This is a genomic window from Paenibacillus tuaregi, from assembly GCF_900086655.1.
In the GTDB taxonomy this organism is placed as follows: domain Bacteria; phylum Bacillota; class Bacilli; order Paenibacillales; family Paenibacillaceae; genus Fontibacillus; species Fontibacillus tuaregi.
This window is the reverse complement of record NZ_LT575476.1, coordinates 1,716,503-1,831,845: the sequence shown is the minus strand read 5'-3', so window position 1 is coordinate 1,831,845 and position 115,343 is coordinate 1,716,503. Positions and strand designations below refer to the sequence as shown.

Here is a 115,343-nt window from a genome sequence, read left to right as displayed (position 1 = left end):
GCATAAAGCGATTGAATGATCTGATAACCCGCCCCAAGCGGATCGGACCAAGGGTCCAGAAAAGCGGTAATCCGCTGAAGACGGTAAGGCGCTGCCAGAATCAGCCCCACAAAGCCGGCGACCCCTGCCAGTGCCAGTCCAAATAAATGCTTAAGCCGTGCTCCCGCTGTAAACACAATGAGCAGCGATGCCCCCAGCATCACCGTGCCCGTACCCAGATCGGGCTGCATCATGATCAGGCCGAAGGCGAGGGCAATCAGGCCGAGCGGCCTAAGAAGTCCTTTTGCAAAACGGGTAATGTCCATTGTCTCCCGGCTCAGCCAGTCTGACAAGAACAGGATCATGCCCAGCTTCATGAACTCGGAGGGCTGAATGCCGAAAGAACTGATCCCGAGCCAGCTTCGCGCTCCCCCGCGCACAACACCAACTCCGGGAATTAACACAATCACGAGAAGAAAAAAGCAGAGTATAAGCAGCGTTCTCGAATATTTACGTAAGTTCCGGTAATCCAGGTTCATGGTAAAGAACATTGCAATCAAACCTAGCACGGCAAACAGCAGCTGTCTTTTCACAAAATAAAAAGAGTCTCCATAATCGTGAAAAGCAAGCACCGAGCCCGCACTGTATACCATAACCATGCCGATTAACAGCAAAGCCAGAATGCAGATTAATAGCCAAATATCCGGCGCATGGCGCGTCTTGCTCATAGCGGAAGCCACCTCTAACTAGTATAGTAGGGGCTTTTCCACCCCTCTACTAAAGGTTATGCACCGCCTCTTTAAAAATGCGTCCACGCTCTTCATAGGAAGCAAACATGTCCCAGCTGGCACATGCCGGGGACAGCAGCACAATATCCCCAGGCTGGGCAAGCCCCGTTGCTTCCCGAATCGCGGTGTTCAAGGCAGAGGCGGAATCCTCCACAGTATCGACGAGCACGACGCGGGTTAATCCCGCAAGCCCGGCCACGCGGCCGATTTTCTCCCGAGTCTCCCCCAAGGCGACCACCGCTTTGACCTTATCCTTGAACACCGGCAGGAGCTCCATATAATCGGAGCCGCGGTCCAGACCTCCAGCGATCAGGACAATAGGTGCATTAAGAGCACGAAGGGCCATCGTTGTCGCCTTGGAGTTGGTAGCTTTGGAGTTGTTGTAGTAGGTTACCCCGTTCTTCTTCTCTACGAATTCAAGCCGGTGCTCCACACCCCGGAACGACATCAGCGGCTCAGCTAATTGATTCGGCTGCGCCCCTGCAGCAATAGCAATGGCAGCTGCTGCCAGCGCATTCTCCACATTGAAGCGGCCGGGCAGGCCGATTTCACTAACATTCACAATCTCATGGGCTGCTCCCTGCGCATCCCGGTAAACCACCATTCGGCTGAGCTCATCCTGAACTTCAGGTATATATGGCGGGTCCAAATACACGCCTTCTACAAGCTTCTCGGTAATGGAGAACGGGAGCAGCTTTGACTTAACGTAAGGGACCAGCTTCCGGCACACCGGGTCGTCCCAGTTCAAGACCGCCGTGTCACTTTCGAGCTGATTAGCGAACAGCTTGGCTTTGGAATTCACGTAATCTTCCATATCCCCATGATAGTCCAGATGGGTCTCGGCCACATTAAGCAGACATCCGACAGTAGGCCGGAAATCGGTCGTCCCCTTCAGCTGAAAGCTGCTTAGCTCCACAACCATCCAGTTGTCAGATGTAGCGGACGCTGCCGCCTCAGACAGCGGTGTCCCGATGTTCCCGGCCACAATGGGTCGCAGTCCCGCAGCCTCAAGCATTTTCCCTACCCAGGTAGTCGTCGTTGTCTTGCCATTAGATCCTGTAATCCCAATGATAGGGGCTGAGCAAATATGATAAGCGACCTCAACCTCGGTCACGACCTCAATGCCAAGCTCCATCGCTTTCTGAACTGGCCCTACGGTATAAGGTATACCCGGGTTTTTAACCAAAAGAGAGACACCCGGATGGATGAGTCCTTCCGGGTGACCCCCGCATAGAACAGAAATTCCCAAAGCCTCCAATTCGGATGCCTCGGGACACTGATCTCTATCCTTTTTATCATTTACAATGACCTTCGCTCCAAAGGCATGCAAGGTTTTGGCTACCTGAACCCCACTCTTGGCCAGGCCAAGAACTACAACTTCCTGACCTTTGTACGTTTCTGGATGTTTCATTGTCATTACAACCCCTTGTTGAGATAAAGTCCAATAAAGGCAAGTACGAGCCCAGCCGCCCAGAACGAGATCACTACTCTCCATTCGGACCAGCCCGACAGTTCAAAGTGATGGTGAATCGGACTCATTTTGAAGATGCGCTTCCCACGTGTCTTAAATGAGGCCACTTGAAGGACAACCGACAGGAGTTCGATGACAAAGATTCCTCCAATAACCAGGAACAGCAGCTCGCTCTTGGTTACAATCGCAATAGCGGAAATCGCACCGCCAATGCCAAGTGAACCTGCATCCCCCATGAATACCCGCGCCGGGTGGGCATTAAACACCAGAAAGCCCAGAACGGCTCCGATCATGGCTCCGGCACACACCGCTGCTGACAGGGACGTTGCCTGCATTGCCACAACCGCGTAGGCACCGAGCGCAATCGCGCTGACCCCGGAGAGCAGCCCATCAACGCCATCGGTAAAATTTACCGCATTGGTCACGGCCAGCATCATGATGGTGATAAAGGGATAATAGAATATGCCGCCCCAATCAAAAGAAATATTTGTGCCCGGAATACCAAGGGCTGTGCTGTGGCCGTTCGAGATCAGCAGGATACATATGATCGCAGAGAACACAAGCTGCCCGATCAGCTTTTGCTTAGCTGTAAGTCCTAGGGAGCGTTTAAATACGATCTTGATATAATCATCCAGGAAGCCGACAAGGCCGAAGCCAAGCGTGGCTACAAGCATAACGTAAAAGTCCGTGTTGATCACTGAGAATTTCATAAAAGCAAGTGTAAAAGCAATCATAATGATAATGCCGCCCATCGTCGGCGTGCCTGCTTTTTTCAAATGGGATTGCGGCCCTTCCGTCCGGACCTGCTGTCCGAATTTCAGCCTGCGCAGAACAGGGATGCAGAGAGGAGCCGCAATGACGGCGAGTATGAAGGAAACGCCTATGGTGAGAAGTACAAGTGAGAAATCCACGGGATCTCCCTCCTTTCGCTATCATTTAAGGTTGTTGAAGCCGATTTATCTTAATGGCCTGGGCCACCTCTTCCAATTTCATCCCCCGCGAGGCCTTAACCAGCACCACATCTTTCGGGGTCAACTCCTGCATAAGTCTATGAACGAGCTCGGTTTTGTCAGTATATGCATAAATACGCTCGGCGGGAAGATGTTCTCCCGCACCCTGGGCGATTTTTGCACCCAGCGCCCCGTAGGTAAACAGGATATCCACCTTCTCCGGGGTAATATAGCGGCCGGTCTCTTCGTGATACCGCCCCTCATGCTCACCCAGCTCAAGCATATCCCCAAGGACCGCAACCTTCCTGCGGTAGCCTTTCATTTTCTCCAACACCCCAATGGCGGCTTTCATTGAAGTCGGACTTGCGTTATACGCGTCATTAAGGATCGTAATCCCGCTTACGCCTTCAACCACTTCAATTCTCATGCTTGTAAGCTCAAGCTGGTCCAGCCCTTTGATAATATTCTCTTCAGTCACACCATAATGCCTGGCCACCAGCATAGCGCCAAGCGCATTAATGACGTTATGCTCCCCTAGCAGCGGAATCCGGTATGCTGAGGCTTCCTGTCCCGAGTGAGCTGTGAATACAGTCCCCGCACTTTGAAACATCATACCTGTCGGATAATCATCGTTATCCGCATTCATTCCAAAGGTTAATGTCTTCAGGTCCTCAGGCTTATAGGTTCCCGATTCTTGAAGAACTTGGGGAATCAAAGGCTCATCCCCGTTGTATACCAGCAGGCCCCCACGCTTTACACCGGCAAGAATCTCTACCTTGGCCCGTGCGATTTCCTCGCGGGACCCCAGCTGAAGCAGATGCGACTCACCAATGTTGGTGATCAGCACAGTCTCGGGTTCAGCCAGCTTTGAAAGCAACTCAATTTCATAGCGGGCACTCATCCCCATCTCCAAAATGGCGATTTCAGAGTCTTCCGGCATGGCCAGAATGGTCAGAGGAACTCCAATATGATTATTGAAATTACCATTTGTTTTATGAACCTTAAAGGTCGTCGCAAGCAGCGAGAAGGCAATATCTTTGGTTGTGGTCTTTCCGTTGCTGCCGGTAATTCCGATTACCTTGGCCTTTGTCTCTTTTAAATAGGACTTGGACAGGCGCTGTAGAGCCTCCAGAGTATCCTCCACAAAAATAACCGGGCCTTCCGTTTCCGGAGGAGTCCCATGGTCCCTCTGCCATAGACAGCCCGCCGCTCCCTGGCGGAGAGCTTCCGCGGCAAACGCATGTCCGTCGAAATTCTCTCCGGCAAGCGGCACGAACAGACAGCCCGCAGATATTTTCCTGGAATCTGTCACAACACCTTGGGCAGTAACCCCGGAATGCTCCTCACGGCCAAGAGTGCCGCCACACATTTCCGCAATTTGAGATAGGTTTCTAATTATCACTTTCGAGTACCCCTTATGGCTTCTTTTGCTACAACACGATCATCAAAGTCATGGACCTCTGTACCCACAATCTGGTAGGTCTCATGGCCTTTCCCCGCAATCAATACTACATCTTCAGAGCTTGCCATTTCAATAGCCTTTTGAATGGCCTCCTTCCGGTCCACCACAAGCACATAACGGTCCGAAGGCACACCATCGTCCACAAGCCCCTGTTCAATATCCTTCAGAATCGCATCCGGGTTCTCAGTTCTTGGATTATCGGAGGTCACAAACACAAAGTCGGAATACTTCGCGGCAATCCGGCCCATAATCGGCCGTTTCGTTCTGTCCCGGTCCCCGCCGCAGCCGAACACACAAATCACCCGGCCAACCGCAAATTCATCCACGGTGCGGAGCACATTCTCCAAGCCGTCAGGTGTATGGGCATAATCCACAATAACCGCAAAATCCTGGCCCTCATCTACAGCTTCCACCCGTCCTTCAACACCCTGCAGCGACTCCAGGCTCGATTTAATCTGCTCCAGTGTGATGCCTTCCAGCAAGGCTGCGCTGATTGCGGCAAGCGCATTATAGACATTGAACTTGCCGACCATCCGCAGTGAAATATCGGCTGCACCTGCGAATGTCTCCACATGGAAGGCCGTTCCTCTAGCGGTGATGGAAATGTCAGATGCCCTTACATCCGCTTCCTTCTCCACGCCATATGTAATCACTTCGGCGGCCGTCTGCCTAGCGAAATATTCCGATGCTTCATCGTCCACATTCAAGACAGCATAGCTGCGTTCCTGCGGATCCTCAAAGTAACGGTTGCCCAGACGGGAAAAGAACAGCCCTTTGGCCGCACGGTACTCTTCCATGGTCTTGTGATAATCCAGGTGGTCCTGCGTTAAGTTTGTGAATATAGCTGTGCGGAAATGTGTCCCCTTTACCCGTCCCTGTTCCAAGGCGTGAGAAGATACCTCCATGACACAATAATCACAATCAGCCTCAGCCATTTCATGAAGATAACGCTGCAGATCAAGCGACTCCGGCGTAGTCCCTGACATCGGATAACTGTTCCCATCGTATTTACGCTGGATCGTGCCAATCAGCCCGGGTTTATTCCCGTGATCATGCAGAATTTGCTCGATGAGATAAGTGGTAGTCGTCTTGCCGTTCGTACCCGTCACACCAATCACGCTGAGCTTTGAACTAGGCTCTTGATAAAAAGCGTTGCCCAGCACAGCCATAGCCAATCTGCAGTCCTTCACCTTCAACTGAGGAAGATTTACTTCCTCAAGCACCCGCTCAACTACAAGAGCTGCCGCCCCGCGATCTGCAGCCTGGCGGGCGAAGTCATGCCCATCCACCGTATGTCCGGGAAGGCAAATGAAGAGATCGCCCGGATTTACTTTTCGTGAATCGATTTGGATACCTGTTATGGAAACTTCTCCGTCCCCGTGAAGCTGTGAAGCCGTGAGATAAGACACCAATTGATTAAGTAACATGATTATACCTCCATCTATCCTTACTGTAGCAAAACCACTATATCTAGTATCGTCAAAATCACACCATCTCAGGCATCTTATTCCTGGTGATTATGATTCGCCTCAGGGTCTTCCCCCATATAAATACGAATAGTTGATCCCCGCTCCACCCTTGCACCAGGCTTCGGCGCCTGATTAATGACAAAGCTGCCGGACCCCGAGCGGGCCAGATTGAAATTCATATTCAAATCCTCATAAAGATCCTGAACCGATGCCCCTACCAGGTCGGGAACCTCGACAATAGGCTGCTCGCCCAGCTTATAATTTTTCGCAAGCTGGTCCTTTCTTGGAGGAATCTTCAAATAATGAAGTGAATCCTCAAGAATATTCTTGACAATCGGCGCGGCGACCACGCCCCCGACCTGGATCCCTTGAGGATTATCCACCGCCGTATAGACCACGATCTGGGGATCATCGGCGGGGGCAAATCCGATGAACGAAACAATGTGCTCACTCGCCGAGTAGCGGCCGTTAATTACCTTCTGTGCGGTCCCTGTCTTGCCGCCGACCCGGTAGCCATCGATGAAGGCCGGGCGTCCAGTGCCAAGCGCAACCACACTCTCCAGAGCGCTGCGCACCTGCTTGGAGGTTGCTTCGGACACAACCTGCCTTACGAATTCAGGCTGCACCTGCTCTACAACCTGGCCGTTCTCCGGGTTCACCCAGGCCTTAGCCACATGGGGCTTAAACAGCTTCCCGCCGTTGATGGCAGCTGATACGGCCGCAACCTGCTGGATCGGGGTCACCGATACCCCTTGGCCAAATGCAGTCGTAGCTAGCTCAACAGGGCCAACCTGGGGAAGCTTGAACAGGATTCCGTTCTCTTCCCCGCCCAAGTCGATCCCTGTCTTGCTTCCGAATCCAAAGTTCCTTATGTAACTGAACAACGACTCTTTGCCCAGCCGCTGCCCCAAGGCGACAAAGCCCGGGTTGCACGAATTCTGAACGACTTGCAGGAACGTCTGACTGCCGTGTCCGCCCTTCTTCCAGCAGCGGAGACGGGCACCCCCGACCTTCACATAACCCGAATCAAAGAAGTGTTCATTTACAAGATCCACCTTCTTCTCCTCCAGGGCGGCTGCAAGCGTAATGATCTTGAAGGTCGAACCCGGCTCGTAGGTCATCCAAATCGGCAAATTCCGGTTATACACCGAAGAGGGATATTCCTGATACTCTCCAGGTTTATACCCGGGCCGGCTGGCCATAGCCAGAATCTCACCGTTCTTGGGATTCATCGCAATCGACCAGGCCCCATTCGCCTGGAACTTGGTCATGGCCTGATCCAGTTCACGTTCCATAATGCTCTGAACATTCTTATCGATCGTCAGCTGCAGATTGAGGCCGTCTCTCGGCTCCACATATTTCTCCGATGAGCCCGGCATAATCCGGCCTCCGGCATCGGACAGGAATGAAATGCTGCCGTTCATGCCATTCAGCTTCTCATCATATTTCTTCTCCACACCGGTCAAGCCTTGGTTGTCGATGCCTGTGAAGCCAAGAATATGCGCACCGAGCCCTTCATAAGGATAATACCTTTTGTTGTCCTCGGCAATGACAATACCCGGCAGACCCAAATCACGAATTTTCTGAGCCTTCTCCATCGTAATTTTGCGCCCGCCGGGTCGTAATTTTACAATCAACTGTCTGGTCTTAATTGCCTTCAGTACAGCTTCCTCATTCATTCCAAGAAGGGGTGCCAGCTTATGAGCCGTGGTCTCGGGAGATTTGATCTGTGCCGGAATTGCCATAACCGTCGGTGTTGTAATGTTATAAGCCAGCGAAACCCCGTTGCGGTCCAGAATCTCCCCGCGTTTGGCGGAGAAGGGAATATTTCTGCGCCATAAGTCCTCGGCCTGCTCCGACAGTTCACTCCCCCTGCTGAGCTGCACGTAAGCAAGCCGGATAACCAATGCTGCAAAAAGCATACAAAGTATCAAGAGCAGCCAGAACAGCCTGCGTCTTATCATCATTCTGGAAATCTTCATGGGCCGACCTCCTGTTCATCCTTGTCCATGATGGCTTTGATATCATGAATATTCAGGACAAACAGGGGTTAGAACAAGCTATCCGGAATCCTTTTGATCTTTATCCTGCCCCTTACTCTTGGAGTCCCCTTGCTGGGTCTTGCCCTTGTCCGAAGATCCGGCACCCGGAGGCTGCAGGGTCAGGGCCACACTTCTCTTTCCTCCGGACTTGGTGACTTTCTGGCTCACCACATAACCCTCACCCTGAGCTGAGACGCTCACCTGCATAATCGTCAGAATTTCCATTGCATCCCGAAGCGACACCCCTGTAAGATCAGGAATATCCATCGTCTTGCTGTCTTCAGTAAGCAGGAATACCCGCTGGGCAGAAGAGAGCATCGTTCCTGCTTTTGGATATTGGCTGATCACTTTGCTGCCCTTACCCAAAGTCTCAAAAGGTATTCCCTTCTTCGTTAAGGTACTTTTGGCATTCTTGAGCGACATTTCTTTAAGATCAGGAGCGGCTACCGCTGTGTCGTTCTGGTCGGCTGACGCCACATTAGATTTGGGAATACCCATGTATTCCAACGCTTCACCCACGATTTTCTTAAACACCGGCGCTGCGGCTGTACCGCCACCAAGGTCCGAATCCTGCGGCTCGTCAATGACAACCAGAACAAGGATCTTAGGATCATTAACCGGAGCATAACCGATGAAGGATACGACCTGCTTCGTATAATCATATCCAGCCTCGCCGTTAGTCTTTGGCTTTACCGCTGTACCTGTCTTACCTGCAATCCGGTAACCTGGAATATAGGCGTGACGGCCGGTACCGATCTTCTGGTCCGAGACCACCTGTTCAAGATAACTGCCAACTTCTTTGGCCTTATCCGGAGAAATCACCTGTCGGACTAATTCCGGCCCAAATGCCATTGGTTTACCCGTTTCCGGATCAATGGCCGGCTTGCCTGTTGCGGGATCTGTGATCTCCTTGATGATATGCGGTTTAAGCAGCTTACCGCCATTGGCGACTGCAGCTACAGCCGCAACCTGCTGGATTGGGGTTACCGTAATCCCGTGACCATAAGTGGTGGTAGCAATCTCAATATCACGCTGCGGATTAACCCTACCCTTCAACTCCTTTGGAAGCTCAATCCCTGTTTTGGTACCAAACCCAAAGTTCCGAATATAATTCAGCAGCTTGTCCTTGCCCAACTTCTCATAACCCAGCTTGACAAAGGCCACGTTACTGGAGTGCTTAACCCCGTCCAGATAACTGATCGACCCCCAGCCATCCCGCTTCACGTCATATAAGGGAGTCTTATACCCGGGAATCTTGATATGTCCCGACATATAATGATCATTCGGATTAAATAAACCTTCCTGGACCGCACCCGCCAGAGTCACGATCTTAAAGGTTGATCCTGGCTCATAGGTTGCCTCAAGGGCAAGATTTCTAAAGCCATTCTGATATTCCGGCTTCCAGTACTCATTCGGGTCAAATGTAGGCATATTCGCCATACCCAGAATATCCATTGTGTTCGGATCGGCAGCAATGATCGTCATACTTTTAGGTTTAAGGCGATCATACGCCTCTTTCATCGCATCTTCGATATAATACTGTATTGTATCGTCAATCGTCAGCTTGATATTACTTCCATTCTTGGGAGCCTTGTAAACTTCATCATCTTTGGACAGCTTGACTCCCTTGCGGTCACTTTCATATTTGATGTATCCGTTCGTGCCCTTCAGCAGATCGTCATACTTCTTCTCCAGCCCGATGACCGCATTTCCCTGCCGATCCATATAACCTAGAACCTGCGCAGCGAGAGTCTTGCGGGGATAATATCTCTTCTGCTCCTCCATCAAGGTGATGCCCGATTCTCTGATCTTTGGCTTGTGCTCACTTATGATCTTGTCTGATAAGGCCTTCACCTTATCTCTTAGATCCTGGCTGATCATCCAACCCTCGTTTCGCACTTCCCGCTGATCAAAGTATTGACCTTTTTCATCCTTGGAGTTGATCAAGTCCTTAATTTCACTTACCGGCTTGTTCAAGAGAGAATGAAGCCCTTCAGCCACTTCATCCTCAAGATTGTATTTCAAAATAACTTTAGGGTTTACCGCCACCGTATATGCGGGAGCATTGGTGGCAAGCTTATCGCCCTTACGGTCGGTGATTTCACCGCGGACCGCTTGAATCGTCTGTTCACGGGACCAATAATTGCTTTGGGCATAATTCTCCCAGAAGGAACCCTCCACGATTTGCAGCCAGAACACTTTGCCTATAATTACAATAAAAAAGAGGGTAACAAGTCCCCCTATAAGTAAAGTCCGAAGTTTTATTCTCTTGTTCATCTATAAGCCCTCTTTATTTCAAAAAATTGTTTAGTTCCAAGTTACGGAGCATCCACATCAGGCTTAAGTTTCTCTATGGTTTCGAATTGGCAGCCTCATCTTTCAATTCTGATGCTCCCAAAGCCTTGGCCGCTTTAGGAATCTCTTCCTCCAGCTGCTGCTTCTTCACTTCCAACACTGACATTTGCTTGTTCAAATTCTTTACGTCGTTGTCCGCCCTGTGAATCTTATATTTCAAATCATACACATGAGCATTCTGCCAAACCAGCACACTGGCCACCGCCACACAGAAGACAACTGTAAGTAAATACAAGAGCTTCTCCGCTACCGGCAGCGGCGCACGTCTCGTTACAACCTTGGTGGTCTCTTTGTATTTCGGTAAAGCCTGTCCACGTGCGGACGTCTTCTCTTTAACTGCCAGGTTCCCCCGTGTATATGCCATATCAGATTTCCTCCGCTAATGATTGCAATTTCTCCGCCACACGCAGTTTGGCTGAGCGTGCCCGGGGATTCTGAGCCAATTCCTCTTCGGTAGGAACCAGCGGTTTCCGGTTAACCAATTTGAGCGTACCCTTTCCGCCGCATACACACATTGGAAAGTCCGGTGGACAAGTGCATTTCTCTACATACTGGGCAAAAATCTGCTTGCAAATCCGGTCTTCCAGCGAGTGAAACGTAATTACGGAGATTCGTCCACCTGGTGCCGCACAGCGTACGGCCTGGTGCAGACTGTCCTCGAATACGCCAAGCTCATCATTCACTGCAATCCGCAGCGCCTGAAAGCTTCGCTTCGCCGGATGCCCACCCGTTCTGCGGGCTGCGGCCGGTATCCCCTGCTTGATCAGCTCCACAAGCTGGCCTGTAGTCTCCACAGGGGTCGTCTGCCGGGTATCGACAATCACCTTTGCGATACGTCTGGAGAACTTCTCTTCCCCGTATTGAAACAGCACACGGGCAATTTCCTTCTCCGGCCACTCATTCACGATTTCCCTAGCCGTCAAATCGGACGAGCGGTCCATCCGCATATCGAGTGGTGCGTCCGCATTATAGCTAAATCCGCGTTCCCCCTCGTCAAATTGCGGCGAAGATACCCCAAGGTCATAGAGGATACCATCAACTTGAGGTATTCCGTCTACTTGCGGTACTCCGTCAATCTCTCTGAGCTTGTCTTCCAAATGGCGAAAGTTGCTCTTCACCAAGGTTAATCTGTCTCCATACGCCGCCAATCTGTCTTTGGCATTCTCGTGAGCCCAATCGTCCTGATCAAAAGCGATCAGCCGGCCACCTGAGCCGAGCTGGGACAGGATCACCGAGCTATGGCCTCCGCCACCTAAGGTGCAGTCCACATAAATGCCGTCCGGCTTGATGCGCAGCCCTTCTGTCGCCTCTTCCTTGAGTACCGTGATGTGATGAAACAAGCTGCAGCCCCCCAAACTTTAAATATACACAGATTCAGCTCTTCATATGGATGGTTTCCGTCCACATTTGTTTCCTTGTTCTCTCTATAGTTCGAAATTAAAGTCAACCAACTTCTCCGCGATTTCGTTGAATGTGTCCTCCGATTGCTGACAGTACATTTCCCACGTATCGCGGCTCCAAATTTCTACCCGGTTAGATACACCAATTACAACGCAATCCTTCTCCAGCTTCGCATACTGTCTTAGGGTAGCCGGTAAATTTACCCTTCCCTGCTTATCCCATTCACATTCAGTAGCCCCTGAGAAAAAGAACCGGGTGAAGGCGCGGGCATCAGATTTCATGAGCGGCAGTGCTTTAAGCTTCTGTTCCATGATCCCCCATTCTTCCTGGGGGTACACGAATAAACACTGGTCCAGTCCGCGGGTAACCACGAAAGAAGTGCCAAGAAGTTCACGAAATTTGGCCGGAATGATAATTCGGCCCTTATCATCAATGCTATGTTGATATTCCCCCATAAACATTGGTTCCGCTCACTCCTTACCTCTTTCCCCCACTTTGCACCACTTTCCACCACTTATAAATAATACTTATTCTCTACTTGCTTGTAAACTCCTTCTGAGCTGATGCAAAAAAATAATGGTAAATTGCGGCACAAAGACCTTGAAAATGAATGAACTCCCTTCCTGCATTCAACAGGAAGGGAGTTCATATCCACTTTTGTAAATGGGCCCACGCCTCGGCGGCATCTCAAACCCATTTTTCAAATATTCATCTACGTTTATTTCCAGCTATCCAGGTACGCCTTCTGCTCCTCGCTGAGCGTGTCAATCGTGATCCCGAGGCTTTCCAGCTTATATCTGGCCACTTGTTCATCAATCTCGTACGGAACATTAATTACTGAGCTGCCCATCTCCTTGTAATGATCATTAACATATTTCAGAGATAGTGCCTGCAGGGCAAAGGTTGTATCCATAATTTCGGCTGGATGGCCGTCCGCAGCCCCTAGATTTACCAGTCTGCCTTCGGCAATCAAATAGACTTTGCGTCCGTCCTTAAGCTTATATTCTTCAATATTCTTACGGACCGTGCGCACCGATACCGCTCTCTCGGCAAGCTCCGGCTTGTTCACTTCCACATCGAAATGGCCCGCATTAGACAGAATCGCCCCGTCCTTGATCACGTCATAATGCTCGCCGCGGATTACAGAATGATTGCCGGTTACGGTAATGAAGAAATCGCCTACCTTGGCTGCTTCCAGCATCGGCAGAACCTCAAATCCATCCATATGGGCTTCAACCGCACGGATCGCGTCCACTTCCGTAACCACAACCTTCGCGCCAAGCCCCTTGGCCCGCATAGCTACACCCTTGCCACACCAGCCGTATCCGACAACGACTACGGTTTTACCGGCTACCACAAGGTTCGTGGTGCGAATCAAGCCGTCCCATGCCGATTGCCCGGTTCCATACCGGTTATCGAACAGGTATTTGCAGTAAGCATCATTCACCGCAACCATCGGGAACTTAAGCGTCCCCTCTTTCTCAAGCGCCTTCAGGCGGATAATGCCGGTTGTTGTCTCTTCCGCACCCCCGCGAATCGTCTCAAGCAGGTCCGGGCGCTCAGAGTGAAGCACCGACGCAAAATCACTGCCGTCATCAATAATAAGATCCGGCTTGGTCTCAAGCGCTTTGATAATCAGCTGTTTGAACTCGGCCGGGTCCGGATTATACTTGGCGAACACCGTGATTCCGTCTTCGACTAGTGCTGCACACACGTCATCTTGGGTGGACAGCGGGTTGCTTCCGGTAATCGTTACTTCGGCACCCCCGGCTTGAACCACCTTCGCCAGATAAGCCGTTTTCGCTTCAAGATGAAGACAGATCGAAACTTTAAGCCCCTTAAATGGCTGCTCCTCTTCAAATTGCTTACGTACACGGTTTAGTACCGGCATGTGGGCTTCCACCCAATCAATTTTCAGATGGCCCTCCGGAGCCAGGGAGAGATCGGTGATGATGCTGTTCTGAATGGCTTTAGTCGTCACTATGGGTTACCTCCACGTCTATTGAGTTGGTTACAGCTGAATTAAGCGATGCCCGCCTGAAATCTCATACGGAACCTGTATGAGCTCATGAATCCAATCTTTACCGTATTTATTTAAATAGTAGTATACATTAAACACACGCTCTTGCAGCTTTCCCAGAGGGAACAGGGTCTGTCCGATACAATCCCACTGCCTCAATGCCGCATCGTTAGCTTCCTCTACTGCAAGCTTGGTCCGCCGGCGGAGGAACTCGATCTGCTCCGCAATCTTATCCTGGTTAGCTGCACCTAACCGCACAAGTCCGCGCTGAATGGCGCCAAGCTCCTCAATAAAGGGCTCATATAGAGCCTCAAAAGACTTCTTGACCTCATCAAAGCGGGTGTCCACATCAATCTTGATCTGAGCGGCCAGCCAAGCTTCCCGCTTCTCAGCTAAACGGTCCTTTACGTCGGTAAAGGTCAATCCGTATTTGTCCATGTACTTCTGAACCGTACCATCCGTCACCGTAAAGGACATCCTTGGCAGAAGCAGCGGCATCTGCAGTCCCAACACCTTAAAGGCTGCCCCGGTAAGCGCCCAGTAAGCGATCTCCCCGGCACCCAGCACCGTACCGAGCACCGGAAAAAGAGAGTCCTGCATCAAAGGACGGGTCAGCACATTGTTGCTGAAGCGTTCGGGATAAAGCCGCAGCTGCTCCAGCAGATCGGTTCTGGAGAAAGAAACGAGGCCTTTGCGGTCCTCGTACCTCCCCTCCCTCTTGAACAACAGAAGCCGCTCCTCTTCATGTATGTAAAACAGGTTCGCGCCATCCTCGGCAACCTCCGCCTGTGCAGCAAAGCCCAGTTTCCCGGACAGCTCCGCCGCCTCCTGATAAGCCTGCCCGAGCTCATCGTTATTTATAATGAGCCGTTCAAACACAGCCTGCTCGGCTTTCCTGAGTCCGGGGTCCGAGGAGTCCAACAGGATCAGTCCGTACCTGCCGAACCACAATCCCAGCAGCTTCGCAAAAAATTCAGACAGCGTGGCTGAACGCGAGGCTACCCCTCTTACCTCTTCCAAGAGATCCGCTTTATGCTCGCTGTCCGGCAGCAGCTCCGCCAACTCCCGGATTGCTTCGTTCCAGGTACCCGGATTCACCTTTGTCTGGCCTACCTGAGTCCGCTTCTCGTCTCCTTTGGTAATGCGAATTCGGTTCACCTCAAGCTCCCCGGTCAGCACATAAGCATGATTCGCCTCTTCCCAGTCATGATCCTCGCCCGCAATCCAGAAGATAGGCACAACTGGCCGGTCAAGCCGCTTCGCAGCCTGTTCCGCTGCTTGTATAATGGTGATCGCCTTATATATTACAAGCACCGGCCCAGTGAACAACCCGGCCTGCTGGCCTCCCGTGATAACCAAAGTTTCCGGCCGCTCCAGCAAATCCAGCGCAGCAGCCACTTCGGGAGAAGGATTATGCCGGCGGTTAAATTCCCGCAGGACCTCCACAACTGCCTTGCGATCCACCCGGGTCTCCCCTGAACGGTCAAGCCATGCCGCCCGCTCTGTCCAACTTGCATCCTGTCTTGCATCATTTGTATATAACTGCCGAACGGCAGCATAGTCCGTTACCAGCGCTTCAGCCAGCGGCTGCTGCGATGGCAGCGGTTCAGATATCACATTCATGGGATATAATCCTCCTGTCTGTAGCCCATTCCAGCCCTACTTGATTGTACTCAACTTTGATGATCTCCGTCAAAAGAAAACGGAAAAACCGCCGACACTAATCATACCACTCTATAACCTTGGGTGGAATGATGGTGTGGCGGTTTTTTTATTATGAAGGCATAGCGACCCAGTGGCCTGGATTCACTTCAACAAGACGGGAATTTTCCAGATTAAAGATGTCTCCGGCAGCAGACCCTTCCTTGGCCGAGTGTATCGGCCCTGAACCATGATCCTCCAGCAGAATCCGCTGCTTGTTCGCTTCAATCTCCGGATCGGGTACCGGGATCGCCGAGAGCAGCGTCTTCGTGTACGGATGCAGAGGATTCGCGTAGAGCTCCTCGCTCTCCGCAAGCTCGACCACTCTGCCCAGGTACATGACCGCCACCCGGTTACTGATGTGTTTGACCATGGATAGATCATGGGCAATGAACAGATAGGTAAGACCAAGCTTCCTCTGCAGATCCTGGAGCAGGTTAACTACCTGGGCCTGAATGGACACATCCAAGGCCGAAATAGGTTCATCACAGATAATAAATTTCGGGTTCACCGCAAGCGCCCGTGCAATCCCGATCCGCTGGCGTTGACCCCCGGAGAATTCGTGAGGGTACCGTGTGGCATGGTCAGGATTAAGACCCACCATATCAAGCAGCTCCTCAACCCGTTTCTTACGCTCCTTACGGCTTCCGGCCAGGTTATGGATATCCAGGGCCTCGCCGATGATATCCGTAACCGTGAATCTCGGATTAAGGGAGGCATAAGGGTCCTGGAAGATCATCTGCATGTCGCGGCGCATCGCTTTCATTTTACCGGGAGACAGCTTGTAAATATCTGTTCCATTAAATTTTACGCTTCCCGCCGTAGGCTCATACAGCCTGAGGATCGTACGGCCTGCTGTGGATTTACCGCAGCCAGACTCCCCTACAACCCCCAGTGTCTCGCCTTCTTGAATAGAGAAGCTGATATCATTAACAGCCTTCAGCACATTGCCTTTACCCAGGTTGAAATACTTCTTAAGCCCTTGGACTTCAATTAAAGGTTGACTCATGATGATTTCACCTCCTGCGCCATAGGATGGTGCAGCCAGCAGCGGGACATATGGGTGTCACTCTCATGTGTTGGAGCCGGGTCGATATTCTGACACACCTTCATCGCATGCTCGCAGCGGGCTGCAAACGGGCAGCCCACAGGCGGTTTGATCAGATCGGGAGGTGTTCCAACAATCGGAATAAGCGGTTCATCCTTGCGCTGATCAATTCTGGGCAGGGAGCGGAGCAAGCCCCGGGTATACGGGTGCTGGGGATTTTTGAAGATCTCCATACTTGTTCCGGTCTCCACTACTTCCCCCGCGTACATAACGATGACCCGGTCAGCCATGCCGGCCACCACACCGAGATCATGCGTAATCATGATAATCGAGGTGCCAAAACGCTTCTGCATGTCCTTCATCACACCAACAATTTGAGCTTGTATAGTAACGTCCAGCGCGGTCGTTGGTTCATCCGCGATCAGGAGCGCTGGCCGGCAGGCCAACGCAATCGCGATCATCACCCGTTGACGCATGCCTCCGGAGAATTCATGGGGATATTGGTTAAAGCGGGCTTCCGCATTCTTAATGCCAACCAATTTGAGCATTTCTATTCCTCTTTGCTTCGCCTCGGCCTGTGCAAGGTTCTGGTGCTTGATCAATCCTTCAGTAATTTGCTTGCCTACTTTAATTGTAGGATTGAGCGAGGTCATAGGGTCCTGAAAAATCATTCCGATATCCTTGCCACGGATTGCTTCCATTTGTTTATTCGTCTTGGCCAGCAGATCCTGGCCGTTAAATATAACCTGACCTGACTTAATCTTCGAGGGCGGTGAAGGAATCAGGCGCATAATCGTCTGAGCGGTTACACTCTTACCACTCCCGGATTCACCTACTATGGCAACCGTCTCCCCCTTGCCTACCGCGAAATTCACTCCTCTTACCGCTTTCACCTCTCCACCGCGGACAGAGAAAGACACATGAAGATCTTTAACTTCTAAGATCGGTTCCATTCCTAAGGTCACCTCCTACTTCTTCAATTTAGGGTCAAGCGCATCGCGCAGACCGTCTCCAAATATATTAAATGCAAGCATCGTCAAGCTGATTAAGAGAGCAGGAAACACCATGCGCCAAGGGTACAGCATCCAGCCTGACAAGGAAGCGCTGATCATAGATCCCAGGGAAGCAACAGGCTCCTGCACACCAAGCCCCAAGTAGCTTAGAAATGCTTCGGAGAAGATGGCATTCGGTACCGACAGGGTCAGGGTTACAATAATCGGACCCATAGCATTCGGGAGCAGATGACGGAACAGCAATCTTCCTGAACCTGCCCCCATGGATCGGGAAGCCAGCACATATTCTCTGCTCTTGAGCTGCATAATCTCCCCGCGAACGATCCACGACATGTTGATCCAACCGGTTATCGTCAGGGCCAGAATAATGGTGCCAAGGGACGGTTCAAAAACAACCAACAGCAGGATGGTGACGAGCAGATAAGGAATCGCATATAAAATTTCTGCGAATTTGTTCATAACCTCATCTACACGTCCGCCGAAGTAACCCATAATGCCTCCGTAGATTACCCCGATCATAAGATCAATCAATGCGGCGGCCAGTCCAACAATCAGGGAAATTCGGGCTCCCATCCAAGTCCGCACGAACATGTCCCTTCCCAGATCGTCTGTACCGAACCAGTGAAGTGAGGATGGCGGTTTGTTCGTATTCATGAGATCGTTCGTCTGGTAATCAAACTTGGAGATCATCGGGCCAACGATAGCCATAAGAACAACGAGTGCCATTACAATCAGCCCGGTCATCGCCAGCTTGTTGGAACGCAGGCGCTCCCATGAATCCCGCCAAGCGGAGAGACTCTCGCGCTGAATCACTTCTGACTGCTTCTCATCTTCCCCCATCTTCTGGAAATCCTCAGCTGTCAAATTTGCGGCGGAGGCTTGCGGAATTAGCTCATTCTTCATTTCCAACGGTTAGCCCTCCTTTCTGTTCGACAATTTAATACGAGGATCTACGAATACATAGGCGATATCCGTTAAGAAACGGGCAAGCATCAGAATCACGCCATAGAATATGGTCACACCCATAATCAGTGTGTAATCACGGTTGCTGATACTGGATACAAACACTTTCCCAAGGCCGCCGATTCCGAAGATCTGCTCAATAACAACCGAGCCGGTGATGATGTTCGCCGTCATCGGTCCCAAATAGGTGATAACCGGCAGAATCCCGTTGCGGACAACATGCCTGAACAGAATGGCTGCCCAGTTCAGCCCTTTGGCTCTGGCCGTCTTAATGTAGTCGGCATGCAGCACTTCCAGCATGCTGGAGCGGGTCAGACGGGCAATGAATGCAATCGGCTGCGCGGCAAGCGCCGCAACTGGCAGAACATAGTCGAGTGGTCCATTGAAGCCCATGACATTGAAGATTCCTGCCTTCTGCGCAAACACGAACTGAAGCATGGAAGCAACTACAAAACTTGGCACCGCGATTCCAAGTACGGCCAGTACCATCGCCACATTATCAATCAGCTTGCGGTGATAGAGAGCTGCAAGAAGTCCCAGAAGGACGCCCACGATTACAGAGACTACAATCGCTACGAGACCGAGCTTCAGGGAAGCACCGAAGGTATCCGTAATCAGACCGGTCACTTCTTTGTTCTGCATTTTCATGGAAATCCCAAAGTCGCCTTGGGCGATATTCTTCAGATACTGTCCGTACTGAACGATAAGCGGCTTGTTGAGGCCATACTGCTCCATTAGACGTTCCCGGATTTGAGGAGGCACCTGCTTCTCAGACATAAACGGATTTCCCGGGATAGCCTTCATTAAGAAGAAGGTGGCTGTAATTAGAATAAGCAGAGATACCAACATATATAGAAACTTACTGGCAATATACCGGGCCATAACAGCTGTTCACCCCAATCTTCCTTGTATAGTTCTAAAAAAGTTCTCCAACTGAAACAAGATATGGAAAAGACTCCTTGACACAAAAAATCGGGATATATATAGAGGATCAGTTCCTCCATATACACCCCGAAGCCATCATTTAGTTATGACAGGATTACAATTAATGTTCCATCAGCTTAACACGAGTGATGTCGAGCTGACCGGCGTAGTCTACAATAACATCCTTCACGTAAGGTTTTACCAACTGAATATTGGTATAGTAGTAAATCGGAAGAATAACCTGATTGTCCTTGATAAGGATGTTCTCCGCTTTCTTCATCGCTTCATTACGCGCTTTGTTGTCGCTGTTTGCGTAAGCTTCTTTGACAAGTTTGTCATACTCCGCATTCTTGAAGCCGGTATCGTTATTGCCGCTAGTTGATGTAAACAGGTCAATAAAGGTCATCGGATCATCGTAGTCAGCACCGAATCCGGCACGTGCCACTTGATAGTTCAAGTTTCTACGGTTCTGCAGGAAGACGCCCCACTCTTGATTCTGAATCGTAACTTCTGCGCCAAGATTCTGTTTCCACATGTCAGCAATGGCCAAGGCCAGCTTCTTGTGATTGTCATTTGTGTTGTAAATCAATGTGATTTTAGGCAGCTTCGTAAGTCCAGATTCCTTCAGACCTTCCGCAAGCAGGGTCTTGGCTTGATTAACATCTTCATTGCCAAGTACGGAATCCGGATTCTCAGCGCGATATTCTTTATCCACGCCTTTGATTCCTGGTGGCACCAGTCCAAATGCTGGAATTTGATTGGCTAGCGTCACATTCTCAATCAACGCCTTACGGTTGATGGCTTTAGTGAAGGCCTGGCGGATTTTCACATTATCAAAAGGCTTGGCAGTTGTATTGAACAGATAATAGTACGTTGATGCAATTCCCTTGATCGTCAGTTCATTAGGCGTCTCGGATTTCAAGGAAGCAATTTGATCTGTAGGAATCTCACCGATAGGTTGTCCCGCAAGATCAAGCTGTCCGCTCTTATAGCTGCTTACTTCCGTTGCCGCTTGGTCAACGATAGAAGCGGTGATTTTATTCAGAGTAATATCCTTGGCATCCCAGTACTTGTCACTCTTATCTACTTCCAAGGACTGTCCTGTAGTCCAGTTTGTTAATTTAAACGGTCCGTTAGAAACTAAAGTACTAGGGTCAGTTGCCCATTTCGGGTTGTTCTTAACAGACTGATGAACAGGATAATACGTTGTGAAAGAGGTTAAACCCAGGAAATACGGGGTTTCATTCTCCAAAGTAACCTTCAGTGTTTTATCATCAATCGCTTTTACACCAACTTGGTTCGCATCCGTAATCTTCTTCTCATTGTAAGCCTGAGCATTCTTGATATAGTATAGCTGGTATGCATAAGGAGGAGCTGGCACTGTCGCAGGGTCGAGCACCCGTTTCCATGCGAATTCAAAATCCTTGGCGGTTACCGGATCACCATTGCTCCATTTCGCATCGCTACGAATGTGGAATGTATATTCCTTCCCATTCTGCTCCCACTTCTCTGCAACGCCTGGAACAACGTTTCCGTCCTTATCCTTTCGGGTCAAGCCCTCAAACAGAGTTCTGAGCACAGCACTGGATACATTATCCTGGGACTGGGCCGGATCCAATGTAGGCGGTTCCGAAGCCAGGTTGATATGGAAAGTTTGATCTGCGGCAAGCGTGGTATTTTGACTACCAGCATTACCTTGGGATGAGTTTCCAGAATTACCATTCCCACAGGCTGCCAGCACGGTACTGAAAGCAAGTATAAGTGTTACAACAATAAGCAGTCTCTTTCTGTTCATCTAGCTGTCTCCCTTACTTCGTTGGTGTTGTGTTCTCGATTATACAACCACAGGTCAAAAAATCATATTGGTAATTGCTTCTTGAGAATTGGGGTTTAAAGAAAACAAAAAAAGCATATCGATTTGGATATGCTTTAATTTAGGTAATTTTATTCATTTTTGAATTGTAAAAAATGGACTTTACTTCCAGTTTTGCATTTACACCTATATAGATTATGTCTTACTTACACACCTAATATGTATGGAAAAAAACCAACAATCATAAAAACAACATAACTCAAGCCTGTACCAAGAAAAGCCAACCGCCAGACCGCCCTCAGCAGCCTTCTCATATCCACCTGACCCTTCATCCGGTTCTGGGCCCCTCCAATAAGTCCACCGACAATGAGCAGAACAAGAACGATCAGGTAAAAGCCGAATCCGGAGGCAAATATCTGGTTAAACAACGCGGATACGGAGAAAATCAAAAACACGGTGGTCACATCCACCGCAAGAAGCAGGGACTTCTTCTTGTTTCTCTTACCACTGCTTAAATAGTGAATAAAGAATACCAGCAGAAATGGAATCACCGGCATCACACTAAAAAATATAAACGGAGCAAGCAGAATGTTCATGCTTTACACCTCCCGGATAATTTAGCCAGGCTTTATGGAGGAAGGTCCGGCGCAGCTGTCAATTACAATTACAATTACATTGCCGAGACCAACCGCCAGACAAGCTCAAGCGTTGGAGCCTGTATTCCCCTCGCTTGTGCCAGCTTCACCAGATAGCCGTTGATCTGATCAATCTCCGTAATCTCCCCGGACAGAACGTCCTTAAGCATGGAAGACGTATTGCTTGATGTGGACCTGCACACCCCCAGCACCTGCTCCTCCATGTCTGGATCATATTGAATCCCATATTCGTCATATATTCTCAAGGTCTCACGAACCAGGCTCAGAAGGAGGCCTCTCCTCATCTCCGTAGCGAGAAGCTCCCCATTAGGAACTCTCCAAATTGCGGTAAGCGGATTAATAGCAGCATTAATCAGCAGCTTGCGAAAAATTTCCTTATCGATGTCATTCGACAATACCGCAGGAATTCCTGCCGCGGTCAGCCTTCCAACCAAAATTTCAGCCGATTCCCGCAGGCAATCTGACATAGGTTGTCCACCAGGAAGCCCGATCCGTGTCTGCCCTTTCCCCGCACGGACGACGGTGCCATAACCGGTTCGGCATGCCCCTTCCGTCGTCAAGGCAGCCAGTACCTGCTCTCCCCCAAGCGCCTCACTTAGCTGCTGTACGTGCCCGACTCCATTTTGGAAACAAATAATGCCCGTCTTTGGCCCTTTCAGTGCTTTAATTCGTGCGAAGAGCTGCTCATTCATATGCCTCTGTTTGGTTGTGACAAACAGCCAATCCGGCCAGCCGCCCTCATCTGGATCATATAATTCCATTGAGCTGCTGACACCCACATGAAACCGGCCAGGCGGGATCAAGGTCTCCGCACCCTCAGCCGTTTGAAGTCTCACACCCTCTCTGCGCAAAGCCTCTGCCTGTCCTTCTCCCCGTGTCCAGAAGCGAACCTGTACCCCGGCCGAGCACAGCGCAGCCCCAAACAACATCCCTAACGCCCCTGTTCCTATAATGTCAACTCTCATGCTCCTCAAGCTCCTTTCGCCCTTATTTTCTCCTATACTCTTTATACCAAATCAGGACATTACACCGCATCACAAAAAATCCCCGTCCTTCTGGACGGGAATCTTGTTTTGTACAAATCCTATTCAATTCGTTCCAGGTTTCCGTTAGCATCCATCTTAAACCGGGATTTTGACTCCTCATCCTCTTCGTTCAAGAAGGCAAGCCGGCGTGCCCGGTCCATAATCTGAATTAGCGCTTTGTAATCATCATTTACAACTCTGTAGTCGGTTTGGACCTCATTCACCTGCATGGATAATCTGCGGTTCTCTTCTCTTAATGCAGAAATCTCTTCTTCCTTATCCCTGATTTTCTTTTCTAAGGATCTTAAATGACGACCGCTGTCCTGAATCGTATTTTTCCATTGGCGCAAAAAGCGGATTACCGCATCAATGGATATCGTTTCTTCGGAAACCCCTTCATTTTTGTACAATCCCTCTTCCAAATCTACGGAAGCAAGCGATGCCATAGTGCCTGAGCCTACCAGCGGAGCTTGTTTCTTAAGATAGTTTCTCTTCTGGCGCTGGGCTTTGGCAATCTGAATAGCGGCCTCGTATTTCTTGCGGACGCAGCTGTTCCATCTAAACCCGCAAGCAGCCGGTGTTCTCGAGATTTTCTCCCCAACTTCTTCAAAAGCAGTCAGCTGTGTGCTTCCTTCACGGATATGGCGTAGTGTGACCTCAGCCAATATTAGGTCATCCTCTGCACTCCATGCGTCTTGTCTTACTGCTGTCATGCGATACAAACCCTCCTAACGACATCCTAATATAACCGTCTTCATAAACCGGTAGTCCGGCGGCCTGAATAAGGTAAAAAAGCTGCTTAATCCATTCCTATGCCTCTCTTAGAGTTCATAGAATCTATTTGATACTAAAATGTATTTCCAAAAATCTAGCTCGTCATACCTCTAAGCTCCGAAAACGATCCTCTTATTTCTGGTTTCTCGTTTACACACCCCACCAATTTCGTTATAATGTATTTAGAAAAATGAGGTCGCTTACATACATACGAGAGGGGGATTAATCATGGCACGCATGTTCCGGGTGCTTGGTTTCTTCACATTAGCCATCGGGCTTATGGCTTACGCCGGGAACTTGATCGAAATGGCCCTGCTATTCTTCTTGCAGACTGCTTTTTTCGTCATTTTCGGATATTTGAAATTTACGGAAAGAACGTATATCCTGCTGTTCTGGGGATACATGATCGTCACATTTACCGGCTTCAGCTATTGGACGGTATTTAAAATGGGCTTGCCGCTGTAAATCGGCTATGCCTCTAAGATCATCTAAAGGTGATTCGGCTGCGGCCGGGTCACCTTTTTTTAGCCCTACCAAGCCTATTTCAGGGTGCTCAGACATATAATCTTATATGCTTTTACATATAGATTCTGAACCAATGAAATGACCTTGATACAGTATACTAAGGAGAGGATCCCATTGTTACGCCGTTTTATTATCTGCAGCAGCCTGGCTGTGTTCTTCTCCGCTGTCATCCTTTCCTATCCTGTCCTTGCCGAGCCTTTGTCTGAAGAAACTCAGAAGATTCTGGAGAAAAGTCTTTCGATCGTGGAAATTGACCGGGAAATCAGCAAGACTGAGGAGCAGCAGCATCAGACTGAGCTGGATCTGCAAGTCCTCGATCAGGAGCTTCAGTCCAAACAGCTTCAGATCACAGAAAGCCAGTCCCAGACTGACGAGCGTATTCGCGCCTATTATATGGGGGAAAGAGAAGATTTGTTCGCAGCCCTGCTCTCCGCGGAAAGCATCAGCCATTTTATTTCTATTCTTGATTATATGGATATGATATTTGAAAGGGACCACGACATTCTAACCGACTATCAGAATGCCTACCGCAGCCTTGCTCAGACCAGAACCCAGAAAGACCAGGCGCTTGCTGAGCTGGCCGAGCTGAAGGCTAATCTTCTAACCCAGCGTGAACGTGTCCAGAAGCTTCAGGCCAGCATTGACGGATCGCTTAAGGGCCGTTCGGATGCCGAGAGATTGAAAGCTCTGATTGCCGAAATGAGTGCCTATTGGAACAACGTGGGCTTATATGAAGTGAGGCGTCATTTCAAAGCTCTAGCCTCTGCTATGACAGACCTTCCGGATTTTCTAAAGGAGAACGGAAACCAAATCACTGCCTCGGGGACCAACTATACGATTACGATTAAGCAGGAAGATTTGAATACTTTCCTGAGATCCAAAGATGAGCTATTCAATCAGTTTGCCTTTTCATTTGAGGACGGGAAGATTATTGCCGAAGGGAAGCGCGACTCGCTGCAGCTGCGGGTGGAAGGCCACTATACCATAGAGAATGAACCTCAGAATTCTATCCAGTTCCATGTGGACAAGCTTGTATTCAATGGCCTTGTGCTGCCGGATACAACCTGCCGTGAGCTTGAAGAGGATTTTGACCTTGGCTTCTATCCGAAGCTGATCATTCCGCTTGTTGAGGCAACCGAAGTCTCCCTGAAGCCTGGGGTCATGACTATAAAATTAAAGCTCGCCCTTTAAGGGCGAGCTGCATGGTTCAATTTTGTAAATGAAGCCATGAAAGACTCCATCTTTCCCGTACCATTTAAATAAGCCGAAGCCTCAGCCGAGAACTGTGATAAAAGTTCAGGAAGCTTCGCATCAACCGGCAGCGCGCCGGATTTGCCCCGGTTCTGAATAGCATTAAGCCATGCCTGCAGCTCCTTTAATCTGGTATCCTGATACAGCTCCTTCATTGCAGGAAGCTTGTTTCCTTCTTTATAAGATGAGATTTGCTGCTCCGGGGAGGTCATCACAGTAATCCATGCCCCTGCGGTCTTAATGTGCTGGCTTTGGGCGGTCAAGCTATAACTCCTGCCTTTCAGCCAGAGCATTCGGACTCCATCAGCTGACGAGGGGAACTCAAGCTTGAGCGAAGGATTGTCGTCCGCATCAAAAGTGGAAGCCGGGGTTACATACAGCAAGATTTCCCCGCGCTCCATTTTGTCCCAAATCTGATCTCTGGCCGCCTGGTTGTCCGCTGCTGGAAAAAAGCGGTTTCGGAACTCGGCCACATGGGAGAAGGCGCTTTTCATGCCAGGTGTTAGATGAAAATCCTCATCCTTCTTGGAGTTCATACTCAGACCCATACGCCACAAAAGAGAGAGATCCGCATAGGGATCACTCATATTCAGCGCTACCCAATCCGCGGTCTGATTACGCTTCTTGAACCTGCTTGCAAGCTCGGCCCACTCAGCCTGAGTCTGGGGAAGCTGTTTGAATCCCAGTTCCTGAAGCCGGCCTGGCGAATAAATGATCACGTAAGGATCGTGATCCTTGGGAACACCCCAAAGGTACCCGTTCCACGTATTCTGATTAAGTGAAGTACTCAGCGAATCTACTCCTGCCTGGCCAGAATAATAAGATTCCACCGGCAGAAGATATCCTCTGGAGGCAAATTCCCTGACCCAGGCATTATCCAGCAGCAGGACATCCGGGGCCTCTCCCAGCTCCAGGCTGGTTTTATAAGTCTGATAAGCCTCTTTCTCTTCGATATTTACAAGCTCCACTTCCAACTGGTGCTTTATCATAAACTGCTCATTCAACTTATTCAGCCGGTCGAATTCCTCAGGCTCCATCGAGACCGCAACCCGGATGCTCCCCGTATCCTTCTCCGCCTTCTGCTTAGGCTGAGGCACAAAGCCAGTTCCCCCCTGCCGCTCTTGCTGGGTCAGTGCAGACTCCTCACCCGGTGACAAGCTGATCAAGGCAAGCAGCAGAACAGCAAAAAGCACCCATTGGTTTCTTAGCTTCACAACCTGATCTTCCTCTCGTGCCCTTAAGTTTGCATTCCTATATAAAATGAACTTGTGAAGGTTACCCTTTTGTGGAGCTGCGATGATGCCGAGTGTTCTTACAACCCTGTTGTCTCCAAAATGCTTGAACTAGATATCAAAGTAGGGACATTTCGGAGACCAAGGCGGACGCTCCGCTTCTTCAGAATCACTCGGGATCGAAGCTGAGATCGGTTAAATTCTAAAGTTAATTTTATATAGTTGTATTGTAACAAATTCCCTGCGTCTTTGTCCCTATTAATGTAAAACAGTCTTCCTTAGCAAAAAATTCAAGCCCAAACAGCACCATCTCGTTAAGCGAAGGTGCTGTTCAGTCTTCCTATTCACACAATGAACCGGATCATCCTGGTCATAACGGTTATCAAGAATTTCTTATCGCTACAGCAAATCCGCCGCCACCTGCGCGAGCTTAGAACGTTCCCCTTTCTCAAGGGTAATATGTCCGCTGATGCCTTCCTTCTGGAACCGCTCAACCAGATAGGTTAGTCCATTGCTTGACGAATCCAAGTAAGGATGGTCGATCTGCTCCGGATCACCTACCAATACGATCTTGCTGCCCTCACCCACTCTCGAGACAATCGTCTTCACTTCATGACGGGTTAAGTTCTGGGCCTCATCTATAATGATGAACTGGCCCGGGATCGACCGGCCACGGATGTAGGTTAACGCCTCCACCTGAATACTGCCGAGTCCCATCAGAATTTTATCAATATCACCCGCTTTCTTGGTATCGAACAGATACTCCAGATTGTCATAAATCGGCTGCATCCAAGGCCGCAGCTTCTCTTCCTTCTCGCCTGGCAGATAACCGATATCCTTGCCCATAGGCACGACCGGGCGGGCGATCAAGAGCTTTTTATATTTGTGCTCATCCTCGATTTTGAGCAACCCAGCGGCAAGGGTGAGCAGAGTCTTACCTGTTCCCGCCTTGCCTGTGATCGTCACAAGAGGAATATCATCATTTAGAAGAAGCTCAAGCGCCATGCGCTGCTGTGCATTTCTGGCACTGATGCCCCAGACCGGCTCATTGCTCATATACAACGGCTCCAGTTGGGTAACATCCTCGTTCACCTTCAGCAGAGCCGATTTCCCGGTTCCCATTTCATCCTTCAAAATGACGAACTCATGCGGGTATAGGGCGAAATTCAGACCCAGCGTGTGAATCTGCAAAGAACGGTACGTGTAGAAGTTATCGATAATAGAAGGATGAACCTTAATATGTGAATACCCTGAATAGAGATCACCAGGACCTGCAGTCCGGTCGGTTAGATAGTCCTGCGTAGGAACCCCAAGCACATCCGCTTTGATACGGACAAGCACATCCTTGCTAACCAGGATCACAGCTCTGGGATTCAACGACTGCTGCTCCTCTAGATGATAGTTCAGCGCAACCGCAAGAATGCGGTTATCATTCGTGACCTCCCCGAACATTTCCTGTACTTTAACAAAGCTCTTGTGATTCAGCTCCACCTTCAAAGTTCCACCTTGATCCAAGGTTACTCCGCTATGAAGCTGCCCTTTCTCCCTTAGTCCATCCAGCAATCTGGATACCACCCGGGCGTTCCTCCCGATCTCTTCCGGGTTGCGTTTCTTGGAATCAATCTCTTCCAGAACTACAGCAGGTATAACCACTTCATGCTCTTCAAAGGCAAAAATCGCATTGGGGTCGTGCAGCAATACATTCGTATCCAGGACAAATATTTTTTTCATCTTTATCCCCTCCACCGCGGTCTTTGCAGCCTGTTCATTCACATACATATTTTTCTTTCGGCTCGGGTAGCCTAAACCTACAATCAGAGATTACCCGAAAGGAAGGAACATTCATGCGAACATGGCTGTGTCTACTATTAACGGCACTACTGCTTTCAAGCTGCGGAACACCAGCTAATAAGAATGCATCACCCTCTCCTCAGAGTCAAAAGGGAAATAAGCCGCGTACACTTAGCAATGAGCAGACCGGAAGAAACAACATACAATCTAACCAAACTCAAAGCGGATTACCGCTTCAGGCACATCTTGAGTCCATTGCCAACCGGGTTCCAGGGGTGAAAAGCGCCCACTGTGTCCTATTTGGAAATACCGCTGTAGTGGGCCTCGATGTGGACGGGAACCTGGACCGGTCCAAGGTCGGAACCATTAAATATTCCGTAGCCCAAGCTCTTCGGAAGGACCCTCACGGGGCGAATGCCATTGTGACAGCCGATGTTGACTTGTCACACCGGATCGCAGACATCAACAAGAGTGTCCAGCAGGGTCATCCCCTCTCCGGCTTCGGCAATGAGCTGTCTGACATTATCGGCCGTATCGTTCCTCAGCTGCCCCGTGACGTTGCCCCTGCCAAGCCACCGGAAGGAGACCTCCGGACGAAGGGCAACTCAAGCTCCGTTCCGCCGGGTAACGTGACTCCGAGGAAGCAGAATACACCTACAGGAGACCACGTTACTCCTCGGCATCGGCAGACTCCAAAGATGAAACATCAAACAGGGACCACGGAATATACCCCGGCAGAGCGTCCATAGATTGTCCCAAATGAACAGAAAAGCCCGGTGAGCTTAAGCTCACTGGGCTTTTCTTACGGCAGCAAACACTTGTCCTTCAAGCATATGCACAGCATTATTCAAATTCACGAACCAAATCTGCTGCACAGATTTCTGCACCTTCATCAGGGCTTTCATCTTTGCACCAATGACAATAGAAATGACCGAATTCAAAAGTACCCCGGCACGGGAACAGAAGAATTGAATTAAGGATTCATACCATTGCGCGACAGCTTCTGACATTCGGCCAGCCTCCCGTACAGTTGAATCGATCTTCATAGGATAACTTAATATCTTATTAAAGCTTGGTTATCCCGTCTATCCTATTATATTATAACATGCGCCAAAACTTGCATTCAATTGGTAACTGCCTGTGTAACCTTGCCCGCCATTTCATCTTGAAGAGCTTTCTTGGCCTTCTCCAACTGATCGTCGTTGATATAGACATAAGGGCTCTTCCACTCCCCGGTTACAGGCATGAAATGAACATTATCCTTGGAAATGTTCCAGTACGTCGCAATCATATCCTTCAATTGCTGGGACTCAAAATCTGTCTCCATATTCTTGCCTACCGCCTTAATAACATCAGCAGCTCCCATGACTCCATTGATCGACTTCGCTTGGTCGATTAAAGCATGAAGCACCTCATTCTGGCGGCGGTTCCGGTCGAAATCATCGGAGCCTTTCGTCTTCGGCTTACAGTTGGATTTGCGGTAGCGGACGTAGTCCAGCGCATCCTTCCCGTTCAAGTGGGCCGGTCCCTTCTTCAGGTTAATGTCGGTACCATCCGCCCGATCTCGGTAACACATGTTCATATCCACGTTCACGTCCACACCGTTAAGCGCGTCAACCACATCCCTGAATCCCTGGAAATTCAGAATGGTCACATAATCGATAGGCAGATCAAAGTAGTCCCCCATCAGCTTTTTCATCGTATCCCCAGCCTTTATCGGGTCCTTCGTATCCGCCAGAATATTCGGGTAGAACGAATTGATTTTGCCAGTTCCATAACCCTTGGCCTTAAAACGGGTATCCCTTGGCAGCGATACAATGGTGGCTGATTTCGTCTCTGGATTGAATGCGACCACCATGATGACGTCAGTCAGATGAGTCTTTGTTTCAGGACGGTAATCCGTACCCATGAGAAGCACAGTCAGCGGCTTGACTTTGGCCGACTTCTCGGCAGGCACTGTGTTGGAGGTTCCCGCATCATCGATCACTCGATTCAAGGTCAAATACAAATTACCAAGATATGCACCGACAGCCAGTACAGCCACAATGACAAGGATAAGCAGGACCCTAAGCCATTTGCGGCCTTTGCTTTTTTTCCTTTTATTTTGCGGGCGGCCTTTAGCCGTTCTTTGGCTTCCCTCTCTAGGGGGAAGACCGCTGGTTCTAGGATTCATGAATCAAAACACCTTTTTCCTGATCTGTTATAGCCTGCCCGCTTTATTCAGCGGGCGGGACTTGGGTTTGTTTCTTCTTCTGACGTCCTTCAACAAGATACCGGATCCGCACCATAAGCATCAGGACCACAGCTACAAACAGGCACTGGATAATCGGTAGTCTGAAGATCTGGAAGATCAGCAGCAAGACACAGCCGACCGCCATCAATACATAGAGTATTGCCTCTTTCCAGAGAGGCAGCTTATGCTGCGCACGGAACACTTTATTGTACACGTAGGCCACAAGTACAAAGATAATCAAATATGAAATGTACCAATGGTGTGAAAACCAGTCCTGCATGAGAACCCTCCTCGCGTGGTTGATCCGGTATCGAAATTACAGGTTAGCTTCAGCGTTCTTGCGGTGTTTCTCCGCACGTTCACGCTCACTCTTGTTCAGAATTTTCTTACGAAGACGAACCGACTTCGGTGTGATCTCACAATATTCATCGTCATTTAGGTACTCCAACGCTTGCTCCAATGACATCAAGCGTGGTGTCTTCATTTTAACTGTCTCTTCTTTGTTAGCGGAACGAATGTTATTAACCGCTTTTTCTTTACAGATGTTCACGACAATGTCGTTATCACGGGTATGTTCACCAACAATCATACCTTCGTAAATTTCCGCACCTGGCTCAACGAACAGAATTCCGCGATCCTCGATCGACAAAATACCATAAAGACTGGAGACCCCATTCTCACTCGATACAAGTACACCTTCATGACGTCCGCCCACTTGTCCGCCATGAAGCGGTCCGTAGCTGTCAAAAGCATGGTTCATAACCCCGTAACCACGGGTCAGTGTCAAGAAGTGTGTACGGTAACCAATCAGGCCGCGAGCCGGAATCAGGAATTCCAAGCGAATTTGTCCACTGCCTGTATTGATCATGTTCACCATTTCAGCTTTGCGTGAACCCAGGCTCTCCATAACAGCTCCCATGCTCTCTTCAGGCACATCAATCAACAGACGTTCGATCGGTTCCATTTTGACACCGTCAATTTCTCTGACGATAACCTCAGGCTTGGACACTTGAAGCTCATAACCTTCACGGCGCATATTCTCGATCAGAATACCCAGGTGAAGCTCGCCACGTCCGGATACGATAAATGCATCAGGGCTGTCTGTTTCATCTACACGCAAGCTCACATCGGTCTCCAGCTCTTTGAGCAGGCGTTCACGCAGCTTACGGGAAGTGACCCATTTCCCTTCACGTCCGGCAAATGGACTGTTGTTTACGAGGAACGTCATTTGAAGGGTAGGCTCGTCAATCTTGAGAACCGGCAGAGCTTCCGGATTGTTCGGATCGGCAATTGTCTCTCCGATATTGATATCCTTAATACCGGCAATCGCTACAATATCCCCAGCGCCTGCTTCTTCGATTTCCACACGGCGAAGGCCCTGGAAGCCGAACAGCTTCTCAATCCGCGCGGACTTCTTGCTGCCATCCCGGGTCATGACTGCTACAGGCTGGCCTTGACGGATAATCCCGCGGTTTACACGGCCGATCGCAATACGGCCAAGATACTCGTTATAATCCATCAGTGTAACGAGGAACTGAAGCGGCTGCTCCACGTTCTCAGTCGGAGACGGAATGTGTTCAATAATCGTTTCATACAGGGCCAGCATGTTGTCATCCTGTTTCTCCGGATCCAAGCTGGATGTTCCATTCAGAGCGGAAGCATATACAACCGGGAATTCAAGCTGATCGTCATTGGCTCCAAGCTCAATGAACAGGTCCAGTACTTCATCAATAACTTCAGCAGGACGTGCGGCAGGACGGTCAATCTTGTTCACTACTACAATCGGAGTCAGATTGGACTCGAGTGCTTTGCGGAGAACGAACTTCGTTTGCGGCATGCAGCCTTCATAGGCGTCAACAACCAACAGCACGCCGTCAACCATTTTCATAATACGTTCAACTTCACCACCGAAATCGGCGTGACCCGGAGTATCCACAATGTTAATCAGATAGTCCTTGTACGTAATTGCAGTGTTTTTCGCCAAAATGGTAATTCCGCGTTCTCTCTCTATATCGTTGGAATCCATAGCGCGCTCCTGCACAGATTCATGCTCCCGGAATATACCGGACTGCTGCAGCAGTTTATCGACTAGTGTTGTTTTGCCGTGGTCGACGTGGGCAATAATTGCGATATTTCGGATCTGATCTCTAGATTGCATGGTTGTTCTCCATATCCCTTCTGGTTCTATTTAATGTTCTTTCTCCTGTGGAGAAAGTTAATCATCATCAAAATAAGCGCCGGATCTATGAAGGCCGACGCTTGACATATCCCTTATATTATACGCAATATCACGGAGAATTCAAGAACTTCCACTCAGTCACCAGCCCCGGCGGCTTCTTCCACGTCCGGCAATCAGCCAGATTCCGCCGATAATCAGAACGAGGGCAAGCAGATAAATCACAGACAGCGACAGCAGCGTGATTCCATAAATCACAACCGTAATGGCCGTAAGAATAACCGCAATAAGAAAGACTCCCGCAGGTCTTGGAGATGACAGCAGATCATATTCAAACAGTCCGACAGCAATCCCGAGAATAAACAAAGGCCATACATAAGCCACTGTATTGCCTCCCGAGAAGTTGAGAATGAAGAACAGAATACCGTACACAGTCAATATGCCCCCAGGAACAAGCAGAACGGCGGAGCCTCTTCTTGCGAAGTACAGCAGGTGCAGCAGGATACCCGGGACAAGAATGATTAGCGGCCAGAGCGTAAAACCAAGAAAGCTGAAGACTCCCCATTTCCCCAGAAGAATGACGATACCGGCAGCAAGAATGAAAATTCCGGTAACCAGCTTGTTGTTCTCTGACATCCCACCACACACCTTTCCAAAAAAGTCCGAAGTAAGGACAAGCCGCAGCAAAAAGCGACAATGTCTCTACTCTTAGTGTAATAGAATATTGTAAAAAATTCCACTCTCCCCCTTCATGCGGAACATTTCTGCGAACACAGCAAAAAAGACCGGTGTCCACCGGTCCTTCGTTGTAATCATCGGGTCAAGCCCGCTGATGCTTTTGCTTCTTCAGCCATCCGATTCCTATGACCAATAAGGCCATGGCCATCGGCAGCATAGGCATAACGGCTGGCAGCAATGATCCGAGCACTGGTCCCAGCTTGGGATCATGAAGCACCATTTTTCCTGCTGTGTAGGCCAGAATGCCCGCTCCGGCATATACCAGCAGCGGAAAGCGGTGAAGCCATCCGGCAATAAGGTTGCTGCCCCATACCACAATCGGGATGCTGAGTGCGATACCAATAACGAGGATCGCCAGGTCGCCTTCCGCAAGCGCCGCGATCGCCAGCACGTTGTCCAGACTCATAATGAAGTCAGCGGCTAGAATCGTCTGAATAGACTTCCACAGTGTCGACGCTCCAGCAACTCTGGATTCATCTTCCTGCTCCAGAAGGAGCTTAAAGGCGATATACAGCAGCAGCAAACCCCCAGTCGCTTGAAGCAGCGGAATTTGCAGCAGAACAACAGCCACCCATGTTAAAATAATCCTCAGCACAACGGCTCCCAGTGCGCCGAGCCATACCGCCTGCTTCCTCTGCCGGAGCGGCAGGTTCTTGCTCGCCAATGCAATGACTACGGCATTATCGCCGCTTAATACCAGGTTCACCATCAGAATTTCTCCTAGCAACACAAGCGGTTCCACACGAACATCCCTCCCTTATTTATGTATGAGGGATAAGCCCAAGCTATTCCTTGATGTTGTCCCTTGCGTATGTGCAGGTTTTCCTGTTCCCGCTGAAAAAAGCACTCCATAAAGAAAACAGAACTCCTTAAAGAAAAAAGCAGGGGACCGGACAAATCCGGCCTCCTGCTGCTATTTTAATCCAATTTATTAATCTGCTTATAAATCCGGTAGACAATTACTGCTGCTTCAGCCCGCGTAGATAGAGCTGCTGGACGAAGGGTCTTGCCGTCTCCCTGTACAAGGCCTTCCTTAACTAGAGCCGCAATACTATCCACGGCATAAGCCGCTACGCTTGGAGCATCCTTAAAGCTCTTCAGGTTGGATGCACCGCCAGCTGAAACCTTTAACTCATTCGTGATTTTCAATGCTCTGGCTGCCAAAACCATCATATCCTGCCTGGATATCGGCGCATTCGGAAGGAACTTCTGATTTCCTGTTCCAGTAGTAATACCCAGCGTCTTGGCTGTTCCCAAAGCTTCATAATAATAAGCACCTTTGCTCACGTCCGTAAAGTTCGATTCAGCCTGCGCCTTTATGCCCAGCATACGGACGAGCAGCAGGACGAAATCGGCCCGGGTAATCCGGCTGTCAGGCTCGAAGGTGGTAGCTGAAGTGCCCTGGATAATCCCTTTGGATGTCAGCTCCTTGATCGCTTCGCTTGCCCATGCATGTCTGCTGCCAACATCTTTAAACTTACTCTGATTCTGTTCTGTTGGCTGTGTAACAACCGGATCTGGAACAGATGGCGTTGGGGTATCCGGCTTCTGTCCCGATGTGCTTCCACTTCCGCTGCTGCCGTTACCGCCTGAACCGCTATCCGTGCTTGAATGCCTTGGTGTGTACACAATCTTGACGTTGCTGATTCTGGACGAATTGCCGGCGGCATCATAAGCGATCACGTAATACTTGTAAGTTGCTCCTGCCTGGAGGCCGCTATCCCGGAAGTTCGTCTTTGATGTATCGGTAATCACCGTGTCGTTACGGTATACTTTGTATCCCTTGATTCCAAAGTTATCGGTGGATGGAATCCATTTCAGCTCAATCTCCGTCTGGGAAATCGCTTCAGCACGTTCCAAAGTAGGAGCGGTAGGAGCCTCCGTATCCTTGATAGACGGTGTCCACCAGTTTCCTGAGGCCACAATCATGCTCAGCAGACGAAGGTTATTGCCGAAGTATACATTCTCCTCTGTCGATGCTGCAGCATTGAAATCCCACAGCTTATTCAGCCATGCCTGGTTCGAGGTCGAGGAGTCGGTCATCGCGCTGACCAACAGCGGCGCACTGAAAGTAAGATCAGTCGAGTCATCGACTGGGGTGCCATTCAGCTTATACCCCGCCATAATCTTAGCCGGATCATTGTTGGTCTGCCCGCGTATCCAGCTGTTCATCTTGCCAAGCTGATCCTTGGCCCGTTTGTCTCCTGAAATCAAGTAATCAGTGCCGATACGCCAAGGAGTCCGGGAAGCATTATAGCTGTAATCCCCGTCATGCTCCGACTCAAGGAAAAACCCGCTTTCAGTATCCCATTTCTTCTCGCTAACCGGCTTGTATTTGCCGTCCACCGTGTCTTTGAAAGCAAAATCCGGCAGAAGTCCGGTTGAAGAACTGTATCCCTTATGGAGACTGTTAATCACGCTATAGGTCTTGTCAATGACCTTATCCCAGCGTTCGTCCCCTGTCACGATGCGGAAATCCTTCATATGCTGAAGCATGAAGTCAGACGGGCGTGTGGCATTGCCATAGATCGGATCGTTGTCGTCCACCCAATCGGCCAGCTTCAGTGTCCATTCGGTATGGTTCACATCACTTTCCATAATCGCGTTAATTACCTTCTTGGCCTCTTCCAGGTAATTGATCTCTCCCTTACTGCCCCACTGCTCATGGGCAAGCAGCAGCGAATAAGCAATGTCCATGTCCCCGTCAGTGGCTGAATCAGCCCCTTCGATATCGACAATCTTCCCCGCTGCCTTGTCATCTCCCTGCTTCCAGGCCATCAAGTCTTTGTTAATGCTGCTTGGGTGAGCCCGGAAATAGCGGTACATTCCGTCAAAATACTTCTTCGCCTCCGGATCGTGTCCCGCCATAATGGCCGTAATCAGCATGCCATAACCGTGAGCCTCCGAGACGGTAATGGAAATATCGTCCTCTTCGAACCAATCCCCGTCACTGTACCAAACATAATACTGATTTGGTTCATAAGGATTGGCTTTGAGATATTTCTTCTTCCATTCGTCATACAGCCTGGAGACCGTCGCATCCAGCTGTTGCTGAGACTGGTGATTCGGCTTGATTGCGCCTCCCGCATAATCCGTATGCTGCGGGAACGCCTTATTTGGTCCTTGACCAGAAGGAAGCTGTTTGGTTGTAACTTTAACACTGTTGCTTGCCAGCGATTCAATGCCTTCCGCGCTGTAAGCTTTGACCGTATAGGCATATTCCGTATTTGGGCTGAGTCCATAATCATTGAAGGAAGTTGTCTGGGACGAACCCACCTTCTCGTCGTTCCGGTATATATGATAGCCAACTGGCGCATTCACTCCCGCGGATGCCGTCCACTTCAGATCAATCTGGTACGGGGATACCGCAGTACCGTTCAGATTGGTTGGAGCTGAAGGAGGCTCCTGTTCCACAGGCCCTTCCTTAGTACTAACCTCAGTCGCATCCGAGTTCATTCTCGTGCCTACCGCTTTGATGTTGAAATCATACTTCTTATCCGGGTTAATATCCTTCACCGTCAAAATATACTCACTCTTCCCGGCAGCAGCAGGAATATATTCGCTCCAATGTGTCTTGACTTTATCAGACTTCTCATAAACCCTAAAGCCTCGCACGGGTTCCTTGCTGTCCGCAGGCATCTTCCAGGTCAGCACGGCCTCATTGCCTTTTACTTGAACCTTGGCTTCCGCTACCCGATCCGGCTTCACATCTGTTCTCTTGACACCATACTTGTCGTAAGCAGACAAGCCGTTACCCACAGTATCCGCCTTGCCTTCGTCCTCTACCGCTGCGGTATAAGCGGTAAATTTGAGCACTTCCGGGGAAATGGACACATCCGTGAACATTTTCTTCTCCGGCTGCTCGTCAATAGCGGCAAAATAGTCGTTATAAGGAATTGGCTTGCCGTCTGGACCCTTAACTTCTTCCGGTTCACCGTCTTCCCCTGGCTTATACTGATTATTCTTATAGTAGAATTTGTTACCGAACGCATTCGACATCAGGTAAATGGTTCCCTTAGGGTTAACCGCGTTGCCCTCGTTGTCGAACTCCAACTGGTCTTTAGGAATAACCTGGTCGTTATACATTTGGAACGATCTCATGTACATGTGGTCATGGGCTTCAAACACCATATCAATGCCCATCTCATCAAAAGCAGGAATCAGATATTTCTTGTAGAACTGAATCCGGTCGTCTTCCCACTGGGCCGAGTTGTCTCCGGCCGCATAAGGGCTCTTATGAAATGCGACAAACTTCCATTTCTTATCACTGCGGGCCACCGTATTCTTCATCCACGCTACCTGGTCCCAGAATTCATTATCGGCCCACTTGATGCTTTTGCCGTCCTCATTCAACTGTCCAGCGTATTGGGAATTAAAGACCATATAAAGCGCATCCCCATATTCAAATGAGTATACGGACCCTTTATGGGTTCCCTTAACAACTTGTTTAGGAACATTGAAGTGATGGTAAAAGTTATCGTTTGGCGTCGTCTCATCCCCGTCATAATCCTGGATTTCGTGTCCGCCAAGCACCGGGACAAATGGCACGTTGAGCAGCTCTTTCTGGGCGGCGCCCAGCATCCACTGCCACTGCTCTTCAAGATCCCCGTTGTCCACCAAATCTCCGGCATTAATCAGGAATTTAGGATCGCCGATGAACTCCCTGGCTTTCCTGAACGTATCGCCCCACGGCTGGAAATCCTCTTCACTGGAGGCTTGGGAGTCTGACCCAGCAATGAACCGGTAAGACTGGTTCTCCTGGGTATCTGTCTTGAAGGAGCCAACTTCACTCCATTCTTTCCCGTCACCAACTCTGAACCGGTAAGAGGTACCCGGCTTCAACTTGTCGGCAACGGCCTTGTGGCTGATAAATTTAACTTTCTTATCCTCTTCCCTGTCCTTCTTGGACATGAAGGTTTCAATTTCTTCCGCCGTGCCAGTATAAGATGAAGCCTTCTCAGGGAAGCTTTCCCCCTTCATTTGATCTGCTTCAACGACTTGAACGGTCGTACCTGTCATCTTGTCGGTATACCAGGCAAACGCCATGCTGGTCTTCGGATCGCCGTTCAGAGTCATATTCACCGACTTCGGCATAAGCGGAGAATCCTGAACCTTGAACGTCCAAGTGATATCTTTTTCCAAAGCCACACCATCTGTGCCTTTAACAGCATCTTTAGAAATTTGCACAGTATAGGACCGGCCATAAGCCAATTTCGGCTCGGCACTTTCCAAAGTATGCTGATTGATTACCGACGGCTTGAGTTCTTGGACTGTTTTATCCTGCTCGTCTGTAATTTTAACCTTGGCGTCTTCGCTGACCGCAATAGATTTATTGAACTTGACCTGAATTGGACCTTGTATACTCGCATGGGTGCTCCCAGCCTTCGGAAGCTGCCACAGATTCAGGGTAGGATGAAAGAGCTCAACATCCGGGATACGTTCACCGCTAATGCGGATATCCTTGATCCGACTGGAACCTGACCCTCCAATCCCGTCTTCTTCCTCACTGGTGCTTGCATCTGATGCAACAACCCAGCGGATGTAGATCAGATTCTGGTCTTCAATACCTGGAAGAGGAAGATTGTTAAGCTTGCATGTGTCATCAGGACAATTAAAACTGGACTTAACCATCTTCAGTGTGCTGTTAGGAACGTCCTGCCAATTCTTCTGATCCGTACTCGTCTGTACCTTGAAGTCCCTTGGACCGGAGCCCGAGGAATTCTGAACGGAGGACAAGGTTAGATTGCGGAAACCTTTGGTTGACAGCACGGCTAACCAATACTTCGTATCCTTGGAATCCCGCCAGCTCTGGTAACTGAGCGATTTCTCACTCTTATCATAATACTCGAAGGTACCCCCTACATTGGTGAAGTACGCTGAAGGTCCATACTCCCCGGAAGTTGCGGGGAACACGCCATGTTCTCCCTCATCCTTGAACTGCCATGCCGCAACAATTGACTGCTCTCCCGGAGTTGCGGCAACTGCTGTACTTCTGTCTTCTTCAGCGCGTACAACGCCTGCCATGCTCGACATAACCAGCACAAGCGCCATAAGCGCACAGAGCACTCTGTTTCGTTTCCATTTGTTCATAGACCTCATAGCCATCCATTTCCCTCTCTTCTTATACAGAATGTCCCCCATAATGACTGCTTGAATCTTCCTCTTCTTACACCTGCACAGAGACTGAGTCATGTGAGAAACCAAAAGGTGCAAGGCGAGGATCTGGCAGATAAATAGCTGCTGCCAAGACGTTCAAATTAACAAAAGTTAAAGCGCTTTTACATTTTGTCCACATCACCCCTATAAATTTTACAGTAACTTGACACTGAATTAACAAAATTAAAGCGCTTACACATTTATACCTTACTTCAGCCTATATCTTTTTGTCAATTTAGAAAATTAAATTTCTTCATTCTTTATCTGCTTCCAATTTGATCAGGTAAACGATAAAATAATTGAGTTAAAGGCAAAATAAGCGGGATTCACTTTCCCCCGCCTAGTCATACCAAGATTATTTCGTGTAATCCCCACGTTTTGAATCTTTTTGGTTAAGTATAGCGTATATAACATCGAAGGAAGTGACTTAAGTTGGAATTGTTCAGTGCGGCATTTTTCATCTCATTAATCAATATTATTTTTATCGATTTGATTCTCGCAGGGGATAACGCGATTGTCATTGGAATGGCTGCAAGGAAGCTGCCCCATTCCGTTCAGAAGAAGGCCATCCTATACGGGACGGCAGGGGCTGTAATTCTGCGGATTGCTGCTACTTTAGTGGTGGTATGGCTGCTTAACATCCCTTGGCTTCTTGCAGTTGGGGGATTACTGCTAATATATATCTCCTACAAAGTGCTGACGGACGAAGGCGATCACGATTCTGTAAAGGCCCAGACTTCCCTGTGGCCAGCGGTTCGAACCATTGTTATCGCAGATGCCGCCATGGGGCTGGACAATGTTATTGCCGTAGCCGGTGCTTCCGGTCAGCACATGGTTCTTGTGGTTATCGGGCTGCTTATTAGCGTGCCTATCGTGGTTTGGGGCAGCACTCTATTCATTAAACTGCTCAACTTATTTCCATGGATCGCTTATTTGGGTGCAGCAGTCCTGGCTTATACCGCGGCTCATATGATCACCACCGAGCCTAAGCTGGCCGCAGTATTTGTGGACAAGCCCGTGATCAGCTTCGCATTTATTATCCTCATCGTAGCCGCCGTCCTGGTTATCGGGCATTGGAGGAAGAAACAACAACGCTCCAGCGGCAAAAAACCGCATTCTGATCCAGCGACCCATTCATAACAGCAGGCCATCGGAAAGAGGCTGTCCCGGGATCATCTTAGGATGATTTTGGGACAGCCTCTTGTTATTTGCACAGTGCTTAAATATGACTAATTCTCTGCTAGAACCAATCTTCCTGAATGCCTGTGCCCCCAGTCTGTACCGGCTGTTCCCCCGGATGAAGCACAAGGGTCTTCGTGCCTGAGATTGCGGCTTTGATTTCCCTGTCTAGATCAGGCGAGGATGACTCAATCTTCTCTACGATCCGCAGGTTCGGATTGGTGGAAGGAGATTTCGGCACGAACAGGGTGCAGCAGTCCTCGTAAGGCAGAATCGACAAATCGTAGGTGCCAATCTCACGCGACAATTCGATAATCTCTGATTTGTCCATCATGATCAGCGGTCTTAACAGAGGGAGCTCTGTAGCCCGGCCGATCACATTCATGCTTGGCAGAGTCTGGCTGGCCACTTGTCCCAGACTGTCCCCGGTTACAAGCGCCAATGCCCCGTGCTGCTCCGCCAGTCCAGTGGCAATCCGCAGCATAGCCCGGCGCATCAAAGTAATCATAAGCCCTTCCTGCTTCGACTTGGCTAGGAGCGTCTGCACCTCTGTGAACGGAACCAGGTGCAGCTTAATCTGGCCCGAGTAAGTCGACAAGACATGTGCCAGCTGGATCACTTTCTCCTCGGCCTGCTTGCTTGTAAAGGGATAGCTGTGGAAATGGACACACTCGATCTCCAGACCCCGGCGCATGGCTGACCATCCCGCTACCGGACTGTCAATGCCTCCTGACAGCAGCAGCATCGCTTTGCCATTTGTACCAAGGGGATATCCTCCAGCCCCAGGAATAATTTCGCTGAAGAGGTACGTCTGATCCTCCCGGACTTCGACCCTAAGCTCAACCTCCGGTTCATGGACATCCACCTTTAAGGTCCCTATCTCCCGCAGAAGCGGCCCGCTGACCAGCTTGTTAATTTCATTGGAGAGATGAGGAAACCCTTTCCACACCCTCCTGGCATTGACCTTAAACGTTGTACCCTCTGGCAGGTTCAAACGGGTGACAAAGTCCTTTGCGGTTTCTATAATTTTATCCAGTTCTGATCCGGTCACCACTACAGGACTGATCGATGCGATCCCAAATACCTTCTTAAGCTCCTTAATCAGGCTTTCCGCCGACTCTCCTCCAAGGGAAATATAGAACCTTCCGAACTCCTGACGCAGTGAAGCGCCCGGATACAATTCAAGCAGTGCCTCAATATGGTTCATGGCCGCTTTCTCAAACCGTCTCCGGTTCTTCCCTTTAATCGCCATCTCACCGAAACGCAGCAGCAATAAATCATAAGTCATCATTAAAAGTCAAAATCCACCTTTCAAAGCTTTAAGCCGGCTTACGGCTGAGGTTAGTACATCAATCAGAAGCTGGATGTGATGCGCGGTGTGTTCTTCTCCGAAGCTGATCCGAATACCACTGGTAGCGGCTGCTTCTCCGGCGCCCATAGCCAGCAATACACGGCTTGGCTCTGCTGACTTGGAAGAGCAGGCTGATTTGGTGGAAACCATGAACCCGGCTTCTTCCAGCATATGCAGCAGAGCCTCGGCCTTCATTCCCGGATAGGAGAAGCTGACAATATGCGGTGCTCCGTCTTGAACCGGAGAATTAAGCACCAGCTCCGGGATTTGCTGAATCCCGCTGACCAGCTGCTCCCGCAGATGCCGAAGCTGTTTTGCCCTAGCCTCGATATGTTCCCCGGCCATCCGCACGGCCTTGGCCATGCCCACAATCAGGGGAACATTTTCAGTCCCTGCCCGCAGGCCTCTTTCCTGCCCTCCCCCGGACAGAAGCGGAAATAAGGACACGCCGTCTTTTATATATAAGAGCCCTACGCCTTTAGGCCCTCTAATCTTATGAGCAGATAGGCTGTACAGATCAATCCCGCATGATTGCAGGGACAACGGGACCTTGCCGTATCCTTGGACGCCATCGACATGAAACAGCACCTTCGGCCGGGTACTCTGGAGAGCCCTGCCGATCTCCTGAATCGGCTGGATACTTCCGGTTTCATTGTTCACATGCATGACGGATACCAGGATTGTATCGGGCTGGACAGCCTCCAAAACTTGCTTAGCCGTTACTGTCCCATCATGGCCGACCGGCAGAAAAGTAACGTCAAACCCCAGGGTTTCGAGCTGCTTCGCACTCTCATATACGGACGGATGTTCAATCTCAGTCGTTATAATATGTTTCCCCCGGCTTCTATATTGCAGTGCAGCTCCCTTTAGAGCCAGATTGTTGCTTTCTGTAGCCCCTGAAGTAAAGATGACTTCTCTCGGCTGTACACCAAGAGAGGCCGCGCACACTTCCCTTGCTCTTCTCAGCAGCTTCCCGCCCTCAAGTCCCGGCTGATGCAGGGAGGACGGATTACCGTAATGCGCCTTCATGACTTCGTAAACTGTACGGATTACCTCTTCACTGGGCGGGGTTGCTGCGGCATGATCGAAATAATACATCTGAAATCCCCCCTCATCCCTCTATTGTAACAGATTTCGAATCCTGCTGGAAAAGCACAAAAAAGAGCGCTCCAGTCTTGGAACGCCCTGCTTGCTATAAGTCGTCATGCCTCATATTTGGCACGAGCCCGTTCTATCTTGGTAATATATTTCTGAGTCTCCGTCGGCAGCAGATGAAGCTTCTCCATAAGCTCCTGATCGTTAGAGATGCCCAGCTTTCTCAGTGTTCCCGGACCCGCATTATAAGCGGCCATCGCTGTGTTGATATTCCCGTTATACCGTTTGAGCTGGTAGGAAATATATTTGGTTCCCCCATCGATATTCTGAGCCGGGTCAAAAGAATTGCTCACCCCAAGCCCCTGGGCAGTTCCATCCATAAGCTGCATCAACCCTTTAGCCCCCGCGGAAGACAGCGAGTTCGGATCAAAAGAAGACTCCGTATCAATCACCGCCTTAATGAGCGACTCCGGTACACCATAGTCCCGGCTGGCCTTGCTGATCAGCTCATTATAAGCGGTGGGCTTAGAGGTGTGATCCACATTCGGGTTGGATGCGCTTGGACTTACCGGAGATGATCCGGAAGCAGTAGCGGTACCGCTACTGCTTCCCGACTCTTCAGTGGAGAGCCCCTCTGTATTCGTCTTAAGAAGCTGCCACAATTGGCCATTAACCGAGATGACCGCGCCGGTATCCAGAGCCGAATTGTACTGATCCACAGAAGAACTGATGGAGTCCGTCTGCATTAATTGCTGTAACACTAAATTAAAGGCGGAATCGGTTCCACCTGTGGTAGATGTACTCTGTAACGCGGTTCCTTGCAGATCGATTCCGCTCATCAATTGCAGATCAATCAACTGTTTGGCGGTACGCGGATCTATTTGCATTGCTTTTTGCTCCTCATCTTGTCCATTAGATATTTATTCCAACTTAATTTTACACGTACTATGGAAACATAACCAGTATTTTGGTAAAAAAAACAGGCTCTGTCCTTTATATCGGACAGGGCCTGCGAATATTTGAGATCAGTTCGGAGATTTCTTTTAACGTGTAAATGGAATCAAGACAAAGTAACTTAGTGTCGCAATGATGCCAAGTCCAGCAGCCCAGGCGCCCGCGGTTCTTCTTCCTTGACTGTAAGCATAGAAGCCAAGGATCGCGGCGATCGGCCCCAAAATAATGGACCAAATAAACATGGATGCGATCCCGAGAGCCACTCCAATATAGCCTGCTGTACGTCCAGCCGTATTATCAGTCTGTGCGGTTGTTCCTTGGCTGCGGGAAGTGGTGTCCCGCTTGCCATTGGTGCGCGAAGCCGGAATATACGTGGTTCCTGGTGCAATGTCCGCACCATACTCCTCACGGTGAGCCCGGCGCGGATAATCGGAAGTAGGTCCAGGGGTGTTATATAACTCTGCAAACGTCCCCTTGCTGCGGGGGGTGGTATCTTGCTTGTCCTTGGCGCGCGACGTGGTTCCCGAAGAAATATCCGAACTATACTCCTCTTGGTGTGTCTGACGCGGATAATCTACGCGGTTCGTACTTGACGTGCTCTTTGACTGCTCATCGTCTTTGATTTGTTTTGGATAATCACTCATGCTACGCACCTCCGTAAGTTACCTAATTTAGGATGACTTCGATTTCGGTTTAAACGTATGACAGCAGGTGGACGCGGAAGTTCGTGCCGCATCCCGGTGCTCAGAGTCAAACGTCTCGCCTGCATACTCCTCACGGTAATTTGCAGCCGCATGCTGATCAATGTCAATCATAATCAAATCGGCTTTACAAACGTTTTTTTCACCCCAATAATGGCAGTTTGAGACACTGCATTTCACTATGGGCTTTTCGCCATTTGGCATATTGATCACCTCAGACTACATTTTCTCCTGAGCCCGAATGCCCTATACGGCAGGCGTATTGTCAATTCAAAGCAAAAAAAAGATACCTGTGCAGGTATCTTCGGCGGTTCATCTTAAGATAAGTTGTCCCTAGGCATTATTGCGCTGCATGCGGCGCTGTGTTAAATAATCACTTTCATAAAACGTGAGGTCATCACGGAGGTCTTCATATACTTTGGTTACATCCAATACGACATCACGTGCTGCGCGGACCGGCTTCTTGCGGAAACGAATAGCGTCTTGTCCGGTGTAGGCATAACGTCCATCTTCAGAGTAACTTTCATTTTTAGGATAGAAGAAGCTGTTCACGCAATCATGATATGCGCTGTATAGCACTTTCTCAGCGGCTTCTTTGTCAAAAGTAGCCCGGCGAAGTACAGTCCCCAATTTCTCATAAACAACTTCCGAGTTAACCAGAAGATGGCGCAAGTCTGTCAAAAATCCTTTGGCAAAACGGATGGATTCTTCATCCTGTTCGGGTGCAAGCTGCGCAAGTGAGTGTTCGTTCAAAAACTGTTCCAGCGTAGGAATGGCAATTTTGAGTTTCTCTTTCGCGGTTTCACAAAGTTGTTGGACATTGGTTTCAGGCATACAAACTGTTCTCCTTCCGTTCTGTCAAGCAAGAGCTTGGGTACAACACAGTAATGGTAATTGTGTCTAAATCATAGTATCACAAAACCAATCAAAACGATATCCTTTCTTGTCCCGAATCTCTTAATTATTCATGGATTCCCAGGCAATTCCTCCTCCCAAGATAAGCTCGGAAGAATAAAACATGGTGAGGTTCCTAACGCTATAGGAAGACCCACTTTTTGCCCGAAGAAGAAGGAGGCTTTGTGCCCTTATGTCAAAACGCAAATGGATTGCTGCTGGAGTTACCGGAGCCGCGGCTATTCTCGCTATCTCAATGTTTCCGTCCCGAACAACAGACAAAGCTCCGATCAAACAGGCGGAGATCGCATCCCCGCATCAGGAGCACCGCCTTAAGCAGCATCTGCTTCAGAGAGATATGACGGCTACAGACCGCATTGTAAGGCATGATGCAAGGCAGCATACCAAGGAAATGAGCAGAAAGTTCGGAAATTCAACCCCCAAGGAAGCCAGGACCTATATCCGAAAGCTTCAGGATGATCACAAGCACTTGTTGTCCGTCGTTTGGATCGGAAAGAATCGGGAGCAGGAACTTGGGCATTCAGATTTCCCCCGGGGCAGCAAAGAAGAACATCAATTGAAGTCCTACGTCCAACTGGCCAAATATTCGCTGGATAAGGGCCGCTCTTATGAATCCCCTGCGTTCCCTGCGGATAATCCCCGGTATTTTGTTACCGCGGAGCCTGCACGCGAATCGAAGCAAGGAGTAATTGCCCTATTTAGTCTGGATATCCTGGATAAAGTAAAAAGCCATCAGCGGAAGAACCTAAGGTTAATCCCGTATCCTAAAGAAGGACGTTATAAGATGGAATCCTTCAATACCGATACGCTGAAAGATACCACGGTTAGAACCGGTCAAGACAACGAAAAAGCCAGCCATTACTACGAGAATGAGGTCGTCGTGACGTTCAGACAGCCTCCAACCCGCGAGGAATTAAGGCAAATCCGCAAGGACCTAAGGAGCATAATTCCTTATCAGAAAATAAACAACACATACATTTTCCATGCAGATGGAAAGAACATGAGTGAGCTCAAGTCGTATTTCATCTCAAAATGGAATCCGCTGTATGTGGAGCCCCATTATCTGTATTTGACAAATACATCATCTGCTGCTCAGGCTGAATCCTTGGAGGATACCCCTGAGGTGCCCAATGATCTATTATACTCGGAGTATCAATGGAACTTGCCTATTATCGAGACAACCCGCGGCTGGAAGCTGACCAAAGGAAAAAGTGACGTGGTGGTCGCCGTAGTGGATACCGGTGTGGACCTTAAGCATCCGGACCTAAAAGGCAGATTACTTCCGGGCTACAATGTGATCTCCCCAAGCAATAAACCTATGGACGACGTCGGTCATGGCACCCATGTGGCAGGCATTATCTCCGCACAGGTGAATAATAACGAGGGAATTGCCGGGATGACCTGGGGGAATAAGGTTCTCCCTGTTAAAGCGCTCGATTCCTCCGGTTCAGGCACCACCTATTCTGTAGCTCAAGGCATCGTCTGGGCAGCGGATCACGGTGCCAAGGTCATCAATCTCAGTCTTGGCAACTATGCGGATGCCCAATTCCTGCATGAAGCGATCAAATATGCTTTCAACAAAGACGTGGTCATTATTGCAGCAACCGGAAATGATAATACGGAAAGACCCGGGTATCCCGCGGCATATCCCGAGGTGCTGTCCGTTTCGGCGACGGATGCCAGCATGAACAGGGCATCGTTCTCCAACTACGGGGATTACATTGATGTCATGGCGCCGGGTGAGAGCATTGCAAGCACCTATCCAAACAACCAGTATGCCGCCTTATCCGGAACTTCAATGGCCACGCCGCACGTATCCGCACTGGCTGCGTTAATCCGCTCGATTAATCCAGACCTCCGCAATACGGAAGTCATGGACATCATCCGCAAAAATGTCATTGATCTGGGGAACCCCGGACGTGATAAATACTTTGGCTTTGGGCAGATCGATGTTCTATCGGCGCTTCAGGCGGCAGGTGTTAATTCCTCCCCGCTGCAGCTGTGGCCCCAGTTCATGGAGAACAGGCTGAACACCATTACGGGCCAAAGAGTTCATTAACAAACAAAAGAAGCCTCCGATCCAAAAGCAAATGGGTATCTGCTCATGGATCGGGGCTTCTTATTTGGTGTTACTGTAGTAGTTATGGAAAGTCTTCCGTAAGCCGGGTTCTGTGCTCTTTGGTGGTTCAGACGGGAACTACCCTCCCACTACAAGCGACAATCATCTATCTAGGCCGTACATTGCTGCACAGCTCAAGCGACCAACCCAGACGCGCCTCGGGCAAAGGCTGCCTCTTCGCAAGCGAGGAAGCTGCGTCCCATTAGGTCTTGCTCCAGATGGGGTTTACCAGGAACGAAGTCACCAACGCTCCTCGGGGTCTCTTACACCTCGGTTCCATCCTTGCCTGATCCGTTCCTATAGAACGGCCATCGGCGGTCCATTTCTGTGGCACTATCCTTCGGCTCGCGCCGACTGGACGTTATCCAGCATCCTGCCCTATGGAGCCCGGACTTTCCTCCCGCAAGACAAGCTTGCCGGCGATTGTCTGTCAAACTTTCCAAAGCAACACTTGATAGTATACAAGGATTTCAGGGGCGGCACAACCCCCAAATCGATCCCTCTTTTAACGGGAAATGGCATTTCAGAGCTTTACGCCTACATAAATTGAAATGGCTCCGTATTTACGCCAGACACGTGCACCTCAGTCTGATATTTGGCTTCACCCAGCCTATCCTCAAGCCACGCAGCCACCTTATCCTTCATAATTTTCTCGGCATGATGTCCCGGATCAATAAGTGCAATTCCTGCCGCAAGCGCATCCTGGGCAGTATGGAAATCCACGTCTCCCGTCACCAGCACATCCGCCCCGCGGAACTGCGCCTGCTTCCAGTATCTTCCGCCAGAACCCCCAAGAACAGCCGCTTTGCGGACAAGACGGTCCAAATCTCCAACCACGCGCACGTGGTCTACCTTCAAGGCCGCTTTCACCCGATCCACAAACTCTCTAAGCTGAACAGGTTCTGATAGCTTGCCGGTTCTCCCAAGACCAAGAGTTCTGCCTTTCAGATCCATCGGATACAAGTCATAAGCCACTTCTTCATAGGGATGATTCTTAAGCATAGCCTGGATCACTTTGCTGCGGATACTGTTAGGAACCACCGTCTCGATCCGGATTTCTTCAGCACGTTCCATCTTCCCCTGCTCACCTATAAAAGGATCGGTGCCTTCCTGTGGCACAAACGTACCGTATCCCTCAATATTGAAGCTGCAGTGGCTGTAGTTGCCAATCGCACCTGCACCCGCGTTCAAGACCGCGTCCAGAACCTGCTTGTGGTGTGACTTTGGCACAAACACAACCAGTTTATACAGCTTGTCGGTATGTACATTCTCCAGAGAATCGGAAGCTTCGATCCCCAGCGCTTCAGCCATCCAATCGTTCATGCCACCCTCGGTCACATCCAGATTCGTATGGCTGATATATACGGCGATATCGTTCTTGATCAGCTTCTCATACAGCCTGCCTGCCGGTGTATCCGTCTGAAGCTGCGCCAGCGGACGAAAAATAATGGCATGATGCGCAATGATCAAATCGACCTTGAGGGCAATCGCCTCGTCAACTACCGCTTCCGTCACATCCAGAGTGACAAGCACCTTCTTGATCTCTTTCTGAAGTGTCCCGAGCTGCAGGCCGATTTTGTCGTCCGGTACCGCAACGTGCTTGGGAGCTAACTGCTCCATCATCTGAACTACAGTTTGTCCTTTTGCATACATGCCAAAATCTCCTTCCACTGTTCAATTTGAAGCCCAAGTTCCTCTGCCTTGATGCGGGAAGCTTCAAGTTCAGACTTAGATATCTGACGCCGTACTTTTTCAAGCTTCTCGATCTCCGAAGACCATTTGTCGAAAAATACCGCATCAGGCCGCTCGCTAAGCCATGGACCCATAAGCAGCAGCCTTTCTTTCGTAAGCTGCTGGCCGCACCCCGGAAGCGGCCTGTCCGTATAAAGCTGCCGGTTCAAGTCCCCCGCCTGCCCGGTTCTGTCAGCTGTAAGCACCTCGTAGATCTTGCCGTCTTCTTCAAGAATGGATTCAGATGACAAATACCAATCCTGTTCCAGCAGCCACCTGCGCACCAGATCCTCGCCGACATTCGGCTGGAGAATAAGCCGCTCAACCCCATCCAGCTTGGACATCCCCTCGGAGAGGATGGAGACAATAAGAGCCCCGCCCATTCCGGCAATGGTTATGACGTCAACTTCTCCTGGAGCGATAACCTCCAGCCCGTTGCCTTTACGTACCGATATTCGCTCCTGCAACCCAGACGAATGAACCTGACGCTTCGCAGCTTCAAGAGGTCCGTCATTCACTTCACCGGCAACCGCAAACACAGCCTTTCCTTTCTTCAGAGCGGCTACAGGAAGCAGCGCATGGTCTGAGCCGATATCTGCGAACCGGCACCCTTCGGGAAGCTGATCGCAAATTTGTTGTAATCTTGCTGATAATTTCATTTAAACACCCACACAATCCATTTTTTTCGCAAAACAAACAGCAATATAAAGGCAATCACAATTTTAAGCAGACATAATAATACCATACCATGCACAGAGCTTTGTCTCATTAGAAGCATATCCGCTTCGGGCATGAACCAAACTGTAATCCCCACCGCAAAGAACACAGGAGCCATCCGCTTGATCCGGTGATGAGCCAACCAGCACAGCCACACCATGACGACACTCAGTGGAAGCCAGAACAACTGCATCATCGGCCACGAGGCATCTGGATGAATTTTTCCAAACATGACACCATACAGAAGAATGAAGCATACAAAACCACAGTAATTAAGAATGCCTAAATTCAGGAAATATCCGGCAAGCCACCAGATCAAACCGCATACACCAACTAGACCTGCAATGCCGCCAGGGGACAGCCAATCCTGAAGCCACAACGTCCAAGCCCCAAGCCCTAATAAGATAACGCTGCCACCAGACGCTGTTAGAAGCGCAGCCACTTTCCTACGTGGTCTAAATACGGCCGAGAAACTATAACAAATCGAAGTTACCAGCAAGGCGATCGCCATTTGCAATGGCCAGGGAAAAAGGCTAAAATAAAACCCAATAAAGAAAATCAAGGAAATAATTCCAAATCCAAGAAACCAGGTCTTCAGGCTTCCTTGTTGAATCGAGTTAATGGAGAAGGTCCTGCGCGCGGCCTGAGCGGCCTGCTCTTGGTACAGATTTTCAAGGAAATCACAGTACTGCTCTGGCAGCAGTCGGCTTGTCCGCCAGTACTCGATTTCATTTAATATGATCTCGCGTCTTTCCGAATTCAAAAGTCCCTAACCTCCACATACACAGCGAATAAGATACTGCCCTAATTATAGTTGACCCTGACCAAGAAAAAAAGACCTGTCTGCTGTTGCAGAAAGGTCTCAGTCTTAAGCCGCTTATTCCAGGAAATCCTTCAGCCGCTTACTCCGGCTTGGATGGCGCAGCTTCCGGAGCGCCTTGGCCTCAATCTGGCGGATTCTCTCCCGGGTTACACCGAACACCTTCCCGACTTCCTCCAGTGTCCGGGTTCGTCCGTCATCAAGCCCAAAGCGGAGACGAAGCACGTTCTCTTCCCGCTCTGTGAGCGTATCCAGTACGTCCTCAAGCTGCTCCTTCAGCAGTTCATACGCAGCTGCGTCAGCAGGAGCCAAGGCTTCCTGATCTTCAATGAAGTCCCCCAGATGAGAATCATCCTCTTCCCCGATCGGCGTCTCCAAGGACACAGGTTCTTGGGCAATCTTCATAATCTCCCGAACCTTCTCCACACTAAGCTCCATCTCAGCTGCGATCTCTTCAGGCGAAGGCTCACGTCCAAGCTCCTGCAGCAGTTGCCTGGAGACCCGAATCAGTTTGTTGATAGTCTCAACCATGTGTACCGGGATCCGGATCGTCCTTGCCTGGTCCGCTATTGCCCGGGTAATGGCTTGTCTGATCCACCATGTCGCATACGTGCTGAATTTAAAGCCTTTCTTGAAATCGAACTTCTCGACGGCTTTGATGAGTCCCATGTTTCCCTCCTGGATCAAATCCAGGAAGAGCATTCCGCGCCCCACATAACGTTTGGCTATACTTACGACCAGACGAAGATTAGCCTCGGCCAGCCGGCGTTTAGCCTCCTCGTCCCCTTCTTCAATACGCTTGGCAAGCTCAATCTCATCGTCTCCTGACAGAAGAGGAACCCGACCGATTTCTTTCAGATACATACGGACCGGGTCATTAATCTTAATGCCTGGAGGCAGGGACAAATCATCATCAAAGTTAAAATCGTCCTTATCTTCGCGTTCACGATCATGATCATCACCAGGCCGGGAGATCAATTCCTCATCACTCTCGTTCGTTACATCAATGCCGAGATCTCCTAGCTGCTCGAAGAACTCATCCATTTGCTCAGGGTCTTGATCAAACGGGGATAATTTCTCGACAATCTCCTTATAGGACAAAGACGACCTCTTTTTGCCTTTCTCAATTAGCTGATCCTTTGCCTGATCCAGCGTAAGTTCTGTTTCTAGTTCAGCATGCTGATCCTTTGCCATACCCTTGACTCCCTCCTCCCTAGAAACATGCCTGCTACTTCTCATTCATCTGTCTCTCTAGGGCTATAATCTCACTTGCGATTTGAGCGGCACCCATAAAGTCACCTGCGCGTTCAGCAGAGACCATCTGTTCCTTCTTGCGCTCAATGTCCTGCCTAATAGGGTATTTACGAATCTCCCGGATACAGTCATCAAGTTCCTGAACCGTCCACTCCTGCGGTGTCTCCATCATGGCAATGGAGCTGACCGTCTTCTCAAGCCGGTCATCATGCAAAGAAGCGATGAAACGGCTCGCGTCCGGGGTCTTTCCCTGTGCATAATAGGCGTATAGATAAGCAGCAACCGCTGCATGATCATCAATATTAAAGCTGTCACCAAGGTGCTGGTTAACATAAGTGGCAACCTCATCATTCTGAAGCATAAATGACAACAGCCTGCGCTCAGCGGCATGATAAGCCGGTAGCAGTACAGGAGCCTGTACCTGCCCTTTTTTATGCCTACCATTATTCCACGTTTTGGGGTTATTATCCCCGTCCTGCTGCTTTTTTTGCATATCGGTGCGGAGCTGATTGCATTCCTGCTTCAAGCTATCGAATGAAACCTTGAGTTCAGCAGATAATTCCTTTAAATAAATCTCCCTCTCTGTGGGAGAAGCGATGGGTGCGATCACCTCAAGAGCCTCTTTAATATAAGGAACCTTGGCTTCCTCGTCCGCTCCGGGCGTTATATAGTTTTTTTTCAAGTTTATAAGCTTAAATTTGATGGATGAAACACTACCCTCGATAATCTGCCGCATAAATCGTTCAGGCCCATACTTCTGGATGAACTCATCGGGATCCAGCCCCTCGCTGAGCAGCGAGATTCTGACGTGGAAGCCTGCATTCTCCAGAATCGGAATACTCTTGAGCGCTGCTGCTTGTCCGGCGTTATCCCCGTCATAACAGACCACAACTTCATCCGCCAGATTCCGGAGTATGGCCGCATGGCTCTCGGTCAAAGCCGTCCCCATCGTTGCCACACCGTTATGAACCCCCGCTTCGGAAGCACTGATGACATCCCCATAACCTTCAAACAATACAATTTGGCCTGTTTTGCGTATGGCTGTCTTGGCTTGATGCAGGTTATACAACGTCCTGCTCTTGCTGAACAGCTTGCTCTCAGGTGAGTTCAGGTATTTCGGCTGGCCTTCCCCAAGGATCCGGCCCGCAAACGCAATGACCTTACCAGTACGGTTATGAATCGGGAATATGACCCTGTCCCGGAATCGGTCGACATAACCTGTCCCGTCTTGTTTTGCGGCCAGCAAACCGCCTTTCTCCATCAGGCTGAGATCAAATGATCTTTTATCCAAAAACTGGACGAGTGTGTCCCAGCGTGCAGGAGCATAACCGATTTGAAATTGGTCAATAACCTTGTCAGTGAAGCCTCTTGCTTTCAAATATTCCATTGCGGGCTTGCCATGCTCCGTATTCTTCAGCAGAAAATGATACAGCTTGGCGCTCCACTCATGGGCCTGGAGCAGCGCTTCAAGCTCAGGATTCCGGGGAGTCGGATCCGCACCCGCCGCATCCTTAAACGGAATATTGGCATCTTCCGCCATAATTCTGACGGCCTCAGGAAACGTCAAACCCTCGATTTCCATTCTGAACTTAATCGCATTCCCGCCTATACCACAGCCATAGCAATGAAAAATCTGCCGTTCAGGTGTTACTGTAAAAGACGGCGTCTTCTCCGAATGGAAAGGACAGAGTCCCTTCAAGTACTTCCCCTGCTTGGTGAGATGAACATGCTTGCTGACGGTATCAACAATATCATGCTGCTTCAGCACGGATTCAATGATTTCTTCCGGAATGGTTCCCCGTCCGGTACTCATCTTAACCACCTTCATCTCTATATGTGGAGTGAACGCGTAACATATAATTCGCTAAAATAAACCATTCTCCTGCATCCTGGACAAAACTTTTGTCAATTCCTGTAGGAATGACTCCCGGTCCAGATCGGTGAATGGTTTAGGCCCCTTGCTGTGCTTGCCGCCCCGTCTGGCCTTGGCGTTAAAGTGGCGGCGTTCAAGAAGATAATCAATATTGCCGCTGTGATAGCTCTCTCCACGGGGAGAAAGCACAGCGCAGGACTTGGCCAGCGCCAATGCGGCGAGGCCATAGTCCTGCGTGATCACAACATCTCCAGAAACAATGATATTAGCGATAAATAAATCCGCACTTTGGGAGCTTCGGTCCACCTGCACTACCGTTACCCCTTCCCCGGACTGAAGCACATGGTCGTAGGAAGAGACCATGATGACCGGGACTTGAAACTTTCTTCCGGCAAATACAATTTCACTTTTGACAGGACAGGAATCACCGTCAACTACAATTCTCATTGTTCCCTGCCCCCGTCCATTCAAGTTCATCCCCATTATTATATGGTTACCGCCTTAGTATTATATACGAGGGGCATAGGCTTTTTTCCTGCTGCCCCTCCTAATTATCCAATCACGGGTTCCCGGAGAACTCGAACGGTCAGTTTATGCCCATACCAGCTTACTAAAATCAGCGAACTGCTTCAGATCGCTATCGATGGAGGCAAGCAGCGCAAGGCGGTTAGCCCGGATCTGCTCATCCTCGGCCATAACCATGACCGAATCGAAGAAGCTCGTAACCGGAACCTTTAAGCTGCCAAGCACTTCAAGCGCCTTGGCCGCCTTGTTCTCTCCGAGCAGCCCGCGATACTCGCCTGATACGCTCTGCCACGCCGTGTACAAACTTTTTTCCGCATCCTCTTGCAGCAAATCCGATCTGACCTTCTCGGCTGAAGCTTTCGATGCGAGATTGCTGACCCGGTTGAACGATTCGACGGTTGTTTTGAAATCCGGCTGCTGGTTCAACGTGTCCATCAGAGCATTCCCACGGGAAACAACGGAAACCACGTCATCATAGCCAGCTGCAATGACAGCATCCACCACGTCATAACGCAAACTGTCAGACAGCGTCTTTTTCACCCGAAGACCGAAGAACTCATACAAGTCCTTGCGGATTTCTTGAGCGGAACGCTTGAGTGTGCCCATGGATTCATGCACCTCAAGGGCAATTCCGAAAATATCCGACAGCAGGAGCGGCAGCTGATGATCAAGAACGATTTGTACAATGCCGGCAGCTTGACGGCGCAGGGCATAAGGGTCCTGCGAACCTGTAGGGATAATTCCGATGGAGAAACAGCCTGCAATCGTATCGATCTTATCGGCAATGCTGACAATCGAGCCAACCATGGAGGCTGGTGCCGAGTCTCCGGCAAATCTAGGCTGGTAATGCTCAAAGATTCCCCGCGCTACCGTCTCAGGCTCTCCAGCCTTACGGGCATAATCCTCGCCCATTACCCCTTGAAGCTCAGGGAACTCGTATACCATTTGGGTAACGAGGTCGAACTTACAGATCTCCGCTGTACGGCTGATTTCTTCAGCAGTTGAAGTTCCGAGCTCAAGCTTCTCAGCCAGGCTGTCCGCAATCCGGCGAATGCGTCTTACTTTGTCGCCGACCGTGCCAAGCTCCTCATGGAATACAATCGTCTCCAGTTTCGACAAAGCATCCTTGATCTGAAGCTTTTGGTCTTCTTCATAGAAGAATTTAGCATCAGACAGACGTGCTCTAAGCACTTTTTCATTTCCTTTTGCAATCGTATCTAAGGCCACTGATCCCCCGTTACGAACGGTCACGAAGTATGGAAGCAGCGAGCCTTGCGCATCAAGCACCGGGAAATACCGCTGATGCTCACGCATCGAAGTAATCAAAACTTCCTGCGGGATGTTAAGGAAAGACTCGTCGAAAGTCCCGAACAGAACGGTTGGAACCTCGACAAGGAACAATACCTCTTCCAGCAGGTCATCTTTGACCGCGATATTCCAATCCTTCGATTTGGCAAGCTCAGCGATTTGAGTTGAAATCAGCTCCTGACGCTCATTAACGTCCACAATCACATGCTCCGCTCTCAAAGCTTCAACATAGGCCGATGCTTCTGGTATCACGGCATCCTTGCCCAGGAAACGGTGCCCCCTAGAAACATTACCCGATTTAACCCCGGTAATTTCAATATCTACAACCTCGCTGCCGAACAAAGCAACGAGCCAGCGGATCGGACGGACAAACTTGAAATCATAGCTCCCCCACCGCATGTTCTTCGGAAAATTCATCGCATGGAGGATTCCTGTGAGCCCTTCAGCTAAGATAGAAGCCGTCTCAACCCCCGTTGTGCTCTTGCTGACATAAATATATTCCGTACCTCCAACCTCTTTGAAGGTGAACTGTGACGGGTCTGCACCCTGGCTTCGTGCAAAGCCAAGCGCTGCCTTGCTCCATTCGCCGTTCTCACCCAGCGCGATTTTGCGCGAAGGCCCCTTCACTTCCTCATGAACGTCCTCCTGCTTCTCGGCAACGTCCTTCACCAGCACAGCCAGCCGTCTTGGGGTAGCGAAAGCCTGAACCTCACCATATGCGATAACTGAATCGCTGAGCCACTTCTCAGTTCGTTCCTTAAGCTGGTCCATAGCGGCACGAAGGAACCTTGCCGGCACTTCCTCCAGACCAATCTCAAACAATAAATCCCTAGCCATGGACTACGCCTCCTTTCTTAAGCAGCGGGAAGCCCAGCTTCTCGCGTTCCTCCAAATACGTCGCAGCCACCTGACGCGCCAGGTTGCGGACACGGGTAATATATCCGGTTCTCTCAGTCACACTGATTGCCCCTCTTGCATCAAGCAGGTTGAATGTGTGCGAGCATTTCAATACATAGTCATAGGCCGGAAACACAAGATGCTGCTCCATGGCTTTATTCGCTTCCTGCTCATACATGTTGAACAAGGTGAACAGCATTTTGGTGTCAGATACTTCAAAAGTATATTTGGAATGCTCATACTCCGGATGGTGGAATACATCCCCGTAAGAAATGCCCTCTACCCATTCCAGGTCAAACACATTCTCTTTCTCTTGAATATATGAGGCTAGGCGCTCCATGCCGTAAGTGATCTCTACTGCGACCGGATGGGTCTCGATGCCGCCAACCTGCTGGAAATAAGTGAACTGGGTGATTTCCATCCCATCCAGCCATACTTCCCAGCCTAGACCAGCGCAGCCCAGGGAAGGGTTCTCCCAGTTATCCTCAACAAAGCGGATGTCATGCTGAAGCGCATCTACACCCAGCGCCTTCAAGCTCTCCAGATAAATCTCCTGGATGTTGTCCGGTGAAGGCTTAATAATCACCTGGAACTGGTGATGCTGATACAGACGGTTCGGGTTCTCCCCATACCGCCCATCAGATGGTCTGCGGGAAGGCTCCACATAAGCCACCTTCCAAGGCTCCGGTCCAAGGGAGCGCAGGAACGTCATCGGATTCATTGTGCCCGCACCTTTTTCCGTGTCATAGGGCTGCACGATGATACAGTTATGTTTGGCCCAGAACTGCTGCAGCGTCAGAATCATTTGCTGGAAATTCATTTGCACACTTCTCCTTTGGTTCATAATATGGCGCAGTGCCTGGGATCGACTGGCCGGCATGCTTACCGGATACAGCAAAAAACTCCCGCCTCTACGCCTGTTATACAGACGTAGGGACGAGAGTTATTCCCGCGGTTCCACCCTACTTGATCACAGCTCTGCCCCAATCTTGAGGTTCTTCGCCGGATCCACTTTTCCGTTCAATCATGCTCCCGGGCGCCTTGTTCATGAATGCGTTCTTCCAGGCTTCCACCATCCCCGGATCGCTTGCAATGCAGAACTGCCACTCACTACTTTCCCGTTCAACACATGTCTGTTGTTTAACAGAGAATTATTCAATAATAATAAATGATTTGCATGGGATAGTCAAACTCTCAGCAAAAATGGTCACCTGACGCACGCCTATTAATGGGGACCCTCACAGTTCATATTTGTCTAACTGGTCCAGAAATTTCTGTGATTTCAGGTTTAATCCCAATTGAGCGTCCATAAAAGCTCTCATGACCGTTTTCATTTCCTTTTTCGTTGTATCCCTCACATCGATGTTTCCAAGCCTTCTAAGGTCTAGCTTGGAGAACAACCTAAGAAGCTTCAGCGTCCCCGGTGTCACGGTCATGGCTGCCGGATCATGATGCTTGCATCTGCGGCAGAGCACACCTCCAAGACGGGGGCTGATCACAGCAGGCTCCTCCTGACTCCCGCAGGAGATACATTCATTCAGCACAGGCCCGTACCCAGCCGCCTGGAGGATTTTCATCTCAAACAGATGCACGGTAACCTGTGGATCCTTGCCTGAAGACAGCGCCTGAAGGCAGGCCTTTAATTGGTTAAACCAGAATGCCCCGACTTCCTCATCCTGCAGCGTCCGGTCAAGCAGCTCACAGGCATAAGAAGCATAGGCAGCGAGCGTGAGATCCTCACGCAAAAGATGGTGAGATTCCATAATCTCACCTTGATTCAAAGTTCCAAGACCGCTTCCTTGGCGGTAGAACACATATTCACCATTTGTAAAAGGCTGGGTCAATGCAGCATGACGGCTTTTCGCTTTTTTCGCCCCCCGCACCAGCACTCCAATTTTGCCATGGCTTGCTGTGCAGATGGTAATGATTTTATTCCCCTCGCCGTAGTCCATGCTGCGGATGACAATCCCCTCCACCCTGTATAGCATGTCTCTCCCCCAAGCTGGCCTTAAAGGCAGGAAGGCCGCCCGCCCTAGGTGGCCTCCTCCTCCAGGTCCGATTCATCTATTGCCTCCGGCTCCTCGTTCATGTTCATAGTAGCCGCCTTGTACAGCAAATAGGCATCGACATCTCCACTGTTCGTAAAATAATTCCATGAGAAATCACGCATACGTTCTCATCCTCTCTTCGAAAATGACGCTGCATCACGAGATTAGGATGTGCTGAAGGGCGCGAACTATGAGTTGCAATAACTGTCAGTATAATTCTATGGAATTACTTTTAAGATCACTCTTTATGGAATCCCAGATCCCTGAGAACCCGATCTTGGTTGCGCCAGTCCTTCTTCACCTTGACCCACAGTTCCAAGAAAATTTTGGAGCCAAGCAAATTCTCGATATCCTGTCTGGCGAGCCGGCCTACTTCCTTAAGCATAGCCCCTTGTTTCCCGATAATGATCCCCTTCTGGGAATCCCGTTCCACAAAAATCACAGCCGAAATGTGTACAACTCCGTTACTCTCTACCCGCATATCTTCAATTGTGACCGCGATCGAGTGTGGGACCTCCTCACGGGTGTTATGAAGAATCTTCTCGCGAATCAACTCCGCGCAAACAAACTGCTCAGGATGGTCTGTTACCTGGTCTTCAGGATAATACTGTGGTCCTTCCGGCAGGTATTTGGAAATCTGCTCAAGCATTGTGGTGACATTGTTCCCCAGCTTGGCTGAGATTGGAATAATCTCGGCAAAATCATTCAGCTTGCGGTACTCCTCAATCAGCGGAAGCAGCTGCTCGGGCTCAATTTTGTCAATCTTGTTCAAGATCAGAATGACGGGAGTGTTAATGCCCTTCAACCGCTCGATAATAAAGCGGTCTCCGCCGCCGAAGCCTTCAGATGCGTCTGCCAGGAAAAGAACAGCCTCTACTTCGCCAAGCGTATTTAGGGCCGTCTGGTTCATGAAATCCCCCAGCTTGGATTGGCGCTTATGAATTCCCGGCGTGTCCAGGAATACAATCTGCATTTCAGGTGTGGTGTACACCCCGTGAATTTTATTACGGGTAGTCTGCGGCTTGTCTGACATAATGGCGATTTTCTGGCCAATCACTTGGTTCATCAGCGTTGATTTTCCTACGTTAGGCCGGCCGACAATGGCCACAAAGCCGGATTTGAATTTCGGTTTCATTGGTTTTGCTCCTTTGTTTTTCATACCCTCCCAAACCCTCCCTGCTTAGGGAGGGCCCCAAGGGCTTTGCCCTCTGGACACCCGAAATTGGAATAACGAGCGGGGGACTGAGTACGGATCTATAGAATGCGGCGGGGGATCGCTTGCCGTCCCTCCGGGACCCGCTTGATGTTAGCTGTTGCTAGATACCTGGTTTTGGTGCAGAGAGTCGCTTTGGCGCGCTTCACTGCCACTTCCTGCTGCGAGGCGCTCTCCCTGCGGGATTCGCTTGGCTTGGGTGCGGAGCGGGGCGCGGCTTTGGGCGCGCTTCACTGCCACTTCCTGCTATGTGGCGCTCTCCCTGCGGGATTCGCTTGGCTTGGGGACGGAGCGGGCGCGGCTTTGGCGCGCTTCCCTGCCACTTCCTGCTTGGAGCGCTCTCCCTGCGGGATTCGCTTGGCTTGGGGGCGGAGCGGGCGCGGCTTTGGCGCGCTTCCCTGCCACTTCCTGCTTGAAGCGCTCTCCCTGCGGGATTCGCTTGGCTGGGTGCGGCGTGGGCGCGGCTTTGGCGCGCTTCACTGCCGCTTCCTGCTTGGAGCGCTCTCCCTGCGGGATTCGCTTAGCTTGGGGGCGGAGCGGGCGCGGCTTTGGCGCGCTTCCCTGCCACTTCCTGCTTGGCTGGGTGCGGGGCGAGCTAATTAGACAGCCAAGCGGTGACGGGATCGTAGAAGAGCACGATCCCGATAATTACCGCGAAGATAGCGCAGACGAGGACGGCGCCAGCGGCGGTGTCCTTCGCTGCTTTGGCCAGCGGGTGCAGTTCCGGGCTGCTTAAATCGACAGCGGATTCGACCGCGGTGTTGATCAGCTCGGCGGCGATGACAACCGCGATGGTGAGCAGCAGGATCGCCCATTTGACCGCGGATAAATGGAAAAAGGCGGCCGCACCGGCCGCCAGCACCGCGCAAACCACATGAACGCGAAGGTTGCGCTGTGTTTTGAGCCCGTACGTTATGCCTTGGAACGCATAACGGAAGCTGGAACTCCATTTATGACGCGATCTCATTATCGCACAAGCCCGACTTGAGAGAGAACGGCCTCCTGCTTGCCCATCATCTCAGCTTCACTCGCTTCATCCTGGTGATCATAACCCAGCAGGTGAAGGAAGCCGTGAACGAACAGAAACCCGATTTCCCGCTCAAGCGAATGACCGTACTCCTCGCTCTGCTCCTTGGCACGCTCTACTGAAATAATAATATCCCCAAGCACGTCCGGAATATCATCCAGGGACTGCCCTTCCTCAAGCTCATATAGGATCTCCGGTTCTTCGTCCACCGACTCGTTCATTGCGAAGGAAAGAACATCTGTAGGACGGTCGATGCCCCGATATTCCTTGTTAAGTTCATGAATCGTCTCGTTATTCACAAAAGTCAAGGCAACCTCGCCTTCATGAATGCCCTCCGCTTCCCCAGCCTTCTGGAGAGCGGCTTCAAGCAGTGCGATAAGCGATTCATCAATGTTGAATTCGCCTTGCTCGTTATTCCACGCCAGCTGCAGGCTCACCCGCTTCACGCCCCTTGTCATTCTGATCATTTGCTTTTGGTTTCTTAATTTCTTCCGGATACTCTATCCGGGAATGGAAAATGCCCATTACAGTTTCTTTTAACGTCTTGGCGATGATATCCAGCTCACGCATCGTCAGATCACACTCATTGAACTGGTGATCGTCCAGACGGCTTTTGATAATTTTCTCAATCATGGATTCCACCTGCTCTACCGTTGGCTTACGCAGCGATCTCACCGCGGCCTCCACACTATCAGCAATGCCGACAACAGCGGCTTCCTTAGACTGTGCTTTCGGTCCGGGATACCGGAAATCCTGCTCGGTGAAATCCGGCTCTACGCCCTGCTCCTCCGCAAGCTTAAGTGCTTTATGGTAGAAAAAGTGCAGGAAGGTCGTTCCATGATGCTGCTCTGCGATATCACGTATCGGCTTGGGCAGCTTGTAATCCTTCAGCATCTCTACCCCATCCCGGGCATGGGCCACAATGATGGACTTGCTGAGCTTTGGATCTATGAAATCATGCGGATTCTCCATATTGTTCTGATTCTCAATAAAATAGCTTGGCCGCTTCGTCTTGCCTATATCGTGATAGTAGGAACCCACCCTGCACAGCAGGCCGTTCGCTCCTATCGCCTCCGCGGCTGCCTCTGACAGATTGCCGACCATTACACTATGGTGGTAAGTTCCCGGTGTCTCGGTAAGCAGCTTTCTGAGCAGCGGATGATTAGGATTGGACAGCTCGACCAGCTTCAGCGCGGACAAGATGCCAAACGACACTTCAAAAAACGGCATAAGCCCCACAACCAGAATCGTTGTCAGCAAGCCTCCGGCAAACGCAAATGCAATTGCATACAAGGTATTGGACTGCGTAAACGCCTTGTCGTTCAAAAGCACGAGGGTAAGCACAGTGATAGAACCGAACAGGCAAACCATAATTCCAGCTTTGAGTATCGTAGATCTCTGACTCGCCCGATGGATCGAGAAAATCGACACAAAGGAGACAATGACCGCAAAGAATCCAAAATAAAAATCAAAAATCTGCCCCTGATGGCTATTTAATATAATGCTGGCCATGATGCTTAGAATCATTGAACTGATATAGGCCAGTGGTATGTCGATCAGCAAAGTGATCAGCATGGCCCCCGTAGCAATCGGAGCAAGATACCCCATGTACGGATGCTGCGGGGTCTGCAAAATATTAACCACATGGACAGACAGAATCGCAATCAGGAAGATCAGCAGGAGCATGGTCAGCTGCACATTATTGTACTTGAACCTGGCCGCGCCTTCCGACTGGCGCATATACATGATCAGCCCAAAACCAAGAAGCAGGGACATCATCAATAGACCCAGCTGTGGCCAATAATTCACTTCATCCTTAAGCAGACCGTTCTGGTCCAGCAGGTTGTACATTTCCTCTGTAATTCTCTCGCCCTTGGCGACCAGCACGTCACCCTGCTTGATATAAACAGGTTCAGTACTTTCCCTCGCTTCTACCTTGGCTTCCTTGGTAGCCTCATCATCCTTGAAGTTATTCGGAGTAATACACAGACGCACAAGCTCCTGAACCACTTCACGGGAAATCCGCTTGCTGAGCATACTGGAGTTGACCTGCTCCGCTACTTTGACCCGGACGGCCGGAGCATCAACTACCTGATCACTCATCAGCCGGGCTACAATATCCTTCGCAACCGGCTTCATCTCGTTGATATCCTCCGTGGTCAGACGGGGAATCTTGATGAAAGTCTCCTCCGAGATGTGGTAAGCCTGCTCAGCAATCCTCTTCTTCATCTCACTGAGAAGGGAGTCGGAATAAGTGCTGGATAACTTATTATTGGAAATATAGTTCTGGGTATATTCCTGTACCCGCTTGGGGAGCTCCTCACGATAGATCGAGATTTTATCCTCGCGGGACACCTGATCATCCTGATTGAGATGAAGAATCCGGTCTAATATCTGGCTGATCAGAACCTCATTTCGGATGGATACAATCTTATAGATATCCTTTTGTCTCTCCGCAGCCTGCTCCTGGGCCTTGAGCGTCGCTTTGTTGTTGGCAATCTGAACCGGTGCGAGAATCTCTTTCTCGCTTGGCTCTCCAATAACAATGTTATAACGCTCAGGAAGAAGCTTAGGAGCAAGACTGAGGTAAAATAAAACAACAAACAGCAAAAACAGAACATAGCGTACAGGTACGCTATGTTTCCATCCTGCCGTTTTCGATTGAAACGCTTCTCTTTTCGACACTTCTTTCGAGGTCATAGAACAGCCCTCACTATCTTCTGAAAGTACCTGATTATTAGGGGAAATCTCTCTTTAGATCGACGGTTGCTCTTCTGCGGATTGCTAACCCTGATTCTCAGCAGCCCGGTCGTAAGCAATAATAATTTTCTGTACCAATGAATGACGTACGACATCCGATTCATCAAAATAGACAAATCCGATCTCATCGATATTCCGGAGAATAGACTTAGCTTCCACCAAGCCCGACTTCTTGCCCTTAGGCAGGTCAATCTGAGTGACATCCCCGGTGATCACCATCTTGGAGCCGAAGCCAAGACGGGTCAAGAACATCTTCATCTGCTCTGGTGTTGTATTCTGGGCCTCGTCCAAAATAATAAAGGAGTCATCCAGCGTTCTGCCGCGCATGTAGGCCAGAGGGGCAATTTCGATCAGCCCTCTCTCCAGTGCTTTGGCCACCTGTTCCGGCCCCATCACATCATAAAGAGCATCATACAGAGGACGAAGGTATGGGTCAACCTTCTCCTGAAGATCTCCCGGCAGGAAGCCCAGGCTTTCACCAGCCTCTACAGCCGGTCGAGTCAAAATAATCCGTTTGACTGAGCCTTCCTTCAAAGCCGAGATGGCTAGAACGACAGCGAGATAGGTTTTCCCCGTTCCCGCAGGCCCCACCCCGAATACAACATCCCTCTTCTTAATCGTTGTAACATAATGCTTCTGCCCGATCGTCTTTACGCGGATCGGCTTGCCTCTGTAGGTGACCGCAACCTCGCCTTTATATAAATCAAGCAGTTGGTCGGCGCGCAAATCAAGCGCAAGATCAATCGCATAGAGCACATCGCGCTCAGTGAGAATGTATCCATTGCGAATCAATTGGAGCAGCACTTCAAACAGCTGCTGAACCACATCCACACTTCTTCTATCCCCGCGAATGGTAATCTCGGATTCACGCGAAACCACCTGTACTTCAACTTTCTCTTCAACCAGTTTCAAAAAGGTATCCTGTGGGCCAAATAGGGACAGCCCTTCTGCCGCACTTTGCAGTGGTATTTTGGTGCTTACGTTTTGCTCTGACAAATAGCCTCATTCTCCTTGATTGTGAACTATCGGAAACTCTTCCGCTATATTCTGTTCCACTTCAAAAAGCACTTTCATATAAACTTTACCATTGTCTGTGTTCTCATGCAAAATTTTTTGCTGTACAATCCGGGCATCCGCCCCATTCTTCGCCAAAATATCCAGCTTAGCTCGTTCAAGCCCACGCTGGATTGTCATCTCCGGCGACTGCTTGGTCTCAAGCTCCGTCACCTCCATGACATCTTCAGACATCCAGCCAAGTGGAAGCTTCCATTCTCTCCAGGTTAACGGATCAAGTCGGGTAAGTGTTTGGGACTGCTCGTATTTGACTTTGCCGTACCCCCATATCTGAACTGCGGTATCGCCAAAATAAAGATATCCCCGCTCCTTCTTTTCCCCGGTAAAAACCTTCTGTCTGAGCACAAGCGGAGCCTCGATCGTATACTCATGCCAGACCAAGCCTCTGACCTCTCCTTTGGCAGCAACCTGGAAATCTCCTTGAACGCCGGTAATTAGAACGCTCCCCTTCTTTACCCGTTGATTCTTAGACACTTCTGGCTGTCCCCGTTCAGCAAAAATATGGGTAACCACCGCATCCGTCTTGCTGATCAGATGCCTTGGACTCAACATCTCCGTGTTCTTAGGCTTAGCCGCCTCTACAACTTCAATCGTAACCTTTGTTCCTGACTTTGAAACCCCCACCCAAGAGGTCCCTTTGAGTTTTCTTGTCAGATCCTTGGAAAGCTTGTCCTGTTCAGGCAGGCGGAAGATCCACTGAAAAGGGTAAATCCCCTCTTCTCTCGCGGCCAGTAATATATCCTCCGTAGCAATTTTCTTATTTCCCTTCACTTCAACATCCCATACCATGGAGGAGAGCGCAAAGATTATTAGGAAGAATAAGGCGAAGCCGGCAAGGAACCATTTTCTTCTAAAGATACGGATCCAGAAAAAGGGCAGTCCCGCCCTCTTGTCAACGTGAACCCGGCAGCTTGTCTTTTTCAAGAGCGGACGAAGCCGGAAATAATCCGAAATGACAATCTCCATCTCCATCCTGTCAGGGGCCAGGGGCCTGAGATTCCAGACCTCAATTCGTTCCTTGGCCAATTCATTAATGAAAATCTCGATCCGTTCTCCCCGAACCGTGACCTTAACCGATCCGCGAAGCTTCGTTAAGCCCGGTGTCTTCATCCTTTCTCCCCCGTTCCAAAATACTGGATTGCTGAGATATAACCCTCAATTAACACTTCTTCGGGCATGATTGCTTTTATTACAAGACCTCTCCCATCCACATCCAGGGAACCGTCCGTGAGAGCCAATTTGAGTTTGTCAGGTGAGAAATGCAGCACTCCGCGATGATTCTCGATCAACAGCTGTTTGTTGCCAACCATCGTGAGCCTGGGCAGATCAAATACAAGATCCTGTGGAAGGTCAAGAAAATCGACCGACCACTTACGTAATTTGCGGCTGAAACGGCCCATCGGCAGTCCTCCTTCCCATACTGTACAAAATATGCGGGGAGACGCCGGTTTATGAAAACATACGCAAAATGAAAGAGGGCTGCTCCTGAATTGGAACAGCCCTCCCGGGTCACTTTTTATACATATACGGTTTCTTTGCACGTGGAGGTCCAAGAATTTCGGACCAAATGATCCCTTCAGCGAGCGGACTTTTCCCATCTTCGAGCTTGCTGCTTGCATGCGCCGCATGTCTGGGGTGGGCAGCATCCTTACGCTTCAGCTCCTGGATGAGCGAGCGGTTCTTCCTCTCCAGCTGCTCAAGCCTGCGCTGGAGGCTGATAATCTCCGCAGCCTCATAGCCTTCCTTGTCCTCGTCAGCTCTCTGTCTGAGAGAGTTCTCCTCATGCTCCAGCCAGGAGGAATCGGAGTAAGCCGGGACACTTGAGCCCCTTCCTCCATCCTGCACCGTCGGAGCCGCAGGTGTCTCGTCTGCGGCCTTGGCATCAGGCTGAGAGGTCATCTCCTTGGCAGGCTGATCCTTTCTCTGCCATTCCAAGGGATTCGGCTTCCAATCGGTTTGACCGGGGTCCCCGCCAAAGGTCGGCATCCGGTTTCTGCCGGTGCCGGAGGTTTTGCTTTTTTTGCCAAACATGGACAGCAGGGCGAACCCTATGACAATGACCACATACAAATGGCTGAGCACCCAATCCAGCACTTCACTCATTTACAAGCACCGCCTATTCTTCCTTGCTCGAAGAGGAGTCTCCCGGCTTGCCGATGGAGCTTCGCATGTTCGTGTCCGCCTCAATGTTCTTCAGGTTCATATAATCAAGCACACCGATTTGTCCCGCGCGAAGGGCTTCCGCCATAGCAAGCGGAACCTCGGACTCGGATTCCACAACCCTTGCACGCATCTCTACGACGCGGGCCTTCATCTCCTGCTCCTGTGCGACAGCCATCGCGCGGCGTTCTTCCGCTTTGGCCTGGGCGATGCGCTTGTCAGCCTCTGCCTGTTCAGTCTGCAGGAAAGCCCCAATATTTTTGCCTACATCCACGTCCGCGATATCGATGGACAGAATTTCAAAAGCCGTACCTGCATCCAGTCCCTTATTCAGCACTGTACGTGAAATCATGTCCGGGTTCTCCAGTACGTCCTTGTGGGAGTTACTGGAACCTACCGTGGTAACAATCCCTTCCCCGACACGGGCAATGATCGTCTCTTCCCCCGCACCGCCGACAAGGCGGTCAATATTGGCACGGACGGTTACACGGGCTTTGACCTTAACCTCAATCCCGTCTTTGGCAACCGCGGCCACAACCGGGGTCTCAATCACACGGGGGTTAACACTCATCTGTACTGCCTGCAGAACGTCCCGTCCGGCGAGGTCAATCGCTGCCGCACGTTCAAATTCAAGTGGAATATTCGCTCGCTGAGCCGCAATCAGTGCGTTGACCACACGGTCGACGTTACCACCGGCAAGATAGTGACTCTCCAGTTGATTGATCGAAAGCCCAAGACCGGCCTTATGGGCCTTGATGAGCGGGTTCACAATCCGGGCAGGAGTTACACGTCTGAGGCGCATCGCCACAAGAGTAAGAATGCTGATCTTAACTCCTGAAGCCAGCGCCGAGATCCAGAGCATAACCGGAAAGAAGCTCAGGAAGATGCTCAGCACTATAATGGCAATGACCACAATGAGCAGTACTCCAATAAATGGGGATTCCAACATACAGCTAATCAGCTCCTAAATTAAATTATTAAACTATACAAAATGAACTTATGAAGGTTACCCTTTAGGGGCGCTGCGATGCCGAGTGTTCTTTAAGGCCGCTGTTGTCTCCGAAATGCTTGAACTAGATATCCAAGTAGAGGCATTTCGAAGACAAAGGCGGACGCTCCGCTTTTTCAGAATCACTCGGCCTCTCCGCTGAGATGGGTTAATTCTAAAGTTCATTTTATATATAAGTCGAATTATTGATTTACAAGTAAGGCAGAGCAAAGGGAGACATAGAGTCATGCAGACTGCAGATTGCCGAGCCGGCTCCGCAAATCAAGCCTCGGTAACCACAACTCTGGCCCCTTCCACCTTAATCACCTTGACTGGGGAATTGGCGGCAATAAATCCACCCTCGGTTACCACATCGACACGTTCTATACCGATGACAGCAGTGCCCGCCGGCCGGAGTGCGGTGATGCTTACGCCCTCTAGTCCAAGCAGTTCGGTGCGTTCCTTGACCGAGCTGTAGCCTTTATCCGCTGTCAGCTCGTCTCTCAGGATGAACCGGTTCCATATTCCACGTTCTTTGAATATCCATGCGACGATTGCAATCACCACTACAGCCGCCGCAAAAGCGATCCCAAGCGATCTAAGCGCATCCCCGGTGTCATAGGCGGCGCGGATAACTCCCGCGATCAGGCAGGCCGACCCCAGGATGCCGAGAATCCCAAAGCTTGGAACAAACAGCTCCAAGGCAAGCAGGATAAGACCTATTATAAACAATATCCCTGTCTCAAGTCCTGCAAATCCTGCAATATAATTTCCGAAGAAATACAGGCCGAACGAGACAATTCCCAGTATTCCAGGGATCCCAAACCCTGGAACAAGCAGCTCGATTACCACTCCTGCGATACCCAGAAACAGCAGAACCGTCATGACAGTCGGATCGGTAAGAAACATGGCCAGATTCTCAGCCCATGTCCGTTCCACTCTTACCGTATCCTGTCCACTGTATCCCATCCAGTGAATGACCTCTTCCGTGCTGCTGGCCACGGTATCCGCATACCCTACCTTAACAGCTTCGTTGCTGCTCAGCGAAATAATTTGGCCCTTCTCCTTCGTTCTTCCAAGCTCAGGCATCTCCACGGTTATGGAAGGATCAACCATGCCTTCCGCAATCTTCGGATTCCGCATTTGAAGATCAGCTGCGGCACTCATCTTGCTCTTCCAATAAGCGATTTCCTTAGGGCTGCTAACCGCCTCTCCAGAGGAATCCACAAGGGCGGCAGCGCCTATAGCACTTCCTTGCCTCATAGCAATCTTATCCGCATGCAGTGCAATATAGCTTCCTGCAGATGCAGCGTTTCCCTGGATATAGGCCACGGTGGGAATGCTGCTCCCGGCAATGATGTCGCCGATATGCTCAGCGCTGTCCACCCGCCCACCGGGGGTGTTCACTTCAAGCACAATCAACGCGGCCTTACGATCCTCCGCCTCCTTGAACCCCCGTTTCAGAAACGCCTCAAGCCCTGACTCGATCTTGTGCTCAACCGGAATCACATATACGGTGCCTGATTTCAAATCAGCCGCCTGGGCCTCGGACATTCCCACGGACAGTGTACCGCCAAGCAGTGTCACAAGAAGCAGCATGAGGACTACATGCAGACTGACCTTCAGCCTCCTCCTCTTCAACAGGTGAAACCTCCTTATGTAAATATTGACTCAGAGTCTATGATGTACTACGAACCAGTATGCCTTTCGTTTCATATAAGAAAAAACACTCTCTATTGCTAGAGAGTGTTTCATACTAGTTATTGCAGCAGCTGTTGTACTGCCTGATTGACAAGCTTGCCATCTGCCCGGCCTTTGACCTTAGGCATCAGCGCACTCATCACTTTCCCGATATCCGCTTTCGAAGAAGCACCGGTTTCCTGGATGGTCTGCTGTACAATGACTTTAATTTCTTCTTCGGAAAGTTGCTCGGGAAGATATACGGCAATAATCTTGATCTCGTCGGCCAAAGGCGCAACCAGATCGTCACGGCCTGCTTTTTGAAATTCTTGGAGGGCATCTTTGCGCTGTTTGATCTCACGACTTAAGATATCAAGCACTTCGTTGTCGTCCAGAGTTCTTTTCAAATCTATTTCAAGATTCTTAATCGTTGCACGAACCATTCGAATGGTGGAGAGCTTGAACTTGTCTTTACTCCTCATCGCTTGCTTCATATCTTCGTTCAATCGCTCGCTAAGATTCATGGTAGTTCAAATCCTCCTAAAACTTTCTCTTACGAGCAGCCTCGGACTTTTTCTTGCGCTTCACGCTTGGCTTCTCATAATGCTTGCGTTTCTTCACCTCAGCCAAGACACCATCTTTTGCAATGGAACGCTTGAAGCGACGAAGTGCAGCATCAATAGTCTCGTTTTTGCGAACTTTAGTTTCAGACACCAGTTTTCCCTCCCTCCGACCAGACCGTCCAAGAGCACAACACGGTTCATCAACTTTCATTATAGGTGAAAAGGAAATAGGGTGTCAACCGTGAGCCGCTTTCTTTTTTATATCCATTAATTAAACAGAGTCAGAACTAGGCATGGGAATCCGATATTCCGGTTAATGCGCCCAGCTTGGCTCCCCCAAGCAGATGGTAGTGAATATGATACACAGCTTGTCCGCTGTCGGGACCACAGTTGTTGATCAGACGGTATCCGCTTTCCGCTACACCAAGCTTCTTAGCTGCTTCCTGAGCTACCTTATGCAGCTCCCCAATCAGAGGGAAATCCTCTTCGGCAGCATCATTCATAGTTGAAATATGCTTTTTCGGAATAATCAGCACATGTGTAGGGGCGGCAGGCTGAATATCATGGAACACTAGAAATTTCTCATCCTCATAGACCTTGTTGGACGGAATTGAACCCTCCGCAATTTTACAGAACAAGCACTCCATAGCTAGAATTCCTCCTTGAACTTAATTCCTATTTGTCCGGCAAAGTGCCGGTACTGGCACTGCAACTCGTCTTCTTCCAGTATCATAACGGAAATTTCCTGAAAACAGAAGCTCAAGAAGCTATATAAAATGAACTTAGGAAGGCTGCCCTTTTCGGGCGCTGTGATGCCGAGTGTTCTTACGACCCCTGTTGTCTCCGAAATGCTTGAACTAGATATCCGGTGGGGCATTTCGGAGACAAAGACGGACGCTCCGCTTCTTCAGAATCACTCGGGATCGAAGCTGAAATTCGTAAATTTTAAAGCTCATTGTATATAAAGGCAACCAAGATCAACACCGGGAGAGAAGTGCCCGCGCAGGAAACAGCTATAAGTTCTCGATCATGATCCTTGACCCGCTCCCTGCGTTCTCGGCCGGAATCACCACGAGCTTGCGCGGGAGCCGGGCTCTCAGCTCGGCAACGTGGCTGATCACGCCAACCGACAGATGGTCGTGATGAAGCTGCTCAAGCGAGGTAATTACCGTATCCAGCAGCTCGGGATCCAGTGTTCCAAAGCCTTCGTCAAGGAAAAAGAATTGCAGCGGGTATTGGCCCCTCAGCTGAATCTGGGCGGACAAGGCCAGCGCCAGCGCAAGTGAAGTCAGGAAGGTCTCTCCCCCTGACAGAGTGGATACCGGTCGCTTGATGCCTCCATTGGCATCATCACAGATGATAAAGCCCCCACCGGAGTCTGTCTCAAGCGAGTAGCGCTGCTTCGTCAAATCCCGCAGCCGCTGTGAGGCGGCTTGGCTGACATTCATCAGCTGCTCCTCGGCCACATACTCCACAAATGCATTCCCCCGGAGACTGGACTGAAGCTTGCTGAGCAAACCTGACGTATGCTCCAGTCCGGCGCGGTCTTGCTCCAGCTCTTTCCAGCGGATATGGCGGACCTGAATGTCCTCCAAATCCCGCTGTGCCCGGGCCTTGGCTTGAACAGCCAATTCATCGGCCTGCTTGGCAGAGGCAAATCTGTCCCTACAGATCACCCACTCCTCTTCCGTGACCTGTCTGCCTCCCAGCTTCGCCTGCAGGTCAGTTTGCTGCATAACAAGCTCCTTCTCCCGCTCCCGGTGTTCCAGGATACGCTGCTCCATCTCGCTTCGAACCTCGGAGCTCAGCAGCGCTGCTGCCGTTTCCTCCTCCCGGGTGAACGGGCTGCCCGAAAGCTGCTGCATAAAGCGGCTGCCGAGCTGCTCCTCCTGCTCATGCGCGGCAATGGCTGCCTGCCGGGCGGCTGCGCCCGCCTTGGCGGCCTCCTGCTTCGCCTGATCGGCCTCCATGTAATGCTGCTTCCGCGCCTCGGCTTCACGGCGGAGAACCTTAAGCCGTTCTCCCGCGCTGCGAAGCAGGTTCTCCACATCTTCTTCGCCCGCAATCGTACGAAGGCGCCCTTCCTTCTCAGCCAGCAGCTCGGAGCGGCCAGCCAGCTGTGCCGCAAGCTGAACCTGCTTCTTATCCAGCTCAGCCGCTTCCTGGCCCAAGGTTTGGATCAGGGCGCTTTTCTCTTCGATAAATGGGCCGCTGACCTCCAGCCGCTTTTTCACATCTTCCGCCGCAGTATCCTTGGCGTGTACGGTTTCAACCAGCTTATCAACATCCTCTGCGGTATATCCTGGCAGCTCGCGGCCTAGTTCGTCTGTAAGCCGCAGAAACTCTCCGGACAGCTCTTCAAGCAGCACAGCGGCTTGTTCTACCTGCTGCCTTGCTGCACCGTATTCTGCCTGCAACCCTGCAAGCTTAGGCTGCAATGAAGCGAGCTGGTCACGTTCCCGCTTCACCTGACCCTGGAGCCCTTCCAGCTCCGTCCGGGCTGCCCCGATTCGCTCCTTAAGCTGCTGAACAGTCTCTACTATCTGGTCATAAGGCAAACCTTCCAGTTTCTCCAGCATTTCCAGGGAAGCCGCAGCTTGATGCAAGCCTTCCTCTTCGGGAACACGCCCTGCATTTATTAAGCCTTCCAGAGGCTGGTCAGGTCCTGTCTCATCAGCATCCCTGAACGTCTGGAGCAGGCTTCGGCAGTTATCCATGTCCCGCGTAATACTGTATTTCAGCTCTCTGAGTACAGGAAGATCAGACAAGATCCGCTCTAGCTCTGTCTCAGACTGGCGTGCTTCCTCCGGCAGATGAACAGCCGGATGAGGATGCTGCTGTGCCCCGCAGACTGGGCAAGGTTCGCCATCAACTAGCTGATGGGCCAGCCTGGCCGACCATAGGCTCATTTCCTGTGCCTTAACTGCCTGCCGAAGAACCTCCTCGCGCTGTTCCAAGCCGCAAAGAGCCTGCTCTGCAGTCTGTGCCAGGCCCATCAGCACTTCAAGAAGATTTGCGGTCCGCTGTGCGGTCTGCTGACTCTGTTCCTGAAGAATGGCTGCCTGCCGGGAATTCTCCGCCAGGTCTGTCTCCGCCTTGAACAGCCGTCCTTTCAATTCAGACAAGGACTTCTCACCCTTCAGACGGCGCTCCTCCAGCTGTTTCTGCCTGTCCCGGAGTGAGACGGCAATCTGAAGGCTGCGCCGTTCCGATGCGGTTACCTCAACCTCCTTGAGCTGAAGGGCCAGCTGTTCCCGGCGCTGCTTCGCCTTAGCCAGAAGCAGCTCTTCCTTCGCCAGCTGCTCGCGGTGTGCGGCGAGCGAGTTCACCGCTTCATCAAGCTTGCTCTGAAGCACTGCCTGCTCAGCCCGGAGCGCATCCCGCTCAGCCTGAAGCGCCGTCGCCTGCTCAAGCTGATCGAGCCGGACCAGCAGCCCCGGCTCTTCCAGCACAAGCGCCTGCTGCGCGGCTTCAGCTGCCGCGGCGGCCTGCCGGGCTGCCGCTTCCGCTTCAGCGGCGGCGGCCTCAGCCTGCTGTGCGAGCCCGCTGCGCTCCGCCGCAAGCCGCTTAGCGTCATGCCAGGCGCTCAGCGCAGGGCGCAGCTGCTCGGCGGCGGCAGCTCTCGCGAGGCGGGCCTCCACTTCGGCGATCTCGGCGCTGCTCTGCCGCAGGAGCCTCAGCGCCTCTTCGCGCCCCTGCAGCTCCAGGCCGAGCTCGCGCAGCTTCGAGAGCTCCCCGTGGAGGCGCTCGGCTTCCTGCAGCTCACGCCGCCGAAGCTCCGCTTCCGCCGATGCCGCCTTGAGGCGCTCGTCCGCCTCCTGGAGCGCCTCCGCCGAGGCGAGGCCCAGCCCCTGCTGCTCGGCAGCCAGCTCCTTAAGGCGGCTGTCCGTCTCTTTAACCTTACGGCTGAGCTTCATGCCTAGGAGATCGCCATACTTCTCCAGATGGAACAGCCGCTGGAGCATCTGACGCCGTTCGCTTCCTTTTAGAGACAGGAATTCGGCGAATTTGCCCTGCGGAAGAACTACCGCTCTTGTGAAATCATCCATTTTCAGGCCGATCTTCTCTTCCACACACCGGGTGACCTCAGCCAGCTTGTCGGCATGGACCTGCTCGCCCTCCGGTGTAATCTCGATGAACCGGCTGATCGTATTGCTGACCGAGACTTCCCCGGTTCGTTTGAATCTACGCTCAACCCGGAACCGTTCGGCTCCGGCCGGTGACATTAACTCAAACGTAAATGCGACAAACAGGCTGTCTTCCGAATGGTTCATGATCCCCTGGGTACCGCCTGAAGCGCGCTCCACCTTCCCATACAGGGCGAGAGTGATCGCATCAAGCAGGGTTGACTTCCCGCTGCCCGTAGGACCGAATATTCCAAAGAGCCCTGTCTCACACAAATGGGTAAAATCCACTTCCTGAGGCTCCCGGTAGCTCTGCAGCCCAGAGAGCTTTAGCGTGATGGGCTTCATGCCTCCACCCCTTCCGCCTGGGATTCCGATTCATCTTCAGCTACCAGATACATGAACAAATCAACCAGCTCTGCCTCTGGTTCAGCCCCGCCGCTCTGCCTCTGATAGAATTTGCGGAACAGTTCCTGGACCGGCATCTGGGAGCGGCCGGCTGCCGACTGTTCCAACTCCCGTCCCGGGTATACCGGCCGGATATGAACAATGCCTTCATGGGCTTTGCGAAGAGTCTGGATGTCCCCTAGGGACATAGCCTCCGTGAGGCGAATTTCCAAATCGATAAAAGCCTCAGCGTCCCGCCCCTCATCCAGCCAGCGATGTACCTCCTCAAGCCCGCCGGTGCAGGACCAGCGGACAAGCGGTCTTCCGCTGCTCAAATAAATTTCTTGGGCTGCAGGCTCCCCGCCAGGTGAGACCTCAACCAGCATGACCGATTTCGCTTGTCCCGCCTCCGAGAAACTGTATGCCAACGGGGAGCCGCTGTAACGGATCATTCCCTTGCCCTTGACCGCTTGGGCCCGGTGCAGATGACCGAGCGCAGTGTACTGCGCTCCTATGTCCAGGGCAGACGGGTCCACGGTATAAGCTCCACCGATCTGGATCGGACGCTCTGAGTCGCATTCCACTCCGCCAAGCACATAGATATGGCTCATCGCCAGATTGACCGTGTCTTTGCCAAATGACTTCCCGAGCTGCCTCATCAGCCGTCCTACCCGCTCGCTGTAGGCCAGCCTCAGTTCACCCTCGTCCACTTGACCGGCAAGCAGTTCACCAAGCCTTGCTTCGGAAGGATAAGGGAGAGCTGCAATCACCGCCGTCTCTCCAGTACGGGCTGCCTCAACCCGAACAGGGACCGCTGTCGGAAGACCGACAAGCCGGATGCCGCTTTGGGTAACCAGCGGTGTGACCGACGCGACCCGCTCGGGCTGATCATGATTGCCTGCAATGGCCACCAGCTTTCGGCCATCTTCAGTTAATCTGGCAGCAGCTTCATAGAACATCATTTCCGCGGCTGCCGGCGGATTCACGCTGTCATACACATCCCCGGCCATCATAATCAAGTCAGCCTGGGTATCTCTCGCCAGCCTGACCAGCTCATCCAGGAATTTCTCCTGCTCATTCAACCGGCTCCGCCCTTCCAATGTTCTGCCTAAATGCCAGTCTCCGGTATGCAAAATCCGCATGTTGGACCGCCTCCTCTCCTTTGATAGGTGTTTGTCTGTGTTTACCTTTCTCACTATAAAAAATGAACTTTTGAAGGTTACCCTACCCGGGGCGCTGCGATGCCTAGTGTTCTTACGACCGCTGTTGTCTCCGAAATCATTGAAATAGATATCTAAGTAGAGGCATTTCGGAGACAAAGGCGGACGCTCCGCTTCTTATTTAGAATCACTTGTCCTCTCCGCTGGGATCGGTTTATTCTAAAGTTCATTTTATATAATCACTCATTAAACCGGGTTGATTCCTGCACACAAACTCGCTTAAATTCTCCCGTTATCATGTGATCGTATGCTCATATACTCTGTGCTCTGTATTCCTGGAATTTTCCTATACTAAATCTGCACAGCCTCGCCGTTATCGAAGAAGTAAAGCCACTTCTCATCAACGGGAACCCCGCTTATATCTTCAAGCGCCTTGGCATAGAGCTCCAGCTGAAAGCGGTATTTCTCCTTAAGAGCTTCCATTCCTCCCTGATGCTCCAGCACCCGGTCACTTTTATAATCCAAAAGAACCCACTTTCCATTATGACAGAACAAGCAGTCAATGATGCCCTGCACCAGTACGGTCTCCTGGTCAAGCTCTCTTAAGGCTTCAAGCTGAAAACGCCCCTGTTCCTCCAGAGAATCGTTGACCCCTGTAAGGTCAGGATAAGCCTCGGAAGCCCTAACGCCATAGCTGAATGCAAGCTCACGCTGTACCCACTCGGCCTCGCGGAGCCGTTCTCCAAGACCGCTCCGCAAGAAATCACTGATACGGCCTGCATCCAATTCGGCAGCCTGCTCTGCAAGCATAATTTTGCGGTCAACAAGCCTTTGCAGCGTCTCTTCCACCACGCCTTCCACTTGATCTGTGTCAACGGGAATGTGCTGCATCACCGTATGATAAGCCGTTCCCCGTTCAGTTGGAGTCATTCTCCGCTGCTCCATGAACTTGGGCCGCTCAAGGTGAAGCTTGGCCGCAGCCGAACCTTGACGACCATCAGCCTCCTGTCTCAGCTCCCGGCCCTCCAATACATTAACTGGAGGATCATCCTGAGCCGCAAGCAGTTTCTTCATCTCGGTTACCGTTGTTTTGGCCGGAATCCGGCTGGCCGCCGCATAAGGATAAGACCACGCCAGCCTTGAATTCACAGCGTCCGCAAGCCCTGGATCTGCCTTAGTTACCAGCACAGGCTGGCCGGACAAAAGGGCCTGCAGGGCAGCCCTTTCTCCCATCGCCTCGGAATCCTCGCTGATCTCGGCAGATGCCGCCGCCTGCTTAAGCAGCATTTGGGATGACAGCACCCCAATCCTCCATCCTGCCGGTGGGACGGGCAGCAGCGGGGCCGAGCCTTCAGGCACGTCTGCAAGCGCACGCAGCGAAGCCGCAGCCGGATGCCGGATCAAGGCCGGCCCAATCCAGTCCAAATAGCTCCGGCCTCTGGCAATCATATAATCCGGCAGCATTTCGCCCGGGGATTGGAGCGCCTGGCCCCAGGTTAACACCGCCTTAGTCAGATCCTTTACGGATGAGACAAGAACAAGCTTGTCCTTCGGCCGGGTAAGCGCCACATATAGAACACGCAGCTCCTCAGCCAGCAGTTCCATGTTCGCCCTGCGGCGGATCGCCAGATTAGGCAGGGTTGGATAGCTCACACGGGTGGATGAATCCACGAATTTCGGCCCGAACCCAAGCTCCTTATGCATCAGGAATGAAGCGTTCATGTCCTGCCGGTTGAACATTTTGGACAGGCCGGCGACAAAGACAACCGGGAATTCAAGGCCTTTACTTTTATGAATGGTCATTATCCGGATTCCATCGCTCTGCTCATTTCCCGCTCCAGGTGCTCCGAAATCCCCGCCGTTCTCCCTAAGACGGGAGATAAAGCGGAGGAACCTGAACAATCCTCTTGAAGAGGTGGACTGCTCATACTGACGGGCTCTGTCATAGAGCGCCTTCAGATTCGCTTGACGCTGCGTTCCTCCAGGAAGCCCTCCGACCCAGTCCAAATAACCGGTTTCACGATAGATATTCCAGATCAGTGCCCCCAGTTCCCCGTGTCTTGCTTCAGTCCGCCAATTCTCCAAATTCGACAGGAAGGTGCTCAGCTTGTCTGCAAGCGGACCCCCGCTGCTGCTTGCCGCAGCGGCAACAGCCTCATAGAAGCCTGTTCCCGGATTCGCAAGCCGGACCTGGGCCAGCTCTTCCTCGGTTAGTCCATATAAGGGGGACCTGAGAACAGAAGCAAGGGGGATATCCTGCTGCGGATTGTCTATCACCTGAAGCACCGAAAGCATGATCTCCACTTCAGAAGCCTGGAAATATCCCTGGCTGAGCTCCCCATATGCCGGGATCCCCTCCAGCCTGAGCTCCTGAATCATAGCGGGTGCCCAAGAGAGCGTGGACCTGAGCAGAATGACCATATCCCGGTACTGAACAGGACGAAGCTCTTTAGCTGTTTTATCATAAATTTGGAGCGGCCTACCGCCCTCTCCAAGCATTTCCCGGATTCGGGCTGCAATCATGCGTGCTTCCAGTCTCACCGCTTCCAGTTCTTCCGCTTCATCTTGCCCGGACTCTTCATCAAGCACGGCTTCAGCGGCCTCTTCGCGGAGGGACTGTTCCGGCCGGCTCCGGTCAATCAAAAGCAGCTCTGGCACATAGCTGGGTTCATCCCCTTGATCGGGATACCCCTCTCCATAGACCAGTTCGGCTCTCTCGTCATACGAAATCTCAGCGACACTTTCGTTCATCAGCTGCCGGAACAGTAGATTCACGGCATCCACCACCTGCTTACGGCTGCGGAAGTTGCGGGCGAGGTCGATCCTGAGCCCCTCACCGGTGAAGTCAGAACCGTAAGTTTTATACTTGTCCAGGAACAATCCGGGCTCTGCCAGACGGAACCGGTAGATGCTCTGCTTCACATCCCCTACCATAAACCTGTTGCCGGGCGCTGACCTGGAGATCAGCCTGACAATGTCCTCCTGCACCGTATTGGTGTCCTGATACTCATCGAGCAGAACCTCCTCGTACTGCGCCTGATACTCCAGCGCTGCCGGGGACGGAATGGTATGCTCCGGTGTGGAATCAGGATTGCGTAAAATTTGCAGGCAGTAATGCTCAAGATCCGAGAAATCCAGCCATCCTCTGGACTTCTTCTCCTTCTGATATCTCTGTCCGAACAGAATGATCAGCTCCGCAAGCTCCTTCATCAGAGGGGCCGCTTGGTGAAGCTCTTGCACAAACGCTTCGGCAGAACGGCCGAACAGCTGTCCACGGAGTTCGGCGATTGTCTTCTTGGCTTCCTCACGAAGGCTCTTAACCCGTTCCTGAAGTACCGGATCGGTCTGATCCTTCTTGCAGGGCTTCAGCTTGCCGAAGCCAGAGTACTGGAATACGTTGTACAAATGATCCCAAGGCTGATAAAGCACGGCTTCAATGAGCCCTTCCACCACTTCCAGATCCTCATCCAGCGAAACCGCGTACGGCGCGGGCCCGTCAGGTGACAGGGCCATCTCCTTCGCCTGCTTAAGCAAATCTGCTACTCCGCTCAGCGTCAGCCGGGTATCCGCCAGGATGGACTTCACCCATGGGCTCTGTGACATTCCGGCCGCATCGGCCGTTTCGAACAAGGCTGCCGTTGAACGCAGCCAATGGTCCGGCCAGGAATGACTCCGCGAGAAGTCATATAACCGCTGCACGAGAAGGAACATGGCATCATCGCTACGTTCCCCGCTGAACCAGTCCACCAGGGAGAGGAAAGCTCCTCCTTCTGTCTCCGTGCCGTATTTTTCCTCGAACAATTCCTCCAGCACTTCCTGACGAAGCAGCTTCACGTCACTCTCCGTTGCAATGCGGAAGCCAGGATCCAGTGGAATCAAAGTGTAATACCTTTGAATGACCTCAAGGCAAAAGGAATGCAGCGTTGTAATCGAAGCCCGGCCAAGCATAGCAAGCTGACGGCTTACGTGTTCATTCTCAGGTTCTGTCTCAAGCAGCTGTTCGAGAGCCGTCCGAATCCGCTCACGCATTTCCGAAGCGGCCGCTTTGGTAAAGGTCGCCACCAGCAGCCGGTCCACGCTCAGCGGAGCTGTTCCATCCGAGATTTTACGGATAATCCGCTCGACAAGCACGGCGGTCTTGCCTGAACCGGCAGCCGCTGCGACCAGCATGTTGCCGCCTGCAAGGGAAATGGCGTTCCATTGATCGTCGCTCCATTTGCTGCCAACCGGTTTGGGGATGATCATTCCATTTCCTCCTCTCCATGATCTGCCCTTCCTGCTAATGAACCTGCCGGGTTATCTTCCTGGCTGCGCTCACTGAGCAGGTTCCATGTCTGCTCTTTGTCAGGCTTGGTCAATAGGTTGAATTTATTGTCTTCCATGGTCTCATCGAACTGGCACACGGATCTGAAGGAACAATGCGTACAAGCCGTTTCCTGACCAATCCGGTAGGGCTCAATTTTGACATCTCCTTCAGTAATCCTTGTGCCAATACCCTTGATCGTGTTTCTGACCGATCCGAGCAGGGTCTGCCATTGATCAGGGGTGGCCACGGACGCACTGCTGTAGAACGTTCCGTCGGCCTTCAAGGCGACAGGGAGAATGTCGGAGTAGCCCTTCTCAAGCAGCCCATCCATGTGTGCGATCACTTCCCGGTCAGCCATAAGCAGCCCTTTCATCTTAAACCTCTTGAGCATTTCCAGATCCGCCTGCTGTGGATCAAGGCCATTGGCCGACTGCAGCAGGGGATTGTGGACATGGAAATACAGCGCCCCCGCGGGCTGAGCGGATTGCCCAAGCCACTGCTCTGCAGAGCTGACGATGACATCCAGATACGTAAGCATTTGAAGTGAAAGCCCATAATAAACCTCATGAAGCTTGAGGTCCGTTTGGCTTGATTTATAATCGATAACTCTGAGCAGAAGTCCCTGCTCCCCCTCAGCCATGTCTACACGGTCAATGCGGCCAACAATCTCCATCACTACCCCATTGGGGAGTTCAAAAGTTAGTGGCGGAAGCTCCCGGCCCGGCCCGAAATCCAGCTCCAGCCCGATGGGCTCGAAGCTGCCACGGCGGGACTGCTCGCCGAGAATAACGGAGGCTCGTCCGACAATATGTTTAAGCTTGCGTGAAATATAGCCATACCGCTTCGTGCTCAGCAGGATCTCCCCCTGAAGCCTTGGGGCAAGCTTGTCTACCGCCGCCGAAGCCTCCTGTACACATTCTTCGGCCGACAGACTGCCCCAGCTCCGGTTCTGCTCCTTGAAGGAAATCGCCATGGAGCTAAGCGCCGCATGGAACAGCTGGCCGATGTCCGGCGCTTTCAGCTTGTACAGCTGTCTCTCTCTCAGCTTAAGTCCGTGGGAAGCGAAGTGGGAGAATGGGCAGGATGCGAATCTCTCCATACGGGAGACGCTTGTCCGCAGGCGTTTGCCATACAGCTTGCGGCTGGTTGCCGGCATGAGCGAATGGGTCTGATTCTTGTAGTCCAGTGACCGCAGAAGCTGTTCCAACCTCTTCCTCCACAGCGGATCAGCCTGGTAACGGTACCAGTCAAGCACCTCCCACCATACTGGCGCAATCTCGCCGCCTGACTTGAAGATTCTCAGCTGACGAATCAATTCCGTAAGCGTAGGAGCTGGATGGGCGACTCTGTCCAGCTCTCTTAGCGGGCTCTCTAGGATAGAGTTCTCCCCTTCCTGCCGTAATGCCGGAAAGATCGAATACATATGCCGGATAACCTCAGAGGGCAGAAGCGCTTTTCCATCCTCATCGGCGGCAGGATAACTCAGCCACAAGGAACAGCTGGCTGCTGACAGCGCATGATAGATCAAGAACCGCTCATCCAGCAGCTGCCGGTTAATCCCTGGCGCCAGCTGCATGCCTGCCTCAGCCAGAATGGATCGCTCCTGGTCCGTCAGAATTCCTTCTTCCTGAACCACGGCTGGCATAACCCCCTCATTAATCCCAAGCAGAAAAGCATGTTTGACATGGCTGGACCGGGTACGATCCGTTGTGCCGATCAGCACTTGGTCCAAGGATGGGGGAACAAGAGCGAGCTTCAGGCTCTCAAGTCCGGTTTCCAGAATGCCGATGAACATGTCCGTTCCGAGTGTATCCTCACCCATCATTTCAACCATTTGATCCAGCAGGTCGATAACCGCTCCCCAGAGCTGTCTATGCTCCATTGCCTCCTGGGGATGCCCCGCTGCCAGAGCCTCCTGGGCCAAAATATCCAGACGCTGCGGAGCTTCCGCATCTTCAAGCAGGCGATAAACCGCTTCGCATTTCTCACGGACCGACTTCGCCTTCTTCAGTCTTTTCTCCAAAGCCGCAAGCGGACCTGCGACCGCCTGCCTGCACTTCTCGATCATTTCCATGCCATTCTGAGCCGATGTTTCTTCAGTTCCCGGTACAGCCTCAAGCGATAAATTGGGTCTGCCCTTCCAAGGGCGCCCATCACTCCACCTGGAACCGTGAATACCGCTGGCCAGCACGTAATTTTCAAGCGCATCCATGTCGTTACGAGTTAACGTTCCGTCCAGAGGCAGAACAAAATCCGTCTTCACACATCGGAAGACATCCTCGTATTTCCAATACTTCAACACTACATCCAGGGAAGCCCGGATATATTCAACAAAGGGATGATGAAGCACAGCTCTTTTCTGATCCAGGAAAAAAGGAATTTCATAATCCGCCAGAACGGGCGGCAGAACATACTCATAGTCGCTCAGATTGCGGACAAATACGGCCATATCCCTCCAGCGCGCACCTTTCTCCATCACAAGACTGCGCATGGCCCGGGCCACCGCCTCTGCTTCGGCTCTCCGGTCCGACATCTCTCTTAGCTGGATGCTGTCTGCAAAATCAGGCGGCAGCTCCCCTCTCCACCTGATTCTCCGTTCATAAGCCGACTCCAGGTGGGCCAGTGTACGGTTTGGTCCAAACCGCGGAAAAGGCTTTTGATCAAGCACCCGTGCCGGCTCAATCTCTATACCCAGCGATTCTGCCAGCCCTTTGAGTTTCAAATAAGCCGTAGCTGTGAGGTGAAATAAGTCCAAGTCATGAGGGGTTAGTCCATCGTCATAGGTCTTGTTCAGGGTGAGCGCAACCGTGACTTTAGCGGCTGTGAGCATCAGTTGGCCGAGAGCTTCATATTCCTTAGGCGTGAAGGTATGGAAGCCGTCAACCCAAATTTCCGCACCCTTCAAATAAGAAGACTCCCGTGCCCCTTCTGCCAGCTTAATAACATGATCCTCTGCATCAATATAGTGTTTGGACAGCTCTTCCCCGAACTCTTTGAATACCAAGGAGAGATCATGAAGCTTCTCCTTAAGCAGCGGGGAGTTGGTTTCCGTCAGATCAAGCTGCTTGTAATGCTGTTCCAGCGCTTCGGGGTCCCCGGCATATTTCTTAAGCTCGGTATATAACGTGTTCAGCCGGTCAATCAGCCCAAGCTGATCCCCGGCGTTTTTATATAATCTAAGATCATTCTTGCGGCGGCGCATAATCTTGTAGAGCAGCATTTTCTTGCCCTCTTCCGTAATCGGAATCAGGGCGGAGCCGCCGGTCTCCTGCATAATCCGCAGAGCCAGCCGCCGGAAGCCAAGTACCTGGGCTCTTACCGTTCCCTTGAGATCGGGTGTCTGAACAAGCGCACGCTCAATTTGAAAGGTACCCTGCTCAGGAACGAGAATAATCAGCGGCTTCCCGGTTGGCTCCGACCGGAGCCTGGTGCGGACTTCGTCCAGAACCAGACTGCTCTTGCCGCTGCCCGAGCGGCCAATAATGAACTGAAGTGACATATGAATAAGCCTCCCGTTTGCATTTTTTAGGAGATGGAAATAAGAGAAATTAAGTATGGTTCACCTCGTATAGAAACGCCTTCATCTGCGTGAAAATTTATAAACTCTATTATATCATAACGAAGGCCTGGTTCAGAGAACGTATGTTTGTAAAATTTGTCTATCCCATGTACCCGACCGGCCTCAAATTCAGCAAAAAAGCACCCTGACCAGGGTGCTTTCCTACTTGCTGCTGTTTAATTGAACTAACCATTGTCCGCAATCATTCTATTTCCAGGTGTGTTATACCCCTGCCAGAAAATATCCGGCTACAGACTTGCCTTGCTGCGGACTTCAAATACAGCAAATTTCAAATAATGGCCTTCTTCCACGCCCAAAATTTGCGGATGATCCTTCCCGGCTGCCCGCCATTCCACCAGCCTGAGCACTTTGCCGGCATCGGCAGCCGCATCGAGAATCGTCTCCAGAAACAGCTCGGGACGCATATGGTAAGAGCAGCTTGCCGTTACAAGATAACCACCCTCGTTCACCAGCTTCATGCCGTGTAGATTAATATCTTTGTAACCCCGCACAGCTCCTTTGACCGCTCCTTTGGTCTTGGCAAAAGCTGGTGGGTCCAGGATGACAACATCCCAGGTGCGTCCGCCCCCGGCTGTCATCGGAACCGAAGTATCCGCTTTGCGTTCAGAGGTCTGGGCACGGACATGGCGTTCGTCCACACCTTTTACCTGCTCGCGCAAATAATCAAACGCATCGGCCACCACAAATTCCACTCGATCCTCAAATCCGTTCAGCCGGACGTTCGCCTGGGCACTTTCAATAGCATGTGCTGAAATATCCAGACAAGTTACCTTCTTGGCCCCATACTTACAGGCATGCAGCGTGAAACTCCCGGTATGGGAGAAGCACTCCAGTACAGTTGCCCCATCCCAGTAAGGGAACGTGACTTCTTTGCCGTTCCGGTTCACGGGAACCCGCTTGGTCTCTCCATTCTCGGCCTGCACTTCCTGAAGGGCTATGCCACTCTTGGCCCCCCAGCCGGTCATTAGCGGTTTGATGGAAGCACGATTCTCCCTCTGGTCGAAGAAGTATCCTGTCTTCTGGCCTTCCTCAATATCCACAGATATGAGCAGTCCGTTCTCCGTGACCTGAACGTGTCTTGGGCATGTTCCATAGAGCGGCCCTTTAACCTGCTCAAGACCTTCCATTTCCCGGACGCCGACATCACTGCGCTCATAGATCCCCTGCGGCTTCACAACCTGAATCAAGGCATTAATGATCGCATCGCGCCGCTGATCCATCCCGAGTGTCAGAAGCTGGACAACCAGAACATCCCCGAATCGGTCTACCACCAATCCTGGCAGGAAGTCAGCTTCCCCATAGACCAGTCTGTAGGCGTTCTCTTCAACGAACCTCTCTCTCATCCGGAGGCAGTCCTCAAAGCGCTTCTCAAAAAAAGCCTGATCCATTTCTTCCAGCGGGTTGTAGGATACAACCCGAACTGTGATTTGAGATTTGGGATTATAGTAGCCGGTAGCCAGATATTTGCGCTGGTGGTTCAAAATCTGCACAAGCTGCCCCGGTTGCGCGTTCCCTTCCATCGTTTCGATCTCATTGCTGTAAATCCAAGGATGACCCTGTTCAAGTCTTTTTCTGCGGCTGCGTGTCAAAATTACGGATGCCACCTTGCTTCACTCTCCTTTATCATCTATTCCTGCTGGATGGCTTGTCATGGCCGCTTCATTACCCGCATAACCTAGTTTTAAAAAACATTACAAACCACAAGGAGGGATTCTTCCTGCTGCTCCGCGAACTCATCATCCCGCTCACACTTGGACTCTCCCTCTTCATGTTCGGAATGAAAATTATGGAGTCCGCCCTTCATGCATGGGCTGGCCCTATGCTGACCAAGCTGCTGAACGCATCCACTACCACTCCTCTAAAAGGGATGCTGCTCAGCACCTTGGTCACCGCTGTTCTGCAGAGCAGCACAGCCGTTACGGTCATGACCATTGGACTTGTCAACGCCGGACTGCTGACGTACGCCCGTACGCTTGGCATTATACTCGGCGGCAATATCGGCACCTGCCTGACCACCGAGCTGATTGCCTTTAACTTTGCTGAAATCGCTTTGCCCTTGCTGATCATCTCTGCACTGCTTTGGGCAGCAAGCATTCTTGTGTTAGAGTACATCCCTTCGCCGTCGTCCGGCCTTCAAATGAGACTGCGCGCTCTTCAGTACGGTTCCTTTGCAGCGGCTGGCTTCAGCCTGATTCTGCTGGCGATCCGGTGGATGCAGTCCGTTAGCCCCGCCCTGCAGCAGGCGGGCATTCTGGACTGGCTCATCAACCGCGCTTCAGACAGCCTGCTGTGGGGTGCCGCAGCAGGAGCAGCCCTGACGGCACTGGTGCACAGCAGCGCGGCGGTCATTGGCATGACCATGACCCTGGTCGGCAGCGGAGCCATGCCTGTAGAGCTTGGCATTGCCATGGTCATCGGGTCCAATGTGGGGACCTGCGTAACCGCCCTAATCGCGTCCCTTGGGGGAACCCGAGCTGGCAGTTTTGTCGCCTGGTCCCATATCCTGCTTAATGTAGGCGGAGCAGCGCTATTCCTGCCCTTCGTCTCCGTCCTTCATACGGTGTCCGGCTGGTTCACAGGAGACTTGTCCGCCCAGATTGCCCACAGTCAGACCATCTTCAATGTGGTCTGTTCCGTACTGGCTTTACCGCTGTGCTATCTTCCGGTCTGGCAGGGACGGGGAAGCCCGCCTCCATTAAAACATGCATCCTGACATCGTCAAGGTCTGTCACCGAAAGGCTGGCCAGGCCAGTTCATTTTTTTACAGCTCGACCTTAAGCAGCTTCAAGCCCTTCTCCAAAATAAAATCATTGTTATCATACCCGGAGTTCATCTGTTTCTCCCAGGCTTCCTTAGGATCATACCAGGCTACACCCCGGATTTCTTCTACCTGTGGTTTAAGATCACCGCTGACACACTCTACTAGATAATAGTGCACTTCCTTATCCACACTGCCGTGGTCCGGATGCTGGTACGTATAGGCAATAATATCAATCGGCTGCACAATCCGCCCAGTAACGCCGGTCTCCTCCAGAATCTCCCGGAGCGCGGTCTCTTCAATGGTCTCGCCGTCTTCTCTCTTCCCCTTAGCAAAAGAAATCTTGCCGTAGCGGTCCGTAATAAGCTGAACCTGCAGCTTGCCTTCATTATGGCGGTATACGATTCCGCCCGCAGATATTTCCTTGAATGACATGATGTAAGACCTCCCTTGAGTATCGCTTAACATTGTATTTGAACAACAAGGATTTTAAGCCCGGGCACCCGGGCTTAAAATCCTTGTTGTTATTCCATCGCTTTATTGTATACGATGATTCTGGTTGTTCATGTGTCCGGAATCACGCTGGTTAGACCAGCCTAAGAACTAGGCAATAGCTTCTGGAGCCCCGCCCATAACACGAACGAGCTGTCCCTCACAAGTATTTACACCAGCTTTAGTCACTTTAACCCGGCACACTTCACCACGAAGCTCTTCAGGACCATCAAACATAATTTGCAAATAATTGTCGCTGTAACCCATCAGCTTGCCTTCGCCGCACAATCCCTTCTCATCCCGCTCAGGAATAACATCCAGGACCTGACCCACAAATTTCTCAGCATAAGCGAGCTGCATTTGCTCGGACAAATCAATCAACTCATGAACCCGTGCATGCTTAACTTCCTCATCCACTTGGTCCTCCATTCTCGCTGCAGGTGTTCCTGTACGCTTGGAGTACGGGAATACATGCATTTCCGAGAAGCCAATCCGCTTGATCGCTTCAAAGCCTTCCCGGAACAGCTCATCCGTCTCACCGGGGAATCCCACGATGATATCCGTAGTAATCGCTACGTCCGGCATGAAGTCACGGATCTTGCGAATCTTGTCTTCAAATTCAGCAATCGTGTATTTCCGGCGCATCCGTTTAAGCACCTCATCACTGCCCGCTTGAAGTGGGATGTGGAAGTGGCGGGACATTTTGCTGGAATTCTTAAGCACGTCCAGCATCTTGTCGTCAATCTGGCTTGCTTCGATCGAACTGATGCGGATACGCTCCAAACCTTCAACCTTGTCCAGTTCCCACAGCAAATCGGATAAGCGGTAGTTCTCCAGATCATCCCCATATCCGCCGGTATGAATACCCGTTAGTACAATCTCTTTAAATCCGGCAGCTACCAGGGAATGAGCCTGCTTAACCACACTCTGCGGATCACGGCTACGGGACAGCCCACGCGACCAAGGAATGATGCAGAACGTACAGAAATTGTTGCAGCCTTCCTGAATCTTCAAAAACGCTCTTGTTCGGTCCGAGAAATCCGGCACATCCAGTTCTTCAAATTCGCGGGTCTTCATAATGTTGCGAACCGCATTAACCGGTACGCGCTCAGACTGGATCTGTTGAATGTAAGGCATGATCTTGTCTCTATCTTGTGTACCGATAACCAGATCCACACCTGGAATGTCCAGAATTTCCGCAGGCGAAGTCTGCGCGTAACAGCCAGTTACCGCAATAATTGCGTCCGGGTTGCGGCGGACAGCCCGGCGGATAATCTGCCGGCTCTTCTTGTCTCCTGTATTGGTTACTGTACAGGTGTTGATCAGATACACGTCCGCGGTCTGTTCAAAATCAACCTGTTCATAACCTTCATTTTTGAACAGCTGCCAAATGGCTTCTGTATCATAGAAATTCACTTTACATCCCAACGTATAAAATGCTACGGATGGCATGTCATGCTCCCCCCATTTCTCCGGTTTCATAAAGTATACAAGTCAGGGCGGCCATACCCGCCGTTTCTGTCCTGAGAATCCGCCGGCCTAAGCCGACCGATACGGCTCCAGCCGCCTCGGCTTCTTCAATCTCACTTTCGGCAAATCCGCCTTCGGGACCAACCACCAGCATAACGCGGTATCCTCTTTCTCTGGTTAGCGAGGCTGACCAAGGTGCAACCACATCGCGAAGCTGTTTGCCATCTTCCTTCTCGTAACATACACACACGAGGTCGTACTCAGAGAACTGATCTTTGAGCTGTTTCCAAGACAGTGCCGTCTGTACGTCCGGAATCTTGCTGCGGTGCGCCTGCTCTGCGGCTTCTTTCGCAATTTTGGTCCAGCGGGTAATCCGCTTCTCTTCCTTCTTGGCATCATACTGCACGATCGTCCGTTCGGACAGGAACGGCACAAATGAAACAGCACCGATCTCGGTGCATTTCTGAATTACGGTCTCCATTTTATCGCCTTTAGGCAGGCTTTGAGCCACCGTCACCTGAAGCCAAGGCTCCCGCGACAGGGATAAATGTTCAATAATCTCCGCATGAACCTCCTGCGGATTAATGGTCTTAAGCTGGACGACTGCTTCGCGTGCAATCCCGTCGCTGACAATCACCTTGTCATTCGGCTTGCCGCGCATAACTTTTCCAATATGTCTGGCATCTTCGCCCTTTATAATGACCGAAGTTTCTCCGAACTGCTCCGGTGTAATGAAATAACGCTGCATCTCTCAACCATCCTTGTTCAAAAATCACCAAAGTACATCATACAACTTTTGACCAGGACTGACCAGTACCTGGGCCCGGTAAAATATCAACAGGCGGGCTTAGCCCGCCATAAGATCAAAGAATGTGGAATAAATGTGTTTTGCCGCCGTATATAGCGGTGTAATTGTATACTCATTAAGCTTTGGAAGCAGCACGATCAGCAGGAAGATGAAGATGGCGTAACGTTCGAACTGCTGCAGCTTCCCCAGCATGCTCCGCGGCGCCAGATCCTCAACAATCCGGTACCCATCGAGGGGAGGAAGGGGAATTAAGTTAAACAAGAACAAGAAAAAGTTCATCATGTTAAAGTAATAGAAAAAGGAGGATAGCGCAACAACCAGTTTGCTTGGCTCACTGGCTCCCCACAATGGGTCCATGACCCCAAAATGGAAAAGCAGCGCATAAATCCCTGTCCCCAGAATACCCAGCAATAAGTTGCTGATTGGGCCTGCCGCCGAGACAATAATGCCCATAAGCCGCGGCTTGCTGAAATTGTCCCGGTTGACCGGCACGGGTCTTGCCCAGCCAAAGCCCGCAATCAGAAGCAGAAGAATACCAATAAAATCAAAATGAACTACCGGATTTAAAGTCACCCGGCCGAGCAGCTTGGCCGTAGGGTCCCCGAACTTATTGGCAAAATAAGCATGGGAAAATTCATGTACTGTAAAAGCGATAACCAATGCCGTAAGGAAAAAGGGCAGTTGGTCCAAAGGAATCCGGAATAATCTTTCAAAAAAATCCATGCTCTACCTCTTCCTGGCCACGAAAGCGATCCAATCCTCTTCCCGGGCCTTCTCCGTTATTTCAAACCCTGCTTTGATCAAAGCTTCCTCAACAATTTGTTCCTTATTCTTGTATATTCCGGAAGCAATATAATAACCCCCTGGCTCAAGCGCCTGATAAACGTCGTCAATGAACAATAGGATAATCTCAGCCAGGATGTTAGCCACGACTACACGGACCGGAAGCTGTACGCCCAGCCCCGTTGTTCCTTCCTTCAAGACAGAGAGAAGATCGCTCTCATGAACCGTGATCTCATCGCTAAGACCGTTAAGCTGCGTATTCTCTCTGGCACTTGTCACAGCCACCGGGTCCAAATCAATCGCAAGGACATGTCTGGCACCTAGTTTAACCGCACCGATAGCAAGGATCCCGGAACCTGTTCCGACATCGATAACCTCATCGCCCTCCTCGATTACCCCTTCAAGGGTTCTAAGGCAAAGCGCTGTGGTGGGATGCGTACCTGTGCCAAAAGCCATTCCAGGGTCAAGCTCGATGATCCGTTCCTCCGGAGTCTGAGGCTCATAATCCTCCCATGTTGGTTTGATCGTCAATCGGTCCGAGACACGCAATGGCTTGAAATACTGTTTCCAGTTATTCGCCCAGTCATCTTCGTGAACATCCCGGATCTCAAACTTAATAACACCCGGGTCAATCCCAAAATCTCTCAGTTCTTCGATACGTGGGCCGACCTCTTCCACCACGGTGTCCACATCGCTGGTTTCAGGGAAATATCCCTTTACTTTAGCCTTTCCCTCGGGGATTCCATTAGGCTCTAATTCGTACCACTGTCCGTATGATAGATCCTGCAGCTTGCTGTTGTTGATGGATTCCTCAATCGAAACTCCGCCAGCCCCGGCTTCGTGCAGAAAGTTGGTGATCATCTCCACCGCTTCTTCTGTCGTATGTATAGTCAACTCTCTCCAATTCATGAGTGAAAAGCCTCCCCTATCCTAATTGCATAACATTCATTGTACTATACAATCCAGACAAGAACAAAATTCCTTGCAAGGTTGGAATTTATTAAGTAACTCTCTTTCGTTCCAAGGACCGATCTTCCGGATGGGAAAGCTATGCGCAGGTCAATTGACATGCGCTGCATGGCAAATAAAAAACGCCGTGCGTATACACGGCGGAAATTTAGGGAAGATGAATATGTGTGTTGATTTGTTAAACCAGTCGATTCCCGTGCTGACGCGCATCAGCCCGCTCACTGCGCTGCAGGGCCTCCCAATCTTCCTGATCGGCACGCTCTTCTGAGAACTCCACATCCAGGTAGCTGCCTTTCAAATTTTGGGGAACCTTGCCTGTGAAGCGTTTGTTGTAACCCGGCTTCTTGTCCATTCTGTCGTCATTCTCCTTTACGTTAGTCATCAGAGCATTCCTCCAGCTTCTTCGATAAGACGCAGCGCCTGGTGATGGGAACTTTCGTCCACAACTACAGTTAATAAAATATCCCGGCCCGTTGGTCCGCCTTGTCCTCCGTCACTTAATCCACTTGCAGCCGGGTCCGTGGCCGCAAGTATCCCGGCGGACTTATTCGTAATCTCGGCATCCTGGGTCAGTGAGGCCAATGAGTTCCAGTCCCCGGAGTAGATGTTGGCCGGATCGACTCCCTCGCCTGGGTAACGGCTGAAGCGTGTAATGGACATATCGATTACTCTTAGCGCATTCAGCTTTCTCGATACGCCTTCCGCTTCCTCCGGGCTTTTGAAATAGGCCAGTATATTCTTCTCTGCCATATTGGAATTCCGCCTTTCCTATAAAGACTTTCTATGCTCAGCTGTTTACGGCTCTATGGGAAGTTAGGATGCGGCATCCATGCCTAATTTATGCGGTAAATATTATCCTCTTTGACAGGGAAAACTATTTCTGTCCAAAATGAAACCGTTGCTTGTCCGCCACGTATTACATATCTATAAAGACCAAATACAATATATCTTTTAGGAGGCTTTCAGACTCAAATGATGAAAAAGTTAATGCTTGTCGTGATGGCGTTCACGCTATTCTTCGCTTTCACCGCACCGCACGCGGTAGACGCTAAGCGTTCAGGCGGCGGATACAAGTCCGGCTCACGTTCTTACACGAACACCCCTAAGAAGTCGAATGATTACAACAGTACTAAGAGTTCAAATACAACAACCGGCCAGAACGCTAAACGAGGGTTCTTTAGCGGCGGAGGATTTATGAAAGGCCTTATGATCGGCGGCCTTGCTGGAATGCTCTTTGGCGGAATGTTCTCCAATATGGGCTTTCTCGGAAATATCTTTGGTCTTCTGATTAACCTGCTGGCTATTTACGTGGTAGTAATGATTGGTATCGCGTTGTACCGCAAGTTCAGGAAACCACGCTATAATGATCACCGCGGAGGAAGATACTAAGCTATGGTTCTAAGCATGGACGAAATCATTAACGCCATCTGTCTTCATATGGCCCAACGCAAGTCGGTTCGTCCAACCGAGGTTCAGGTTGAACTGGCATGGGACGAGGATACCGGTTATACCGCTGAAGTATGGGTGGGCGGCAGAAGCATGTATCTGGTTGAAGCCAACATCATCGAGGCCATCCTGCTGTATGCCCACACTGAATATGGAATCCGGGCGTTTCGCGAGGATGTTACTCTGGATTTGGACGAAGAGATTACGGCGCGGATCGCCAATTAAAAGGTTAAAGGGCTGTCCCAAGGTTTCGCACCTTGGACAGCCCTTTTGCTATTCTACTCTGTTGCTCCTGTCTAACTTTGATATACATAATGAAGCAGCTCCACAGTCACTTGACTGTGGAGCTGCTTCATTATTGTGCTGATTCTAATCTTTTATTAATCCCCACGGAAAGCCCGTTTCATCCGGTCAAAGAAGGACTGCTCATTCTCATGGGTGTGCTCACCATCCAGAGCTGCAAATTGACGCAGCAGATCCTTCTGTTCCTCATTCAGCTTGCTTGGCGTGACGACAACCACCTTGACATGCTGATCGCCCTGACCCATGCCACGAAGCCGTGGAACACCTTTGCCTTTCAGACGGAAATAGGTTCCCGTCTGCGTTCCGGCAGGAATTTTGAGTTTAACCTTCTCAGTCAGGGTCGGAATCTCAACTTCGTCTCCAAGCGCGGCTTGGGCGAACGTGAGCGGAATTTCGCAATAAATGTCATCGCCCTCACGGTCGAAGAAATCGTGCGGTTTCACCCGAATCACGATATAAAGATCCCCTGCCGGGCCGCCGCGAAGTCCGCCTTCCCCTTCACCGGACATACGCAGTTGTGCACCATCGTCCACACCAGCTGGAATACGCACATGAATTTTGCGCTGCTTCTTCACCTGGCCGTTGCCATGACAGGTTGGGCACTTCTCCTTAATAATCTTGCCGGCACCGCCGCAATTGCTGCACGGACGACGGTTAACCATACGGCCAAACGGCGTATTCTGTACCACTTCCTGCTGTCCGGAACCATGACAGACCGAGCAGGTCTCCGGCTTCGTTCCAGGCTTGGCACCTGAACCAAAACACGTATCACAGGACTCTGTACGCGGAATAGTGATATCCGTCTCTTTTCCGAACACGGCTTCCTTAAATTCCACCGTCATCGTATACTGCAAGTCATTCCCGCGCTGCGGCGCATTCGGGTCACGTCTACCGCCGCCTCCACCGAAGAACATATCAAAGATGTCACCCAGGCCGCCGCCGAAGTCAGCCCCCGAGAAGCCGCCGCCCATGCCCTGATTCGGATCAATATGACCGTACTGGTCATACCTGGCACGCTGCTGTGAATCACTAAGAACGTCGTAAGCTTCCTTGACTTCTTTAAACTTGGCCTCCGCGTCTGGCTCTTTGTTCACGTCTGGGTGATACTGACGCGCCAGCTTTCGGTAAGCCTTCTTAATCTCGTCTTCGGAAGCCCCTTTACCGAGGCCCAGGACCTCATAGTAATCTCGTTTCTCAGCCAATTGTTCCACCCCCCATATCCATCATTCACAATCAAAACTGCCCGGCTAGGCAAAAGGAAAGCCAAAGCGCGGGATGCCTAAGCGCTTTGACCTTCCCTGTTAACCTTACCGGTTATAGTACTATATTTGTGGTCTATTAGTTCTTCTTGTCCTCGTCAACCACTTCATAGTCAGCATCAACGACATTGTCTTTTGCCGCTGCGCCTTGCGCTCCTTCAGCTTGCTGAGCTTGTGCAGCCTGCTCATACAGTTTAACAGAAAGCTGTTGAACAATCTCCGTCAATTTCTCGGTAGCTGCTTTAATTTCTTCAAGGTTCTCGCCTTCAAGCGCTTTTTTCAGCTCATCTTTGGCAGCATTCGCCTTCTCAACTTCGCCTGCTTCGGCTTTCTCACCAAGATCCTTGATAGTCTTCTCCACAGTATATACGAGTTGGTCGCCCGCGTTCTTCGCTTCCACAAGCTCTTTACGCTTCTTGTCTTCTTCCGCATGAAGCTCGGCGTCCTTCATCATTTGTTCAACTTCAGCATCGCTCAGACCGCTGGAGGAAGTAATCGTAATCTTCTGGCTCTTGCCAGTTCCTTTGTCGGTTGCGGATACGTTCACGATCCCGTTCGCATCGATATCAAAGGTAACTTCGATTTGCGGCACGCCGCGTGGTGCTGGAGGAATATCCCCAAGCATAAAGCGTCCAAGCGTTTTGTTGCCCGCAGCCATTTCCCGTTCACCTTGAAGCACGTGGATTTCAACACTCGGCTGATTGTCAGCGTATGTGGAGAATACTTGGGATTTACTTGTTGGAATGGTGGTGTTGCGCTCGATCATTTTAGTAAATACGCCGCCTGCAGTTTCAATACCCAGGGACAGCGGAGTTACGTCAAGCAGGACCACGTCTTTAACGTCACCGGTCAATACCCCGGCTTGAACCGCAGCACCAAGGGCAACGACTTCATCCGGGTTAACGCCTTTGTGAGGCTCTTTGCCTGTCAATTTCTTGATCGCTTCCTGTACCGCAGGAATACGGGTGGAACCGCCGACAAGTACGATCTTGTCGATGTCTGCTGGAGTCATTCCCGCATCACTAAGCGCACGACGTGTTGGTCCAAGTGTTCTTTCTACCAAATCCGCAGACAATTCTTCGAACTTCGCACGGGTGAGGTTCACTTCCAAGTGCTGAGGCACTCCGTCAGCCACGGTGATGAACGGCAGGGAAATTGTAGTTGTCAGTACGCCGGAAAGTTCTTTCTTGGCTTTCTCGGCAGCATCTTTCAGACGCTGTACAGCCGCTTTATCCTTGCTCAGATCAATACCTTGGTCTTTCTTGAATTCGGCTACCAGGTAATCAATAATCACTTGGTCGAAATCATCACCACCGAGGTGGTTGTCACCGCTTGTTGCTTTTACTTCAAAGAAACCGTCGCCCAGTTCAAGGATCGATACGTCAAATGTACCGCCCCCAAGGTCATATACCAGGATGGTCTGGTCTTCAGCCTTCTCAAGACCGTAAGCCAGGGCGGCAGCCGTAGGCTCGTTGACGATACGCAAGACTTCAAGACCGGCGATTTTACCGGCATCCTTGGTAGCCTGACGTTGGCTATCGTTGAAGTAAGCAGGAACTGTGATAACCGCTTGGGTTACCGGTTGTCCAAGGTAAGCTTCAGCATCGGATTTCAATTTTTGCAAAATAATTGCTGAAATCTCCTGAGGCGTGTAATCTTTGCCGTCAATGGATTCTTTATGGTTCGTACCCATATGTCTCTTGATGGAGATAATCGTACGGTCAGGGTTAGTGATCGCTTGACGCTTTGCCGTCTCCCCTACAACACGCTCTCCGTCTTTCTTAAAGCCCACAACCGAAGGGGTTGTACGCGCGCCTTCCGGGTTAGGAATAACAACGGCTTCGCCGCCTTCCATAACCGCTACGCAAGAGTTGGTGGTTCCAAGGTCAATACCAATAACTTTACTCATAAGTTAAATTTCCTCCTTAGTATGCTATATAAGTTGAACAAATGATTGTGCGGGTAGAAATCCGTTCACAAAGGCGAACGCTGCGCTTCTCTCAGAAACATTTCACCCTTCTGCCTATTCCCTGAGTTCTTTAGTCCAACTTTTATATGTTCGGGTTGTCGTAATCTCTATGTGTTAGCCGCTTACCTTAACCATTGCTGGACGCAGCACTTTATCTTTAAGCAGATAGCCCTTTTGTACTTCTTCTACTACTATGCCTTCCTCGTATTCATCCGACTCCACTTGCATGATAGCCTGATGATATTCAGGGTTAAAAGGCTGGCCAACCGCATTCATCGGTGTAAGGCCTTCGGCCGATAGAACACCCTCAAGCTGACGGAAAATCATATCCACGCCTTTGGTGAAGGATTCCGCTTCCGCGCTTTCCTGGGCTGCCGTAAGGGCCCGGTCCATGTTATCCACGACTGGAAGAAGCTCGGTGATTAATTTGGCGGACGCATATTTAGCCAGCTCCTCTTTCTCCTTCAGTGTGCGTCTTCTGAAGTTGTCGAAATCAGCCTGGGAACGCAGAAAACGCTGCTGGTGCTCCTGCACCTCGGCACGAAGACGTTCAAGCTCCTCAGAGTCAGCAGATACCACTTCTTCCACAGCTTCGGCGGAGTCCCCGGACCTGATTTCGTCTGCTCCTTGCACTTCCTCTGTTTGCTCGTTCTGATTCACATCATTAGAAGGATTCATAGTATCTTCCTTTTTCTCTGTATTTGTTTCCTCTTGAATAGGTTGTTGTTCCTTCAAGATGTATTCACCTCCTTAAAATGCGGTTAATCGATTAATTCATTCATACATTAGTTTGGTTTGGATAAAAATTTGGTCATGTCTCTGGATAAAATATTCAGTAATGCAATAACTCTGGCATATTCCATCCGGGTCGGGCCTAAGATCCCGATAGTTCCCAGCGCCTCTCCCTCAACAGCATAAGTCGCTGTAATCAGACTGCAGTTCGCGAAGGCGGCATGATCGTTCTCTGTCCCAATACGGACCTGGATTCCTGTTCCGGATGATGCGGGAACAAGCAGCTTGAGCAGCGTAGGAGTCTCTTCGAGCAGATCCAGAATTCCTTTTACTTTGTCCACATCCCGGAATTCCGGCTGGGTAAGCATATTGGTCGTTCCGCTTAAGAAGACCCTTTGGCCATCCTTTCCACTATCTAGAGCCTGATCAAGCACAGTCATAATCTCCTCAAAGTGGGAGACATGCCGCTGCAGCTCCTGGCCCAGCTCTGTGTACAGAGCAGACTTCAGCTTATAGATAGGCACCCCGGTCAGCTTGCGGTTAAGCAGATTCACGACCTTCTCCATCTCGGACACGGACACACCCGCCGGAATGGATACCGTCTTATTCTCCACCTGGCCGGTATTCGTTACCACAATGGCCACAGCCGTATCTTCATTCAAGGATAACAGCTGAAAATGGCGCAGCGAAGTATGAAAAACCTCCGGTCCCAGGAGGATGGAAGTGTAATTCGTCATATGAGACAGAATGGTGCCGGCATGCTGGATAACCTGTTCAACCACGTTCAGCTTCTCAGCGTAGAAGTTCTTAAGCTGCATCAGTTCCTCTGAAGCAATTGCTTCTGGTGGTACCAGGTGATCAACATAGTATCTGTAGCCTTTATGTGAAGGTATTCGCCCCGCAGAGGTGTGGGGCTGTTCCAGGAAACCGAGTTCTTCCAAATCGGACATCTCATTACGAATGGTAGCCGGACTATAGCCAACATCGCCACGCTTGGAAATACTCCGAGAGCCAACAGGCTCAGCCGAACGGATATAGTCATCTACAATAGCCGTCAAAATCATTCTTTGCCGTTCCGTTAACATGATATCCCTCCTAGCGGACTTCATCGTACATGTAATCCAACCACGGTTCGTTAGCACTCACTTCTATCGAGTGCTAATCGTTAATACAAAAATACCAAAACCATATGGCTATTGTCAAGTCAGCACGGCAGGATTCAAGGCCTATATAAGATGAACTATTGATTTACTCGTTAGGCAGGCATGTGAAATGTTATTTCGCAACAATTGCCTGTGATAAAATTAAATCATCATGGGATTTCTAAAATTCCCCAACCAACCTATACAATAACAATTGGAGAGTGAGATATATTATGTTATTCCAAAATGGAAGGTTAAAGGTCCGTGAGCTAGAAGCAGAGGACAGCTCTGTTTTGGTTAAATGGCTTTCCAACCCGGCCGTCCTTGAATTTTATGAGGGAAGAGACAACCCGTTTGACTTGGACAAAGTAATCAGCGTCTTCTATGCTTCGGGGGATGAAGAAGTCAGATGTATCGTAGAGTATGATGATCAAGCGATTGGGTATATTCAATTCTATACTTTAGATGATAAAACGAAAGAAAAATATGGATACGGGGCTGGATGTGAGAACGAGAGTATTTACGGCATAGACCAATTTATAGGTGAAGATGAATATAGGGATAAAGGAATTGGTACCTTACTGGTCACAAGTATGACCCGATTTATAATCGACGACAAAAAGGCCGATCGGGTAGTTATGGACCCGCAAACCAGAAATACAAAAGCTCTGAAATGTTATGAAAAATGCGGTTTTACAAGAGTCAAGCTTCTTCCTAAACGGGAACTTCACGAGGGAGAATTCCGGGACTGCTGGCTGATTGAGTATCGCAAATGATAAACAGTGTTTTTTTTCTGTTCGCCCGCCACAAACAAAACACAGCTCCATCTACACCTAAGTGCAGATAGAGCTGTGTTATGATCAATGGTTAATTAACAGGATGTTCTATTCCCTGTTAATCGATTTCCACTGATTGAATACTATCCTCATCCGTAGGGTCCAAGTTATAGAATAAGTAGCCTGATTTGTAGTCCACCGAACCATAGATGAAATTATAATTCAAACGATATCCGCTTCCTTCTCTGGAGATCGACTCGGCTGGAAAACTGTTAGGGTACTTACTCATATGAACATCTAGATACAATGAAAAGAAAGTATCCGTCAAATGAAGTTTGTCTTTTAGTTCATCAGACATGTATAAAATTAAACTTGGGAAAGCCATCCCGGTATCCATCTGCTTATCGGCCCAATCCGCCCATTGCATGCCATCCGACATCGTGCCGCCAATGAGAAATCTCTTCCCGTCAGATGAGGACATCACATCCCAATCGAAATCCAGATCTACTCCCTTGAAGGAAAGCGATCCATAATTCTTGTTTAAGTAATCCTCCAGGGTTTTAGAGTCCATCGCTTTCCCGGTTGAACCGGTCGAAGGCTTCTGCTGAACAGAGGGGCTCAGCTTCTGCTCAACTTGAGGTTTAGCCAAAAAGGCCTTAACATCGCTTGATGGAATCGCCAGATTAATGCTGGCTGAGCTTTCAATCAATGCCGATGTAATCCCCACCAGTTCCCCTTTCATATTAAACAGGGCGCCGCCACTGCTTCCATGGTCAATTGGAGTAGAGATCTGTATGTAATTCTGACCTTGTACATTTCTTAAGGTTTGACTGATTACTCCGCTGGTCAGTGAATTCTTGAACCCTAGAGGGGAACCAATGGCTACAACCTCCTCTCCCAATTGGAGCGTCGTAGAGTCACCCATAGTTACTGCCGCAAGATTAGTTGCAGGAATTTTTAATAATGCCAAGTCACGGCTCTCATCCTTGCTTAAAATAATTGAGGTTGTAAAAGAACGTTGGTCATTGAACTCAACCTTGACGGATGCGGCTTCGTCAATAACATGATAATTCGTGATAATCTTGCCGTCCGAGCTGATTACAACCCCGCTCCCCGAGGCCAACACCTTATTTGAAGCATCGTACGTTTCAATGTACACTACCCGGTTGGACAGCTTCCCGATCTCCTGGACCGATGTAGTTGAAGTTGACGGAACCGTTGATGGATTCGGTGCTTGGGCCGGTGGAGTTGTCGTCTGTGCTGAATTGTCCTTTGCACTGTATTCAAAAGATGGGGGAACAGGAGAAACGATATTAATCTCTTTCCCATGAACCTCAATAGTGCTGCCAAATGATTCACCGATAAAACGAAGCGGAACATAAGTTACCCCCAAGATGGTACGAGGTTTTGTAGTTAACTGTATTTTATTTCCATCCTTGATTGCAAACTTCTGCCCCATAGTAATCGCGATATTAACCCCATTCTTGGAAGCCTTCACCGTCTGGGTCTTGGCATCCCATTTCACACTTGCGCCTAATCCCTCAAAAATAGTCCTTAGAGGAACAAGGGTTGTTCCGTTCTCCTGTATCGGCTTGCTGGAAAATTGCAGCTTAACCCCGTCAATCGAAACAGAAATCTCTTGGCTTGCTCCAAATACAGCAGCCGGTAAAACCATCGACAGCAATAACACCAACAATATGACTTTCTTCATCTTTTTTCCCCATTCTGCCTTATTTGCATGCTCGCATTTCACCATTATAGGATAAATGTACCATTAGAGGAATATATTTTTTATAGAATATAGGAGAATCCGCTCACAACAAAAAACACTGCCATCAGCAAATGCCGATTGAGCAGTGTTCTGAATCTATCAAAGTCAGCTTAACATCTTAAGCACAGCTATTTCATCACAGGCGTGCTGCTTAGGGCAGCTTACGCAATCTGTCCAGACCTTTTCGGGAAAAATCTCTTTATCCACTACGGTGAACCCGTTTTTCTTGAAAAATGAAACTTCGTAGGTCAAAGCCATGATTTTGGGGATTTGGCGTTCTCTTGCCTGCTTGATCAGTTCCTCAATAATTTTGGAGCCAATGCCCATCCCCTTATAGCCTTCGGAAATCCCCAAGGAGCGCACCTCAACCAAATCTTGGCCGAGAAGACATAAAGAACCGCACCCAACCACAACTCCATCAACTTCCGCTACAACAAAATCCCCGATTTGACGCTCCAGCACCTTACGGGAACGCGGCAGCATAATTCCCTGGCGTGCATATTCCTCAATCATTTCAAAAAGCGGATCCACATCCGATAATACCGCCTGTCTGCATACCACTGTCATTGTACTGCCCCCTGAGCTGAATCATAATATGAATAAATATACAGCAAGGCGTATAAGATTTCAATACATAATTATCTATATTTATGCAGGATATGCAGAACTCAGGCATGTGGAACTCTTCAAATTCAATCCTTTATTAAATTAAATCAAGTATCTTAGCCAACTAATTTTGGCTTGTCAGGCTGCCGATAAATTCCGCAAATACCTCATTGCCAAACAAAACACCCTTCTCACTCAGCTTGTAACCTTCAAATTCTTCCGTCTTCTCCAACAGTCCGGCCTTTAGCATCTTATTCAGAGGCGCACGGAATTTCTCTTCTATAGATATACCGAACTGTTCCACAAACCGGCGGCTCTGGATTCCGTCCAGAACCCGGAGTCCAACCATAACAAAGTCCTCCATTGCTTCCGCAGAGGTTACTTCAAACTGCTCCATGCGCGGAAGGCCGTTGGCCGCAGCTTCGTTGTAAGGATTGACCCCCTTAATATTGATATGACGCTGTCCTCCCACATATCCGTGGGCTCCAGCCCCAAGTCCATAATAATCTTCATTGCGCCAGTAGGTCATATTGTGCCTGCTCTCGAACCCAGGCTTGGCAAAATTACTGATCTCATACTGCTTATACCCCGCTTCTTTCATACGGGACATCAGCAGTAGGTACATTTGAAGCTCATCCTCTTCATCGGGAAGCGGAAGCTGATTCTTCTGATACATGGTATGGAAAAGCGTATTCTCCTCCACCTTAAGACTGTATATGGAGTAATGCGGAAGACCAAGCGCCAGAGCTTTCGTGATGCTCTGATCCAGCATTTCTACAGTCTGGTTCGGGAGCCCGAACATCAGATCAATTGACATATTCGTGATTCCGGCTTTTTGCGCATTCTCCAAGCTCCGGTACACATCATCCGTGTTATGAATCCGGCCAATGCCGCCAAGCAGCTCATTCTGAAACGCCTGGACTCCGAAGCTGACCCGGTTTACCCCACCGTCTTTCATCACGGCAAGCTTCTCCAAATCCGTTGTGCCCGGATTGGCCTCCATCGTAAATTCCATATTATCCGCCCATTTCGGGAAATGCTTGCGGACTGAGCTTAAGAAATACTGCATTTCATCAGGCTTCAAAACTGTGGGTGTTCCACCTCCCACAAAGATCGTATCAATCACATCTGGTGGAGTCGCCTGAACAGTAAGTTCCATCTCACGATCCAAAGCCCTCAAATAATCCATGACCGGCTGATCCTTGAGTACATAAGAGTTGAAATCACAGTAGAAACATTTATTTGTACAAAACGGAATGTGTATATAAACGGCTTTCGGTGCAGTGTCCTTCAAATTGCGGGGTTCATCTGCCCGATCTGCCTTGAATTGATTTGTATTTAGCATATTGCTGCCCTCCTGCCTTCAAAGCTTCAGAATTAAAACTTAGCTGGTATCTACCTTTTCTGGATAAAGGTTATTCTCTTACTCTCTGTTCTTGTCTTCCTCTTTTTTACCTTCTAATCTTATGGAAAAAGGAAAGCCTCGCGGCTTTCCTTCAGTGCTTTGACAAGTCGTTTGCGATTTAATAAGTTACAGTAGGGATTGGATATGTCTTTTCCAGCCGCTTCTTGTCGGCCCTTTGCTTTGATTAGACTAAACAGTAGCAAAGGGCTCCCAAAGGCGGACGTAAACTCTTGAAAGACATATTCCTATCTCCTTCTTATTTATTAAATGAACTATGCCTTGTCTCCATCAATGCTACGCCAGCTTTCCTTTTCTCCGTAATCCCGCCTACTCCTCGTCGATCTTAAGAACCGCCATGAACGCTTCCTGCGGCACCTCTACACTGCCGACCTGCTTCATGCGCTTCTTCCCTTCCTTCTGTTTCTCCAGGAGCTTCCGTTTACGTGAGATGTCACCGCCATAACACTTGGCAAGCACGTTCTTGCGCATCGCCTTAACGGTCTCACGTGCGATAACCTTGGTTCCAATGGAAGCCTGAATCGGCACCTCGAACATTTGGCGCGGGATGAGCTTCTGAAGCTTTTGACAGATCAGGCGTCCACGATGGAATGCCCGGTCCCGGTGAACGATGAAGGATAAAGCATCCACCTGTTCCCCATTGAGGAGAATCTCCATCTTCACCAGGTTGGAAGTGCGGTAGCCAGACAATTCATAGTCGAATGAGGCGTAACCTTTGGTGCTGGATTTCAACTGATCGAAGAAATCATAGACGATCTCCGACAGCGGAATGATGTACGTAATGGTTACACGGGTCGTATCCAAATACTCCATGTTTACAAATTCCCCGCGCTTGCTCTGGCAGAGCTCCATGATCGTGCCTACATAGTCATTAGGAACAATAATCGCAGCTTTCACATACGGCTCCTCGACGTGATCGATCTTACCCACCTCAGGATAGTTGGACGGGTTATCGATATCTACGACTTCGCCGTTTGTCAGGGTAACTTTGTAAATAACGCTCGGCGCGGTTGTAATCAGCGGGATGTTGAACTCACGCTCAATCCGCTCCTGAATAACATCCATATGAAGCAATCCGAGGAAGCCGCAGCGGAACCCGAAGCCGAGTGCACTTGAAGTCTCCGGTTCGAAGCTGAGCGAGGCATCGTTAAGCTGAAGCTTCTCCAGCGCCTCACGCAGGTCATTATAATCAGACGTTTCGATCGGATACAGACCGCAGTACACCATCGGGTTGATTTTGCGGTAACCTGGCAGCGGTTCCAGCGTAGGATTCTTCGCATCAGTCACGGTATCCCCGACACGGGTATCGCCAACCGTCTTGATGCCCGCAACGATAAATCCGACATCACCAACGTTGAGCTCGTCCACAATCGTCATCCGCGGCATAAACGCGCCAACCTCAATGACCTCAAAGGTCTTGTCGGTCGCCATCATCTTAATCTTGGAACCGGCCTTGATCTTGCCGTCAATGACACGGACGTACACAATAACCCCTTTGTACGGGTCATAATGAGAGTCAAAGATCAGCGCCTTAAGCGGCTGGTCCGGATCTCCCGACGGGGCAGGCACCTTGCTGACTACCTGCTCTAAAATTTCCTTAATTCCGATCCCGGCCTTGGCGGAAGCGTGGACCGCCTCGCTTGCATCGAGGCCGATAACGTCTTCAATCTCCTGCTTCACCCGGTCCGGGTCTGCACTTGGCAGGTCGATCTTGTTGATTACCGGCAGGATTTCCAGATTGTTGTCAAGTGCCAAATAAACGTTGGCCAGCGTCTGGGCTTCAATCCCCTGCGCCGCATCAACGACCAGAAGCGCCCCTTCACAGGCGGCTAGGCTTCGGGACACCTCATACGTAAAATCGACGTGTCCTGGTGTATCAATCAAATTAAGCAGATATTCTTCCCCATCATCCGCACGGTACGTTAGCCGTACAGCCTGCAGCTTGATGGTAATCCCCCGTTCGCGTTCCAGCTCCATCTGGTCCAGAACCTGATCCTGCATCTCACGGGAGGTCAAAGCGCCCGTATATTCCAGAATACGGTCGGCCAATGTGGATTTACCGTGGTCTATATGTGCAATAATGCTGAAATTTCGAATCTTCTCCTGTCTTGCCCTAATATCTGTCATTCCTTACCCCCACCAAAGAACCTAAGTATAATCAATTTATTATATCATACGGAAAGAACTAAAGAAACGCACGTTTCGTGAGGCACAAAATGCGGGTTCTCTCCGTACCCGGCGGGAATATGGCTAATTCGTTAATGAACCGAACAAGGACACGACCCACTTAATCCCGCTCTGGGAAGCCTGCTGAAGCAGCTGGCCTGTCCGGTCAGCAAACCGGTCAATAGGTGTCTGCTGGGCTTCCGGAAGCAGGAGGGTGCCGGGTGTCTGCAGCGCCCCCGTTGCCGCCTGGCTCTGCACCGCCTGCTGGGTTGACTGCTGCTGGGCGACCTGCTGCTGGACGGTCTGCTGCTGGACGGTCTGCTGTGTAACCTGCTGAAGGGTAGCTTGTCCATCCTGTGCCGCAGGTACCAGGGCCAGGCCTTGCCCACCTGCAACGGGCTGAAGCACCCACCCTCCCGTCTGGGCGGGCAGCTGCCCGCCCGAGGTCTGTCCTGAGGCTGAAGCTCCGGTTCCAGCAATCGTATTCGGCCTTACTGGATTCGCTTGGTTTCCCAAGGAAGTGCCTGACAGCTGCATGCCAAGCGTAGCCCCTGCAGCCAGAATGAGGCCATACAGAAGCATTTTTCTAACCGTTCGTTTCATTATACTTCCTCCTTAGACGCCAACAGGGGCTGATGTTTATGCATGCGGAGGAACCGGATCCCCCGCTTGTGCTGTATTTTTGGATTTGCCTTCTTTAGGTTCTGTCTTTTTCGGCGTATCCACTTTCTTGGCTTTCTGCTCGCTCCAATATACCTCAGCAATCATATCTGCCAGAATCTTGGACGTGCGTTCCAGCTCTTCCTTAGTATTGTCAATTCCCCCAACCTCAATCAGCACACTGTTAGAAGAGAAGGATTGATTATATTCGCCATTCCCCTGAGCCGATGTCTTACCCCATATTCCCCGGGAGACGCCCGGATAGCTTTTCTCCAGCCGATTGTGAATCTGGCTTGCAAAAGCCTCATTCTTGCGCCAATTCGGATTGGCGTGACCTATAATAAAGTACACCTGCGCATAGGTCGTGCCCTTAATGGTTGCTGTGGTCTTTTTATAAGGCTGGGAATCTCTGTGGATATCAATGAAATAAGTCAGATCTTTGTTCTGGGAGATTGCTTCCTTTACAGTCGCCCTGGAGTATTTATAAGAATAATTGTAGTTGTAGTTCTTCACGGTGGAGGCATAATCCGCTAGTGAGTGAAGGGTGGCAAGTCCTTTGCGCTCCAGTTCTTTGGACACCATACTGCCGACTAACCCGACATTCTTAGAAAAGTTGGCCGAGCTGGGGTTGTCGTCGGAAGCTCCCAGCAGCGGATTGTACGACTCTTGTGGATGTGAATGATAAATCATAACCACTTTTTTGCTCCCTGGTTTAGAGCCTTGACTTTTATCGGTAGAGTTCCCTTTCTTCCCGTTATCCTGGCCAGCCGGCTCCTTGTCCGGTGTGGCGTCAGCCCGCTGCGGCTTGCGGGAGTTCGGATTATAATCCTCAGGAGCGTCCACCCCTTTATTTCCCGAGCCATTTCTTAACAGTACGGGGTTATTCGCGCCAAGACCCGGCACCTCACGGGCCAGCAGACTTTTAGGATCAGATGGATTCACATTAGTCAGCAGCTGAAATGCAAAATTCGTCATATTCTTGGCAGACAGGGCAGAGGGTCCCTGACCACTGCCGAGATGGGGTACCTCCATACCCACTATTTCCTCAAAAAAACGGCTGGACAGCGAGGCCGCAAATCCCTTCATGGAAGACACCGGGGAACTATTCAAGCTCCGCTCCGTCAACCCGCCAATTGCCAGTAAAATAAAAAACACTATCGACAACACCATGAGCAGCATAAAGGTGCGGCCCATCGCGAGCACCTGCATCAACCTCTGTCTCCATCTGCCAATGTTCCAGGTTCTAAAAGATTTCATGGTTCCTTTCATCCTCCCTCTTAGCTGATTGAGTAATTGACTCTTATACTCCAAATCTATGAACTGAGGCAAAAAGGTAGAACCTGGATTCTTACAAAAAAATAGAAGTCCGCTAGAATGCGAACTTCATAGATTGTATAAGTCGAACTAAGGATTTACCCGTAGGCAGCCGTGTGAAATGTTCCACCGATTGCGAACGCTTCGCTTCTCCAGAATCATTTCACAACTCACCTAAGGGTAATTCTTAAGTTCAACTTTATAGCTCACTCATGAGTTAATGGGTGTATGCGCCGACGTTCTCCGCATTCACGGCTTGATGCAGTGATGCGTTCAGCCCACTGGCGATGATATTGGCGATATCTTCAATGAACTCGTCAATTTCTTTGGGCGTCACAATAACATCGTGACCAAGCGGTTCAAGCACTTCTTTTACCAGACCGAGCCTTTCCTGTTCACTGAGATCGGTAATCAGACCCATAATTTGCTTGGTCTGGCTGCTTCCCGTGCCGCCATGCTCCTGATCAAAGTGTTTGACCAACAGGTCAAATGTATTGTTGACAATCGTTGACGCATAACATACCGTTGGCACCCCAATCGCAATACAAGGCACGCCGAGAATCTCTTGGGTCAACCCCCGTCTTTTATTGCCGATTCCCGATCCCGGATGTATGCCTATGTCCGCAATCTGGATTGTTGTATTCAGACGGTCCAGCGATTTGGAAGCTAAAGCATCGATCGCAATAATGAGATCCGGCCTTGTCCGCTCCACAATACTTTGAACAATCTCGCTGGATTCAATACCGGTAATGCCCAGCACTCCTGGTGCTATGGCGCTGACTTCCCGGTAACCGGGAGCGACCTGATCGGGGGCAAGCTGGAAGTAATGGCGGGTTACCAGCGCGTTCTCCACGACAAGCGGTCCCAGAGCATCTGGAGTCACGTTCCAGTTACCCAGCCCGACAATAAGCACCTTGTTCTCTGCCGTGATTCCAATCTTGTTCAGGAAACCCGAGAACTCCTGGACAAAGGTGGCTGTCACACGCTCCTGCAGACCGGTATCCTGATTCCGCAGCGCCGGCACCTCAATCGTGACATAATGCCCTTGAACTCTTCCAATCTGTCTGGAGGCTGATTCATTCAGCACGTCGAGACGGGTAACCTTAATACCATCATCCTCGGTAATTTGCTCATTCAATCCGGGGATAGGAGCACCGTGTACCCGTTCAGCAATCTCCTTCGCTTCCACTGCCAAATCCGTTCGTGTCACATACTGGCTTAAATCCAACGTCATTTCGTACAACCTCCTTGTCTACGTTTCCTATATTGTGCGGGAGAAACCTTGAGATTATACGAGAGATGTTTTATGATGAATTTATTGCTTTTTACTGGGCCCCATGCTAAAATATTTTAAGTTGTGAATTTTCGTAGATGCTTTACAGGAGGTGAATGCAATGCCTAACATTAAATCCGCCATCAAACGTGTGAAAACTAACGACAAACGCCGCGCGCTGAACGCTTCCCAAAAGTCCGCTCTTCGTACGGTTGTTAAAGCCGCTGATTCCGCACTGGCTAACAACGAAGTGGATACAGCTAAAGCCGCTTTCGCCGCAGCTTCCAAGAAATTGGATAAAGCTGTAACGAAAGGTTTGATCCATAAAAATGCAGCTGCTCGTAAGAAATCCCGCTTGGCAAAAAAATTGAACGCTCTTACAAAGCAAGCGTAAGGCGCTATTATATGTCAAATGCAAAAAACGGATGCTTCCTAACCTCGGAAGCATCCGTTTTTTGGTGTCTGTTGGCCTCATTTTCTCTCTTAAATGCAATTCTTGAATTATGTTCAGGGAATGAAGTTCAAAACCAAAGTCTAGAGGTTGGGTGGCTTTCGCTTGCCCATCACTTCTGAAAAAGCAGGTGGCAGACCAAATTAGTAAAGCGCCAGCCGAGGGATAACTCCTTAGACTGACGCTTTGCTTACTTTTTAGACTAGGCACCCAAACCGAGAAGGAACATCTCAAGTCCAAGCACCTTATCAATCCGGCCGCTTTTCATCTTGTAATCCAGCTCAGCCAAATCGGACAAGGAACGACGCAGCCGCGCCGCTTCAAATTTGCGCGCCTGTTCACCAGCCACCTTCACTGCGTAGGGATGCAGTCCAAGCTGGGAAGCGATTTGCTGTTGGGAATAACTCTGCCCGCCAAGCTCTTTGACCTGAAGCATAATCCTGAACTGCCGCGCAATGAGTGCCGCGATCTTGATCGGCTCTTCCCGCTGCTTAAGCAGCTCATAAAAGGTGGAGAGGGCTTTCTCCAACCGGAGGTTTGCGATATCTTCAACCATAGCAAAGACATTCTGCTCGGTGGAACGGGCCACAAGCTGGTGAACATCCCCAGCTGTAATCACGCCCCCCTTTCCCGCATAAAGACAAAGCTTGTTGACTTCGGCGGACAATGCTGCCATCTGAACCCCGGCACTATCCAGCAGCGCTTGGGCCGCAGACTCATCCATGATGCAGTCTCTCGTTTTAGCCTGCCGGATGACCCATCCAATCAGCTCATTCCCGCCTAACGGCATAAAGGAGAGCACCTGCCCTTTCGCCTTCATCGACTTTACGGTTTTCTTGCGCTCATCGAGCTTGTCCCCATTCACAGTAAATACAACTACACTGTGCTCTGCCGGGTTATCCAGATAAGCTAGAAGCCGGTCCACTTTATGTTCAATCTTGCCGCCATCCTTCGCAGCTGAGAAGAGCGAGCTGTCCCGCACAAGGATGAGCTTACGTTCAACCAGAAACGGCAGAGTCTCCGCCTCCTCAATCACAACCTCGATTGGAGTTTCCGACAGATCATAATGAACCACGGCAAAATCACGGTTCTCGGCATCTACAATTTGCTCCTGTACCAGATGAATGAACTCCTGAATTTGGTACTTCTCCGAACCGTAACATAAATATAATGGGGACACAGCCCCTTTTTTAATTTCTTTAACAGCTGTCTTTGCATCCATAACGTAACCCGAATCCCTCCTGCCTTTACCCCCCTATATTGTATGTAAATCCTTAGGCAAAGTCTATCTCTCATCCGGCTGAAGGCTGCCGCGACCTTAGCTTATCAATCCACATAGGAAATAAGTCAGCACTTCCATGGCTATAAACAACAAAGAGACCCGAGCCAGGATGGCACTGAGGTCTCTTTGTCCCGGAGCATCTATATAAACGTCAGGTACGAAGGCTCTAGAAACCTTCTGCCTGGCGGTCATAGACGATCAGGAAGCCTATTGTTTCTTGTTACTTATTATATAACCTATTCATCAGGCTCTGAAAAGGTTCCTATTGTGACAAATTGGTGGAATTTGTCTTATCCTCATTATTCTCAACGGTATAAGTATAATCCTTCACCGTATCATTTAATGAAGTCTGGTAGCTGAAGGTTTTGCTGTCTTCAGACCATTCCCCTTTAACCCAATTTCCGTTCAGGGTAATATCGCTTAACAAGGTCCGGTCGTCTGTATTGTTAAGGTATACCTTCAGATGATCCTGTTCCACTTCGGCAACATACTTACCGTCCGGGGACAGCTTTATAGGCGAGGAGCTCATGATTCCCATAAAACCGTTAGTATCTGGCGCCAATGGAATTTTTTCTTGAGTTTTCTCTGGAGACTTATCCTTGTTGACCACGGATTTGTCCTGGCCGCTCTGTTTGGTCTGAGTACCGTCCACTTTCTTCTGATCCATTGACCGGTTCCCGGAAGAACCTGAGGCAGCTGATTTGTCCTGCTCCGTCACCTGTGAAGTGAACTCCTTAACCCCATCCGTAGTTGTCTTCTCCGGGCTGCCGCTTTTCTTTGTATCACTCTTGTGCGAAACCGGAGGAGCTGCTCCCTCTTTCTCTGTCCGCGTGGCGGCATGATCTGCTCCGCCCTGCTTGGCATCGCCCTGAGCCCCCGCATTCTTCTTCACGCCATCGGCCGATGGTTCCGAAGACTGCTTAGAAGAATCCTTTGGTGTTGGGACGGAGTCCGCCGCTCCCGGGTCCACTTGGGTCGACACTTCTGCTCCCGCTGAACTTGAATTCTGTGTATCCTTCTTCAGCTGAGTCTGCTGTGAAGTTGGAGCAATCTCGGCATTAGGTATCGTCTCAGGCTGGTACTGGTATATAAAGATCCCAAGAATAACAGCCGCAGCTGTTCCCAAGGCTGCCGGTACAGCAGCACGTGTACGCCAAAACGGGGTACGTTCCTTCTTGCTCCGGCTCGAAATACTCTTCATCAAAGGAACTTCCGCTTCAGACACCTCAAGCGTGCTTCCTTCTTCATCACGGGCTCTGTCAATCTCGTCGAGTCTTGGGAGGATGGAGTCCACAATACTGAATTTAGGGGTGACTTCCGGAAGCTGATAGAGATTGTCAGACAAGTGCTTCAATACGTCATAGGTTCTGGCACAATCGTCACAGCTGCGAAGATGCTCTTTAAGCCGGGTAACTTCTTCTTCACTTAGATCCCCATCTAAGTAACGATGAATCCATTCCACCGCTTCCGGGCATTTCATCCTGATACACCACCTTTCTGATAATCTTGTAGTAGGTTTTGCAGCTGTTGTCTTGCTCTGAATAAATAAGATTTGACCGTATTCAGCGGAAGATCCAGGCAATCCGCAATTTCATTGTAAGATAAGTCCTGTACATATCTCAGTACAACAACCGAGCGGTGATGATCTGGAAGCTGATTGATCGCTTCCTGAATATCCTGTGCCAGATACGTTGACATCACCTGCCGCTCCACATTCTCTTTGCCTTGAAAAACCATCTCATGTTCTTCAATGGATACGGTAGGCTTACTCCGGCGGAATTTGTCAATACAGATATTGGTCACGATCCGCTGAACCCAGGTTTTGAACTGTGCCTTTTCTTCATAGGAGTTAATTTTCGTATAAACGCGGATCAGCGCTTCCTGGGCGGCATCATGGGCATCCTGCTCATTATTCAATATATAATAGGCTGTGCGATATACCTGTTGTTCTATTTCTCGCAATAGGGTAATTAAAGCGTCGCGATCGCCTGATTGAGCGGCTCTGATGAGTCCCTGCTCGACCACAAAGGATCCCCCTTCCTTGCAACTATACAGACGTTACATTTTAGTAATATGTTGCAATCCAACATTTCTTTTTTTCTCAAATATCTAGGTTAAATTATATGGGTTCTTATGCCATAAGTCTCATCCTAGAATCATAACAGAAATCAGACATAGAGTCATCCGATCTGTTGTAACCAGAAAAGCGGGCTGCTTCGGTCATTTCCCCTCCAACCCCGCAAGTTTATGCCGCGTCACTAAGGCTCCTCCGCGCACCTGCATCTGTATCTCACCCATCCGGTCCGTCCGGTGGACAGCGCTCCCTATGTCAGCCAGCCTGCCTAGAATTTCAGGATGTGGATGCCCATAGCTGTTCGATTCTCCTGCCGAGATTACTGAAGCCTGCGGCTTCCAATATTCAAGCCACTGAACAGAGGTTGATGTGCGGCTGCCGTGATGCGCCACTTTAAGCACATCCAGCTTGCCTGTAATGCGGGGTCCCCACAGTTCGGTCACTTCCCGTTCGGCGGCCTCATCCATATCCCCTGTGAACAGAAACCGCACCCCATCCATCTCCATGAGAAAGGCTACGGAAATGTGGTTCTGCTCTTTAATATAAGGCACTTGTCCATCCACAGCGTCAACCGGTTTAACCGGTGCAAGAAATGTAAGGATCGTACGGCGGTCCGGTTTGACCCGCTGCCCCGAAGCCGTCTTATAGATGGGAATCCGCTTCAATAAGGCGGTCTGTGCCAAGTCATGCATCGTTTTCGATTCAGCCAGGCTTCCATTCATCAATAGGGCATCGACGGGGATGGAGTCCAGCACCGCCTGCAGCCCCCCGATGTGGTCTTGATCGGCATGCGTTAGTACAACAGCATTCAGCTTATGTATTCCTCTTTTCTTAAGAAGCGGAACCACTACCTTGGCCCCGACCTCATAAGGCTCCCTCTTCAGCTTCCAAGCCTCCTTCGGCTTGCCAAAGCTTACAGTCCCGCCTCCATCCACAAGAATATTGCGCCCCTCCGGGGTAATAATCAACGTACAATCTCCCTGCCCAACATCGATAAACTGAACGCTTCCTACTCCCTTGGGGGCTTCTGGCTGGTAGCCGTAAATGAGCAACCCAATTAAGGCAGTCCAGCATGCGGTCTGCTGCGCAGGAAGCACAAGGCGGCTGCGCCACGGCACCGGGGGCAGCACTTTAGGTTGCCGGTTTCCGTACATTTCTGGAGTTAACGGTTCCGTCTCATCGCCCGAAGTGGAATTCCGCGCAAATGGGCCAGTCTCCGAGCTCCTTAAGCTTAGATGCAGCACCAAGAAGACCAGTATGTAATAGGCAACAATCCACCATAGGGAGGGTGATTTCCATATCGTCATAAATCCGCTGTGCTCATTCATCCAACCTGCTGCTGCAAAGGTCAGCCTGTTCAGCAGCTCTACAGGGTAAGCGATCAAGCGTCCCAAGGGAAGCCACACAAGTCCAAGCAGCAGGGCCGCCGTTCCGGCTGCCAGCGATAAGACACCCACTACAGGCACAATGATAAAGTTAGCTGCGAGCGACAACAGAGAGAACTGATTGAAATAATAGATGGTAAGCGGAAAAGAAACCACCTGTGCAACAAGGGTCATTGATGCAGCCATCCTTATTTTACCTGGTAAAAAGCTTAAGAGAGGGCTCACATAAGGCACAAGCACAATCAAGCCTCCTGTAACGATAAATGACAGTTGGAAGCTGACATTAAACAAATAATAAGGTTCTAGGATCAACATAAGTAGTGCGGCTGCGGCCAAAATATTCAGGGAATCCTTGAACATTCCCTTCCTTAGCAGGAATAAGCCCAACATCGACATCACCCCTGAGCGGATAACCGATGGGGTGAACCCGGTAATCAGAACATAGAAGGGGATGAACACCATACATGTAAGCAGCGCTTTTTCCCTGCTGACTCTAAGGAGGCGGAGCAGCCAGAACAAGATTGCAATATTCAGTGCCACGTGACTCCCGGAAATGGCCAGAATATGTGTCAAACCTAATTCGGAGAAGTCACCGTAGGTTTCAGGGTCCAGTTCATCCGTCACCCCGATCAGCAGCCCCTTCATAAATCCTGCGTTCTTGTCGCTGAACAGCTGGCTGATGGTTGTACCCAGGTGACTTCTAAACTGGTCGTTCCAGGCAAGAATTGTGGTTGCTCCTAAGGACCCTGGTTGGGCAGTCCGCACATGCGCAGCTCCCTTGATCTTAAACAGCCAATGAATATGCTCCCTGTGCAAGTATTCCTGATAATCAAAGCCTCCGAAATTTCTGGAGGCAGAAGGTTGAACCAACGTTCCGCCGCTAAGATGCACTTTATGCCCGCGCTTCCAACCTGCCGACTTGTCCCGTTCTTCCTCATCTAAGAGACGTACTTGGGCAAGGATTGTTTCGCCCTTGGCATGGATCGTCACAGGCTCCCGTCCCGCAGGGGTTACAACCATGCTTTTTAGTCTGATTCTGAAATCCACCCGGTCCCCATCCCGCTCCGGCTGGGAGACAATCTCTCCTGCGGCCTGGCTAACCACTGCCTCTTGAGGTTGGGAAACATCCCGGAATTCGGATATCTTGGCCGAGATTTGACTTATATTCTTCATTTCATTGTAGTTCCAGTACAATGCAGCGCAAGTAAAAGTTAACCATAAAATCAAGCTTTTTTTCCAAGGGAGCGATGCCAACATTCCCACGAGAGGAATACACATCGTAATTCCTGCCCAAAACAACCAAAACGATAAACCTGTAAAACTACTTGCAGCTGTGCTTCCTAGAATCCAGCAGCAGCATACGGCGAATAAAGGCCTGCGGTTCACCGGTCATCACTCTCCAAATCTATGATCTGACAAACAAGGTTTTTAATCATCGCTTCCGTCAAGGCGTGTTCTCAAACACCCGAACAGGAACCGGAACAACCAGTGAAACAATTAGTGGAACAGCAACCAGAGCAGCAACCAGAGCAGCAACCAGAGCAGCAACCAGAGCAGCAACCAGAG

Annotated in this window: 95 protein-coding genes, 1 other RNA gene and 1 pseudogene (1 of these 97 cut by a window edge); 11 read left to right on the top strand and 86 right to left on the bottom strand. The window is 50.4% G+C overall.

Annotation, left to right across the window (positions count from 1 at the left end):
• The 20 genes from spoVE to BN6628_RS08110 all read right to left on the bottom strand — a co-directional run.
• Positions 1-707, bottom strand: the 5' portion of a protein-coding gene (gene spoVE / locus BN6628_RS08205) for a stage V sporulation protein E (protein ID WP_068616361.1). 391 nt of this gene lie to the left of the window's left edge; only the first 707 of its 1,098 coding nucleotides appear in the window; it begins with the start codon at positions 705-707; its stop codon lies beyond the left edge, outside the window.
• Between the two features lie 49 nt (positions 708-756).
• Positions 757-2,178 (bottom strand): UDP-N-acetylmuramoyl-L-alanine--D-glutamate ligase, encoded by a 1,422-nt coding sequence (gene murD, locus BN6628_RS08200; protein WP_068622099.1) that lies wholly within the window; start codon positions 2,176-2,178, stop codon positions 757-759.
• 5 nt (positions 2,179-2,183) lie between these two features.
• Positions 2,184-3,149, bottom strand: coding sequence for a phospho-N-acetylmuramoyl-pentapeptide-transferase (gene mraY, locus BN6628_RS08195; RefSeq protein ID WP_068616358.1), 966 nt, complete (start codon positions 3,147-3,149; stop codon positions 2,184-2,186).
• A 25-nt stretch (positions 3,150-3,174) separates the two neighbouring features.
• Entirely contained in the window at positions 3,175-4,587 is a 1,413-nt protein-coding gene (locus tag BN6628_RS08190) for a UDP-N-acetylmuramoyl-tripeptide--D-alanyl-D-alanine ligase (protein ID WP_068622096.1), read from the bottom strand.
• The gene (locus tag BN6628_RS08185; protein WP_068616356.1) at positions 4,587-6,077 is read right to left on the bottom strand and encodes a UDP-N-acetylmuramoyl-L-alanyl-D-glutamate--2,6-diaminopimelate ligase; all 1,491 of its coding nucleotides are present in this window, start codon (positions 6,075-6,077) and stop codon (positions 4,587-4,589) included. Before BN6628_RS08185 ends, BN6628_RS08190 begins: the two co-directional genes overlap by 1 nt.
• A gap of 77 nt (positions 6,078-6,154) precedes the next feature.
• Positions 6,155-8,101 (bottom strand): stage V sporulation protein D, encoded by a 1,947-nt coding sequence (locus BN6628_RS08180; RefSeq protein WP_068616354.1) that lies wholly within the window; start codon positions 8,099-8,101, stop codon positions 6,155-6,157.
• A gap of 78 nt (positions 8,102-8,179) precedes the next feature.
• Positions 8,180-10,438, bottom strand: coding sequence for a penicillin-binding transpeptidase domain-containing protein (locus BN6628_RS08175; protein WP_068616352.1), 2,259 nt, complete (start codon positions 10,436-10,438; stop codon positions 8,180-8,182).
• A gap of 73 nt (positions 10,439-10,511) precedes the next feature.
• Positions 10,512-10,880 carry a hypothetical protein gene (locus BN6628_RS08170; RefSeq protein ID WP_068616350.1) on the bottom strand — a complete coding sequence of 123 codons (369 nt, stop codon included), beginning with the start codon at positions 10,878-10,880 and terminating at the stop codon, positions 10,512-10,514.
• A gap of 1 nt (position 10,881) precedes the next feature.
• Entirely contained in the window at positions 10,882-11,856 is a 975-nt protein-coding gene (rsmH, locus tag BN6628_RS08165) for a 16S rRNA (cytosine(1402)-N(4))-methyltransferase RsmH (protein ID WP_068616348.1), read from the bottom strand.
• A gap of 84 nt (positions 11,857-11,940) precedes the next feature.
• Entirely contained in the window at positions 11,941-12,378 is a 438-nt protein-coding gene (gene mraZ / locus BN6628_RS08160; protein WP_068616346.1) for a division/cell wall cluster transcriptional repressor MraZ, read from the bottom strand.
• Between the two features lie 257 nt (positions 12,379-12,635).
• Positions 12,636-13,898, bottom strand: a complete 1,263-nt coding sequence (locus BN6628_RS08155; protein WP_068616343.1) for an adenosylhomocysteinase — start codon at positions 13,896-13,898, stop codon at positions 12,636-12,638.
• A 30-nt stretch (positions 13,899-13,928) separates the two neighbouring features.
• Positions 13,929-15,560: a bacillithiol biosynthesis cysteine-adding enzyme BshC gene (gene bshC / locus BN6628_RS08150; RefSeq protein WP_068616341.1), complete on the bottom strand. Its 1,632-nt coding sequence runs from the start codon at positions 15,558-15,560 to the stop codon at positions 13,929-13,931.
• Between the two features lie 151 nt (positions 15,561-15,711).
• Positions 15,712-16,647, bottom strand: a complete 936-nt coding sequence (locus BN6628_RS08145; protein WP_068616339.1) for an ABC transporter ATP-binding protein — start codon at positions 16,645-16,647, stop codon at positions 15,712-15,714.
• Entirely contained in the window at positions 16,644-17,639 is a 996-nt protein-coding gene (locus BN6628_RS08140) for an ABC transporter ATP-binding protein (protein ID WP_068616336.1), read from the bottom strand. The genes BN6628_RS08145 and BN6628_RS08140 overlap by 4 nt, the downstream gene beginning before the upstream one ends.
• Before the next feature lie 15 nt (positions 17,640-17,654).
• Positions 17,655-18,602 (bottom strand): ABC transporter permease, encoded by a 948-nt coding sequence (locus BN6628_RS08135; RefSeq protein ID WP_068622094.1) that lies wholly within the window; start codon positions 18,600-18,602, stop codon positions 17,655-17,657.
• A 9-nt stretch (positions 18,603-18,611) separates the two neighbouring features.
• Positions 18,612-19,544 (bottom strand): ABC transporter permease, encoded by a 933-nt coding sequence (locus BN6628_RS08130; protein ID WP_068616334.1) that lies wholly within the window; start codon positions 19,542-19,544, stop codon positions 18,612-18,614.
• Positions 19,545-19,707: 163 nt separating this feature from the next.
• Positions 19,708-21,381: a peptide ABC transporter substrate-binding protein gene (locus tag BN6628_RS08125; RefSeq protein WP_068616329.1), complete on the bottom strand. Its 1,674-nt coding sequence runs from the start codon at positions 21,379-21,381 to the stop codon at positions 19,708-19,710.
• A 224-nt stretch (positions 21,382-21,605) separates the two neighbouring features.
• The gene (locus tag BN6628_RS08120) at positions 21,606-21,995 is read right to left on the bottom strand and encodes a DUF3397 domain-containing protein (RefSeq protein WP_068616326.1); all 390 of its coding nucleotides are present in this window, start codon (positions 21,993-21,995) and stop codon (positions 21,606-21,608) included.
• A 74-nt stretch (positions 21,996-22,069) separates the two neighbouring features.
• On the bottom strand, positions 22,070-23,020 hold the full coding sequence (locus BN6628_RS08115) for a ketopantoate reductase family protein (protein ID WP_068616324.1): 951 nt from the start codon (positions 23,018-23,020) through the stop codon (positions 22,070-22,072).
• Between the two features lie 119 nt (positions 23,021-23,139).
• Entirely contained in the window at positions 23,140-23,793 is a 654-nt protein-coding gene (locus BN6628_RS08110) for an RsfA family transcriptional regulator (RefSeq protein ID WP_068616322.1), read from the bottom strand.
• 289 nt (positions 23,794-24,082) lie between these two features.
• Here BN6628_RS08110 and BN6628_RS08105 point away from each other — a divergent pair, with 289 nt between their 5' ends.
• Together BN6628_RS08105 and BN6628_RS08100 are read left to right on the top strand one after the other, a co-directional pair.
• Positions 24,083-24,319 (top strand): DUF2626 family protein, encoded by a 237-nt coding sequence (locus tag BN6628_RS08105; RefSeq protein ID WP_068616319.1) that lies wholly within the window; start codon positions 24,083-24,085, stop codon positions 24,317-24,319.
• Positions 24,320-24,493: 174 nt separating this feature from the next.
• A complete protein-coding gene (locus tag BN6628_RS08100; RefSeq protein ID WP_235847600.1) occupies positions 24,494-25,570 on the top strand; it encodes a coiled-coil domain-containing protein in 1,077 nt (358 codons plus the stop codon).
• Here BN6628_RS08100 and BN6628_RS08095 read toward each other — a convergent pair.
• Together BN6628_RS08095 and BN6628_RS08090 are read right to left on the bottom strand one after the other, a co-directional pair.
• Positions 25,567-26,844, bottom strand: a complete 1,278-nt coding sequence (locus BN6628_RS08095; RefSeq protein ID WP_068616315.1) for an ABC transporter substrate-binding protein — start codon at positions 26,842-26,844, stop codon at positions 25,567-25,569. The two genes, BN6628_RS08100 and BN6628_RS08095, sit on opposite strands and share 4 nt — an antisense overlap.
• A 417-nt stretch (positions 26,845-27,261) precedes the next feature.
• Positions 27,262-28,593: a PhoH family protein gene (locus tag BN6628_RS08090; RefSeq protein ID WP_068616313.1), complete on the bottom strand. Its 1,332-nt coding sequence runs from the start codon at positions 28,591-28,593 to the stop codon at positions 27,262-27,264.
• Between the two features lie 113 nt (positions 28,594-28,706).
• On the opposite strand from BN6628_RS08090, the gene BN6628_RS08085 reads away from it, so the two are divergent.
• Positions 28,707-29,402 carry a YhcN/YlaJ family sporulation lipoprotein gene (locus BN6628_RS08085; RefSeq protein WP_068616310.1) on the top strand — a complete coding sequence of 232 codons (696 nt, stop codon included), beginning with the start codon at positions 28,707-28,709 and terminating at the stop codon, positions 29,400-29,402.
• A gap of 39 nt (positions 29,403-29,441) precedes the next feature.
• Here the strand turns inward: BN6628_RS08085 and BN6628_RS08080 are convergent, their stop codons facing one another.
• From BN6628_RS08080 to BN6628_RS08050, 7 genes are all read right to left on the bottom strand, one after another.
• Positions 29,442-29,663 carry a hypothetical protein gene (locus tag BN6628_RS08080; RefSeq protein ID WP_068616308.1) on the bottom strand — a complete coding sequence of 74 codons (222 nt, stop codon included), beginning with the start codon at positions 29,661-29,663 and terminating at the stop codon, positions 29,442-29,444.
• A gap of 113 nt (positions 29,664-29,776) precedes the next feature.
• A complete protein-coding gene (locus BN6628_RS08075; RefSeq protein WP_068616305.1) occupies positions 29,777-30,826 on the bottom strand; it encodes an LCP family protein in 1,050 nt (349 codons plus the stop codon).
• A 43-nt stretch (positions 30,827-30,869) separates the two neighbouring features.
• Positions 30,870-31,166, bottom strand: coding sequence for a YlaH-like family protein (locus BN6628_RS08070; protein ID WP_068616302.1), 297 nt, complete (start codon positions 31,164-31,166; stop codon positions 30,870-30,872).
• Between the two features lie 36 nt (positions 31,167-31,202).
• On the bottom strand, positions 31,203-33,044 hold the full coding sequence (gene typA / locus BN6628_RS08065; RefSeq protein ID WP_068616299.1) for a translational GTPase TypA: 1,842 nt from the start codon (positions 33,042-33,044) through the stop codon (positions 31,203-31,205).
• Positions 33,045-33,203: 159 nt separating this feature from the next.
• Positions 33,204-33,698: a hypothetical protein gene (locus BN6628_RS08060; protein ID WP_068616297.1), complete on the bottom strand. Its 495-nt coding sequence runs from the start codon at positions 33,696-33,698 to the stop codon at positions 33,204-33,206.
• A gap of 184 nt (positions 33,699-33,882) precedes the next feature.
• Positions 33,883-34,542, bottom strand: coding sequence for a TerC family protein (locus tag BN6628_RS08055; protein ID WP_068616295.1), 660 nt, complete (start codon positions 34,540-34,542; stop codon positions 33,883-33,885).
• Positions 34,543-34,718: 176 nt separating this feature from the next.
• Positions 34,719-39,890 carry a glycosyl hydrolase family 8 gene (locus tag BN6628_RS08050; RefSeq protein WP_235847599.1) on the bottom strand — a complete coding sequence of 1,724 codons (5,172 nt, stop codon included), beginning with the start codon at positions 39,888-39,890 and terminating at the stop codon, positions 34,719-34,721.
• Between the two features lie 498 nt (positions 39,891-40,388).
• Between BN6628_RS08050 and BN6628_RS08045 the strand changes: the two genes are divergently transcribed.
• Positions 40,389-41,096: a TerC family protein gene (locus tag BN6628_RS08045; protein ID WP_068616291.1), complete on the top strand. Its 708-nt coding sequence runs from the start codon at positions 40,389-40,391 to the stop codon at positions 41,094-41,096.
• 100 nt (positions 41,097-41,196) lie between these two features.
• Here the strand turns inward: BN6628_RS08045 and thiI are convergent, their stop codons facing one another.
• The 6 genes and pseudogenes from thiI to BN6628_RS08020 all read right to left on the bottom strand — a co-directional run bounded on the left by thiI (position 41,197) and on the right by BN6628_RS08020 (position 46,070).
• A complete protein-coding gene (gene thiI, locus BN6628_RS08040; protein WP_068622090.1) occupies positions 41,197-42,423 on the bottom strand; it encodes a tRNA uracil 4-sulfurtransferase ThiI in 1,227 nt (408 codons plus the stop codon).
• A 9-nt stretch (positions 42,424-42,432) separates the two neighbouring features.
• Positions 42,433-43,584, bottom strand: a complete 1,152-nt coding sequence (locus tag BN6628_RS08035) for a cysteine desulfurase family protein (protein WP_068616289.1) — start codon at positions 43,582-43,584, stop codon at positions 42,433-42,435.
• 104 nt (positions 43,585-43,688) lie between these two features.
• Positions 43,689-44,468 carry a lytic transglycosylase domain-containing protein gene (locus tag BN6628_RS08030; protein ID WP_068616287.1) on the bottom strand — a complete coding sequence of 260 codons (780 nt, stop codon included), beginning with the start codon at positions 44,466-44,468 and terminating at the stop codon, positions 43,689-43,691.
• Positions 44,469-44,624: 156 nt separating this feature from the next.
• Positions 44,625-44,831 (bottom strand): annotated as a pseudogene (locus BN6628_RS26940) (hypothetical protein); the annotation flags it as partial.
• A 375-nt stretch (positions 44,832-45,206) separates the two neighbouring features.
• The gene (locus tag BN6628_RS25575) at positions 45,207-45,440 is read right to left on the bottom strand and encodes a DUF1540 domain-containing protein (protein WP_082927092.1); all 234 of its coding nucleotides are present in this window, start codon (positions 45,438-45,440) and stop codon (positions 45,207-45,209) included.
• Positions 45,441-45,569: 129 nt separating this feature from the next.
• Complete coding sequence (locus BN6628_RS08020; RefSeq protein WP_068616284.1) at positions 45,570-46,070, bottom strand: DUF3907 family protein; 501 nt, start codon at positions 46,068-46,070, stop codon at positions 45,570-45,572.
• A gap of 253 nt (positions 46,071-46,323) precedes the next feature.
• On the opposite strand from BN6628_RS08020, the gene BN6628_RS08015 reads away from it, so the two are divergent.
• Positions 46,324-48,210 carry a S8 family peptidase gene (locus BN6628_RS08015; protein WP_068616280.1) on the top strand — a complete coding sequence of 629 codons (1,887 nt, stop codon included), beginning with the start codon at positions 46,324-46,326 and terminating at the stop codon, positions 48,208-48,210.
• A gap of 84 nt (positions 48,211-48,294) precedes the next feature.
• Here the strand turns inward: BN6628_RS08015 and rnpB are convergent.
• The 12 genes from rnpB to era all read right to left on the bottom strand — a co-directional run bounded on the left by rnpB (position 48,295) and on the right by era (position 60,578).
• Positions 48,295-48,709, bottom strand: an RNA gene (rnpB, locus tag BN6628_RS08010) — RNase P RNA component class A.
• A gap of 98 nt (positions 48,710-48,807) precedes the next feature.
• Positions 48,808-49,923 (bottom strand): Nif3-like dinuclear metal center hexameric protein, encoded by a 1,116-nt coding sequence (locus tag BN6628_RS08005; protein WP_068616278.1) that lies wholly within the window; start codon positions 49,921-49,923, stop codon positions 48,808-48,810.
• Positions 49,899-50,660, bottom strand: a complete 762-nt coding sequence (locus tag BN6628_RS08000) for a tRNA (adenine(22)-N(1))-methyltransferase (RefSeq protein WP_068616275.1) — start codon at positions 50,658-50,660, stop codon at positions 49,899-49,901. Before BN6628_RS08000 ends, BN6628_RS08005 begins: the two co-directional genes overlap by 25 nt.
• The gene (locus BN6628_RS07995; RefSeq protein ID WP_068616273.1) at positions 50,657-51,481 is read right to left on the bottom strand and encodes a hypothetical protein; all 825 of its coding nucleotides are present in this window, start codon (positions 51,479-51,481) and stop codon (positions 50,657-50,659) included. The genes BN6628_RS08000 and BN6628_RS07995 overlap by 4 nt, the downstream gene beginning before the upstream one ends.
• 114 nt (positions 51,482-51,595) lie before the next feature.
• Complete coding sequence (rpoD, locus tag BN6628_RS07990; protein ID WP_068616271.1) at positions 51,596-52,732, bottom strand: RNA polymerase sigma factor RpoD; 1,137 nt, start codon at positions 52,730-52,732, stop codon at positions 51,596-51,598.
• A gap of 34 nt (positions 52,733-52,766) precedes the next feature.
• Entirely contained in the window at positions 52,767-54,605 is a 1,839-nt protein-coding gene (gene dnaG / locus BN6628_RS07985; RefSeq protein WP_068616269.1) for a DNA primase, read from the bottom strand.
• A 51-nt stretch (positions 54,606-54,656) separates the two neighbouring features.
• Positions 54,657-55,112, bottom strand: coding sequence for a YaiI/YqxD family protein (locus BN6628_RS07980; RefSeq protein WP_235847598.1), 456 nt, complete (start codon positions 55,110-55,112; stop codon positions 54,657-54,659).
• Positions 55,113-55,256: 144 nt separating this feature from the next.
• Positions 55,257-57,335, bottom strand: coding sequence for a glycine--tRNA ligase subunit beta (gene glyS, locus BN6628_RS07975; RefSeq protein ID WP_068616267.1), 2,079 nt, complete (start codon positions 57,333-57,335; stop codon positions 55,257-55,259).
• Positions 57,328-58,215 (bottom strand): glycine--tRNA ligase subunit alpha, encoded by an 888-nt coding sequence (gene glyQ / locus BN6628_RS07970; RefSeq protein ID WP_068616265.1) that lies wholly within the window; start codon positions 58,213-58,215, stop codon positions 57,328-57,330. The genes glyS and glyQ overlap by 8 nt, the downstream gene beginning before the upstream one ends.
• A 418-nt stretch (positions 58,216-58,633) precedes the next feature.
• Positions 58,634-59,383, bottom strand: a complete 750-nt coding sequence (gene recO, locus BN6628_RS07965) for a DNA repair protein RecO (protein ID WP_068616263.1) — start codon at positions 59,381-59,383, stop codon at positions 58,634-58,636.
• A 44-nt stretch (positions 59,384-59,427) separates the two neighbouring features.
• Positions 59,428-59,565, bottom strand: a complete 138-nt coding sequence (locus BN6628_RS25570; RefSeq protein ID WP_082926840.1) for a YqzL family protein — start codon at positions 59,563-59,565, stop codon at positions 59,428-59,430.
• Between the two features lie 116 nt (positions 59,566-59,681).
• Positions 59,682-60,578, bottom strand: coding sequence for a GTPase Era (gene era, locus BN6628_RS07960; RefSeq protein ID WP_068622086.1), 897 nt, complete (start codon positions 60,576-60,578; stop codon positions 59,682-59,684).
• Between the two features lie 213 nt (positions 60,579-60,791).
• Between era and BN6628_RS07955 the strand changes: the two genes are divergently transcribed.
• Positions 60,792-61,259: a hypothetical protein gene (locus BN6628_RS07955; protein WP_068616261.1), complete on the top strand. Its 468-nt coding sequence runs from the start codon at positions 60,792-60,794 to the stop codon at positions 61,257-61,259.
• Here BN6628_RS07955 and BN6628_RS07950 read toward each other — a convergent pair.
• From BN6628_RS07950 to BN6628_RS07865, 17 genes are all read right to left on the bottom strand, one after another.
• On the bottom strand, positions 61,252-61,623 hold the full coding sequence (locus BN6628_RS07950; RefSeq protein ID WP_068616258.1) for a diacylglycerol kinase family protein: 372 nt from the start codon (positions 61,621-61,623) through the stop codon (positions 61,252-61,254). The genes BN6628_RS07955 and BN6628_RS07950 overlap by 8 nt on opposite strands.
• Positions 61,623-62,120, bottom strand: a complete 498-nt coding sequence (gene ybeY / locus BN6628_RS07945; RefSeq protein ID WP_068616256.1) for an rRNA maturation RNase YbeY — start codon at positions 62,118-62,120, stop codon at positions 61,623-61,625. Before ybeY ends, BN6628_RS07950 begins: the two co-directional genes overlap by 1 nt.
• Positions 62,095-64,383: an HD family phosphohydrolase gene (locus BN6628_RS07940; RefSeq protein WP_068616254.1), complete on the bottom strand. Its 2,289-nt coding sequence runs from the start codon at positions 64,381-64,383 to the stop codon at positions 62,095-62,097. The genes ybeY and BN6628_RS07940 overlap by 26 nt, the downstream gene beginning before the upstream one ends.
• An 84-nt stretch (positions 64,384-64,467) precedes the next feature.
• Positions 64,468-65,439 (bottom strand): PhoH family protein, encoded by a 972-nt coding sequence (locus BN6628_RS07935; protein WP_068616252.1) that lies wholly within the window; start codon positions 65,437-65,439, stop codon positions 64,468-64,470.
• Between the two features lie 6 nt (positions 65,440-65,445).
• A complete protein-coding gene (gene yqfD / locus BN6628_RS07930) occupies positions 65,446-66,627 on the bottom strand; it encodes a sporulation protein YqfD (protein ID WP_068616249.1) in 1,182 nt (393 codons plus the stop codon).
• Positions 66,624-66,917, bottom strand: coding sequence for a sporulation protein YqfC (gene yqfC / locus BN6628_RS07925; protein ID WP_068616247.1), 294 nt, complete (start codon positions 66,915-66,917; stop codon positions 66,624-66,626). Before yqfC ends, yqfD begins: the two co-directional genes overlap by 4 nt.
• A gap of 109 nt (positions 66,918-67,026) precedes the next feature.
• On the bottom strand, positions 67,027-67,620 hold the full coding sequence (locus tag BN6628_RS07920; RefSeq protein WP_068616244.1) for a hypothetical protein: 594 nt from the start codon (positions 67,618-67,620) through the stop codon (positions 67,027-67,029).
• 13 nt (positions 67,621-67,633) lie between these two features.
• On the bottom strand, positions 67,634-68,626 hold the full coding sequence (floA, locus tag BN6628_RS07915; RefSeq protein ID WP_068616242.1) for a flotillin-like protein FloA: 993 nt from the start codon (positions 68,624-68,626) through the stop codon (positions 67,634-67,636).
• Between the two features lie 321 nt (positions 68,627-68,947).
• A complete protein-coding gene (locus BN6628_RS07910) occupies positions 68,948-70,264 on the bottom strand; it encodes an NfeD family protein (protein ID WP_082927091.1) in 1,317 nt (438 codons plus the stop codon).
• Between the two features lie 161 nt (positions 70,265-70,425).
• Positions 70,426-70,869: a GatB/YqeY domain-containing protein gene (locus BN6628_RS07905; RefSeq protein WP_068616237.1), complete on the bottom strand. Its 444-nt coding sequence runs from the start codon at positions 70,867-70,869 to the stop codon at positions 70,426-70,428.
• Positions 70,870-70,885: 16 nt separating this feature from the next.
• Positions 70,886-71,059 (bottom strand): 30S ribosomal protein S21, encoded by a 174-nt coding sequence (gene rpsU / locus BN6628_RS07900; RefSeq protein ID WP_005547957.1) that lies wholly within the window; start codon positions 71,057-71,059, stop codon positions 70,886-70,888.
• A 136-nt stretch (positions 71,060-71,195) separates the two neighbouring features.
• Positions 71,196-71,555, bottom strand: a complete 360-nt coding sequence (locus tag BN6628_RS07895) for a histidine triad nucleotide-binding protein (protein WP_068616234.1) — start codon at positions 71,553-71,555, stop codon at positions 71,196-71,198.
• Between the two features lie 366 nt (positions 71,556-71,921).
• Positions 71,922-75,380, bottom strand: coding sequence for an AAA family ATPase (locus BN6628_RS07885; protein ID WP_068616230.1), 3,459 nt, complete (start codon positions 75,378-75,380; stop codon positions 71,922-71,924).
• On the bottom strand, positions 75,377-76,561 hold the full coding sequence (locus BN6628_RS07880; RefSeq protein ID WP_068616228.1) for an exonuclease SbcCD subunit D: 1,185 nt from the start codon (positions 76,559-76,561) through the stop codon (positions 75,377-75,379). Before BN6628_RS07880 ends, BN6628_RS07885 begins: the two co-directional genes overlap by 4 nt.
• Positions 76,562-76,930: 369 nt before the next feature.
• Positions 76,931-80,824, bottom strand: a complete 3,894-nt coding sequence (gene addA / locus BN6628_RS07875; protein ID WP_068616226.1) for a helicase-exonuclease AddAB subunit AddA — start codon at positions 80,822-80,824, stop codon at positions 76,931-76,933.
• Entirely contained in the window at positions 80,821-84,384 is a 3,564-nt protein-coding gene (gene addB, locus BN6628_RS07870; protein WP_068616224.1) for a helicase-exonuclease AddAB subunit AddB, read from the bottom strand. Before addB ends, addA begins: the two co-directional genes overlap by 4 nt.
• A gap of 308 nt (positions 84,385-84,692) precedes the next feature.
• Positions 84,693-86,069: a class I SAM-dependent rRNA methyltransferase gene (locus tag BN6628_RS07865; protein ID WP_068616222.1), complete on the bottom strand. Its 1,377-nt coding sequence runs from the start codon at positions 86,067-86,069 to the stop codon at positions 84,693-84,695.
• Between the two features lie 116 nt (positions 86,070-86,185).
• On the opposite strand from BN6628_RS07865, the gene BN6628_RS07860 reads away from it, so the two are divergent.
• Positions 86,186-87,178: a Na/Pi cotransporter family protein gene (locus BN6628_RS07860; RefSeq protein WP_068622084.1), complete on the top strand. Its 993-nt coding sequence runs from the start codon at positions 86,186-86,188 to the stop codon at positions 87,176-87,178.
• A gap of 48 nt (positions 87,179-87,226) precedes the next feature.
• Here BN6628_RS07860 and BN6628_RS07855 read toward each other — a convergent pair whose 3' ends face one another.
• From BN6628_RS07855 to BN6628_RS07825, 7 genes are all read right to left on the bottom strand, one after another.
• A complete protein-coding gene (locus BN6628_RS07855; protein ID WP_068616219.1) occupies positions 87,227-87,658 on the bottom strand; it encodes an NUDIX hydrolase in 432 nt (143 codons plus the stop codon).
• Positions 87,659-87,826: 168 nt separating this feature from the next.
• Positions 87,827-89,167, bottom strand: a complete 1,341-nt coding sequence (gene mtaB, locus BN6628_RS07850; RefSeq protein ID WP_068616217.1) for a tRNA (N(6)-L-threonylcarbamoyladenosine(37)-C(2))-methylthiotransferase MtaB — start codon at positions 89,165-89,167, stop codon at positions 87,827-87,829.
• A gap of 1 nt (position 89,168) precedes the next feature.
• Positions 89,169-89,933, bottom strand: coding sequence for an RsmE family RNA methyltransferase (locus tag BN6628_RS07845; RefSeq protein WP_068616215.1), 765 nt, complete (start codon positions 89,931-89,933; stop codon positions 89,169-89,171).
• 99 nt (positions 89,934-90,032) lie between these two features.
• Complete coding sequence (locus tag BN6628_RS07840; RefSeq protein ID WP_068616213.1) at positions 90,033-90,716, bottom strand: site-2 protease family protein; 684 nt, start codon at positions 90,714-90,716, stop codon at positions 90,033-90,035.
• A 3-nt stretch (positions 90,717-90,719) separates the two neighbouring features.
• Complete coding sequence (gene prmA, locus BN6628_RS07835) at positions 90,720-91,685, bottom strand: 50S ribosomal protein L11 methyltransferase (protein ID WP_068616211.1); 966 nt, start codon at positions 91,683-91,685, stop codon at positions 90,720-90,722.
• Positions 91,686-91,923: 238 nt separating this feature from the next.
• Positions 91,924-92,127: a YfhD family protein gene (locus BN6628_RS07830; RefSeq protein WP_068616208.1), complete on the bottom strand. Its 204-nt coding sequence runs from the start codon at positions 92,125-92,127 to the stop codon at positions 91,924-91,926.
• Positions 92,127-92,495 carry a hypothetical protein gene (locus BN6628_RS07825; RefSeq protein ID WP_068616206.1) on the bottom strand — a complete coding sequence of 123 codons (369 nt, stop codon included), beginning with the start codon at positions 92,493-92,495 and terminating at the stop codon, positions 92,127-92,129. Before BN6628_RS07825 ends, BN6628_RS07830 begins: the two co-directional genes overlap by 1 nt.
• A 225-nt stretch (positions 92,496-92,720) precedes the next feature.
• On the opposite strand from BN6628_RS07825, the gene BN6628_RS07820 reads away from it, so the two are divergent.
• Together BN6628_RS07820 and BN6628_RS07815 are read left to right on the top strand one after the other, a co-directional pair.
• Positions 92,721-93,134 (top strand): hypothetical protein, encoded by a 414-nt coding sequence (locus BN6628_RS07820; RefSeq protein ID WP_454188890.1) that lies wholly within the window; start codon positions 92,721-92,723, stop codon positions 93,132-93,134.
• 3 nt (positions 93,135-93,137) lie between these two features.
• A complete protein-coding gene (locus tag BN6628_RS07815; RefSeq protein ID WP_068616201.1) occupies positions 93,138-93,416 on the top strand; it encodes a YxcD family protein in 279 nt (92 codons plus the stop codon).
• Between the two features lie 155 nt (positions 93,417-93,571).
• Here the strand turns inward: BN6628_RS07815 and dnaJ are convergent, their stop codons facing one another.
• From dnaJ to hrcA, 4 genes are all read right to left on the bottom strand, one after another.
• Positions 93,572-94,696, bottom strand: a complete 1,125-nt coding sequence (gene dnaJ / locus BN6628_RS07810) for a molecular chaperone DnaJ (RefSeq protein ID WP_068616199.1) — start codon at positions 94,694-94,696, stop codon at positions 93,572-93,574.
• A 136-nt stretch (positions 94,697-94,832) separates the two neighbouring features.
• A complete protein-coding gene (gene dnaK, locus BN6628_RS07805) occupies positions 94,833-96,662 on the bottom strand; it encodes a molecular chaperone DnaK (RefSeq protein ID WP_068616196.1) in 1,830 nt (609 codons plus the stop codon).
• A 174-nt stretch (positions 96,663-96,836) separates the two neighbouring features.
• A complete protein-coding gene (gene grpE / locus BN6628_RS07800) occupies positions 96,837-97,439 on the bottom strand; it encodes a nucleotide exchange factor GrpE (RefSeq protein ID WP_392397658.1) in 603 nt (200 codons plus the stop codon).
• Positions 97,440-97,507: 68 nt separating this feature from the next.
• Entirely contained in the window at positions 97,508-98,539 is a 1,032-nt protein-coding gene (gene hrcA / locus BN6628_RS07795; protein WP_068616194.1) for a heat-inducible transcriptional repressor HrcA, read from the bottom strand.
• Positions 98,540-98,829: 290 nt separating this feature from the next.
• On the opposite strand from hrcA, the gene BN6628_RS07790 reads away from it, so the two are divergent.
• Positions 98,830-99,372: a GNAT family N-acetyltransferase gene (locus tag BN6628_RS07790; protein ID WP_068616193.1), complete on the top strand. Its 543-nt coding sequence runs from the start codon at positions 98,830-98,832 to the stop codon at positions 99,370-99,372.
• Between the two features lie 118 nt (positions 99,373-99,490).
• Here BN6628_RS07790 and BN6628_RS07785 read toward each other — a convergent pair whose 3' ends face one another.
• From BN6628_RS07785 to gpr, 7 genes are all read right to left on the bottom strand, one after another.
• Entirely contained in the window at positions 99,491-101,083 is a 1,593-nt protein-coding gene (locus tag BN6628_RS07785) for a trypsin-like peptidase domain-containing protein (RefSeq protein WP_068616191.1), read from the bottom strand.
• Positions 101,084-101,248: 165 nt separating this feature from the next.
• Complete coding sequence (locus BN6628_RS07780; protein ID WP_068616189.1) at positions 101,249-101,710, bottom strand: N-acetyltransferase; 462 nt, start codon at positions 101,708-101,710, stop codon at positions 101,249-101,251.
• A gap of 163 nt (positions 101,711-101,873) precedes the next feature.
• Positions 101,874-103,094 carry a radical SAM family heme chaperone HemW gene (gene hemW / locus BN6628_RS07775; RefSeq protein WP_068616187.1) on the bottom strand — a complete coding sequence of 407 codons (1,221 nt, stop codon included), beginning with the start codon at positions 103,092-103,094 and terminating at the stop codon, positions 101,874-101,876.
• A gap of 387 nt (positions 103,095-103,481) precedes the next feature.
• Entirely contained in the window at positions 103,482-105,299 is a 1,818-nt protein-coding gene (lepA, locus tag BN6628_RS07770) for a translation elongation factor 4 (protein WP_068616185.1), read from the bottom strand.
• 123 nt (positions 105,300-105,422) lie between these two features.
• Positions 105,423-105,941: a hypothetical protein gene (locus BN6628_RS07765; protein ID WP_068616184.1), complete on the bottom strand. Its 519-nt coding sequence runs from the start codon at positions 105,939-105,941 to the stop codon at positions 105,423-105,425.
• A 36-nt stretch (positions 105,942-105,977) separates the two neighbouring features.
• Positions 105,978-107,255 carry a stage II sporulation protein P gene (locus BN6628_RS07760; RefSeq protein WP_068622080.1) on the bottom strand — a complete coding sequence of 426 codons (1,278 nt, stop codon included), beginning with the start codon at positions 107,253-107,255 and terminating at the stop codon, positions 105,978-105,980.
• 274 nt (positions 107,256-107,529) lie between these two features.
• The gene (gene gpr / locus BN6628_RS07755) at positions 107,530-108,546 is read right to left on the bottom strand and encodes a GPR endopeptidase (RefSeq protein ID WP_068616182.1); all 1,017 of its coding nucleotides are present in this window, start codon (positions 108,544-108,546) and stop codon (positions 107,530-107,532) included.
• A 160-nt stretch (positions 108,547-108,706) separates the two neighbouring features.
• Here gpr and rpsT point away from each other — a divergent pair, with 160 nt between their 5' ends.
• Positions 108,707-108,979 carry a 30S ribosomal protein S20 gene (gene rpsT, locus BN6628_RS07750; RefSeq protein ID WP_068616180.1) on the top strand — a complete coding sequence of 91 codons (273 nt, stop codon included), beginning with the start codon at positions 108,707-108,709 and terminating at the stop codon, positions 108,977-108,979.
• 259 nt (positions 108,980-109,238) lie between these two features.
• Here the strand turns inward: rpsT and holA are convergent, their stop codons facing one another.
• The 4 genes from holA to BN6628_RS07730 form a co-directional block, all read right to left on the bottom strand.
• The gene (gene holA, locus BN6628_RS07745) at positions 109,239-110,258 is read right to left on the bottom strand and encodes a DNA polymerase III subunit delta (protein ID WP_068616178.1); all 1,020 of its coding nucleotides are present in this window, start codon (positions 110,256-110,258) and stop codon (positions 109,239-109,241) included.
• 322 nt (positions 110,259-110,580) lie between these two features.
• Positions 110,581-111,798: an anti-sigma factor gene (locus tag BN6628_RS07740; protein WP_068616176.1), complete on the bottom strand. Its 1,218-nt coding sequence runs from the start codon at positions 111,796-111,798 to the stop codon at positions 110,581-110,583.
• Positions 111,795-112,343 carry an RNA polymerase sigma factor gene (locus BN6628_RS07735; RefSeq protein WP_068616173.1) on the bottom strand — a complete coding sequence of 183 codons (549 nt, stop codon included), beginning with the start codon at positions 112,341-112,343 and terminating at the stop codon, positions 111,795-111,797. Before BN6628_RS07735 ends, BN6628_RS07740 begins: the two co-directional genes overlap by 4 nt.
• 195 nt (positions 112,344-112,538) lie before the next feature.
• A complete protein-coding gene (locus BN6628_RS07730; RefSeq protein ID WP_068616172.1) occupies positions 112,539-115,163 on the bottom strand; it encodes a ComEC/Rec2 family competence protein in 2,625 nt (874 codons plus the stop codon).
• Positions 115,164-115,343 lie beyond the last annotated feature (180 nt).

Excerpts from the sequence above, each read along its gene's own strand:
- murD (WP_068622099.1), bottom strand. The coding sequence starts at position 2,178 with ATGAAACATCCAGAAACGTACAAAGGTCAGGAAGTTGTAGTTCTTGGC.
- BN6628_RS08185 (WP_068616356.1), bottom strand. The coding sequence starts at position 6,077 with ATGTTACTTAATCAATTGGTGTCTTATCTCACGGCTTCACAGCTTCAC.
- BN6628_RS08180 (WP_068616354.1), bottom strand. The coding sequence starts at position 8,101 with ATGAAGATTTCCAGAATGATGATAAGACGCAGGCTGTTCTGGCTGCTC.
- BN6628_RS08175 (WP_068616352.1), bottom strand. The coding sequence starts at position 10,438 with ATGAACAAGAGAATAAAACTTCGGACTTTACTTATAGGGGGACTTGTT.
- BN6628_RS08170 (WP_068616350.1), bottom strand. The coding sequence starts at position 10,880 with ATGGCATATACACGGGGGAACCTGGCAGTTAAAGAGAAGACGTCCGCA.
- mraZ (WP_068616346.1), bottom strand. The coding sequence starts at position 12,378 with ATGTTTATGGGGGAATATCAACATAGCATTGATGATAAGGGCCGAATT.
- bshC (WP_068616341.1), bottom strand. The coding sequence starts at position 15,560 with ATGAATGTGATATCTGAACCGCTGCCATCGCAGCAGCCGCTGGCTGAA.
- BN6628_RS08145 (WP_068616339.1), bottom strand. The coding sequence starts at position 16,647 with ATGAGTCAACCTTTAATTGAAGTCCAAGGGCTTAAGAAGTATTTCAAC.
- BN6628_RS08140 (WP_068616336.1), bottom strand. The coding sequence starts at position 17,639 with ATGGAACCGATCTTAGAAGTTAAAGATCTTCATGTGTCTTTCTCTGTC.
- BN6628_RS08135 (WP_068622094.1), bottom strand. The coding sequence starts at position 18,602 with ATGAAGAATGAGCTAATTCCGCAAGCCTCCGCCGCAAATTTGACAGCT.
- BN6628_RS08130 (WP_068616334.1), bottom strand. The coding sequence starts at position 19,544 with ATGGCCCGGTATATTGCCAGTAAGTTTCTATATATGTTGGTATCTCTG.
- BN6628_RS08125 (WP_068616329.1), bottom strand. The coding sequence starts at position 21,381 with ATGAACAGAAAGAGACTGCTTATTGTTGTAACACTTATACTTGCTTTC.
- BN6628_RS08120 (WP_068616326.1), bottom strand. The coding sequence starts at position 21,995 with ATGAACATTCTGCTTGCTCCGTTTATATTTTTTAGTGTGATGCCGGTG.
- BN6628_RS08115 (WP_068616324.1), bottom strand. The coding sequence starts at position 23,020 with ATGAGAGTTGACATTATAGGAACAGGGGCGTTAGGGATGTTGTTTGGG.
- BN6628_RS08110 (WP_068616322.1), bottom strand. The coding sequence starts at position 23,793 with ATGACAGCAGTAAGACAAGACGCATGGAGTGCAGAGGATGACCTAATA.
- BN6628_RS08105 (WP_068616319.1), top strand. The coding sequence starts at position 24,083 with ATGGCACGCATGTTCCGGGTGCTTGGTTTCTTCACATTAGCCATCGGG.
- BN6628_RS08090 (WP_068616313.1), bottom strand. The coding sequence starts at position 28,593 with ATGAAAAAAATATTTGTCCTGGATACGAATGTATTGCTGCACGACCCC.
- BN6628_RS08085 (WP_068616310.1), top strand. The coding sequence starts at position 28,707 with ATGCGAACATGGCTGTGTCTACTATTAACGGCACTACTGCTTTCAAGC.
- BN6628_RS08080 (WP_068616308.1), bottom strand. The coding sequence starts at position 29,663 with ATGTCAGAAGCTGTCGCGCAATGGTATGAATCCTTAATTCAATTCTTC.
- BN6628_RS08075 (WP_068616305.1), bottom strand. The coding sequence starts at position 30,826 with ATGAATCCTAGAACCAGCGGTCTTCCCCCTAGAGAGGGAAGCCAAAGA.
- BN6628_RS08070 (WP_068616302.1), bottom strand. The coding sequence starts at position 31,166 with ATGCAGGACTGGTTTTCACACCATTGGTACATTTCATATTTGATTATC.
- typA (WP_068616299.1), bottom strand. The coding sequence starts at position 33,044 with ATGCAATCTAGAGATCAGATCCGAAATATCGCAATTATTGCCCACGTC.
- BN6628_RS08060 (WP_068616297.1), bottom strand. The coding sequence starts at position 33,698 with ATGTCAGAGAACAACAAGCTGGTTACCGGAATTTTCATTCTTGCTGCC.
- BN6628_RS08050 (WP_235847599.1), bottom strand. The coding sequence starts at position 39,890 with ATGAACAAATGGAAACGAAACAGAGTGCTCTGTGCGCTTATGGCGCTT.
- thiI (WP_068622090.1), bottom strand. The coding sequence starts at position 42,423 with ATGACTTATGATTTATTGCTGCTGCGTTTCGGTGAGATGGCGATTAAA.
- BN6628_RS08035 (WP_068616289.1), bottom strand. The coding sequence starts at position 43,584 with ATGTATTATTTCGATCATGCCGCAGCAACCCCGCCCAGTGAAGAGGTA.
- BN6628_RS08030 (WP_068616287.1), bottom strand. The coding sequence starts at position 44,468 with ATGCAAATAGATCCGCGTACCGCCAAACAGTTGATTGATCTGCAATTG.
- BN6628_RS25575 (WP_082927092.1), bottom strand. The coding sequence starts at position 45,440 with ATGCCAAATGGCGAAAAGCCCATAGTGAAATGCAGTGTCTCAAACTGC.
- BN6628_RS08020 (WP_068616284.1), bottom strand. The coding sequence starts at position 46,070 with ATGCCTGAAACCAATGTCCAACAACTTTGTGAAACCGCGAAAGAGAAA.
- BN6628_RS08015 (WP_068616280.1), top strand. The coding sequence starts at position 46,324 with ATGTCAAAACGCAAATGGATTGCTGCTGGAGTTACCGGAGCCGCGGCT.
- BN6628_RS08005 (WP_068616278.1), bottom strand. The coding sequence starts at position 49,923 with ATGTATGCAAAAGGACAAACTGTAGTTCAGATGATGGAGCAGTTAGCT.
- BN6628_RS08000 (WP_068616275.1), bottom strand. The coding sequence starts at position 50,660 with ATGAAATTATCAGCAAGATTACAACAAATTTGCGATCAGCTTCCCGAA.
- rpoD (WP_068616271.1), bottom strand. The coding sequence starts at position 52,732 with ATGGCAAAGGATCAGCATGCTGAACTAGAAACAGAACTTACGCTGGAT.
- dnaG (WP_068616269.1), bottom strand. The coding sequence starts at position 54,605 with ATGAGTACCGGACGGGGAACCATTCCGGAAGAAATCATTGAATCCGTG.
- BN6628_RS07980 (WP_235847598.1), bottom strand. The coding sequence starts at position 55,112 with ATGAGAATTGTAGTTGACGGTGATTCCTGTCCTGTCAAAAGTGAAATT.
- glyS (WP_068616267.1), bottom strand. The coding sequence starts at position 57,335 with ATGGCTAGGGATTTATTGTTTGAGATTGGTCTGGAGGAAGTGCCGGCA.
- glyQ (WP_068616265.1), bottom strand. The coding sequence starts at position 58,215 with ATGAATTTCCAGCAAATGATTCTGACGCTGCAGCAGTTCTGGGCCAAA.
- recO (WP_068616263.1), bottom strand. The coding sequence starts at position 59,383 with ATGCTATACAGGGTGGAGGGGATTGTCATCCGCAGCATGGACTACGGC.
- BN6628_RS25570 (WP_082926840.1), bottom strand. The coding sequence starts at position 59,565 with ATGCGTGATTTCTCATGGAATTATTTTACGAACAGTGGAGATGTCGAT.
- era (WP_068622086.1), bottom strand. The coding sequence starts at position 60,578 with ATGAAACCGAAATTCAAATCCGGCTTTGTGGCCATTGTCGGCCGGCCT.
- BN6628_RS07950 (WP_068616258.1), bottom strand. The coding sequence starts at position 61,623 with ATGAGATCGCGTCATAAATGGAGTTCCAGCTTCCGTTATGCGTTCCAA.
- BN6628_RS07940 (WP_068616254.1), bottom strand. The coding sequence starts at position 64,383 with ATGACCTCGAAAGAAGTGTCGAAAAGAGAAGCGTTTCAATCGAAAACG.
- yqfD (WP_068616249.1), bottom strand. The coding sequence starts at position 66,627 with ATGAAGACACCGGGCTTAACGAAGCTTCGCGGATCGGTTAAGGTCACG.
- yqfC (WP_068616247.1), bottom strand. The coding sequence starts at position 66,917 with ATGGGCCGTTTCAGCCGCAAATTACGTAAGTGGTCGGTCGATTTTCTT.
- BN6628_RS07920 (WP_068616244.1), bottom strand. The coding sequence starts at position 67,620 with ATGAGTGAAGTGCTGGATTGGGTGCTCAGCCATTTGTATGTGGTCATT.
- floA (WP_068616242.1), bottom strand. The coding sequence starts at position 68,626 with ATGTTGGAATCCCCATTTATTGGAGTACTGCTCATTGTGGTCATTGCC.
- BN6628_RS07910 (WP_082927091.1), bottom strand. The coding sequence starts at position 70,264 with ATGCTGCTTCTTGTGACACTGCTTGGCGGTACACTGTCCGTGGGAATG.
- BN6628_RS07905 (WP_068616237.1), bottom strand. The coding sequence starts at position 70,869 with ATGAATCTTAGCGAGCGATTGAACGAAGATATGAAGCAAGCGATGAGG.
- BN6628_RS07895 (WP_068616234.1), bottom strand. The coding sequence starts at position 71,555 with ATGGAGTGCTTGTTCTGTAAAATTGCGGAGGGTTCAATTCCGTCCAAC.
- BN6628_RS07885 (WP_068616230.1), bottom strand. The coding sequence starts at position 75,380 with ATGAAGCCCATCACGCTAAAGCTCTCTGGGCTGCAGAGCTACCGGGAG.
- BN6628_RS07880 (WP_068616228.1), bottom strand. The coding sequence starts at position 76,561 with ATGCGGATTTTGCATACCGGAGACTGGCATTTAGGCAGAACATTGGAA.
- addA (WP_068616226.1), bottom strand. The coding sequence starts at position 80,824 with ATGATCATCCCCAAACCGGTTGGCAGCAAATGGAGCGACGATCAATGG.
- addB (WP_068616224.1), bottom strand. The coding sequence starts at position 84,384 with ATGTCACTTCAGTTCATTATTGGCCGCTCGGGCAGCGGCAAGAGCAGT.
- BN6628_RS07855 (WP_068616219.1), bottom strand. The coding sequence starts at position 87,658 with ATGTCATTCAAGGAAATATCTGCGGGCGGAATCGTATACCGCCATAAT.
- mtaB (WP_068616217.1), bottom strand. The coding sequence starts at position 89,167 with ATGCCATCCGTAGCATTTTATACGTTGGGATGTAAAGTGAATTTCTAT.
- BN6628_RS07845 (WP_068616215.1), bottom strand. The coding sequence starts at position 89,933 with ATGCAGCGTTATTTCATTACACCGGAGCAGTTCGGAGAAACTTCGGTC.
- BN6628_RS07840 (WP_068616213.1), bottom strand. The coding sequence starts at position 90,716 with ATGGATTTTTTTGAAAGATTATTCCGGATTCCTTTGGACCAACTGCCC.
- prmA (WP_068616211.1), bottom strand. The coding sequence starts at position 91,685 with ATGAATTGGAGAGAGTTGACTATACATACGACAGAAGAAGCGGTGGAG.
- BN6628_RS07830 (WP_068616208.1), bottom strand. The coding sequence starts at position 92,127 with ATGACTAACGTAAAGGAGAATGACGACAGAATGGACAAGAAGCCGGGT.
- BN6628_RS07825 (WP_068616206.1), bottom strand. The coding sequence starts at position 92,495 with ATGGCAGAGAAGAATATACTGGCCTATTTCAAAAGCCCGGAGGAAGCG.
- BN6628_RS07820 (WP_454188890.1), top strand. The coding sequence starts at position 92,721 with ATGAAAAAGTTAATGCTTGTCGTGATGGCGTTCACGCTATTCTTCGCT.
- BN6628_RS07815 (WP_068616201.1), top strand. The coding sequence starts at position 93,138 with ATGGTTCTAAGCATGGACGAAATCATTAACGCCATCTGTCTTCATATG.
- dnaK (WP_068616196.1), bottom strand. The coding sequence starts at position 96,662 with ATGAGTAAAGTTATTGGTATTGACCTTGGAACCACCAACTCTTGCGTA.
- hrcA (WP_068616194.1), bottom strand. The coding sequence starts at position 98,539 with ATGTTAACGGAACGGCAAAGAATGATTTTGACGGCTATTGTAGATGAC.
- BN6628_RS07790 (WP_068616193.1), top strand. The coding sequence starts at position 98,830 with ATGTTATTCCAAAATGGAAGGTTAAAGGTCCGTGAGCTAGAAGCAGAG.
- BN6628_RS07785 (WP_068616191.1), bottom strand. The coding sequence starts at position 101,083 with ATGAAGAAAGTCATATTGTTGGTGTTATTGCTGTCGATGGTTTTACCG.
- BN6628_RS07780 (WP_068616189.1), bottom strand. The coding sequence starts at position 101,710 with ATGACAGTGGTATGCAGACAGGCGGTATTATCGGATGTGGATCCGCTT.
- hemW (WP_068616187.1), bottom strand. The coding sequence starts at position 103,094 with ATGCTAAATACAAATCAATTCAAGGCAGATCGGGCAGATGAACCCCGC.
- lepA (WP_068616185.1), bottom strand. The coding sequence starts at position 105,299 with ATGACAGATATTAGGGCAAGACAGGAGAAGATTCGAAATTTCAGCATT.
- BN6628_RS07765 (WP_068616184.1), bottom strand. The coding sequence starts at position 105,941 with ATGAAACGAACGGTTAGAAAAATGCTTCTGTATGGCCTCATTCTGGCT.
- BN6628_RS07760 (WP_068622080.1), bottom strand. The coding sequence starts at position 107,255 with ATGAAATCTTTTAGAACCTGGAACATTGGCAGATGGAGACAGAGGTTG.
- gpr (WP_068616182.1), bottom strand. The coding sequence starts at position 108,546 with ATGACGTTGGATTTAAGCCAGTATGTGACACGAACGGATTTGGCAGTG.
- rpsT (WP_068616180.1), top strand. The coding sequence starts at position 108,707 with ATGCCTAACATTAAATCCGCCATCAAACGTGTGAAAACTAACGACAAA.
- holA (WP_068616178.1), bottom strand. The coding sequence starts at position 110,258 with ATGGATGCAAAGACAGCTGTTAAAGAAATTAAAAAAGGGGCTGTGTCC.
- BN6628_RS07740 (WP_068616176.1), bottom strand. The coding sequence starts at position 111,798 with ATGAAATGCCCGGAAGCGGTGGAATGGATTCATCGTTACTTAGATGGG.